This window comes from Ruegeria sp. CDSC079, from assembly GCF_059610505.1.
The window spans coordinates 115344-229896 of the sequence record NZ_JBXWNT010000005.1; the positions used below are offsets into that span (position 1 = coordinate 115344).

Annotated in this window: 107 protein-coding genes and 1 tRNA gene (2 of these 108 only partly in view); 47 read left to right on the forward strand and 61 right to left on the reverse strand. The window is 57.5% G+C overall.

Annotated elements, in window-relative coordinates; all coding sequences use genetic code 11:
• A protein-coding gene (locus AC2FIC_RS10795) for a substrate-binding protein (RefSeq protein ID WP_142635750.1) crosses the window boundary here: on the reverse strand, positions 1-979 show its 5' portion. 368 nt of this gene lie to the left of the window's left edge; only the first 979 of its 1347 coding nucleotides appear in the window; it begins with the start codon at positions 977-979; the stop codon falls past the left edge of the window.
• Between the two features lie 1119 nt (positions 980-2098).
• On the opposite strand from AC2FIC_RS10795, the gene AC2FIC_RS10800 reads away from it, so the two are divergent.
• Together AC2FIC_RS10800 and AC2FIC_RS10805 are read left to right on the forward strand one after the other, a co-directional pair.
• Complete coding sequence (locus AC2FIC_RS10800) at positions 2099-2584, forward strand: helix-turn-helix transcriptional regulator (protein ID WP_496691716.1); 486 nt, start codon at positions 2099-2101, stop codon at positions 2582-2584.
• On the forward strand, positions 2584-3075 hold the full coding sequence (locus AC2FIC_RS10805; RefSeq protein WP_142635747.1) for an A24 family peptidase: 492 nt from the start codon (positions 2584-2586) through the stop codon (positions 3073-3075). Before AC2FIC_RS10800 ends, AC2FIC_RS10805 begins: the two co-directional genes overlap by 1 nt.
• Before the next feature lie 13 nt (positions 3076-3088).
• Here AC2FIC_RS10805 and AC2FIC_RS10810 read toward each other — a convergent pair whose 3' ends face one another.
• The 9 genes from AC2FIC_RS10810 to AC2FIC_RS10850 form a co-directional block, all read right to left on the reverse strand.
• Positions 3089-4072, reverse strand: coding sequence for a type II secretion system F family protein (locus AC2FIC_RS10810; RefSeq protein ID WP_142635745.1), 984 nt, complete (start codon positions 4070-4072; stop codon positions 3089-3091).
• A gap of 13 nt (positions 4073-4085) precedes the next feature.
• Positions 4086-5114, reverse strand: a complete 1029-nt coding sequence (locus tag AC2FIC_RS10815; protein ID WP_142635743.1) for a type II secretion system F family protein — start codon at positions 5112-5114, stop codon at positions 4086-4088.
• A gap of 11 nt (positions 5115-5125) precedes the next feature.
• On the reverse strand, positions 5126-6523 hold the full coding sequence (locus tag AC2FIC_RS10820; RefSeq protein ID WP_496691717.1) for a TadA family conjugal transfer-associated ATPase: 1398 nt from the start codon (positions 6521-6523) through the stop codon (positions 5126-5128).
• A 48-nt stretch (positions 6524-6571) separates the two neighbouring features.
• Positions 6572-7777, reverse strand: a complete 1206-nt coding sequence (locus AC2FIC_RS10825; RefSeq protein ID WP_496691718.1) for a CpaE/TadZ family protein — start codon at positions 7775-7777, stop codon at positions 6572-6574.
• Between the two features lie 11 nt (positions 7778-7788).
• Positions 7789-8427: a TadE/TadG family type IV pilus assembly protein gene (locus AC2FIC_RS10830; RefSeq protein ID WP_496706319.1), complete on the reverse strand. Its 639-nt coding sequence runs from the start codon at positions 8425-8427 to the stop codon at positions 7789-7791.
• The gene (locus AC2FIC_RS10835) at positions 8424-8915 is read right to left on the reverse strand and encodes a TadE/TadG family type IV pilus assembly protein (protein ID WP_271948250.1); all 492 of its coding nucleotides are present in this window, start codon (positions 8913-8915) and stop codon (positions 8424-8426) included. Before AC2FIC_RS10835 ends, AC2FIC_RS10830 begins: the two co-directional genes overlap by 4 nt.
• On the reverse strand, positions 8912-10396 hold the full coding sequence (locus tag AC2FIC_RS10840; RefSeq protein WP_496870164.1) for a pilus assembly protein TadG-related protein: 1485 nt from the start codon (positions 10394-10396) through the stop codon (positions 8912-8914). The genes AC2FIC_RS10835 and AC2FIC_RS10840 overlap by 4 nt, the downstream gene beginning before the upstream one ends.
• A gap of 30 nt (positions 10397-10426) precedes the next feature.
• Positions 10427-11254 (reverse strand): Flp pilus assembly protein CpaB, encoded by an 828-nt coding sequence (gene cpaB, locus AC2FIC_RS10845; protein WP_142635731.1) that lies wholly within the window; start codon positions 11252-11254, stop codon positions 10427-10429.
• A 163-nt stretch (positions 11255-11417) separates the two neighbouring features.
• A complete protein-coding gene (locus tag AC2FIC_RS10850; protein WP_281972471.1) occupies positions 11418-11606 on the reverse strand; it encodes a Flp family type IVb pilin in 189 nt (62 codons plus the stop codon).
• 381 nt (positions 11607-11987) lie between these two features.
• On the opposite strand from AC2FIC_RS10850, the gene AC2FIC_RS10855 reads away from it, so the two are divergent.
• Positions 11988-12986, forward strand: coding sequence for a LacI family DNA-binding transcriptional regulator (locus AC2FIC_RS10855; protein WP_281972472.1), 999 nt, complete (start codon positions 11988-11990; stop codon positions 12984-12986).
• Here the strand turns inward: AC2FIC_RS10855 and AC2FIC_RS10860 are convergent, their stop codons facing one another.
• Positions 12987-14120: a Gfo/Idh/MocA family protein gene (locus tag AC2FIC_RS10860; protein ID WP_271948257.1), complete on the reverse strand. Its 1134-nt coding sequence runs from the start codon at positions 14118-14120 to the stop codon at positions 12987-12989.
• A gap of 37 nt (positions 14121-14157) precedes the next feature.
• Positions 14158-15261, reverse strand: a complete 1104-nt coding sequence (locus tag AC2FIC_RS10865; RefSeq protein WP_271948259.1) for a Gfo/Idh/MocA family protein — start codon at positions 15259-15261, stop codon at positions 14158-14160.
• A gap of 126 nt (positions 15262-15387) precedes the next feature.
• On the opposite strand from AC2FIC_RS10865, the gene iolC reads away from it, so the two are divergent.
• From iolC to AC2FIC_RS10880, 3 genes are read left to right on the forward strand one after another with little or no spacing between them, the layout of a single operon-like run.
• Entirely contained in the window at positions 15388-16356 is a 969-nt protein-coding gene (gene iolC, locus AC2FIC_RS10870; protein WP_496691890.1) for a 5-dehydro-2-deoxygluconokinase, read from the forward strand.
• A 9-nt stretch (positions 16357-16365) separates the two neighbouring features.
• Positions 16366-17202 (forward strand): 5-deoxy-glucuronate isomerase, encoded by an 837-nt coding sequence (locus tag AC2FIC_RS10875; protein ID WP_142635722.1) that lies wholly within the window; start codon positions 16366-16368, stop codon positions 17200-17202.
• Entirely contained in the window at positions 17199-18038 is an 840-nt protein-coding gene (locus AC2FIC_RS10880) for a class II fructose-bisphosphate aldolase (protein WP_496691721.1), read from the forward strand. The genes AC2FIC_RS10875 and AC2FIC_RS10880 overlap by 4 nt, the downstream gene beginning before the upstream one ends.
• 49 nt (positions 18039-18087) lie before the next feature.
• Here AC2FIC_RS10880 and AC2FIC_RS10885 read toward each other — a convergent pair whose 3' ends face one another.
• The 9 genes from AC2FIC_RS10885 to iolG form a co-directional block, all read right to left on the reverse strand.
• Entirely contained in the window at positions 18088-18846 is a 759-nt protein-coding gene (locus AC2FIC_RS10885; RefSeq protein ID WP_496691722.1) for an SDR family NAD(P)-dependent oxidoreductase, read from the reverse strand.
• Positions 18843-19649 carry a 5-deoxy-glucuronate isomerase gene (iolB, locus tag AC2FIC_RS10890; protein ID WP_496691723.1) on the reverse strand — a complete coding sequence of 269 codons (807 nt, stop codon included), beginning with the start codon at positions 19647-19649 and terminating at the stop codon, positions 18843-18845. The genes AC2FIC_RS10885 and iolB overlap by 4 nt, the downstream gene beginning before the upstream one ends.
• A gap of 39 nt (positions 19650-19688) precedes the next feature.
• Positions 19689-20870 (reverse strand): phytanoyl-CoA dioxygenase family protein, encoded by a 1182-nt coding sequence (locus AC2FIC_RS10895; protein ID WP_496691724.1) that lies wholly within the window; start codon positions 20868-20870, stop codon positions 19689-19691.
• A 48-nt stretch (positions 20871-20918) separates the two neighbouring features.
• A complete protein-coding gene (gene iolE / locus AC2FIC_RS10900) occupies positions 20919-21818 on the reverse strand; it encodes a myo-inosose-2 dehydratase (RefSeq protein ID WP_496691725.1) in 900 nt (299 codons plus the stop codon).
• Positions 21815-23647, reverse strand: coding sequence for a 3D-(3,5/4)-trihydroxycyclohexane-1,2-dione acylhydrolase (decyclizing) (gene iolD / locus AC2FIC_RS10905; RefSeq protein WP_496691891.1), 1833 nt, complete (start codon positions 23645-23647; stop codon positions 21815-21817). Before iolD ends, iolE begins: the two co-directional genes overlap by 4 nt.
• A gap of 82 nt (positions 23648-23729) precedes the next feature.
• Positions 23730-24551, reverse strand: a complete 822-nt coding sequence (locus AC2FIC_RS10910; protein ID WP_142635708.1) for an ATP-binding cassette domain-containing protein — start codon at positions 24549-24551, stop codon at positions 23730-23732.
• A gap of 1 nt (position 24552) precedes the next feature.
• Positions 24553-25659, reverse strand: a complete 1107-nt coding sequence (locus AC2FIC_RS10915) for an ABC transporter permease (RefSeq protein WP_142635706.1) — start codon at positions 25657-25659, stop codon at positions 24553-24555.
• 68 nt (positions 25660-25727) lie between these two features.
• Positions 25728-26648, reverse strand: coding sequence for a sugar ABC transporter substrate-binding protein (locus AC2FIC_RS10920; RefSeq protein ID WP_142635704.1), 921 nt, complete (start codon positions 26646-26648; stop codon positions 25728-25730).
• Positions 26649-26765: 117 nt separating this feature from the next.
• Entirely contained in the window at positions 26766-27779 is a 1014-nt protein-coding gene (iolG, locus tag AC2FIC_RS10925) for an inositol 2-dehydrogenase (protein ID WP_496691726.1), read from the reverse strand.
• Between the two features lie 364 nt (positions 27780-28143).
• Between iolG and AC2FIC_RS10930 the strand changes: the two genes are divergently transcribed.
• The 6 genes from AC2FIC_RS10930 to AC2FIC_RS10955 are packed head-to-tail and all read left to right on the forward strand — an operon-like array spanning position 28144 to position 38842.
• A complete protein-coding gene (locus AC2FIC_RS10930; protein ID WP_496691727.1) occupies positions 28144-29571 on the forward strand; it encodes a tyrosinase family protein in 1428 nt (475 codons plus the stop codon).
• 6 nt (positions 29572-29577) lie between these two features.
• Positions 29578-30279, forward strand: coding sequence for a copper chaperone (locus AC2FIC_RS10935; RefSeq protein WP_496691728.1), 702 nt, complete (start codon positions 29578-29580; stop codon positions 30277-30279).
• Positions 30266-31873 (forward strand): S8 family peptidase, encoded by a 1608-nt coding sequence (locus AC2FIC_RS10940; protein WP_496691729.1) that lies wholly within the window; start codon positions 30266-30268, stop codon positions 31871-31873. Before AC2FIC_RS10935 ends, AC2FIC_RS10940 begins: the two co-directional genes overlap by 14 nt.
• A gap of 7 nt (positions 31874-31880) precedes the next feature.
• Complete coding sequence (locus tag AC2FIC_RS10945) at positions 31881-33689, forward strand: S1 family peptidase (protein ID WP_496691730.1); 1809 nt, start codon at positions 31881-31883, stop codon at positions 33687-33689.
• Positions 33686-36808 (forward strand): ATP-binding protein, encoded by a 3123-nt coding sequence (locus AC2FIC_RS10950; protein WP_496691731.1) that lies wholly within the window; start codon positions 33686-33688, stop codon positions 36806-36808. The genes AC2FIC_RS10945 and AC2FIC_RS10950 overlap by 4 nt, the downstream gene beginning before the upstream one ends.
• A gap of 51 nt (positions 36809-36859) precedes the next feature.
• Positions 36860-38842: a DNA/RNA non-specific endonuclease gene (locus AC2FIC_RS10955; RefSeq protein ID WP_496691732.1), complete on the forward strand. Its 1983-nt coding sequence runs from the start codon at positions 36860-36862 to the stop codon at positions 38840-38842.
• 37 nt (positions 38843-38879) lie between these two features.
• Here the strand turns inward: AC2FIC_RS10955 and AC2FIC_RS10960 are convergent.
• The 4 genes from AC2FIC_RS10960 to hutC form a co-directional block, all read right to left on the reverse strand.
• Positions 38880-38957, reverse strand: a tRNA-Arg gene (locus AC2FIC_RS10960).
• Positions 38958-39582: 625 nt separating this feature from the next.
• Positions 39583-40959 carry a formimidoylglutamate deiminase gene (locus AC2FIC_RS10965; RefSeq protein ID WP_496691733.1) on the reverse strand — a complete coding sequence of 459 codons (1377 nt, stop codon included), beginning with the start codon at positions 40957-40959 and terminating at the stop codon, positions 39583-39585.
• Positions 40960-41003: 44 nt separating this feature from the next.
• Entirely contained in the window at positions 41004-41807 is an 804-nt protein-coding gene (hutG, locus tag AC2FIC_RS10970) for an N-formylglutamate deformylase (RefSeq protein ID WP_496691734.1), read from the reverse strand.
• Positions 41808-41903: 96 nt separating this feature from the next.
• Positions 41904-42608 (reverse strand): histidine utilization transcriptional repressor HutC, encoded by a 705-nt coding sequence (gene hutC, locus AC2FIC_RS10975; protein ID WP_246097191.1) that lies wholly within the window; start codon positions 42606-42608, stop codon positions 41904-41906.
• A 216-nt stretch (positions 42609-42824) separates the two neighbouring features.
• Between hutC and hutI the strand changes: the two genes are divergently transcribed.
• The 3 genes from hutI (at position 42825) to hutU (ending at position 47344) form a co-directional block, all read left to right on the forward strand.
• Positions 42825-44033, forward strand: coding sequence for an imidazolonepropionase (hutI, locus tag AC2FIC_RS10980; protein ID WP_496691735.1), 1209 nt, complete (start codon positions 42825-42827; stop codon positions 44031-44033).
• The gene (hutH, locus tag AC2FIC_RS10985) at positions 44030-45565 is read left to right on the forward strand and encodes a histidine ammonia-lyase (RefSeq protein ID WP_496691736.1); all 1536 of its coding nucleotides are present in this window, start codon (positions 44030-44032) and stop codon (positions 45563-45565) included. The genes hutI and hutH overlap by 4 nt, the downstream gene beginning before the upstream one ends.
• Positions 45566-45670: 105 nt before the next feature.
• Positions 45671-47344 (forward strand): urocanate hydratase, encoded by a 1674-nt coding sequence (hutU, locus tag AC2FIC_RS10990; RefSeq protein ID WP_496691737.1) that lies wholly within the window; start codon positions 45671-45673, stop codon positions 47342-47344.
• 101 nt (positions 47345-47445) lie between these two features.
• Here hutU and glyA read toward each other — a convergent pair whose 3' ends face one another.
• The gene (gene glyA, locus AC2FIC_RS10995; RefSeq protein ID WP_496870165.1) at positions 47446-48753 is read right to left on the reverse strand and encodes a serine hydroxymethyltransferase; all 1308 of its coding nucleotides are present in this window, start codon (positions 48751-48753) and stop codon (positions 47446-47448) included.
• Between the two features lie 103 nt (positions 48754-48856).
• Between glyA and AC2FIC_RS11000 the strand changes: the two genes are divergently transcribed.
• Positions 48857-49726: a LysR family transcriptional regulator gene (locus tag AC2FIC_RS11000; RefSeq protein WP_496691739.1), complete on the forward strand. Its 870-nt coding sequence runs from the start codon at positions 48857-48859 to the stop codon at positions 49724-49726.
• A gap of 8 nt (positions 49727-49734) precedes the next feature.
• Here AC2FIC_RS11000 and AC2FIC_RS11005 read toward each other — a convergent pair whose 3' ends face one another.
• Both AC2FIC_RS11005 and AC2FIC_RS11010 read right to left on the reverse strand, forming a co-directional pair.
• Positions 49735-50211, reverse strand: coding sequence for a GNAT family N-acetyltransferase (locus AC2FIC_RS11005; protein ID WP_142635670.1), 477 nt, complete (start codon positions 50209-50211; stop codon positions 49735-49737).
• On the reverse strand, positions 50212-50523 hold the full coding sequence (locus AC2FIC_RS11010) for an ETC complex I subunit (protein ID WP_142635668.1): 312 nt from the start codon (positions 50521-50523) through the stop codon (positions 50212-50214). It abuts the gene before it with no gap.
• Positions 50524-50681: 158 nt separating this feature from the next.
• On the opposite strand from AC2FIC_RS11010, the gene AC2FIC_RS11015 reads away from it, so the two are divergent.
• Positions 50682-51161: an SRPBCC family protein gene (locus AC2FIC_RS11015; protein ID WP_271948305.1), complete on the forward strand. Its 480-nt coding sequence runs from the start codon at positions 50682-50684 to the stop codon at positions 51159-51161.
• 81 nt (positions 51162-51242) lie between these two features.
• On the forward strand, positions 51243-53429 hold the full coding sequence (gene uvrB / locus AC2FIC_RS11020) for an excinuclease ABC subunit UvrB (protein ID WP_496691741.1): 2187 nt from the start codon (positions 51243-51245) through the stop codon (positions 53427-53429).
• 48 nt (positions 53430-53477) lie between these two features.
• On the opposite strand, the gene AC2FIC_RS11025 is transcribed toward uvrB, so the two are convergent.
• The 3 genes from AC2FIC_RS11025 to AC2FIC_RS11035 all read right to left on the reverse strand — a co-directional run bounded on the left by AC2FIC_RS11025 (position 53478) and on the right by AC2FIC_RS11035 (position 55143).
• Positions 53478-53954: a hypothetical protein gene (locus AC2FIC_RS11025; RefSeq protein WP_496691742.1), complete on the reverse strand. Its 477-nt coding sequence runs from the start codon at positions 53952-53954 to the stop codon at positions 53478-53480.
• A gap of 176 nt (positions 53955-54130) precedes the next feature.
• Positions 54131-54421: an antibiotic biosynthesis monooxygenase family protein gene (locus AC2FIC_RS11030; RefSeq protein ID WP_142635662.1), complete on the reverse strand. Its 291-nt coding sequence runs from the start codon at positions 54419-54421 to the stop codon at positions 54131-54133.
• Between the two features lie 275 nt (positions 54422-54696).
• Positions 54697-55143 carry a MarR family winged helix-turn-helix transcriptional regulator gene (locus AC2FIC_RS11035; RefSeq protein ID WP_271948315.1) on the reverse strand — a complete coding sequence of 149 codons (447 nt, stop codon included), beginning with the start codon at positions 55141-55143 and terminating at the stop codon, positions 54697-54699.
• A gap of 110 nt (positions 55144-55253) precedes the next feature.
• Here AC2FIC_RS11035 and AC2FIC_RS11040 point away from each other — a divergent pair, with 110 nt between their 5' ends.
• Complete coding sequence (locus AC2FIC_RS11040) at positions 55254-55478, forward strand: hexameric tyrosine-coordinated heme protein (protein ID WP_142635660.1); 225 nt, start codon at positions 55254-55256, stop codon at positions 55476-55478.
• A gap of 43 nt (positions 55479-55521) precedes the next feature.
• Here the strand turns inward: AC2FIC_RS11040 and AC2FIC_RS11045 are convergent, their stop codons facing one another.
• The 4 genes from AC2FIC_RS11045 to AC2FIC_RS11060 form a co-directional block, all read right to left on the reverse strand.
• Positions 55522-55875: an MmcQ/YjbR family DNA-binding protein gene (locus AC2FIC_RS11045; protein ID WP_142635658.1), complete on the reverse strand. Its 354-nt coding sequence runs from the start codon at positions 55873-55875 to the stop codon at positions 55522-55524.
• Positions 55876-55913: 38 nt separating this feature from the next.
• Complete coding sequence (locus tag AC2FIC_RS11050) at positions 55914-56315, reverse strand: excalibur calcium-binding domain-containing protein (RefSeq protein WP_246097187.1); 402 nt, start codon at positions 56313-56315, stop codon at positions 55914-55916.
• 157 nt (positions 56316-56472) lie between these two features.
• A complete protein-coding gene (locus AC2FIC_RS11055) occupies positions 56473-56880 on the reverse strand; it encodes a universal stress protein (RefSeq protein ID WP_281972496.1) in 408 nt (135 codons plus the stop codon).
• Between the two features lie 71 nt (positions 56881-56951).
• Positions 56952-57272 carry an antibiotic biosynthesis monooxygenase family protein gene (locus AC2FIC_RS11060; protein WP_142635654.1) on the reverse strand — a complete coding sequence of 107 codons (321 nt, stop codon included), beginning with the start codon at positions 57270-57272 and terminating at the stop codon, positions 56952-56954.
• A gap of 121 nt (positions 57273-57393) precedes the next feature.
• On the opposite strand from AC2FIC_RS11060, the gene AC2FIC_RS11065 reads away from it, so the two are divergent.
• Positions 57394-58077 (forward strand): hypothetical protein, encoded by a 684-nt coding sequence (locus AC2FIC_RS11065; RefSeq protein WP_496691743.1) that lies wholly within the window; start codon positions 57394-57396, stop codon positions 58075-58077.
• Positions 58078-58120: 43 nt separating this feature from the next.
• On the opposite strand, the gene AC2FIC_RS11070 is transcribed toward AC2FIC_RS11065, so the two are convergent.
• From AC2FIC_RS11070 to phhA, 5 genes are all read right to left on the reverse strand, one after another.
• Entirely contained in the window at positions 58121-60409 is a 2289-nt protein-coding gene (locus tag AC2FIC_RS11070) for a glycosyl hydrolase family 28-related protein (RefSeq protein WP_496691744.1), read from the reverse strand.
• Between the two features lie 138 nt (positions 60410-60547).
• Entirely contained in the window at positions 60548-60949 is a 402-nt protein-coding gene (locus AC2FIC_RS11075) for a DUF4864 domain-containing protein (RefSeq protein WP_496691745.1), read from the reverse strand.
• Between the two features lie 48 nt (positions 60950-60997).
• Positions 60998-62572 (reverse strand): lysine--tRNA ligase, encoded by a 1575-nt coding sequence (locus tag AC2FIC_RS11080; RefSeq protein WP_496691746.1) that lies wholly within the window; start codon positions 62570-62572, stop codon positions 60998-61000.
• A gap of 122 nt (positions 62573-62694) precedes the next feature.
• On the reverse strand, positions 62695-63048 hold the full coding sequence (locus tag AC2FIC_RS11085; RefSeq protein WP_142635646.1) for a 4a-hydroxytetrahydrobiopterin dehydratase: 354 nt from the start codon (positions 63046-63048) through the stop codon (positions 62695-62697).
• A 7-nt stretch (positions 63049-63055) separates the two neighbouring features.
• Positions 63056-63856 carry a phenylalanine 4-monooxygenase gene (phhA, locus tag AC2FIC_RS11090; protein ID WP_496691747.1) on the reverse strand — a complete coding sequence of 267 codons (801 nt, stop codon included), beginning with the start codon at positions 63854-63856 and terminating at the stop codon, positions 63056-63058.
• Between the two features lie 106 nt (positions 63857-63962).
• Between phhA and AC2FIC_RS11095 the strand changes: the two genes are divergently transcribed.
• Together AC2FIC_RS11095 and AC2FIC_RS11100 are read left to right on the forward strand one after the other, a co-directional pair.
• A complete protein-coding gene (locus AC2FIC_RS11095) occupies positions 63963-64430 on the forward strand; it encodes an Lrp/AsnC family transcriptional regulator (protein ID WP_496691748.1) in 468 nt (155 codons plus the stop codon).
• A gap of 81 nt (positions 64431-64511) precedes the next feature.
• Entirely contained in the window at positions 64512-64934 is a 423-nt protein-coding gene (locus AC2FIC_RS11100) for a tellurite resistance TerB family protein (protein ID WP_142635642.1), read from the forward strand.
• 2 nt (positions 64935-64936) lie between these two features.
• Here AC2FIC_RS11100 and dacB read toward each other — a convergent pair whose 3' ends face one another.
• The 3 genes from dacB to AC2FIC_RS11115 form a co-directional block, all read right to left on the reverse strand.
• Positions 64937-66418, reverse strand: a complete 1482-nt coding sequence (dacB, locus tag AC2FIC_RS11105; RefSeq protein ID WP_496691749.1) for a D-alanyl-D-alanine carboxypeptidase/D-alanyl-D-alanine endopeptidase — start codon at positions 66416-66418, stop codon at positions 64937-64939.
• A 66-nt stretch (positions 66419-66484) separates the two neighbouring features.
• Positions 66485-67105, reverse strand: a complete 621-nt coding sequence (locus tag AC2FIC_RS11110) for a nicotinate-nucleotide adenylyltransferase (RefSeq protein ID WP_496691750.1) — start codon at positions 67103-67105, stop codon at positions 66485-66487.
• Positions 67106-67137: 32 nt separating this feature from the next.
• On the reverse strand, positions 67138-67605 hold the full coding sequence (locus AC2FIC_RS11115) for an MOSC domain-containing protein (protein ID WP_496691751.1): 468 nt from the start codon (positions 67603-67605) through the stop codon (positions 67138-67140).
• Between the two features lie 102 nt (positions 67606-67707).
• Between AC2FIC_RS11115 and AC2FIC_RS11120 the strand changes: the two genes are divergently transcribed.
• The 5 genes from AC2FIC_RS11120 (at position 67708) to AC2FIC_RS11140 (ending at position 72739) form a co-directional block, all read left to right on the forward strand.
• Positions 67708-68997, forward strand: a complete 1290-nt coding sequence (locus tag AC2FIC_RS11120; protein WP_496691752.1) for a KAP family P-loop NTPase fold protein — start codon at positions 67708-67710, stop codon at positions 68995-68997.
• Between the two features lie 88 nt (positions 68998-69085).
• A complete protein-coding gene (gene ettA / locus AC2FIC_RS11125; RefSeq protein WP_496691753.1) occupies positions 69086-70741 on the forward strand; it encodes an energy-dependent translational throttle protein EttA in 1656 nt (551 codons plus the stop codon).
• Positions 70738-71484: a hypothetical protein gene (locus tag AC2FIC_RS11130; protein ID WP_496691754.1), complete on the forward strand. Its 747-nt coding sequence runs from the start codon at positions 70738-70740 to the stop codon at positions 71482-71484. Before ettA ends, AC2FIC_RS11130 begins: the two co-directional genes overlap by 4 nt.
• 311 nt (positions 71485-71795) lie before the next feature.
• Entirely contained in the window at positions 71796-72002 is a 207-nt protein-coding gene (locus AC2FIC_RS11135) for a cold-shock protein (protein WP_142635630.1), read from the forward strand.
• A gap of 179 nt (positions 72003-72181) precedes the next feature.
• Positions 72182-72739 carry a L,D-transpeptidase gene (locus tag AC2FIC_RS11140; protein ID WP_142635628.1) on the forward strand — a complete coding sequence of 186 codons (558 nt, stop codon included), beginning with the start codon at positions 72182-72184 and terminating at the stop codon, positions 72737-72739.
• On the opposite strand, the gene AC2FIC_RS11145 is transcribed toward AC2FIC_RS11140, so the two are convergent.
• The gene (locus AC2FIC_RS11145; RefSeq protein ID WP_246097184.1) at positions 72740-73399 is read right to left on the reverse strand and encodes an arylesterase; all 660 of its coding nucleotides are present in this window, start codon (positions 73397-73399) and stop codon (positions 72740-72742) included.
• A gap of 26 nt (positions 73400-73425) precedes the next feature.
• Here AC2FIC_RS11145 and AC2FIC_RS11150 point away from each other — a divergent pair, with 26 nt between their 5' ends.
• Positions 73426-74121, forward strand: coding sequence for an ABC transporter ATP-binding protein (locus tag AC2FIC_RS11150; RefSeq protein WP_271948339.1), 696 nt, complete (start codon positions 73426-73428; stop codon positions 74119-74121).
• The gene (locus AC2FIC_RS11155) at positions 74118-76646 is read left to right on the forward strand and encodes an ABC transporter permease (protein ID WP_496691755.1); all 2529 of its coding nucleotides are present in this window, start codon (positions 74118-74120) and stop codon (positions 76644-76646) included. The genes AC2FIC_RS11150 and AC2FIC_RS11155 overlap by 4 nt, the downstream gene beginning before the upstream one ends.
• Positions 76647-76648: 2 nt before the next feature.
• On the opposite strand, the gene AC2FIC_RS11160 is transcribed toward AC2FIC_RS11155, so the two are convergent.
• Positions 76649-77095, reverse strand: coding sequence for an RrF2 family transcriptional regulator (locus tag AC2FIC_RS11160; protein WP_496691756.1), 447 nt, complete (start codon positions 77093-77095; stop codon positions 76649-76651).
• A 93-nt stretch (positions 77096-77188) separates the two neighbouring features.
• Between AC2FIC_RS11160 and AC2FIC_RS11165 the strand changes: the two genes are divergently transcribed.
• Positions 77189-77758 carry a gamma-glutamylcyclotransferase family protein gene (locus tag AC2FIC_RS11165; protein ID WP_142635620.1) on the forward strand — a complete coding sequence of 190 codons (570 nt, stop codon included), beginning with the start codon at positions 77189-77191 and terminating at the stop codon, positions 77756-77758.
• 52 nt (positions 77759-77810) lie between these two features.
• Here the strand turns inward: AC2FIC_RS11165 and gltX are convergent, their stop codons facing one another.
• Positions 77811-79136: a glutamate--tRNA ligase gene (gene gltX / locus AC2FIC_RS11170; RefSeq protein WP_496691757.1), complete on the reverse strand. Its 1326-nt coding sequence runs from the start codon at positions 79134-79136 to the stop codon at positions 77811-77813.
• A 140-nt stretch (positions 79137-79276) separates the two neighbouring features.
• On the opposite strand from gltX, the gene AC2FIC_RS11175 reads away from it, so the two are divergent.
• A complete protein-coding gene (locus AC2FIC_RS11175) occupies positions 79277-80209 on the forward strand; it encodes an MBL fold metallo-hydrolase (protein ID WP_496691758.1) in 933 nt (310 codons plus the stop codon).
• Between the two features lie 3 nt (positions 80210-80212).
• On the opposite strand, the gene AC2FIC_RS11180 is transcribed toward AC2FIC_RS11175, so the two are convergent.
• From AC2FIC_RS11180 to AC2FIC_RS11190, 3 genes are all read right to left on the reverse strand, one after another.
• A complete protein-coding gene (locus AC2FIC_RS11180) occupies positions 80213-81541 on the reverse strand; it encodes an NAD(P)/FAD-dependent oxidoreductase (protein WP_496691759.1) in 1329 nt (442 codons plus the stop codon).
• Between the two features lie 153 nt (positions 81542-81694).
• Positions 81695-81946, reverse strand: a complete 252-nt coding sequence (locus tag AC2FIC_RS11185) for a hypothetical protein (RefSeq protein WP_496691760.1) — start codon at positions 81944-81946, stop codon at positions 81695-81697.
• 288 nt (positions 81947-82234) lie between these two features.
• A complete protein-coding gene (locus AC2FIC_RS11190; RefSeq protein WP_496691761.1) occupies positions 82235-83893 on the reverse strand; it encodes an NAD+ synthase in 1659 nt (552 codons plus the stop codon).
• A gap of 146 nt (positions 83894-84039) precedes the next feature.
• Between AC2FIC_RS11190 and AC2FIC_RS11195 the strand changes: the two genes are divergently transcribed.
• Complete coding sequence (locus tag AC2FIC_RS11195) at positions 84040-85509, forward strand: MORN repeat-containing protein (protein ID WP_142635608.1); 1470 nt, start codon at positions 84040-84042, stop codon at positions 85507-85509.
• A 6-nt stretch (positions 85510-85515) separates the two neighbouring features.
• Here the strand turns inward: AC2FIC_RS11195 and AC2FIC_RS11200 are convergent, their stop codons facing one another.
• Entirely contained in the window at positions 85516-86181 is a 666-nt protein-coding gene (locus AC2FIC_RS11200; protein WP_496691762.1) for an SDR family NAD(P)-dependent oxidoreductase, read from the reverse strand.
• 283 nt (positions 86182-86464) lie between these two features.
• On the opposite strand from AC2FIC_RS11200, the gene AC2FIC_RS11205 reads away from it, so the two are divergent.
• Complete coding sequence (locus AC2FIC_RS11205; RefSeq protein ID WP_496691763.1) at positions 86465-88036, forward strand: 2-isopropylmalate synthase; 1572 nt, start codon at positions 86465-86467, stop codon at positions 88034-88036.
• Between the two features lie 181 nt (positions 88037-88217).
• On the opposite strand, the gene rlmJ is transcribed toward AC2FIC_RS11205, so the two are convergent.
• A complete protein-coding gene (gene rlmJ, locus AC2FIC_RS11210; RefSeq protein WP_496691764.1) occupies positions 88218-89003 on the reverse strand; it encodes a 23S rRNA (adenine(2030)-N(6))-methyltransferase RlmJ in 786 nt (261 codons plus the stop codon).
• A gap of 154 nt (positions 89004-89157) precedes the next feature.
• Between rlmJ and AC2FIC_RS11215 the strand changes: the two genes are divergently transcribed.
• The 6 genes from AC2FIC_RS11215 to AC2FIC_RS11240 are packed head-to-tail and all read left to right on the forward strand — an operon-like array spanning position 89158 to position 95721.
• Positions 89158-90204, forward strand: coding sequence for a rod shape-determining protein (locus AC2FIC_RS11215; protein WP_142635599.1), 1047 nt, complete (start codon positions 89158-89160; stop codon positions 90202-90204).
• A 55-nt stretch (positions 90205-90259) separates the two neighbouring features.
• On the forward strand, positions 90260-91162 hold the full coding sequence (gene mreC, locus AC2FIC_RS11220) for a rod shape-determining protein MreC (RefSeq protein ID WP_281972515.1): 903 nt from the start codon (positions 90260-90262) through the stop codon (positions 91160-91162).
• Positions 91155-91688, forward strand: coding sequence for a rod shape-determining protein MreD (locus AC2FIC_RS11225; protein WP_496676512.1), 534 nt, complete (start codon positions 91155-91157; stop codon positions 91686-91688). The genes mreC and AC2FIC_RS11225 overlap by 8 nt, the downstream gene beginning before the upstream one ends.
• Complete coding sequence (mrdA, locus tag AC2FIC_RS11230; RefSeq protein WP_496691765.1) at positions 91688-93637, forward strand: penicillin-binding protein 2; 1950 nt, start codon at positions 91688-91690, stop codon at positions 93635-93637. Before AC2FIC_RS11225 ends, mrdA begins: the two co-directional genes overlap by 1 nt.
• On the forward strand, positions 93634-94773 hold the full coding sequence (gene rodA, locus AC2FIC_RS11235) for a rod shape-determining protein RodA (protein ID WP_271948355.1): 1140 nt from the start codon (positions 93634-93636) through the stop codon (positions 94771-94773). The genes mrdA and rodA overlap by 4 nt, the downstream gene beginning before the upstream one ends.
• A gap of 15 nt (positions 94774-94788) precedes the next feature.
• A complete protein-coding gene (locus AC2FIC_RS11240; protein WP_282021620.1) occupies positions 94789-95721 on the forward strand; it encodes a 2-hydroxyacid dehydrogenase in 933 nt (310 codons plus the stop codon).
• On the opposite strand, the gene AC2FIC_RS11245 is transcribed toward AC2FIC_RS11240, so the two are convergent.
• From AC2FIC_RS11245 to AC2FIC_RS11270, 6 genes are all read right to left on the reverse strand, one after another.
• Positions 95718-97733 (reverse strand): M3 family metallopeptidase, encoded by a 2016-nt coding sequence (locus AC2FIC_RS11245; protein WP_142635586.1) that lies wholly within the window; start codon positions 97731-97733, stop codon positions 95718-95720. The genes AC2FIC_RS11240 and AC2FIC_RS11245 overlap by 4 nt on opposite strands.
• 59 nt (positions 97734-97792) lie before the next feature.
• Positions 97793-98836, reverse strand: a complete 1044-nt coding sequence (locus tag AC2FIC_RS11250) for a HesA/MoeB/ThiF family protein (protein WP_496691766.1) — start codon at positions 98834-98836, stop codon at positions 97793-97795.
• On the reverse strand, positions 98836-99291 hold the full coding sequence (dut, locus tag AC2FIC_RS11255; RefSeq protein WP_496691767.1) for a dUTP diphosphatase: 456 nt from the start codon (positions 99289-99291) through the stop codon (positions 98836-98838). The genes AC2FIC_RS11250 and dut overlap by 1 nt, the downstream gene beginning before the upstream one ends.
• Positions 99292-99306: 15 nt before the next feature.
• Positions 99307-100503, reverse strand: a complete 1197-nt coding sequence (gene coaBC / locus AC2FIC_RS11260; protein WP_496691768.1) for a bifunctional phosphopantothenoylcysteine decarboxylase/phosphopantothenate--cysteine ligase CoaBC — start codon at positions 100501-100503, stop codon at positions 99307-99309.
• A gap of 63 nt (positions 100504-100566) precedes the next feature.
• Positions 100567-101382: a ChaN family lipoprotein gene (locus tag AC2FIC_RS11265; RefSeq protein WP_496870166.1), complete on the reverse strand. Its 816-nt coding sequence runs from the start codon at positions 101380-101382 to the stop codon at positions 100567-100569.
• On the reverse strand, positions 101379-102257 hold the full coding sequence (locus tag AC2FIC_RS11270) for an RNA polymerase factor sigma-32 (RefSeq protein WP_142635576.1): 879 nt from the start codon (positions 102255-102257) through the stop codon (positions 101379-101381). The genes AC2FIC_RS11265 and AC2FIC_RS11270 overlap by 4 nt, the downstream gene beginning before the upstream one ends.
• A 100-nt stretch (positions 102258-102357) precedes the next feature.
• Between AC2FIC_RS11270 and cobU the strand changes: the two genes are divergently transcribed.
• The 4 genes from cobU to AC2FIC_RS11290 are packed head-to-tail and all read left to right on the forward strand — an operon-like array spanning position 102358 to position 105954.
• On the forward strand, positions 102358-102879 hold the full coding sequence (cobU, locus tag AC2FIC_RS11275; RefSeq protein ID WP_496870167.1) for a bifunctional adenosylcobinamide kinase/adenosylcobinamide-phosphate guanylyltransferase: 522 nt from the start codon (positions 102358-102360) through the stop codon (positions 102877-102879).
• Positions 102876-103454 (forward strand): histidine phosphatase family protein, encoded by a 579-nt coding sequence (locus AC2FIC_RS11280; RefSeq protein WP_496870168.1) that lies wholly within the window; start codon positions 102876-102878, stop codon positions 103452-103454. Before cobU ends, AC2FIC_RS11280 begins: the two co-directional genes overlap by 4 nt.
• Before the next feature lie 58 nt (positions 103455-103512).
• Entirely contained in the window at positions 103513-104397 is an 885-nt protein-coding gene (locus AC2FIC_RS11285) for a glutathione S-transferase (RefSeq protein WP_496870169.1), read from the forward strand.
• Between the two features lie 45 nt (positions 104398-104442).
• Entirely contained in the window at positions 104443-105954 is a 1512-nt protein-coding gene (locus tag AC2FIC_RS11290) for a YifB family Mg chelatase-like AAA ATPase (protein ID WP_496691773.1), read from the forward strand.
• Here AC2FIC_RS11290 and gshB read toward each other — a convergent pair.
• Genes gshB through rsmI form a run of 3 tightly spaced genes read right to left on the reverse strand, consistent with a single transcriptional unit; the run spans position 105951 to position 108174 of the window.
• Positions 105951-106883 carry a glutathione synthase gene (gene gshB, locus AC2FIC_RS11295; protein ID WP_281995201.1) on the reverse strand — a complete coding sequence of 311 codons (933 nt, stop codon included), beginning with the start codon at positions 106881-106883 and terminating at the stop codon, positions 105951-105953. The two genes, AC2FIC_RS11290 and gshB, sit on opposite strands and share 4 nt — an antisense overlap.
• 60 nt (positions 106884-106943) lie before the next feature.
• Positions 106944-107315 (reverse strand): YraN family protein, encoded by a 372-nt coding sequence (locus AC2FIC_RS11300; RefSeq protein ID WP_281995202.1) that lies wholly within the window; start codon positions 107313-107315, stop codon positions 106944-106946.
• 1 nt (position 107316) lies between these two features.
• Positions 107317-108174 (reverse strand): 16S rRNA (cytidine(1402)-2'-O)-methyltransferase, encoded by an 858-nt coding sequence (rsmI, locus tag AC2FIC_RS11305; protein ID WP_496691774.1) that lies wholly within the window; start codon positions 108172-108174, stop codon positions 107317-107319.
• Between the two features lie 87 nt (positions 108175-108261).
• On the opposite strand from rsmI, the gene AC2FIC_RS11310 reads away from it, so the two are divergent.
• Genes AC2FIC_RS11310 through murJ form a run of 3 tightly spaced genes read left to right on the forward strand, consistent with a single transcriptional unit; the run spans position 108262 to position 113751 of the window.
• Entirely contained in the window at positions 108262-109434 is a 1173-nt protein-coding gene (locus AC2FIC_RS11310; RefSeq protein ID WP_282021626.1) for a penicillin-binding protein activator, read from the forward strand.
• Positions 109394-112213: a [protein-PII] uridylyltransferase gene (locus AC2FIC_RS11315; protein WP_496691775.1), complete on the forward strand. Its 2820-nt coding sequence runs from the start codon at positions 109394-109396 to the stop codon at positions 112211-112213. Before AC2FIC_RS11310 ends, AC2FIC_RS11315 begins: the two co-directional genes overlap by 41 nt.
• Positions 112210-113751 carry a murein biosynthesis integral membrane protein MurJ gene (gene murJ / locus AC2FIC_RS11320; RefSeq protein ID WP_281995205.1) on the forward strand — a complete coding sequence of 514 codons (1542 nt, stop codon included), beginning with the start codon at positions 112210-112212 and terminating at the stop codon, positions 113749-113751. Before AC2FIC_RS11315 ends, murJ begins: the two co-directional genes overlap by 4 nt.
• On the opposite strand, the gene AC2FIC_RS11325 is transcribed toward murJ, so the two are convergent.
• The gene (locus AC2FIC_RS11325) at positions 113752-114438 is read right to left on the reverse strand and encodes a rhomboid family intramembrane serine protease (RefSeq protein ID WP_281995206.1); all 687 of its coding nucleotides are present in this window, start codon (positions 114436-114438) and stop codon (positions 113752-113754) included.
• An 86-nt stretch (positions 114439-114524) separates the two neighbouring features.
• Here AC2FIC_RS11325 and trpS point away from each other — a divergent pair, with 86 nt between their 5' ends.
• A protein-coding gene (gene trpS, locus AC2FIC_RS11330) for a tryptophan--tRNA ligase (protein WP_142635552.1) crosses the window boundary here: on the forward strand, positions 114525-114553 show its 5' end (the start). The gene runs 1000 nt beyond the window's last position; only the first 29 of its 1029 coding nucleotides appear in the window; its start codon is at positions 114525-114527; the stop codon falls past the right edge of the window.

Genomic DNA, 114553 nt, shown 5'->3' on the forward strand with positions numbered 1-114553 from the left:
TAGTGCCTTCGTCTTGCAGCTGCCAGTTCCAGTTCATCGAACCCAGCACGCCCTTGATGTTCTCGCCAGCACCAGCAGCCATCAATTCGGAATACAGCGGCACGACAATCTTAAAGTCTTTGCCGTTGGCCACCTTGTCGAGCAGGCCGAACTGAATCGCATTGGTCAGCGAGTTCACCATGTTACCGCCATAGTGGTTTAGAACCAGCACATCCGCGCCCGAGTTCAGAACCGGCGCGATATAGGACGAGAAGTCCGTCGACGCGAGCGGTGTTTTGACCGTGTTGACTGTTTCCCATCCCAGGGCTTCGGTCGAGGCCACAATCGACTCTTCCTGAGTCCAGCCCCAGTTGTAGTCAGCGGTCAGATGATAGGCCCGGCGTTCACTGCCCATTTCGGCAGCAAGAACCGGCGCCAGAGCAGCGCCCGACATGTAAGCATTGAAGAAATGGCGGAAACCGTTCGCCTTCTTGTCCTTACCGGTCGTGTCGTTGGCATGGGTCAGGCCAGCCATGAAGATCACGCCCGCTTCCTGACACAGACCCTGAACTGCGACAGCCACGCCCGAGGACGAGCCGCCGTTGATCATGATCGCACCGTCTTTTTCGATCATCGACTTGGCCGATGCGCGTGCGGCGTCCGATTTGGTCTGGGTGTCGCCGGTTACGAACCCGACCTTTTTACCAAGAATCCCGTTCCCTTTCAGGGCCTTGGACGTAAAGGTGTTCAGGCAACCGCCATCGCCCTCACCGTTCAGATGCTCGACTGCAAGCTGCTGTGCCAGCAGTTCATCATTACCCTCTTCTGCATAAGGCCCGGTCTGCGGAACATTGAAACCCAATGTGACAGACGACCCAGAAGGTTCGTTAGTATATGCAGCAGCCGACGATGCGGTAAAAATCGTAGGTAGGGCCAGACCGGTACCGGCAACAGCACCAGACTTCAGCACGCCGCGGCGTGTGACAGATTTATTAGTCATTCATTCCTCCCAGTTCCCTGTTTTACGTCTGTTGGCTCCTCTTCCAGCAAACGATTGCGCAGGTTTACGCACCGCGAGTATGGCGGGGGTTCTGAAAATTTCTCAATAACCTATTCAAAAAGCAGCTATGTTATGTAAACAAATGAACACCTAGGTACGGATTTTTGTAAATTCTTAAACATCTTATGCTTCTTAAGAATTGAAATTAAAAGGTATTATTTGAAAACATGCGGGTGATCGCCATGCAGGCAGTGCCGCTCTGCTCGGCAAGCAAGAAGTTGTTGCTAAATCTAAAGGAGAGCCCGGGCCGCATGATACAGCTCAGATGGTCACCGGGACGAGCTGACTTCCCCTGCAGATCAAGCCGTTTGAACCTGGATTCTCAAACCCGAAGCATCGTGCAAATCAAGAATTGTGACAAATTGAAAAACGGTTAATCCCTCCACGGCTGCATCGGTGAATACAGGCAACCGCCCGACCAACCGACGACCAAACAAGCGCAATAACCTTACAAAAAAGGCATAAACCACTACGCTTCGCCCCGTATTCCGCGAATAGGTCAAAGAAATAGTCCGCGAATTTTGTGCAGTTTGTTTACTGAAACGCGACGAATTGATCGTACATAATTAGGTTAATGATTTTTTAGATGAGTTTTAGACGATTATATAGAACTATAGGAATGTAAAGAATCGGTAGGAGGTTGCGCACTCTTATATTGCAAATGCGCGTTTATGTTTGTTCGAGTACAGGTTGTTATCTATGGTCCGGGGGAATGCTCAGAGCGCTGCGTGGTTGCCAAACGCGCTTCATGCCAGAGCCATCATTAATTTCATTCATTGGAGCCAGGCAGGCGTCGTTCTTGATGCCGCGCTTGAAGGTATCGTCAAAGCATTTGGCGCCGATTGTGCTGTCATCAGCCGTGTGTGGCTGAACAAAGGGGCCCATCGTGTTGCCGCACGGGCTGACACACGGGATCCAAAATTCCAAAGACCGTTGTTTCATTCTTTCGCCAACGACGCCCTCGGCCCGTTTCGGAACAAACCAAAACGCGCCTCGGTGTTTAGTCTGCGAGATGACGGGGCAGACCCCAGTGATATCTCCGCAGTTTTGTTAGATTGGATGTCGCACCGCAAGCTGGATGACATTCTGTTCATATGCCTGGACCATAACGGCGGCGAAATCGACTTTCTGGAACTTCATTTCGGGCAGAGTTCCGAACCCGGTTACCGCGAAGCTATTGAACAGGTGGCTCCGCAACTATCCGAGACCTATCAGGCCCGCCGAGCCGGACTGATCACTGAATCATTGTCTCGGCAATCAGTCACCGCACTCAGAAAATCATACAGTGAAGCACCTATTCTCAGCACCGAGAACCCAACGGGCCTGACCCGTGCCGAATGGCGTGTTTGCGTTCTTGTTTCACGCGGGTTGTCGCCTCAGTCCATTGGTGCCGAACTTGAGATCGGACCAGCGACAGTTCGCACGCATCTCAAGCATATCTATTCAAAAACGGCGCTGGACACCTTCCACATGCTGGCCCGGCGCTTGGTATCGGTAGAAGAGCGCGAGGCCCTTTTTGGGAAACCTGGCCAGGCACGTGCCTGATGCCTGAACTGGACTGGCAGTCCTGGCTGACATTGTGGGTATTCACACCGCTGTTCGTAATGATCGCCTGGACGGATTTCACCCAAATGCGCATCCCTAACCTGTACTGCCTGCTGGGCGGTGCAGTCGTGCTTGTGACCGCGCCGTTTCCGGATTGGAACCAACTGCTGCTGCGCCTTCTTGTGGCCGCAGCGTGTTTTGCGATTTGTTTCGGCCTGTTTGCAGCGGGTTGGCTGGGCGGTGGCGACGCCAAGATATTGCCAATCGTATTTGCCGCAATTCCGGTCCCGGTCGTATCGACCTATCTGCTAATACTGGCAGGCTGCATGGCAGCGGGGCTGATCGGAATGTCGCTGTTTCGGCGTCTCGCCCGACAAACTTCCCCGCATATCAAGTCGACCGCCCAGTCGCGCGAATTTCCTCTTGGAATTGCTATCGGATCATCCGGGGTGATCCTTGCAATCTGGTCGGCTACTGCGCTTTGGTTCTGACCATGTCAGCGTCTTAGGGGCCAAACGCATCCATATAACGGATCACGATCGGGGCCAGGATCAGCCCAGCGATTGCAGGCAGCATAAAACTGGCCATAACCGCCGACATTTGGACAGGCAACTTGTTGGCCTTTTCCTGTGCCCGCACCTCGCGCAGTTCACGCATTTCTTCGGCATAGGTGTTCAAAGCCGCAGCCAGGGGAACGCCAAACCGGGTCGATTGCAGCACAACGCTTACGAATGAGCTCATTTCCTCGATACCTGTTCGACGCGCCATACGCATCAGCGCGGTATCTCGGTCGCGCCCTGCCTGAATCTCGGAAAGCGCAATCAGCATCTCTTCGGACATTTCCGGCGCGACAAGCTGCATTTCAACCGCCACTTTCAGCAAGGCCTGATCAAAACCGAGGCCAGCCTCGATACCGATCTGAAGTAGATCCAGCATGTTCGGAAACGCATTTTCCATCAGGCGCTTGCGCTCTTTGATCCGGGCGCCCATCCATAACTGCGGTATGAGATACCCGATTCCGCACAATACGCCGACATTCCGGATAATCTCGAACGCGTTCAGGCTGGACGTATATTCCGCGATCCGCGCACCCAAGTTGTTTGCCGGTTGCCAGGACATCAGGAAGAGGAAGGCCAGCGGCAGGAACGTCGCCAGCCCCAAACGGATAAGATAGAAATTCACGATTGCGTTTTTGCTGCGAAATCCGGAACGCGCCAACACTTGCCCAACTTCGAAACGTACACTGGCATCGCTGGGTATCAGGGCCGCACTCAAACCTGTCGGCGCTTCGCCCTCGACTTTTTCAGGAACTGCCCGTGACAAAGCCTGACGTGGTCGGCTTGACACCATGCGCTCTGCGGCTGTGGACCGTTCGCTAAGCGAGGACGAGATACCAAGAAACGCTACGACCGCACCTATCAGCACACAGCCTAGAACCAGGATCTGCGTTGATAATTCGCTATCAAAAATCGAACTCAAATACTCCATCGAATACGCCTCTTCAAATCCGGAAATTCACAAGCTTGAACATCACAATCGCGTTCAGGACGATGGTCACGGCGATAACGCTCATAACTGGCACAAAGGCCGGAGAGTCCGCGACATCGCCATAATATGTCGGCGTCATGATGGTCATGAACACGGCAATGCCAACGGGAATGGATGACAGGATATACGCTGTCATGCGGCCTTCGGCCGAGATGGCCTTGACCTTGCGACGCAATGACATGCGCGCTCGGATCACGCGAGCCAGTGTGCGCAGGATGCCGGCCAGGTCGCCACCTGTGCCGTGCTGCATCATCAGTGCAACAGCTAGATATTGGATATCTTCTTCATCGATGCGGTCAGCCATGCTTTTGATCGCAGTTGTCAGTTCTTCGCCATAAGAGACCTGATCAACGACCAGCCCAAACTCGGTTCCAATCGGGTCAGGCATTTCTTCGGCGACACTTTGTAAGGTTGTGTTCAGTGGGTGCCCCACCTTCAATCCACGGGACATCAGGTCCAGCGCATCGGGCAACTGCTTGATCAACGCCGCCTTGCGCTTGCGCAACGTCACCCCCAACGCAACCAGTGGCGCAATCAGGAAAACAAGGGCGCAGGTGGGGACCACTTTCAACGGATCAGCCACCATAGACCCACCAATGGCCGAGATCAGAAAGGCTGCGCCACAACCGGCCAAAAACATTTCGGGAACCATGTTCAGGCCTGAAACCTTCAACGCCAGAGGCAAATCCCCCACTAGCGGGAAACTCCGCAACAGTGGCTTGGCTTCCTGCGGTTTCAACAGGCTGAGGACATCCTCACCCGACTTCCCCTCGGACAGCATCTGAATTCGGCGGTTGATCGCCTCTTCGCGGTTTTCGCCACGCCGCATAAACTGACGCAGCCCTTCAAAAGCAATCAGCGCACCCAGGAAAACCGCAAGTGCAAGAACAAACCTGACATCGAACCCGGCAACTTCCATTTCCGGGCCGATCAGGTTGTTGATGTTCAAATTGGCCAGATATGACCTGATTTTCTCGAACATCCCAGACCTCCTTAGTTGAACTTGACGGTGGACAGGTCGACCCCGGCAGCCGCCAGTGCATCACTGGATTTTGGTCGAATTCCCGTGGGCATGAACCGGCCCAGAACCTTGCCGTTTTCATCCTTGCCTTCGCGCTTGAAGACAAAGATGTCCTGCATGGTGATGATATCGCCTTCCATTCCAGTCACTTCCGAGATCGAAGTAACCCGGCGCGTCCCGTCTGACAGTCGGTTCAACTGAAGCACAAAGTGGATGGCCGAAGCGATGGTGGCCCGGATCGCCGAATGCGGCAGCTCCATCCCGCCCATCTGTACCATCTGTTCGACCCGAGACAGCGCATCGCGTGGACTGTTGGCATGAACGGTCGTCATCGAACCGTCATGGCCGGTATTCATCGCCTGCAGCATGTCGAAGGCCTCTGATCCGCGCACCTCGCCGACCACAATACGGTCAGGGCGCATCCGCAGCGCGTTGCGGACAAGATCACGCTGGGCCACAGCGCCGGTCCCGTCCAAACCGGCTGGGCGGGTCTCCATGCGGAGAACATGTTCCTGCTGCAGTTGCAGTTCAGCAGCGTCTTCGATGGTCACGACCCGTTCGTTGCCGCCGATATAGGAAGACAAGGCATTCAGCATCGTCGTTTTACCTGATCCGGTTCCTCCGGAAATCAGGACATTCATCTTTGCCTCGACCAGACCGCGCAACAACGCCGCGGCACTGTCATTCAATGCATCGTTCTTAACCAACCGCTCCATCGTCAGCGGTACGCGGGCGAATTTACGGATCGACAAGGCCGGCCCGTCCAGCGCGCAGGGCCGAATGATCGCGTTTACACGGCTGCCATCCTCAAGCCGCGCATCCACCCAAGGCTGGCGTTCATCGATACGACGGCCAACACGGCTGACAATCTTGTCGATGATCCGCAGCAAATGGCGTTCATCCCGAAAACGCGCCGAAGTTTTTTCCAGAATACCTGAACGTTCGACGAAAATCTGCTTGTGACCGTTCACCAGAATATCGTTGATCGAAGGGTCGGCCAGCAAAGGCTCCAGTGGCCCAAGCCCAAGCACCTCGTGCATCAGTTCTTCGACCAAAAGCTTGATTTCCTCGGACCGCATGGCCCGGCCCTCGGACCGCAACAGATCAGTTGCGTGTTTGCCGATTTCGCCCCGCAATGTGTCTTCTTCGACCTTGTCGATCACAGCCAGATTCAGCTTATCAAGCAACGAGTTGTGCATCCTGGCCTTGAGGTCGATACGGTCCATCTCGCGCTCGCGCTCCATGGCACGGCGTTCGGCGTTCTTGACCTCGATATCAGCAACATTTCCGTTCGGCTGTTTCGTGTCCAACGGCACAACTTTTGGGGATTGGGATGTTGTGCGACCCGTTCTGTCAAATTCACGAAACATTCTGCTTTACCTTTTACTTAACTGATCTTCACATCTTCGGACTTCGATTTACTGTTTGCCCACGCGTGGCGGCAGAGAAACTGTGGTTTCCTGCGCGATACGGCGGATGGCCCGTGTCAGAGGCGCCCGATTTGAGACCTCTTGCAGAGGTACGCCCCGGTCCACGCATTCACGAACGGTTCGCTCATCCTTGGGAACCCAGTGGGCGAAATCCTGTTCCAACAACTTTGCCGCTGCGCGGTGATGCGCGGCCGGGATCAGGGGTTTCTTTTCCAGGCTCGCAACCAGCTGAATTTCCAAGGCCGGGTTTTCGGCGTGATAGAAATCCATCAATTTCCGCGCTGACCGGATCGAAGGCACCGCGACATCCGTTACCAAAAGCAGCCGGTCGGCTTGGGACAAAACCGGCGTAATCCACTCGACCAGAGCTCTCGGCAGATCAATAATCACATAATCATGGCTGCGCTTGAGGCTGTCCAAAATGGCCGAGATCTGTTCTTCATTAATGGCACTGAGAGGACCAAAGCGCGACGGTGCAGCCAGAACATCAACCCCACAGGGGGACTTGGTCATGGCCTGTTCCAGAAAGGCGCCATCGGGAATGCTCTCATCCATCGCCATCCGCCACATGGCGTCACTTTCCTCAACATCCATCAGAGCGGCAATAGATCCGAACTGAAAATCCAAATCGACAACCGCGACTTCGTTGGCGGCTTTCTTCTTGAAGAACCCTTCCTTGGCCTGTAGCTCGTTGGCCAGATTGGCAGCGACGATAGACGATCCAACCCCACCACGGGATTTGGCCACGGCGATCACTTTGCCCAGGGTTGCCTGACCGCCCCACACGGCCGGCAACTGCGCCTGACGGCGGGCCCGGATTGCGTCCACCTGCGGCACAATTTCCTCGTCGATCCACTTTCTCGGAAGAACGTCGTCGACACCAAGCTTTTTCAGCTGGCGCGCCTTTTCCAAGGGCAGATCCTCGTGGGCCAACGCAATGATGATCGCATTTGGCATACGGGCATCACAGATTTTCCGTGCGGTTTGCAGTAGGTCCCCGGAATTCTCATCCACATCGAACAGAACAACATCATGCTCTGCAGTCAGCGAGATCGCAGAGCCGTTTACCCCCGCAACGGTGTCCTGACGACCGGTGAACCGGCAGTTCGCCTGCCCCCGTAACGAGCCTTCGATGGCCGAGTAAATCTGCTCGTCCGGTGAAATCAACAATACTGAAATCTGCTTGGCACTCATTATGTTTCTCCTTACTCACTCGCCCCGGCCGCCAGATCTTCGGCGGGAACCGATGTGCTCATCGCGGGAAGAGAAATACTGTTGGGGGTATTTGACGCAGGTGTTGTGCCGTTCGACGCAAGAGCGGCCAGACCGGCGATTGGCATCATGAAGTTAAAGTTTACGTTAACAAGTTCGGCGGTAACGACCGGCGTATATGGCCCCCCTAAAAATCCAAGGCGCGCGTCATGCGAATATCCGATCTGTACGTTGGCGGCAGTCGTTCCCGGTGGCAGCAACATGCGGATATCATTCCAGACACGTGCGCCGTAATCCGTCGCGGTATTCAACGGGCAAGGCGCAGGCAGGGCAGGCACGGCACAGACATTGCCACTGCGGCAGAGCACCCCAAATTTCGTACTTGTAGGAGCGCCGCTTGCCAGCGTGTGCTCGGTCGGCAACGCACCGCAAAGCGGAGGCCCAAGAGTTGCCAGCCTGGATGCTTTTTGCATCGCCTTCTGCGCCATGGTAGTCGACCAGAACAACCGGCCATAATCCACAATGCCGAACATCAGCAACAGGAACAGTGGAATGACCATCCCCAATTCGACTAGGGCAGCGCCACGCTCCTGACTTCGGAAGGTCCGCAGGATATGCGACAACCGGGTCATACGCCGAACACCCGGCTCTGATCCGAAATCACCGTGTCAAGCGTGCTAACAGCCCCGCCGAACAGGCCCAGAACATTGCCCAGGATAAAATCAATCTGGATTTTCGCAGTCACTTCGACCACTGAGGTCGGGTCAATACGATAGCTGCCAGACCGCGATATGCAGGTCGGGGTTACATCCACCAGCGTTGTTCCGACCGGCAAATGCGCCCCACCGCCCAGTCGGTTGGCGACAATATCTGTGGCCATTGCATCATAGCTTGCAACGCCGCCCGCGCTGCATAGATCCAGCGGTGCGATGCGCGCGATCATGCGTGACGCATCCCGTACGCCGGCAGATGTCGCCTGATGTATCCAGGTGATCCGGCTGCCCTCGATGATCACAACAAAGAACAGCAAGATAACCGGCAGAACCATGGCGAACTCGACCATCGGCGCGCCAGACTCGCAGCGCTGAAAGCGTGACAGGAAGCGACCCAGCGGCTTCATCGGTACAGCCTCACGACATCGCGGAAAATGCCATCAACGGCACTGCCACCAACTCCGCCGCCAACCTGTTTGACCACCTCGACGAAGATGTCGAAATCCGAACCTGTGGATTCTTCAAGTGGCTGAAACAGAAAGACTTTTACGAATTCCTTCACCGGCACATCGGTGGCCCGCCCGGAAACCGGATTCGCGGTGCAGTCAATCGCTGCGGCGATGAACGTACGCCGCTCGGGATCGGTGCTGGGTTGGCCTGAACATTGGGCGCGGCCGGTCTCGTCCCGTCCGGTGACGATATCGCCCGACCCGGCCCGGCTGACCTCATCCAGATATACCTGATACCGGGTGTTTCCTGTCGGTGCGCCCTGCGCATGCGGTGTCAGCGTACCGTCCGGTCCAACTCCATAATTCATAAGATTGTAAGCCGCTTGCCCTGACGTCCAGTTGCCATTGCCAAAACGGCTGCCATTGCAAAGACCACTCACCGGGTCAAAGCAATCATCCGGCGGCATTGGAATAGTATTGGTCGACAGGTCCGGGTTGTTTTTCACACAGCCCCCGCCAGAATGGTCCCAGCCTGAAATCACATTTGGACCCGGCGCATAGTCTGGATCGTTCTTCAGTTGGTTCATGGTCGCCTGGAACATATCGAACCGCGAATTGTAGATCGCGCTGCCAATCCCGTTACGCTGACCGGGTTCGGTGTCGACACCGCGCTGAGACACGCATTTAGTCAGGTTCCCATTCGCAGCAATGAGGCAGATATACAGCTTTGAGCCGGTCAGACCGGCGCATGGCCCGTTTGGATTGATCCCGATATCCGTTGGATCCAGAAATCCGAAATTCCCCGGCCCCCAGGCCGAGTTGTTGCCGCCAGTACGCAATTTGATGGAAGCGCCGATATTGGCGCTGGAGGTCCAGCCCGACGGGATGCAGAACATCAACGGCGTTACGTCACAGGCATATGCTGAATACCCAGCGATCGAGACTGAATTCACCTCTCCGGACGGGCTGGCGACACCCAGCAAGCTGGCCAGCGATCGGCCAAAAGGCAGGAAAACAGTCCGTGGTGTCGCGGTCACCTCGACCAAGACGGCACGCGCCGGGTCTGTCGTCACAAAGGGCGTAACCGAGTCGTTATCGTCTGGGTCTGCCGCCGGAGTCGGCAATCCGGTCAGAAAGCGAAGCGAAAAATCCGCCGAAGTTCCAAGGCTTTGGCTGCCATCCGCGAAAAACTGTTCGTCGTCGATCATGCCGGATGCCGCAGCTGTTGCACGTGTAATGGCGTCAGCATTGCCATCCAGCTCTCCTGCGGCGGCAAGCGCCACGTGGTCGGTATAGGCTTGCAGGTCAGTTTGGGTAGAGGCGATACGCCCCAGATCAAAAGTCAGTGCAGCCATTCCGATCATGACGACCATGAACATGCCGACAAAAACCAGAATTGTGCCGTCTTCTTTGTCCCTGATTTTGCGTAGCGAAGTCATATCAACCTCCCTCGAAAGACCAACCTGACCTCAGTTCACCGGCTCAGTTGTTGCACTGGTGTTCCCAAAGACCTGAATTTCCTGAACGTCGGTTGCCCCACGGCGAACTTTCACAATCGGCCTGGGCGTGCCCTCTTCTAGCGGTGATTTTTCAAGAAGGATGTCGCTGAGGCGAACCGCTTCCAGCGGCTTATCCTCTTCTGTTTGCAGAGACCGCAGAGACAGGCTGAGCTGCCCGGCCTTCTGCGCCAGAGCCAACTTCTGACCTTCATCCGGGGTGACCTCGATCGTAACCGTGCGGGCAATGCCCGGTTGGTCAAGCTCTTCATCCGCGGTTTGGTCCACGCCGATGACCCGGATATTCTGCAGGATCGTCACTGCACGCAGTGTATCATTGGTGCCGCGGGTCAGAACAATGTCGACAAAGTCGCCAGGCGTTACAAATCCGCCTACCCCTGTCTGCGCGTCGACATTGATCGCCATCGCGCGGTTATTCTCGCCAATCGTCTGAACGATTGTCACTTTTTCACCAAAATCGGAAACTTTCGAGGTCAAAAGAATTTCACCCTGCGCCAAAGCGCGCTTGGCCCGGCGAGGTTCTATGCCGGCGGCAGGCAGGACATCATCAAAGCTTGTAAAAACACCTGCAGGCACAGATGCAGTAGGCCAATCAATGGTCGTCAGCTTGTGCCCTTCGATCGGCGTTCCGAACGCGATATCTTCGGCCACGGCCACAACACGAACTATGGTTGGTTCACCCGCTGACTGATTCCGTCGGATCTGATCCTGTGCCAGAATGACTGCGCCACCCGCCAAACCTATTCCCAGGAAAGTCATCAAAAATGATTTAATACGCATGGTATCCTCCAATTCCCGGGAAAACTCAGGATAATTACTTAATTGGGCCTGAATGGCCAAACAGACCGCTTATGCAAATCAAAGGTGGTCTGGTAGGAAACTGACGCCCCACGCTTGCGAATGGGAAGTCAGGTTTTTTTCACTTGGGAAATTGGCGCGCAGCTTAAGGCGTTGTCCGCTGGGCTGCCGAGTTTGCATCACTAAAGTTGCTGCTGGTCGTGCCAGCCAAATTGGTCAGAATTGTCCCGCCGACGACAATCGCAACAAACAGCGCGATGCCATATTCAACCAGGGTGGCGCCACTCTCGTCTTTGCGTAGCTTCAGAAATACTTTGCGAATTCCATTCAACATTACTTGAACTCCAGACTGTTTTACCAAAGTGCGAAATCCCGCACTGACACGAGGAACACACCCCCGTTAACTAAATCGTTACTGATGAGGCGGTGCCGAAACCTCCCCACAAACGAAAAGAAATTCCCGCTTAGGGCGAATTTTCGATCATTTTGGGCGGAAATGTGTCAAATCGCGGACCGATTTACGGTGCGCGGCGGCAGATTTACCTGATCTCCCGTCAGAAAGAATCGATTGGTGAGAAGCTGCTCGGGGTCAATAAACCGGGCCCCGCGTCAAACGAGCAATCATTTGCAACCGATTGCAGCCACCAGACTAACTGGCTTAGTATCACGACATGAAAATGTCTGTCATCCCACCTTTCTTCTGCAGGTACGAAACATGAGCGTCACCCTAAAAGACGTCGCAGCTCTGGCCGGGGTGTCGCGCTCTGCCGTGTCGCGCACCTTTACCGAGGGTGCCTCGGTTTCGGCAAAAACCCGAAGCAAGGTGGAAAAGGCCGCGGCGGAACTGGGTTACAGCCCAAACGCCCTGGCCTCGTCCCTGACCACAGGGCGGACAAAACTGATTGGGTTGATCTCGAACAACTTTCACAACCCGATTTTCCTTGAAGTCTTCGATCAATTCACGCGCGCCTTGCAGGAACGCGGTTTGCGCCCGTTGATCGTGAACCTGACCGATGAGACCGAGCCTGCCAATTCCGTTCGGATGCTGCGCCAGTATTCTGTTGACGCTGCCATCGTGGCCTCTTCGACCCTGCCGCCAAGTTTCGCCAAGGCGTTTCACGATGCCGGTGTTCCGGTTGTGCATACGTTCGGGCGCTCGGCGACCTCACCAGAGGTACATGTCGTCGGGATCGACAATGTCGAATGTGGTCGCATGGCAGCCCGCGAGCTGCAGGCGCGGGGCTATCGGCGTGTTGGATATCTGGGCGGGCCAAAGGATGCGACCTCGGCCATGGATCGCTATCAGGGCTTTATGGAAGAGGCCGAAAAGCACCCTGGTCTTGAGGTCACATACTCTTTCGCCGGGGCCTATTCATTTGAGGCGGGGCGCGCGGAAATGCTGGATCTGCTAAAGGGTCAACCAGCCGAAAGCTATTTCTGCGGCGATGACATTCTGTCCGTCGGGGCGCTGTCCGCCCTGTCGGATCACGGGCTTAAACCGGGCAAGGATATCGGGATCATCGGCCTGAATGACATGGAGATGTCGCGTTGGGAAAGCGTAAATCTGACAACCATCCACCAACCGATCAAGCAAATCATCACCTCGTCTGTGGATCTGGTGGAAGAAATGCTGAAAGACCCCGAGCGTTATCCCGAGGCCCGCATTTTCCCCTGCCGCGTAGTCGAAAGGGGCACACTGCGCCCCCGCGCCTAGTCAGCGGAACATAGGGGGGCGCGCATCCTTCCAGGCTCCGTCTTCATTGCCCGACGCAACGGCAGCATGGACCGCTGCGATAGACCGCACCCCATCCGCTGCGCCTGGCAACCCGTCGCGGGTTTCGCCACGAATGGCATCGGCCAGATCGCAATAGATGTTGGCCACAGCCAAGGGAAACCCTTCAGGATGTGCGATGGCCACCCGCGACAGGCGCTGGGCGTCCTCGTACAAGCCACCTTCGCCCTTTTCAATGATCTGTGTGCGGCCGCCGACCGGTGTATAGAGCAACTGGTTGGGCTGTTCCGAGGTCCAGCGCAGACCGCCGGTTTCACCGAAGACCTGAATGTCGAACCCATGTTGGCGCCCGATCGCAACGGACGAAGTCCACAAGCGCCCGACGGTGCCACGCTCTGTCCGGAAGTTGACCATGGCATCATCCTCCAGCACGCGGCTTGAGATGGTCGAGGCCATGTCGGCGGACAGCGACGTGACCTCATCATCGCAAATGAAGCTGGCCATATGCAGCGCGTGTATACCGCAATCCGCGAACTGCCCCGAGACACCGGCCATCGCCGGATCATACCGCCAGCGCACGCGTGGATTGTCGGCGTCAGTGGCATCCCCGTGGTGGCCGTGGCTGAAATTCGTCACGACCAGACGCACCTTGCCGATATCCCCGACCCTCACCATTGCACGTGCCTGGCGCACCATCGGATAAGCCGAATAGCAATAATTCACGGCGCATAGCTTGCCCGATGCTTCGGCGATGCGCACGATCTCTTCGCCTTCGTCCACGGTCATCGTCATCGGCTTTTCGCACAGAACGTTAAAACCCGCCTCGAGATAGGCCTTGGCAATTTCAAAATGGGTCGAGTTCGGTGTCGCGATGGTAACCAGATCGATGCGGTCGCTACGGTCTTTTTCACCGGCTAGCATCTCTTGCCAGTTGCCATAGGCGCGATCAGTTGCAACGCCCAAACGCTGTGCATATTCACGTCCCACGTCGGGGCGGTGGTCCAACGCTCCGGCAGCGAACTCAAACAGCCCATCGGCCTGTGCGCCAAGGCGGTGCGCAGGGCCAATCTGGCTGCCTTCACCGCCACCGATCATGCCCCATTTCAGCTTAGTCATGGTCTTAGTCTCTCTTTGGAAATTGGGTGGTGAGCTTTCAGAAATCGCTGATATCTGTCCATTGCCGCCCGTCTGACGATGCCAATGCAGCCGCCAGAACGCGGTTCACCTCGTGCCCATCGCGGAAGGTGGGCCAGATATTCTGCCCAGAATGGATGGCCTGCAGGAAATCCTTGGCCTCGATAATGATCTGATCCTGATATCCTGTGCCGTGCCCCGGACCCTGGCAAAAAGGTTCGTAATCCGGGTGCGCAGGGCCTGTCAGGATCTTGGTAAAACCGCGTGCAGCTTCGGGACCTTCGCGGCGATACAGCCACAAGGCATTCTGGTCCTCCTGATCGAACCGGATCGCACCTTTGGTACCCGAGACTTCATAGGCGTAGCCCATCTTGCGACCCGTTGCGACACGGCTGAAATAGAGGTTGCCCATGACCCCGCTTTCAAAACGGCACATCATCTGCGCGTGATCATCATTGGTAACTTCGCCGCCGGGGCGATGCCGGTGCACCGTCTCCACATCGGCCATAACCTGAGTGATCGGCCCGATCAGCGCCAACGCACCATTCACCATATGCGGAGCAAGATCGCCGATGGTTCCATTGGCCATTCCCGTTGTGCGCCAGGTTGCCGGGGCCTCGGGGTCGGCATAGAAATCCTCGGTATGTTCGCCACGGAACCATGTGACCTGACCGATTTCCCCTTCAGCAATAAGCTGACGCGCATATTGGCTAGCGGGCGTACGGATATAGTTGAACCCGACCATGTTGATTGCACCTGTGGCCTCGGCTGCCGACACCATCGCGCGGCTGTCGTCCAAGGACGCCCCCAAGGGTTTTTCGCACAGCACAGGTTTACCAAGGGCAAACGCCGCCTCAGCGATTTGACGGTGTGTCGACTGAGGTGAGGCGATCACAATGGCCTCGACCTTTGGATCCTCGACCAGCATGCGCCAGTCATCGGTGGCGCGCTGGAACCCGTAGGCGGCGCGATAGACTTCCGCGCTTGCAGATGTCGAGGCACAGATCACCTCAAGCCGCGGGCGCAGCGCGGTGTCGAACACCGCACCTACCGCTGACATCGCGACGGAGTGGGCCTTGCCCATATAGCCGCCGCCAACAATTCCAATTCCAATTTCAGGCATCTGCCGCGGCCTCGCACATATCATTTGCAACCGGTTGCAAAATCAGTATCGTGTGAATCGATTCAACGCAAGGATCAACACACCTTGCCGACCCTTTTCGCCGGAGGAAATGACGTGACCGCTTTGATGGACGGTATCAAAGGAAACCGCTTTGGCGTCTTGGGTCGTGCGGGCATGGACCTGTTTGCCGATCCCATCGGCGAGAAAAGTGAGGATGCCGACGCGTTCCGGGCCGATCTGGGCGGTTCATCGGCAAATATATGTGTGGGTCTGGTCAAGCTGGGCAGTCAAGCGTCGCTGATCACCTCGGTATCTGACGACGCGGTCGCGCGGTTCTGCCTGAACCGGCTGGCGCATTACGGCGTCGATACGTCCAACATACGGGTTGTAAGGGGCGAATACCGCATGTCGCTGGCAATCTACGAAAGCCGGACAGAAGATTTCCAGAATGTCATCTACCGCAATGGCGCAGTCGATTTCCAAGTCACCGAAGAGGATATGGACCGGGTCGATTTCAGCGCCTTCTCGGCTGTGATCTCGGCCGGAACCGTCTTTGCGGCCGAGCCTTCGCGCAGCGCCACATTCCGGGCCATCGACACGGCCCGCAAGGCCGGTGTGCCCGTAATATTTGACATAGACTATCGCCCTTACAGTTGGCCCTCACCCGAAGTCGCGTCCGAGGTCCTGTCCCGCGCCGGTGACGCCAGTGATCTGATCGTAGGCAATGACGAAGAATTCGGTTTCATGGCGGGCGGGATAAACAAAGGGTTTGCCAAGGCGCAGGAACTGGCGGCCAAACCAGGCCGCGTGGTGATCTATAAAATGGGTGAAAAAGGCGCCATCACGCTGATGGACGGGCAGGAATTTCAGACAGGCATCTATCCGGTGACTGCCGTCAAGCCGAATGGCGCAGGTGACAGTTTCATGGCCGGGTTACTGGCCTCGGTTGCAGCGGGGTACTCGCTGAAGGACGCGGTGATGCGCGGTTCGGCCTGCGCCTCGATCGTCGTGTCTCAACCCGGCTGCGCGCCCGCTATGCCGACCACCGAACAGCTGGACACGTTTCTGGCCACCCATCCCGGCCCCACGGCATAGGAGATCCCAATGCATATCGCCCCCTATGAGAACCAGAACAAACCCATCGTGGATGCCGATGACCCAATGGTGCCCCTGAACTATTTCAACATCGTCAAACTGAAACAGGGCGAGGCGTTCGAATATCAAGTGCCGGGGTATGAGACCTGCATCGTCCCGGCCACAGGTACGGTCGATGTGGATGTCGAAGGCGTGCAATTTGCCATGCTGGGCAACCGAGGAGAGGATGTCTGGGATGGAGAGCCAGAGGGCGTTTATGCACCCGTTGGGGCCAAGGTGCAGATCGTCTGCGCCTCGGACCACACCGAAGTCTTCATCGCGGGCGCCAGATACGACAAGGTGCTGGACCCGTTCGATGTCCGCCAGCACGATCTGGTGCAATACGGCAGCGACGACACCAAAACCCACCGCAAGATCAAGCACATCCTGGGCCAGAAACAGCATGACAAGGTGGGCCGTCTGCTGGTGAGTGAGCTGTTCACCGTGGGTCAGGGGGGATGGTCGGGGTTTCCCAGCCACAAACACGATACCAACCGGTTGCCGGATGAAACCCGCCATGACGAGACCTATAATTTCCGTTTCAAACCCAACTGGGGCTCGGGCCTGCAGATGCTGCAGCGCGAGGATAACGAACCGGGCGACGCCTATCATATCATGGACGGATCGACCGTCTGTATCGACAAGGGTTATCACCCCTGCTGCGTCCTGCCGGGGTATGAGATGTACTATTTCACGATCCTCGGCGGCCTGACCCAACGCTCGCTGGTCCAGTATTTCCAGCCCACCCATGCCTATCAGATCGAAACCATACCGGGCATCAAAGACATGATTGCAAAATTCAAATGACCCTCGCCACACTGAAAGACGTTCTGCAACCGGCTTATGAACAAGGCTATGCCGTGGGCGGCCTGGTCACGTTAGGATGGGAGGATATGCGCGCCTATGTGGCCGCAGCCGAAGCCGAAAACGCGCCTCTGATTCTGCAGGCCGGACCCAGTTGCCGCGAGCACACCCCCCTGCCCGTTCTGGGCAAGATGTTCCGCTATCTGGCCGAAAACGCCTCTGTCCCCGTCGTCGCCCACCTGGACCATGGGTACACCTTCGAGGACTGCAAAATCGCGTTGGACAGCGGCTTTACCTCGCTGATGTTCGACGGGTCGCGTAAGCCATTGCAGCAAAACATCGATGAGACCGCGGCCATTGCCGAAATGGCCCATGCGGCAGGGATTTCATGCGAGGGAGAGATCGGCTTTGTGGGGTATTCCGGTGGCGAAGGCTCAAATGGTACCGACCCCGAGGAAGCCGCGAAGTTTGCACGCGAAAGCGGCGTCGACGCGATGGCGATTTCGGTTGGCAATGTTCACTTGCAGCAAAACAAAGAAGGTGGCCTGGATGAGGCGCGTATCGCCGAAATCGATGCCGTGACCGAAGTGCCTTTGGTCATTCATGGCGGGTCCGGTGTGCCGGTAGAGCAGCGTATGAAGCTGGCGCGCGAGACCTCGATCTGCAAGTTCAATATCGGGACCGAACTGCGCATGGCCTTTGGCACGGCGATGCGAGAGGCCGTCAACCGCGACCCCGACAGGTTCGACCGCGTCACCATCCTGAAGGAAACCCACAACCCGGTCGAGGCAGCCGCCCGCACCGTGATCCGAGCATTCGGCGCCCCGCCCCAGCGTTAGGGCGTCATGTTACCAATCTGCCGGGAGCGCATCGCCAAGCGGCATCCCCTCAGATCGAGCCGCCTTCGACCATGAAGTTCCCCGCGCTGCACATGGCCGCGTCGTCCGAGGCCAGAAACAGGACCATGCGCGCCACAAAGACCGGGTCAATCGGGTCCGGCAGGCATTGGCGATCCAGTTGCTTGGCCAGCGCTTCGGGCGTCACCCATAGCTCTTTTTGCCTGTCTGTCATGATCCAGCCCGGAACCACCGTGTTCACCCGGATGCGATGGTCGCCCAACTCGCGCGCCATGGTACGGGTCAAGCCGTGGACGGCTGATTTGGCGGTGGCATAGGCCGGGAATCCTGCGCCGCATTCCCACCAGGAATTCGATCCCAGATTGATGATGGCCCCCTTGCCCTTGGCAATCATGCCTGGGGCAACCGATTGGATGGCAAAGAACATATGGCGGATATTGGTGGCCATTCGGTCATCCCAATATCCCGGCGTCACTTCGCGCCAGTCGTGGCGTTCGTCATGTGCGGCGTTGTTAACCAGAATATCCGCTTCGCCCAGCGCGGCGACCAGCCGCCCGAATGCCTCTTGCAGCGCATCTATGTCGCGCAAATCGCATTGGGCAAAGGCATGCTGCCCGTCCAGCTCCGCCAGCAGCGCTTGGCCCGCATCTGCGTTCAGATCCACAAACCCGACCCTGGCCCCCTGGGCGGCGAAGGCGCGAACCGTTTCGGCGCCGATCCCCCCGGCCCCGCCGGTGATAAAGACTGTTTTTCCCGCAAGACCCGGGTAATTGGCGAAACTCGTGCTCATGCGTCGCGCTCCATGATCCATTCTACTTCGGGGGCGGCTACAAAGCGCCATTTCCGCAATGGGCCGGCCATGACGTTCAGGTAGTACATCTCAAACCCATATGGTGCGCCACAGGGATGATGCCCCCGAGGCACAAGCACGACATCGCCATCCGACACAGCCATAGCCTCGTCCAGATCGCCATCATCGGTATAGACTCTTTGAATGCCGAAGCCGTTCGCGGGGTTCAGACGGTGGTAATAGGTCTCTTCCAGATAGGTGATGCGAGGAAAGTCATCCTCATCATGGCGATGGCTGGGGTAGGAGGACCAGTGGCCGTTGGGCGTGAAGACCTCGGTCACCAGCAGGCTGTCAGCGACGTCTTCGGCCTCCATCGCGATATTGTTGATATAGCGGGTATTCACACCCTTCCCGCGTTCGGTCAGTGTGATGCCACCCGGCCCGACCCGTCGCGCCGGGTGGCCACCTGTGCCGGGGCCCGAACACACGGCCACAACACAATCGGTTTCCGCCACGGCCTGCCAATCGGTTCCGTTGGGCAGGTACAGACAATGCGGCGGCGTCTTTTCAAAGACATCCATGCGGTCACCCAGCACACCCCAATCCTGCCCGGCCCCGGTGATATGCGCCTTGCCCTCGACCATGACCAGTATGACCTCATTGTCACCGGTTTCTTCGGTCGCCCTGTCGCCTGCGCGTAGGTGGTAAAGACCGAACCCGACATAACGCCATCCCGCAGAGGCAGGGGTGATGTCATGCACCTTGCCATAGGGGCCGCGTGGTTTCCTGAGCAGGTTGGCCATGGGGCCTCCTTTCTGGGCGCGCTGGCCCGGTTCGTAACGTCAGGCGGATTGTCGGGTTTTCAAAGCCGAAAGTGCCGAGGTCAGTTGCTCTGGCGTCCATTCTTCGGCGACCGCACGCCGCAAGATATCCGCCTGGCTTTCCGGAGCATTACCGCCAATCGGGGGATCTGTGTCCAGATTTGTCGGAAACGGATAGCCTTCGGCAGTCGCCGCGATGGCCGCGTCCAGCTCGGACCCAGTCAGCTCGCCGCTTCGCTTCAAGGCCACCAGTGACGGCAGTACGGCCAGCGCCATGGACCGGCGGTCGATGGCCTCCATCGCACGACCAAAAGCGGATGAGATCTGCAACAAGTTCGCCATACGGTCGATATCCGTGCTGCGGTTCTCGCCGGCCGAGTGGAACAGCGCGGGGTTGAAGAATACCGCGTCGCCTTTGTTCAACGGCACCTGAACATAGCTCTTCTCAAAGTGGTCCCTGTGCGCGGGGTCGTGAAAGCCAATATATCCGGCTGGATATAGCTGTGAAAACGGCAACAGTTTGGTGGGCCCGCTTTCCACCGGCATGTCACAATGTGCCACTGCCCCCTGCAAGGTCAGCGCCGCCGTCAGCAGATGTGCATGCACAGGGTACCGGGCAGCGCTTTCAGCGGTCTGAAAGCCTAGATGGTAGTCCCGATGCGCCTGCTGCGCCTTGCCACCGGGGCGGACCTGATTGACCTGAGCGGTGAGCTGATAGTTCGGCCCCAGCCATGCCTCGCAGGCGGTGGCAACAGCAGCGTTGCCGAAGTATCTTGAGAAACCTTCCGGATCGCGCAGGCAGTGCTTTTGCAACGCATTCCATATCCGGTCATTCGCCCCTGAGGCGGCAAAATGATCACCCTCGCCTTCGCCGCTTTGGCGTTCCTCGTCGATGATCTGCCGAAAAACCTCGGTCGCCCGGTCGATCACCGACAGATCCTGATAGGCCCCTTTCAGCGCGATCACCCCGGCGGTTTGGTTCAGCACATGGCCCCATTCCGCCATCAAAGCGCGCCGTTGCCCTGTATCTTCCAGCGCGGGACGCAGGGCATTCATGTCATAGACGGGGACGTTCTTTTCGATCATCGCGGCCTGCGGAACCATGTCCGAGGTCAGTTTCCGAGAGGTCAACACCTTGAATTCGTCCAGATCACAGGATTCCCGGTCAAAATACCCGACATATCCAATTCTTTGACTTACCATGATTTTCTCCTTTTTCATGGCCTTGGTGTTGCCCCTCGGGGCGGTTTGTTAGCTGGTGATCTCCAATCTTGCCTGAGCGCAGACATCGACAATGTGGTCGTAACCCATCTTAGAATACTCATAGGGCGGGGCCTTGGCGGGGTCTTGCTCGGCCTCGACCACGATCCAGCCGTCATAGCCCATGGATTTCAGCGCATTCGTCACGGCCTGAAAATCAATGCAACCATCGCCAGGCACGGTGAACGCGCCCGCGACGACAGCATCCAGGAAGCTGCGGTTGTTTTCGCGCACATCCTGTACGACCGCCGGACGGATATCCTTGAAATGGACGTGATGCACCCGGTCGCCCCACCGATTGAGGGTCGCCATCACGTTGCCGCCACCAAACAGCAAGTGGCCGGTATCAAAGCACAAGCCGACCTCGGGGCCCGACCCTTCCATCAACCAGTTCACATCCTCTTCGCTTTCGATAATCGTGCCCATGTGGTGGTGATAGGCCATCGGCATGCCCTGATCAGCCATCCATTTGGCCAGCTCGGTGATTTTGGCGGCATAGGCCAACACCTCATCTCGGGACAGTTTCACCCGGTCATTAACCGCGACCCCGATCTGCCCCTGCACGGTGTTCGAACATTCGGCATAGACGATGCACGGGCTGTTGAGCGCTACGAATTGTTCGACCTGCGCGCGCACGGCCTCGCGCTCGGTGGCAAAATCGTTAACCAGAGAAGCCCCAGAACACCAACCGCCACACAGGACGATATCATTGGTGTCGAGATAGGCGCGCAGACCTTCGGTATCGCCGGGCATCCGCTGACCGCGTTCGACGCCGGTATAGCCGATCTCGCGCGCCTCTTTCAGGGCCTGTTCCATCGTGTAAGCCGCGGTCAGGTCCGGCAGATCATCATTCTGCCATGCAATCGGAGAGATGCCGATCTTCACGCTCATTTCGTGTTTCTTTCCTTGATGGCAACCTCATAGGCTGCGCGCTTTTCATTCACTTCCGGGCGGATGCTGACTTCGGGCACGGCCACTTCCCACCAGGTGCCGCCATATTCGGTCGACGGGTACGGATCGGTGTCTATGACGACCACATAGGGGCCGGTGACTTCGCCACGTTTGGCCAATGCCTGCTCCAGCTCAACGATCGAGCCCACCTTGACCGAAGTCGCCCCCATCGCCGCCGCGTGCGCAGCGAAGTCTATGGCCGAGGGCGTTTCGTGCACCGCGTGATCCAGCAAATTGTTAAACTCGGCCCCGCCAGTGCCCATTTGCAGACGGTTGATGCAGCCAAAGCCCCGATTGTCGGTGATCACCACTGTGAAAGAGACCCCCATCATCGCCGCCGTCGCCATTTCGGAATTCGCCATCATATAGGTACCGTCACCGGTAAAGCAGATGACGTCACGATCGGGCTGGGCCATCTTGATCCCCATTGCTCCGGCGATCTCATAGCCCATGCAACTGAACCCGTATTCCATGTGATAGGCACCGGGGCGGGGCGCTTTCCACAGCTTGTGCAGCTCACCCGGCATCGTGCCCGCGGCGCACATGACTACCGTGTTATTGTCCGAGGCGCGTTGCACCGAACCCACCACCTGCATATCCGTAGGCAACGCGTTTCCGTCACCGGGCGCGTCGGTCAGTGCATCCACCTTGCCAAACCAATCTGCCTTCAGCGTTTCCGCCACCGGGTCGGCCCGGTAGCCGTGCAAGGCTTCGCCAAGTTCCTCTAACCCGACACGCGCATCGCTTTGCAGCGGCATTGCGCCGTGTTTTTCGGCGTCATAGGCGGCTGTGTTCAGGCAGATCATCTCGCGGTTCGGATTGGAAAACAGCCCCCAGGACCCGGTGGTAAAGTCCTGCAACCGCGTCCCAACAGCAAGCACCAGATCGGCCTCGGCGCAGGTGGCGTTGGCCGGTTCACCACCGGTTACACCAACCGGGCCAAGGTTCAACGGATGATCCCAAGCCAGCGCCGATTTCCCGGCTTGCGTCTCGGTGATCGGGATATTGTGGGATTCCACAAAGCTCTGCAGCACATCCGTCGCTCCGGAGTAATGCACGCCACCTCCGGAAACGATAACGGGACGTTTGGCTGATCTGATCGCAGCCACCGCACGGGCCAACTCCGCCTCATCCGGGCGAATGCGGCGCTGATACCAGACCCTCGGCTCGAAGAAACTCTCGGGATAGTCATAGGCTTCAGCCTGAACATCCTGGCAAAAGGCCAACGTCACAGGCCCGCAATCGGCCGGGTCGGTCATGGTGCGAAAGGCGCGGGGCAAGGCCGTCAACAGATGTTCAGGCCGCGAGATGCGATCATAGTACCGGCTGACCGGGCGAAAACAGTCATTGGCACTAACCGTACCATCACCAAAGCTTTCGATCTGTTGCAACACAGGGTCAGGCCCGCGGGTGGCAAACACATCGCCGGGGATAATCAGAACCGGCAACCTATTCACATGCGCCAACGCCGCCGCGGTGACCATATTGGTGGCCCCTGGTCCAATGGATGAGGTCACCGCCATCGCCCGCGTCCGCCGCGTCTGCTTGGCGTAGGCAATCGCGCAATGTGCCATTGTCTGTTCATTTTGCCCGCGATAGGTTGGCAGGCTGTCTTTCGCGCCGTGCAGCGCCTCGCCCAGCCCGGCCACATTGCCATGGCCAAAAATGGCCCAGACACCGGCGATAAAGGGCTCGCCAGCTTCGTTCATCTGCGCGCCCAGATAGCGCACCAAAGCTTGCGCTGCGGTCAGTCGGACTGTGTTGCCCATAGTGATACCTTTCAACACAAGGCCATCTCGGCCATTCCTGCAATTTCGAAAATAGGGGCCTGTGGCCCAGACGGGGGAACGGTTAAACCGTTCCGCCCAAAGAGCCTTCCAGCTGGGCCATTTCCTGACCTCCGGCCATCAGGTCCTGCAATTCCTCGGGTGTGATCTCTCCACGTGTGGCCGTGCCCAGCGTCTTGCCACGATTGAGCACGGTAAAGCGATCACCCACTGCCAGCGCATGGCGCACGTTATGGCTGATAAACACCACACCCACGCCCTGATTACGCACCTTGTCGATGGTTGCCAAAACATTCGATGTCTGACGTACCCCAAGTGCCGACGTCGGCTCATCAAGGATCAAAACCTTGGCCCCGAAGTAAACCGCCCGGGCAATGGCAACCGTCTGACGCTCGCCCCCTGACAGGGTTCCAACGGCCTGATCCGGCCCGCGCAGATTGATACCCATCTTGCGCATCTCGGCCATACAGACCTCATTGGCCTGGTCGATATCGAACCGTTTCAGCAATCCCTTGCCCTTGGTCGGTTCGCGACCCATGAAGAAATTCCGCGTCACACTCATCAGCGGGATCATCGCCAGATCCTGAAACACGGTCGCAATGCCCGCCTCCATCGCATCGCGTGGCGTGTCAAATTGCAGCGGTTTGCCTTCGAAAAAGATCTCGCCCTTGGTGGGTTTGTGAACTCCGGACATGGTCTTGATGAAGGTCGACTTTCCGGCACCGTTGTCGCCCAGCAGGCAGTGGCATTCGCCAGGCCTGACGTCAAAGCTGACGCCTGCCAGGGCAATAATGTTACCAAAGTGCTTTTCGATATTCTTCATTTGCACGATCGGCGCAACATCCTTTACCGCATCCCCGTGATGGAACTTGCTGTCTTCAGTCATATCAGCGCTCCCCGGTTACGCGTTTGCGGATGGCGTTGTTGAACAATACCGCGATCAGAAGCATTGCGCCCAGGAACACCTGGAACCAGTCCTGATCGAAATCCGTGTAAGTCAGCCCGATGACCACCATGCCAAAGATGATCGCGCCAAAGAACGCCCCGATGGCCGATCCATAGCCACCGGTCAGCAGACAACCTCCGATCACCGCCGCAATGATGGCCTCAAACTCTTTCTGGAAGCCACGGCGCGCATCGGTCGATCCCGCGTCGATCACGGTGATGATTGCGACCAGCGCCGCACAGCAGGCGGTTAGCATGAACAAAGACACTTTGATACGGCTCACCGGCACACCAGAATTCGACGCCGCATTGCTGTCGCCACCGGCGGCAAAAATCCAGTTTCCAGCTGGGGTCCGCAGCAAGACATAGGTCGCCGCTAGGGCCAGAACGATAAACCACAGAATCTCGACCGGAATGCCCGGTACTTTCGGCGCCCCGTTTTTGAATGTATCGATCAATCCGTTTGCAGCCAGCCAGGCAAACAAACCGGCAAAAGCTTCGCCCGAGAAGAACGGGGCCAGCCAGTCGTTTTCGACTACATCGCGCACGCCACGCAGCTGGGTTGACCCGCCAGTGGCTGCTTTGAGACCCACCAGTGAGAGACCGCGCAGAATGAAAAGGAAAGCCAGAGTTACAATAAAAGAAGGTAGGCCCGACCGTATGACGATATTGCCGTTCACCGCCCCAACAAAGGCCGCAAAAACAAATGTCATCGGGATCGCAATGATCAGAGGTAACTGCCAAGTCACCACGCAGACACCAAAGAACAAGCCTGCAAAGGCAACCATCGAACCGATCGACAGGTCAAACTCACCCCCGATCATCAGCAGCGCCGCTCCGATAGCCAGGATACCCAGCTGTGCCGCAGGCGTCATGAAGTTCATAACTCCAGCCAGCGTGAACATGGAATCGTCTGCCGTGAGCGCGAAGAAAATGACCACCAGGACCACACCGGCCATGGCACCAAGCTCTGGACGTTTCATCAGCTTGGTCAGAAACGGTTCTTTCTTTACGCGTTCGTCCGTAGTGACGGGCGCTGACTCACTCATGTTTCCCTCCCAATTCGGTTGAAACGGCGCACCTGGCGCCGTTTCTGTTTTTCACTGTCCCAAACGGATCAGCGGATACCCTGTGCCGATAGGTCGATAACCTGGGCTGCCTTGTCCTGTGTGATCAGGTTCGGACCCGATGGCACGTTGCCACCTGGCATCAGACCGTATTTGGCATGCAGGCCCATGAAGTTCACAGACAGATAGCCCTGCAGATACTGCTGCTGGTCAATGGCAAATGCCGCATCTCCATCGGCGATGGACTGCAAGAAGTTCGCAGACAGGTCGAACGAGGCCACGTTCACATCACGGCCCGATGCTTTCACAGCCGCTACCGTGGGTTCACCAGCCGAACTTGCACCCAGCGCCATGACTGTGTCGACAGCGTCATTCGCGGCCAGAGCGGCCGAGACCTTCGCTTCGATTTCTGAAGGATCGTTCGAGGTCGGCAGAACTTCTACGCTGCCACCAAAGCCTTCGGCAAAACCGGCGCAACGCAGGTCAAGCGCCACGTTTCCGACTTCGTGGTTCACACAGATCGCATTCGCGCCACCCATCGAAGCCAGCTTTTCGCCTGCGGCCTTGCCCGCATCAAACTCGTCCTGACCGACATGCAGCAATGCGCCCAGCTGTTTGGACACGTCCGAACCCGAGTTGATCGAGATCACTGGAATTCCGGCAGCAACAGCACGTTCGATTGACGGGCCAAGCGCATCGGCATCCGGGATCGAGACAATCAACCCGTCCGGTTCCTGGTTCACGGCGGCGTCGATCAGCTGTGACATCGCAACCATGTCAAAGGTCTCGGGTGCGCGGTATTCCACGTTCACGCCGACATCCTTGCCCGCTTGCTCAACGCCGTTTTTCACGACGTTCCAGAAGGCGTCATTGGCCTGACCATGAGACACAACGACGATCTCCTGCGCGAATGCAGGCGTGGCCATCGCCAGTGCACCAGCTGCCAGTGCGCCTTTAAAGAAATTATTCATATGGTTTCTCCTCCCGTTTGAACAGTGTGTTGGGGTCTTGGCCCCAATCTTCCGATTAAACCGAATCTTCTTCGCCCCGATCCGGGGCGAAGCTGCCCCAAGTTTCCGCATATCCGATCATTTTGCAACCGGTTTCAAAACTTTGGCCAAAACCATCGACTGTCCGGACTGCGCAGAACGGGTTGCGGCCTCGGCCATAGCAAGCGCGGCGACACCGTCGTCCAGAGTTACAGGCACCCCTGATCCAGAATTTACTGACCTAACGAATGCATCCCATTCGGCGCGATAGGCAGACATGTAGCGTTCAAGGAAAAAGTAAGTCGGCTTGGCACCGGTCACGCCATTCGAAGTTGACTTAACTACTGAGTTTTCAAGGATATTTTGCGCCTGAAGCATCCCTTCTGATCCCAACAGTTCAACCCTCTGATCATACCCATAAGCCGCACGCCGAGAGTTTTTGATCACAGCGATCCGGCCATCTGCATAAGTCATTGTCACGACCGCCGTGTCCACATCACCTACGGCACCGATTTCGGGGTCAACAACCGATGTGCCCACTGCCGAGATTACTTCCGGCAGGTCACCCATCAGGAAGTTCGCCATGTCGAAATCATGAATCATCATGTCCCGAAACAGCCCTCCTGATACTTTGACATAGCTCACCGGTGGCGGCGCTGGGTCGAAAGATGTAATGGACAACAACTCGGCCTTGCCGACCTCACCAGCCTCAAACGCGGCCTTCAAAGCAGCAAAATTCGGGTCGAATCGACGATTAAAACCGACCATGACGGGCTGGCCGGTGGCTTTTGCAACGGATTGACAGGCGACAGCCCTATCAAGGCTCAAATCAACCGGCTTCTCGCACAATACCGCTTTTCCGGCTTGAGTGGCCGCTTCGATCAGGTCGGAATGCGTATCCGTCGGCGTGGCGATCAGCACTGCATTTATCGAAGGATCGGAAATAATCTCTTGTGACTGTCGCGCACTGGCCCCGAATTCCTCAGCCAAACGCGCCGAAGCTTCGGGCAGTGCATCAGACACCGCGCTCAGTTCACTGTAGGGATGCGCCGCAATAGCCTGCGCGTGAACACGCCCAATGCGCCCAGCCCCCAGCAATCCTACTTTTAGCATCCCGCGCCCCCGAATCCCTTTTTTCGACACCACAATGATTCTCTTTGCAACCGGTTGCAAGAATTATTTCACTGTTACTCGAATTCACCCTTGTTTTCGGGTACTCGGCATGTGTGCCCACTGCAGCTGCGGCCGTCCAATTCACAAATATACAGTAACTGGCGCCTCTGACTTAGAACGCAAGCGAAAGGCCGCGCGTCACCCTGAATTCATCTTATCTGGGAAACGCACATTGGCACAGTCAACACCTGCCAGGCCTACCCTGCTATGGCTTGGATTCATTTTGGTTAACATAAAACCACGCAAGTGTTACACTCGGCGCATTATTAGATTCCAAGATTTATTTGCAGTTTGAGGTATTGTTATGGCCACAAGAATCCGCAAAAACGTTTGGACCCTGCCAGCCAACGACGAAACTCTGATCTGGTATGAGCGTGCTGTCGAAGCTCTCTGGGACCGAGATCTGGAAGACCCGACATCGTGGTTTTTCATGGGCGCAGTTCATGGGCAGCCGCAGAATTTTCCGAACATTCCCGGTTCCGGACAATTCTGGAACCAATGCCAGCACCAAAGCTGGTTCTTCCTGCCCTGGCACCGCGGATATATCACCGCATTTGAGGCCGTCGTCGGCAAAGCCATCGCCGATCTGGGCGGGCCGCAGGATTGGGCGCTGCCTTATTGGGACTATTCCCAACCCCTGTCAGAAAACCCGAATGCGCGCCGCCTTCCTGTGGCGTTCCGTGAGCCGACCAAGTCAGACGGCACGCGCAACTTCCTGTTTTCCCGCCGACGTGTAGTGGTGAATGGAGATTTCGGATTTCCGGACGACGTGGTGTCGCTGGATGCGTTGGATCATGAAGATTTCACCAATGATACGCCCGGATTCTCATCAGGGTTTGGTGGCCCGCAAACCGGGTTTCACCCCGGCGGTGGGGACAATGGCGCATTGGAAAGCACGCCCCATAACGACATACACGTTTGGATTGGGGGCTCTGGCGGTTTTATGGCAAATCCGGCCACTGCGGCCTTTGATCCGATTTTCTGGCTGCACCATTGCAACATTGATCGGCTATGGGAAGTCTGGCGCAACGCCGACCCGAGCCATGTCGCCCCACCCTCGCCACTGTGGCGCACTGGCCAGACATTCTCGATGCATGATGGCGATGGCGCGGCATTCACCTTCAACAGCGAAGAAATGCTGGACAGCACAAGCGTCCTGCACGGGTTTCAATATGACGGCGTTCCACCCGCAGTAGAACCCGCCATTCCAGCAGAGGAGTTCGTCATGGCAGGCAAGGAACCCGAGCTTGCCGGCGCAAGCGAAGCTCCGGTCAAGTTGCGTGGTGCAATGACCACTGCCGGCGTAAAGCTCGACACTTCAGTCGCGCTGATTTCCGGCGCCGAGGCCCCCGGCACCACCCGGCGCGTTCACCTGCATCTTGAGGGGATCAAGGGCCGTGGCATGCCCGGATCTTACCGCGTCATGCTGGATCTTCCGGATGACGCTTTGCCGCCAGCGATTATCGGCACCTTGTCGCCGTTTGGCCTTGAACAGGCAAGCAACCCGGACGGCCCACATGGCGGCAACGGCCTTGCGGTGACTTACGAGATCACAAAGCTGGCCTTTGCACTGGGGCTGAGCCAAGGCGACGCCAACAGGTTGCAAATCCGGTTTCAACGGATGTTTGATGACAGCGAGGCCTTTGGCCAAGTACCGGGGTTGGAACAGATCGCCCCAACAGAACAGCAGCCAGACATTGAGATCGGCCGCATAAACCTTTATTTCGACTGATCGCCCATGGCGTCGGCTACCGGAATAGATCGCCCTCGCCTGTTTGGACAGGCCGATATCGAAATACGCACGACACTTGGCGTGGCCGCGCTTGCATGGCTTTGGCTTGCTTTGGTGCCCGCGCCCTCATTGCATTGGCCGGCGATGGTTCTGGCGATGATGCTTCCAACGCTTGTTCCGCAGATCGCACATGTCCGCGCGCGCAGCTTCGCAGATCGAAGATCACGCGCGGCACTTCTGTTTGTTCTGCCATATCTGTTGGCCTGGCTGGTCGCAGGCGCGCTTGCTGCGTTTCTTCTGGCGCCGGTTCTGCACCAAACCGTGTTCGCGCCGTTGGCTTGCCTGTGCGCCGCAGCATGGCAGTTCAGCCCGCAAAAACGCAGCGCATTAAGGAAATGCCACAGCCGTCCGGTCCTGGCCGCCTTTGGTCCTAGTGCCGACCGCGATGTGCTGATCTTTGGGCTGACCTATGCGCGCGATTGCATCACCTCTTGCTTGCCGATGATGCTTGTCATGCTAGGGACCCATGACTTTGCCATCATGATCTTTTTGACTGTGATCATCCTGTCGGAGCGCGCCGTTCTTCGCCCCGACCCCCGCGCCAGCGCATTCACCCTGTTGCTGACCGCGCTTGCGCTTACGGCGTTGGCCCATGCGCCCCACCATCTTTTGCTTTTGTATAAGGATATTTGCCATGCAGGAATATGACGCCCTAACAAGGTCCGATGTCTCGCTCGACGGCGATCCGCTAGTCATTGAAGTGGTCTCGGATACACCCCAATCCTTGTCGGCTATTCAAGAACGTGTGGGTAGTGCACTTCCTGATGTTGCCACCAGTACCCAAGCGGTCTTCGACGCAGATGCGGATCGATTTTTCTTTGTTGAATTCCCCGAGATCGATCCAAAAGGCCAAGAGCGTGAGGTTTTTGCATTTGGCCGTGCCCTCCGTATGGCGCTGGACGTAGCCGAGGCCAACCCGGTCTTGCCAGACAGCCTGTATGGCGCGGCACATGTGGGTACGGAGAGCTTTCTCAGTTTCTGCGAAACCAAGCGTGACAACTCTCGGCCCTATGGCTGGCACCACAAACGGATCAAGACACCGCTGGCCTGGCAGCACACCCGGGGTCAGGGCAGCAAGGTCGCGGTGATCGACACGGGCTATTCCGACCATAGCGAACTGGCGGGCGTGATCGAAACCAACGGCATGTGGAATTTTGTCGAAGGGAACGGGGATGCGCGTGACCGGTTTTCAGGCGGCGTCCTTAAACATCCCGGTCATGGCACGCTTGTCACCTCGGTCGTCGGATCGCGGGGCGGGGCCGATATGAATGGCGATACCACCTCGCCGGGGGCGATAACCGGTACGGCCCCTGCGGCCAAGGTTCTGCCAATCCGGGCGATCAAATCGGTGATCGACATGACCCAGCTGCGTATTCCTGCGGCAATCTCTCATGCGGTCAGCCAAAACGCCGATGTCATCGTGATGGCGCTTGGCGGGCCGGTACGGGTCTCTTCGACGGAACAGGCGTTGCGCAATGCGGTACAGGCCGGATTGGTCATCGTCTGCGCCGCGGGCAACTGCTATCCGAACGTGGTCTTTCCCGCCGCCTATGCATCACTGGAAATCTGCACAGCGGTCGCTGCACTGCAGCCCGACAGACGCCCCTGGCGCAAAACTGGGCGTGGCCCCGAGGTCAGCTTTTCGGCCTATGGCGAAAACGTGTGGGGCGCGGCCAAGAACAAGGCGACCGACCCAAACTCGGGTATCCGCGCCAGCCAGGGCACCACGCTTGCCACCTCAATGACTGGAGGCGTTGCAGCGCTGTGGGTCGCACATCACGGCGGTCGGGCGGCGCTGTTGCAAAAGGCCCAGAATGCTGGGACCACCGTTCAGGCGATGTGGTTGCACTGTGCCAAACACGGGATGAGCAAGCCAGCCGTCTGGAACGGCGCCACCGATCTTGGCGCGGGCATCATCAATGCCCAGGCGGTCCTGAATGCGCCACTGCCAACAGGCGCTGAAAGTCCGGCAGCACCCGACCCGAATGCAACCCCGACATTGAACATTCTGGTCTCGCATCTTGCGGGAACAGACAGCGAGGCCGCCGGAGAAATTACCCCAGACATGGCCGATTACGCCAATGAGATCATCTGGCTCAGCTATCGTCGCGGGGCCCGGAAGCGTATCGTCGAAAGCGATGGTGGGGCCGAGGCCATGGTTGGCGAAGACGCCCCGACCTCGGGGCTGGACACCGCATTGTCGGACAAACCGGCCCTCAGCGCCTATTTGGGCATGGGATAAGCCACGGATGGTGAATGCAGCGCATATCCGGATTGCAATCCGAAAGCATGAACCGATTGTGCGTCATGCTTTGACTGCGCTGTTTCCCGACCCTGATGACCCGGTGAATTATGAAGCCGTCGAGGAAAGTGTAGACGAAGATATCGGCGAAACGCTTGCCGATGTCTTGCTGGAAATTCTGGTCGACGCTGCGAAGGTCAAGCAGTTCCTCAATTTTCTGCGCGCGCGCGGCGCGGACCCTGTGCCGCGCGACCGTAACCTGATTTTTGCCGAAAACATCGCTCGGTTTGACGGCACCCTGATCGGCACACCGGCGAATAATTCGTTCGACTTTGCTGCATTGGGCGATTTTGCCCCGCGCGCTGAAAGCTTTCGCTGTCAGATCTGGATCAACAACACATTCGAAGGTTCTGGAGCGTTTGTGGCCCCGAACCTTGTGCTGACCGCAGCCCATGTCCTGGATGCTCTTAGCACCGTGCCCGCCGGGGTTGATCCACGCCTTGAGATTCTTGCCTCGGACGAAAAGCGGTATGCTGCAAAATGCGTAAAGCTTTGGCCCTATCACAACAGTGAAAAGGCCGGAAACCTGCCGCCGGGCGATGAGGTGGACATCGCGCTGCTGCGGATATTCCTGCCGCTGGGGCATACCTATGGCAGTGTCGATGTGACCGGCGATCCCCCCGATTTTGAGGGTGCAGACCTGTTCACATTGGTCCACTACCCCGAAGGTGTCACCAAGGGGTTCATGCCCGGCAAAGTGCACCGAGAACCTGGCGCCAAGCGGTTCCCTCATGACATCGACACATCCGGCGGGTCATCCGGTGGCCCCGGTTTTGACAGCCAATTCAGGTTTTTGGGCATCCACCAGGGCAAATGGGAGACAACCAAACGGCTTGTCCCTTTCGAGCAGTTCCACGATGACCCCGACTTCCAAGATCTGATCAGCAAGAACTCGAAACAGCGGGACATGTGGTCGCTGAGCCGCGACATTGACGGGACCATCATCATCGGCCGCAACCAATTCGTATCCGGGCTTGCCCATATGCTGGATCATCCCAAATCCAAACTGCGTGGGATCTGGATCAGGCGCGAGGATACGACGTCTATTCGTGGTCTCGGATTCAGCTATGACATGCTGGAATCCTATCTGCTGATGCAAGAAGCACCTAACGCCGCGCCGCAACATCGTTGCATCCGATTGGGGCCGACCCTGAATACGGACGATTTGCTTGCTGATCTTGCCGAGAAGGCCAACGGGACCGTCGCCTCGCCAGACGCTGCTGCTGGAACAACCGCCGCCCAGACTACCGACGTTGCATTCGAAGGCAGCCGCGTGGAGACCCTGATTGCTGACATGGATCAGGCCGCCAAAACCGCAGGGCAAACATGGTGGATCTATTTCGACAACCCGCCCGAAGGGCTCTCACCACGTGCCCAGGTACAGTTCGAGCATATCGCCAAATGCTTGCCCACATCCGAGAATCTGCGCCTGATCCTCGCAGGCTATGAGACCTATCGCCTGTCGCCCCTGCGTTTTGCCAATGTCGGCGCTGTCGACGGCGCGCAGCGCAGCGGCCTATTGGTGGAAGAGCTGGGACCATTCACACGTAGCGATGTTGAGGCTACAATTAACAGCATGATCACTTCGCTTGACCCGGCAAAAGAGCTGACACCGGCTGCTCGACGGGCAATGGTGGACTCTGCTCTGGCCGGGTTGAGCCCTGACAACACAGGTGAATTCGATGGCGAACATCTGGAAACCGTTGTCACCCGTGTTCGCCAAGAGGCCAAACGCTTTCTGGAGATAGAAGGATGAACGAGGCGCAGGAAGAACTCCGTTCGCGCCTGCTGCGCGCCGCCGCCCTTCGCGGGGCATTTGAACCACGGCAGCTTATGCGCGAGGTGCTGAGCGAGGATGAATACCGCAACCGCGTGCTGCGGGCGCGGCTGATGTCATCCCTTCGTGAGCTGAGCCATGTTGATAAGTCGGGCGACTCGACCAAATGGATTCTCCGCCTGACCGCCCGACATCGCGAATTGTCTGAGATGGAAGAGTTCGACTCGGCCACCACGCAGTCCGAGATCGTGCAGGCCCTGTCGGGCCAAGAGGGGTTCGCACCGGGCGCTCTGGATCACCTTATCGAGGCGGAAACAGATGAACAAAACCTGTCGCAGCACCTTGTCACGTTAGAGCGTGCAGGCCAAAAAGCGCCGGGATATGACCGTCTGTTCAGGCTGCGCAGCCGATTGAACCTGCTCAGACGCGAGCGCCGGTCAAAAGAGCGCCTGGGCGAAAAATTCGTGGGGCGTGTCAGCGAAATCGACAAGATTCAACGCTGGATCGACCACCCTATGCGCTCGGCCCCTTTGAAAACCTTGCATATCGAAGGTCAGTACGGGATCGGAAAATCCTACCTGCTGGAACGCATCATCCAGATTACAAGCGAACGCGAAGACGTCATCCTGATCCGACTGGATTTCGATCAGCCCTCATTGCAGACCGGTCCAATCTTTGAAGAGATCTCACGTCAGATCGGTACGGCAATACCCCAAGCGGCCCCCGAACTCCGCAAATTGCGGCTGCGCTATTCCGAACAGGTCACCCGAGAGATCTACGAAAGCTCGGACCTTACACCGCGTCAGTTGATCCGGGCGATGATCAATGCGGTGGCTGATGCCGGTCTGCGCTTGGTTATCCTGCTGGATACGCTCGAAGTACTGCATGGTCAGGGCGCGACCTTCGTGAATAACCTCATGAACGATCTGGATCGCTTTGTCGAAAAGGAACAGATCGAAGTATCGATCATCTCAGCCGGTCGCGGGCCGATTTTCGGCGAAGATCACCCAAGACGGGGCGAATACATCAAGCTCGACCAGATCGAAGACGAGTTGGTCAATCAAACGCTGGATGAGGCCGGAATCCCCGAGGAATTCCGCGATCAGATCATTTTGCGCTGTCAGGGCAATCCGTTGAAATTGCGGCTGCTGATTGACGAGGTGCAGACCGAGGGCCGATTGGCCGAAGTCACCGAAGACGAGAATGACCCGATTGCCGCGGGCATCGTGAACCGGGCCATCACATCGCGCCTGCCAGTGCACCTACGTGGCATTGCCAATTACGGCTTGGTTCTAAGCGAGATAAACGCCGACAACCTGAACGGCATCGTTGCACCGGCGCTTGGGCTGGGTGACCTCAGCAGCGAAGCAGGCACAATCGTCGCGGATCTTGGCCTGCAATCCTGGCTGATGGACGCCGCCACTGATGGTCAACTGACCCATAAGGCCGACATGCGGCGGGACCTGCTAGAACCCACCTATAACCAAAGCCCCGTCGAAACCGCAGAGGTAAACCGTGCAGCTTGTGACTATTACGCTGACCGCGATCCGCTGTTGTTCCTTTATCATTCGCTTCAGCTTATGCGCGTCGGAGAAGCCCCTCCAAGCATCAATCCCTCACTGGCTGAACGCTTCCCCGAACAGCTGTTGAAAGAGTTGCCAATCGACGCGCAGGACCTGATCCGTCAAGCTCGCGGCCAGCGCTCGGCCCCGGTGCAAGAAACCAAACAACGGGAATACGGCGCCACTGGGCTGGACAGCAGTTCTGAACTTCCCCCCGAAGACCTTGTACAGGTTGAGTCCAAGGCCGCGACGGCACGAGCACGGATCGTCAAAGGTCGCGGTTATGTGGCCGCACCAGATAGTCGCGCAGTCAAAGACCTGCGAGCGATGTTGGAGCAGGGCCAGCGCCGCGAGGCAACACATATCATACGCGAAGGATTGAAAGGCGCCTATGATCCGGCAAGCGAAGTTGGCATCCTGATCCTGTGCCACAACTGGCAGAGCGGTCATTGGTCCATGGCGCGAAGCCTATTCAATTTGTTGCCAGCAGATACCTTGCTGAGAGAGGCACAACAAAGGCCCGAACTGGAAGGCCGGATGCTCCTAGAGATTTATGCCGAGTTTGAATTCGAAGAGCTCGTTAACCGACTCCGCAATAAGGACTTTCGCGACATAGCTCTTCGCGTCGTGAACAGCTCGTCTCGAATTGGAATGCAGTCAGCAGCGCTTGAATTCGCTCTTCTGGCAACGGGTATGAGTTTTGAGGGTGATCATGAGGTTCTGGGCCTGATCGCCCCCTATCTGGATCACGGCCCACGCGAGCTGACCTATGAAAGGCTCCGCTATGCGGCGGGTATCCGTCAGGAGTTCGGGCTGGAATATTCAGAGCCGGACATGCCCGACCCCGCTTTACCGACGGATGATTACGGGCTCGCGTTGGCCCCATTGAATCCCTATTTCGACCGGATGCTGGCGCTTGTGGAAGAGTTTCAAGCAAGTGGCCGAGGTCGTGTTTTGCGCGATTTGTCCAACCTTGCCACCGGCCTATATGAAGCGGCTGACATTTTTGCCCCGGGTTTACAGGGGATCAACAATGCGATGTCCCAGCTGTCAGAGCGTCCAACGGATGTGATTTCGCTATTGCGCGCGATGGGCCTTACCGCTGATTGGGCCGAGGGGTACAGTTTTTACCACCCGATCCCTGACTTGCCAACGCTCGCACGCGCGGCAAGACGTTGGCAGCAAGTCATCGGCGGCTATTGGGCCTTCCCCTCACCACCGCCACCAGAATGGAATTCCACACGGAAATGGAGCGACCTGACATCAAGTCGAACCGTCGACCTTTTGGAACGCGGCAGTCATGGTCTGGCAGACCGAGTTCTAAACTTCTGGGCGGATCCTTTGAACGAAGGGCGCGGTAAGTCCACTCAAACCCTGCAACGCCGCCTTGCACCAGTTGCTCGGGGGCTCACCCATGGTTCAGGAACAGAGGAAATCCTTGGTTGGCTTACCAAAAGCCGGGCGCCCGTGGTGTTTCATCCGGCACTGACCATGTTTGCCGAAACAGGGCGGGGGCCAAAATACCTCGATCCCTAGAGGCAGATCGACTGAGTTTGAAAACTTCATATTAGCTGAGGAACCAATGCCATGAGCGATTTCGAAAAGGAAACATTCAGCCGGCTGGAAGGCCTTGGAAATGCCGGAACAATCGACAAGGCGCGTGAGGCTCTGGATACCAGTCCGGGCATTCTTGGTGAAATGGGCCTGACACCGGATCGTGCCCGTGAATTGATGGGCGCGCAGATGAATAAGCTGGAAAGCTTTGGCTCTACGCCCTCGCAACTTGAAGCCATCGTGCGCGCGGTCGGACGCCCTCCCCTGATCGTGCGCGGCGGCAAGGTTGAAGGCAAACAATCGCTGTCATCCGACTTTCCGCCGGATATCGACATTCGTATCGGCAAGGCCGAAGACAATATCGCCTCGGTCGGGCGGATCGAGTTTATCAATCATGACTTTAGCTGGGGTGGCACTGGCTGGGTGATCGAAAAGAAGGACGACCATCTGCTGATCATCACCAATCGCCATGTTGCCAAGCTGGTCGCGCGGCGCAGTTTCCTGGGCGATGGTGTCTTCATGTTTGCCCCCGGCAATGCCCGCTATGGCGCCCGGATAGATTTCCTGGAAGAGGTCGGCGCGGCACAAGACCCCGAACGGCTTTTCGACATTCGCAAGTTCACCTATATCGCCGAAGATGCGGCCGCAGATATCGCGCTTGGAAAGATCGACCTGCCCGCAGATACGGCCAATTTCACGCCTACGCCGATCCCGCGCGCCGATACGGATGCCCAGCACGGCGAATGCGTCGCGGTGATCGGGTATCCCGCCAAGGATTCCCTGCGCAATGACCCCACGCAGATGTCCAACTATTTCAACGACCTGTATGACGTGAAACGCTTTTCGCCCGGATTTCTCATCGAAGATGGCGGCGTGACGATCCTGCGCCATGACTGCACGACTTTGGGCGGCAACTCGGGCTCGCCTGTGATCTCGTTGGACAGCGGCAAAGCGGTTGGTCTGCATTATGCAGGTACCTTCGGCGTCGGAAACTCGGCGGTCAGGATCAGCACGGTCAACGCATTGTTGGACGGGGCGGTGCCGACCTCGATCCCCGGAACTGAAATCGCCCGGCCAGAACGACCTGACGGAAACCATGACGCAGACCATTTTGAACCGCGCGACGGGTACAACCCGGACTTCCTTCAAGTGGCAGAGGTCCCTCTGCCGATGGTACCGAATGCGTTTGGGCTTGCCACTCCGTCGGATGCGACCCCGGAACGCCCCAACGAATTGCGCTATCAGAATTTCGGCATTCTCTATTCTGCGACTTTCAAAACACCGATCATTGCCGCGCTAAATATCGATGGTGCCAAGACCCGACCGCAAAAACGAGGTAGCGACAAGTGGTTCGCTGACCTGCGCATCCCAGCAAATGTCCAACTCGGCAAAGAGGATTATGATCACGCGGATATTGACCGGGGCCACCTGGTTCGCCGTGCGGCGACAAATTGGGGTGTCGATGATGCACAGGCCAAACAGGCCAATGATGACAGCTTTCACTATACCGCTGCTGCCCCGCAGCACCGGGCCTTTAACCGGAGCCACGCGCAATGGTTGGGTCTTGAGAACTTTATCATGACAAATGTGCGCACACATGGATTCAAGGCCTGTGTGTTCACCGGACCAATCCTGACCGGTGACGAGCCGATGTTGAAAGATACCGGATCGCCGGTACCCCTGAAGTTCTTCAAGCTTGTGACCATGCTGGCCGAAGAGGATGGCAGCGAAGGCATTCTTCGCCTTCATTCCACCGCCTATGTACTCAGCCAGGTTGAGGTCATCCAACAGATGCTCTCGAACCAGGGGAGCGTGGAATCTGTCGGTGGATTTGAGTTTGGTGCCTATAAGACATTCCAGATCCGCGTCCGGGATTTGGAAAAATTAACCGGGCTGAACTTTGGCCCCCTTAGCGACGCCGACCCATTGGCGCAGCGTCTGACCGATGCAGAAAGCCTGGCGGGACAACCACGTCCGATCGTCACAGTCGAGAGCTTTGCCAACGTCGTAATCTGAGGGTGGCGGATGAATACTCAATTAGGAATTGTGCATTTGGCGAGCCGTGGAGGACTCGAACCCCCGACCTGAGAATTAGAAGTTCCCTGCTCTAATCCAGCTGAGCTAACGGCCCGCTCATATTCTGGCTGTATCAGCCAAATCCCTCGCCTTGTCAACTTGATGGAGAGATGAGGTTTTGGGGCAAAAAACCTCTCTGATTTCAGCATTATCTCTGACCGGAGCAAGCTTATACAGGTACCTTGATTGCTGGGTGAACTGCACCTCGAAGCCATGCCTCAAAAGGCCCTAACCGAGTCGAACTTACCAGACTAATTCAGGCCGCTTATGCAGCCTGTCACGATGACGGAATACATCGGCAAACTGGGATGCCGCCACCTGCATCACTGCAATTTGATATTGCGCCGCGCAGTGGCAGACCTGTTTGATCAGATCTTCCGCAGATCCCAGCTGATTGCGGTGGCCGGAATTGTTAATAGCACCGCACACATGCCCAGACCCGTCATTGGGGGGTACGGTGATCCAGTTCCGTTTCGCTCAGATCCGCCAGCATCACGCGCGCCATTGATGTGACAAGGTACGGAAGGCGCGAACCAACTGGAATGTTCGAATCCAATGGGCTGGGTGACAGAAAATTCCTTGGCGATCTCGGACAATGTTTTCAGCCTGACCAGCACCAAGTGCCCCAAGGTTCTTAAGCTCGCGCAGTAATGAGTTCCGTTGGTTCTATTCACCCTTCATCATAGTTTTTGCGCCAACCGACGCATGGTGGAAATATATCCGGCGTCGATGGACTCGTGATCGGGGTGCTGACCATCTTCAATGACCTTTTGACCAGCAACATAGACGGCAATGATTTCTGCCTGCTGACCCGAGAACATGTGGAAATCCAGCACGGCTTCGGGCGACACCGCCGCCATCAGACCATTCCTATCGTAAGACAATTCTACAAAATCAGCACGGCACCCTTCTGCGATACGGCCGATATTGCGCCCGGCTGCACGTGCTCCACCTTGGGCGGCGGCTTGCCAGAGATAACCGCCGACATTGGGCATGTCCTTGGAGCACATAACATTGCGCTGCCGGTGCAGCAGGCGCTGACTATATTCCAGTGTGCGCAGCTCCTGAACTGCCTGGGTACAGATGTTGCTGTCCGAGCCGATACCAAAATGGCCATTTGCTGCCACGAAATCGACCGCCCGGAAAATCCCGTCTCCAAGATTTGATTCCGTCAGCGGGCACAGACCCACGGTCGCACCCGAAGCGGCAATGGCCGCAACCTCGGCGTCATCCAGATGGGTGGCATGGATCAGGCACCACGCGGCGTCAATCTGGACCTGGTCCATCAGCGCCGAAACAGAGCGTTTGCCACTATGGGCGATACTGTCTTCCACCTCTTTGGTCTGTTCGGCCACATGGATGTGAACTGGACACCCCGGCAACTGGTCTTGCCGAAGCTCCATAAGCCATGACATTTCATCCTCGGTTACGGCGCGCAGGGAATGCGGCGCGATTCCGAGGTTAAGCTTTTCATGCTGCTGCTTCAGGGTTTCGATCAGCAAAGCGTATTGATCACGTGCATTGGTGAATCGCCTCTGAGCATCTTGCGGAGACAGCCCGCCGAAATTTGCGTGTGCATAAAACACCGGAAGATGCGTCAGGCTGAGGCTCGTTCGATCTGCAGCAGAGACAATAGCAGAAGACAGCTCCTCAGGTTGGGCGTAGTGCGCTCCATCCTCTTTGTTGTGCAGATAATGAAACTCGACAATCTCGGTATAGCCGCCTTTGAGCAATTCCATATACAGCTTGGCAGTGATTGCCTGCAGGTCCTCGGGCGATACGTTATGAGCGAAATAATACATCATTTCGCGCCAGGACCAGAAGCTGTCGACCGGATTCCGGCGCACTTCTGATAACCCGGCCATCGCGTATTGAAAGGAATGACTGTGCAGGTTGGGCATGCCCGGCACAACCGGCCTTTCAATCACCGGATAGGCGTTGGGATTGTCGTCTGCGACCAGTGCTCCGAACTCACCAGATTCCGTGACGATTACAGAGATATTGCTAAGCCAACCCTGGTCCGTCAGTGCCTGTTTGAAATGAAATCCAGTTGTCATCCACTTTCCTTTACTTGGATGCCGTATCGGCGAGTCTGTTTGGGTCATCCACGGGTGGTGTTAACTTCATCCAACAACGCGGTAACAAGGTTCTTGATCGCGGTGCCAAGCACCTCTGCCTTAGGGGACACAAGATCCCAAGGGGCGTGCTCGATCATATAGGTGGACTGTGCAATTTCGAGTTGCAGCGCATGAATGTTCTGGTCGGGTTGGCCATAGTGCCGGGTAATATGGCCTCCCTTAAAGCGGCCGTTTTTGACAAAGCTGTATTGGCCGGACCCCAGCGATCTTTCGGCGCAGGCCTCAAAGCGCGCGGCTGTGCTGGCCCCGCTATTTGTGCCCAGATTCAAATCCGGCAGCACCCCATCAAACAGCCTTGGCACTTCGGAACGGATGGAATGCAGATCCAACAGTATGCAGGTGCCAAACTGCGCCCTGATCCGCAGAATCTCAGACTTGAGCGCCTGATGATACGGTGCCCAATAGGATTGGATGCGCGCCTGTGTCTCCTGCCCATCTGGCTCTTGCCCTTCCAGATAAAGCGGCTGACCGTCAAAATCGATTTGCGATATCAGGCCGGTTGTCGGACCGGAATAAAGCGGCGCGTCATCAGCTGAACGGTTCAGGTCCACCACATAGCGCGAATACTGCGCCGCCATGACACCCACACCCAATTCGGCACAAGGCAGCGCCAGCTTGTCCATGTGCCAATCCGTATCCTTCAGCTCCAGCGCGGCGGGTCGCAAACGGCGTTCAACCTCCGGAGGCAGCAAGGTTCCGGCATGTGGGACATTCAGCAAAATCGGCGTTGAACCCGCCTTAAACGTCATTAGATTCTGAACAGCCATCGCGTTCCCTTTGTTTGATGTTCTGTCAGCCCATAATTCGGCAGACCGACGAAGACCGACATTTTTTACCGCCCCAAAAGCTGGAATCCGGTCAGATCAGAGATGTGTCGTCATCCGGTATCCCGGCGCAAAGTAAAGCTTGGCATATGTCACCGGCGCGCGACGCAGCCAGGTAATGCGTTCGGCGGTAAAGATCGGGTCGCCAGGTGGCGTGTCCAGGAACTTGGAGATTTCACCATCAGCCTTGGTCGCCATGAAACTAAGCTCCAGATTGCTGAATGGCACCCTGTTAACCAACCAGTCATTCGGCCCCGATTGTTCGAAACTTTCCTCCAACACTTCAGGTACAACGTCGGCAACTATCCATCGCACCTCAAGCTGAAACGCTACGTTGTCGGCATAATGCATACATCGCAGGTGCAAGACGTCCTGCTCTTTTTTCAGGTCGAGGCGTGATGCCAGCCAGGACGGTGCGGGTTGCACCTCTCGGTCCACCAAAGAGTACCGATAGGCCGCACCGGTGGCCGTTATCTCGTCACGCACCAAAGGGATCGCAAATTGCGCCTTTCTGATGGGAGAATTCAGAACCCGCGTGCCGGCCTTGCGTTTTCTTTCCAGGTATCCTTCTTCGGCAAGCTCTCTCAACGCCCGGTTGACCGTTGTTCGTGTACTTGAGAATTCAGCGGCCAAATCCATCTCGCTTGGCAAAATGGAATCCGGGCTCCAGATACCGGTTTGGATTCGATCCAAAACCACCTGCTTGATGTCCCGAAAGCTCATGTTCCCCTGAGGTCTTGCCATAAAACTCCCCAACTCAAAAACCGGCCTTAATTGGCTTATACATACACATAAGACATCTGCAATGAAGCATGTAACTCTGCCCCGCACCTAAGACCTCTACCTAATTTGCCTCCAAGAAGGCGGCTTCGGCGCGATGCCTTTCATTATTTTGTGTACACATTATACAGTAATCAGTATACCTATTTCAGAAGCATTACAACTTGGGATCAGATTCTCATGACTGGTAAAACAACCCTTCGTGGCGCAAAAATTGCAACACAAGCCAGCCAGCAGGGCCCTTATGGGCTAATCGAGGATGGCATCATCGTAATATCAGGTGAGTTTATCGAATGGGTCGGACCCAGACGCGATCTGCCCGATGAATATACCGAGCTTGAGGCCGAGGATCTGAACGGACGCCTTGTGACGCCAGGTTTGATCGACTGCCACACCCATGTTGTATTTGGCGGCGACCGCGCCCAAGAGTTTGAAATGCGCCTGAATGGTGCAAGCTATGAACAGGTTGCGCGCGCCGGAGGCGGTATTAACGCAACCGTTCAAGCGACACGGGCCGCCAGCCTGGAAGAGCTGATAGAAAGTGCATTGCCCCGCGTCGACGCGATGATCCAAGAGGGCATGACCACTATCGAAATCAAGTCCGGCTATGGGCTAGAACAACAGACAGAGCTGAACATGCTGCGCGCCGCGCGCGAAATTGGAAAACGTCGCCCAGTTTCTGTTCAAACCACATATCTGGGCGCCCACGCGACTCCGCCAGAGTACAAGGGGCGCGATGACGCCTATATCGACGAGGTCGTCATTCCGACCTTGCGGGCCGCCCATGTAGAAGGGCTGGTCGATGCGGTTGACGGATTCTGCGAAGGGATCGCCTTTCAGCCCAAACAGATCGCCCGTGTCTTTGACGCCGCCGCTGCGCTTGGCCTTCCGGTTAAACTGCATGCCGAGCAGCTTTCTAATCTGGGCGGGGCGCAGCTTGCCGCCTCCTATGGCGCATTGTCTGCGGATCATATCGAGTATCTTGACGAAGACGGCGTGATCACCATGGCCCAGGTGGGAACAGCGGGCGTAATCCTGCCCGGTGCGTTCTATACTCTGCGTGAAACGCGTCAGCCTCCGATTGAGCTGCTGCGCAAACACGATGTCCCAATGGCACTGGCAACCGATTGCAATCCGGGATCATCCCCCCTGACATCTCTTCTTCTGACCATGAATATGGGCTGCACGCTGTTCCGCATGACGCCAGAGGAAACACTTGCGGGCGTGACCTGTAACGCCGCGCGTGCCCTTGGTTTGAGTGATCGCGGTATGATCGCCGCGGGTCAGCGGGCCGATCTGGCGGTCTGGAATGTGGGCCATCCGGCCGAGCTTTCTTATCGTATCGGGTTCAACCCGCTTCACAAACGCATCTTTGGAGGTCAAGCGTGACAACTCTCACTCTGGCGCCCGGGCAGGCTACTCTGCCTCAGCTTGAAACCATCTATTGGGATGAAGCCTCGGTCATACTGGATCCGACGTGTCGTCCTGCGGTCGAGGCGGCCGCAAAACGGATCGCTATCGCCGCTGCGGGTGATGTACCGGTTTATGGCGTCAACACGGGTTTTGGCAAATTGGCCAGTCTCAAGATCAAATCTGAAGACACCGCCACTTTGCAGCGAAACCTGATCCTCAGCCATTGCTGCGGCGTAGGAAACGCGATGCCCCGCCGGATGGTTCGGCTTATGATGTCTCTTAAGCTATTGAGTTTTGGCCGTGGCGCATCTGGCGTCCGCTGGCAACTGATCGAGCTTATGCAAGACATGCTGGAAAAAGGCGTCACCCCTGTTGTTCCAAATCAAGGATCGGTTGGCGCGTCAGGCGATCTGGCACCTCTTTCACATATGACCGCAGTGGTGATCGGTGAGGGAGAGGCGGAATATAAAGGCGAAATTCTTCCGGGTGCCGAGGCGCTTGCAAAGGCTGGCCTGTCCCCGATCGAGCTTGGCCCCAAGGAAGGTTTGGCCTTTATCAATGGCACACAGTTTTCAACGGCCTATGCGCTTGCCGGTATGTTCGAAGTCTGGCGTGCTGTGCGCAATGCGCTGGTCATCTCGGCCATGTCCACCGATGCCATCATGGGATCAACCGCTCCGCTGCAGCCCGAAATCCATGCGCTGCGAGGACATCGTGGCCAGATCGAAGCGGCAAGTTCGATGCGTGAGATACTGGCGCAATCCGAAATTCGAGAAAGCCACCGGGATGATGATACACGTGTTCAGGATCCCTATTGCATCCGCTGTCAGCCGCAGGTGACTGGTGCGGCGATGGATGTCCTGCGACAGGCCGCACAGACCCTTTTGATCGAAGCGAATGCTGCAACAGACAACCCACTTGTGCTGACCGAAGCGGATATGATCGTGTCCGGTGGTAATTTTCACGCGGAACCCGTTGGGTTCGCTGCTGACATGATTGCGCTGGCATTGTCCGAGATTGGCGCGATCAGTCAACGGCGTATTGCTCTGATGGTCGATCCAACGCTCAGCTTCGATCTTCCGCCCTTCCTGACACCTGAACCCGGATTGAATTCCGGCCTGATGATTGCCGAGGTGACGACAGCCGCTTTGATGAGCGAGAACAAGCATCTGGCCAACCCATGTGTCACCGATTCAACACCCACCTCCGCCAATCAGGAAGATCACGTCTCGATGGCAGCGCATGGTGCGCGGCGGCTGTCCCGCATGGTCGAAAACCTCAACCATATCCTTGGGGTCGAGCTGCTCTGCGCCGCACGTGGCATCGAATTCCGCGCCCCCCTCCAGACGAGCCCGTTGCTGCAACAGGCCATCGCACGGCTGCGCGAGGATGTTTCGAGCCTGCAAGAGGATCGCTATATGGCGCCCGATCTGAAAGCTGCAAAGGAATTGGTCGCGTCGGGCGCGTTGCTGAACGCGCTGAACGCCTCTTTGCCGGGCCTTAACTGATGACGGTCTTTGCCATGATGGCGCGCGACCGCAGCCGAGACACATGATTGAAAACTTCAATGCCCTTGCCCTGTCGGGCTCCATCCAATCTGAAGGGAATGACCGATGAGCGATCCTCGTAAGAACAGCCGGGACATCTATCCGCCAACCGGGACCGAACTGAATGCCAAAAGCTGGTTGACCGAAGCACCACTGCGGATGCTGATGAACAACCTGCATCCCGACGTGGCAGAAAACCCGCACGAGCTGGTAGTATATGGCGGCATAGGCCGGGCCGCGCGAACCTGGAAGGATTTCGACCTGATCGTCGACAGCCTGAAAGATCTGGAAGCGGACGAAACCCTGGTCGTGCAATCGGGAAAGCCCGTCGCCATCGTGAAAACCCACAAGGACGCACCGCGCGTGCTGATTGCCAACTCGAACCTGGTGCCGCATTGGGCGAATTGGGATCACTTCAACGAGTTGGATAAGAAAGGTCTGGCGATGTATGGCCAGATGACTGCGGGTTCCTGGATTTACATCGGGTCGCAGGGCATCGTCCAAGGCACCTATGAGACCTTCATGGAAGCAGGACGCCAGCACTATAGTGGCAGTCTGAAAGGCCGTTGGATCCTGACCGGGGGTCTGGGTGGTATGGGCGGTGCTCAGCCACTGGCTGCTGTGATGGCGGGTGCCTGCTGTCTGGCCGTGGAGTGCGACGAGAAATCCGCCGATTTCCGACTGCGCACGCGCTATGTCGACGAGAAAACCCACAGCCTGGACGAGGCGCTGGATATGATCGAGCGTTGGACCAAAGCGGGCGAAGCCAAATCCGTGGCGCTGATCGGCAATGCCGCCGATATCTTCCCCGAGATCCACAAGCGCGGCGTCAAGCCTGACATCGTCACCGATCAGACCAGCGCGCATGACCCGATCAATGGGTACCTGCCTCAAGGTTGGACCGTAGCCGAGTGGCGATCCAAGGCTGAAACCGCTCCGAAGGAAGTGGAAAAGGCTGCCCGCGCCTCGATGAAGGTGCAGGTCGCGGCGATGGTTGCCTTTCACAATGATGGTGTTCCAACCGTAGATTACGGCAACAACATCCGGCAAATGGCGCTTGAGGAAGGTCTAGAAGACGCCTTCGCCTTCCCGGGCTTTGTGCCTGCCTATATCCGTCCGCTATTCTGCCGTGGCATTGGCCCGTTCCGCTGGGCGGCCCTGTCGGGGGACCCCGAGGACATCTACAAGACCGATCAAAAGGTCAAGGATCTGCTGCCCGACAACACACATCTGCACAACTGGCTGGACATGGCGCGCGAACGGATCGCATTCCAGGGCCTGCCCGCGCGCATCTGCTGGGTTGGTCTGGGTGACCGACATCGCCTGGGTCTGGCGTTTAACGAGATGGTCAGAACGGGCGAGCTAAGCGCGCCGGTGGTCATTGGTCGTGACCATCTGGATTCCGGTTCAGTCGCCTCGCCCAACCGCGAGACCGAAGCGATGAAGGACGGGTCTGACGCGGTCTCGGACTGGCCTCTGCTAAATGCACTGGTCAACACTGCCTCGGGCGCGACATGGGTATCTCTGCACCATGGCGGCGGCGTTGGCATGGGCTTTTCCCAGCATGCGGGTGTGGTGATCTGCGCCGACGGCACCGATGATGCTGCCAAACGCCTGGAGCGCGTTTTGTGGAACGACCCTGCCTCGGGCGTGTGGCGTCACGCCGATGCGGGTTATGACCTGGCCAAGGATTGCGCTCGTGAACACGGGCTGCGCCTGCCTGGAATTCTGGGAAACTAAGTTTGGATCAAGCGGAACAGATCCCGGCCATTCATTTGTGAAGGCCGGGATTGAACGAACACCAAACACCGTGCGCGCCGGTTGCTTTTGGAAACGGTGATCTAATGGACAAAGCACAGCGTATTGAACGCGCGTCTCCAGGCTGAAACCTTGGAGGCAATCGGCGCGCCTTGCAGACCTTGTTTGATCAACCCCGCCAGACGATCCGAATCGCCTGCGGTCATCCCCCAACGGACAAGCTCGGGCGTGCCAATCCGCAGACCGTTCATATCACCCTCAACCGCCGCCACGGGCAGACCGATGCCGCAGGCAAGGAACCCAGCTTGGCGTAAGGTTTTTGAGGCCGCTTGCCCGCCCCCGAATGGCTCGGCCAGCACAGCGAACTGGTGAGAGTTGGTAAAGCCCTCGGCCCCAGCGAACACAGGCACATTTTGTGTATCCAAAGCCGCAGCCAATGCCTGCGCCATGGCGATCATCTCTTTCGCATAGGCCGCGCCAAAGTCTTTCCAGTCCAGCATCGTGACCGCAAGCGCGGCAGTTTTCGCCGCATCAAAATTGGCCGTCATGCCGGGAAAGGCGATAGCGTCCAGCGTTTTGGCGATTTCTGCATCATTCGAAACGATCAGCCCACCTGCAGGACCACCAAGGCTTTTATAGGTGCTCATCGTCATGAAATGCGCGCCCTCGGCCAGCGGGTTGGACCAGGCGCGCCCGGCAATAATGCCGCATTGATGGGCCGCATCGAACATGACCTTGGCCCCGACCTCATCGGCGATGGACCGCACTTCGGACACGGGATGCTCGAACAGGTTCAGGCTGCCACCAATCGTAATCAACTTGGGCCGCTCGGCCCGTGCCAGCGCCCGCAGTTGGTCCAGATCAACGGTATAGCCATCGGCATTCACCGGGGCCTCTATGGTGCGCAAGCCGTATAAGCCGGCGCAGCCATCGACATGATGCGTCACATGCCCGCCTAGGGATGCGGGCGGCGCAATGATTGTGTCGCCCGGTTTGCAGGTGGCCATAAAGCCATAGAGGTTGGCAATCGCACCAGAAGGCACACGAACCTCGGTGAATTTGGCATCGAACACATCCGCGCAAAGCTGGGCCGCGATCACTTCGATTTCCTCGATCGCTTCCAGTCCCATTTCGTATTTGTCGCCGGGATACCCCAAAGAGGGGCGCGACCCGATGCCAGAGGATAATAGCGCTTCGGCTTTCGGGTTCATCACATTGGTCGCAGGGTTGAGGTTAAAGCACTCTTCCTCATGGATCACTCGGTTCTGCTCGGCCAGCTGCTCGATACGGGCCAGCAGATCGGCAGACGTTGCGGACGCCGTCGTGGCCGCTATGTCTTGAATCAGGGTTTCACTGGTGCTCGGCACCCAATCTCGTTGTGCAAGCGTCATTGGACGTCCTCCGTTTTGCAGCATGGTGGCAGCCATTCCGTGACAGCGCAAAGCAGATTTGCTATTTCTTGGCGTAGAAAAACTAAGGCTTGAAATGAGTGTCATGCCCAAACGCCCGAAAGGGCCCCCGCTGAATGCAATGCGCGCCTTTGAAGCTGCCGCACGTCATGACAGCTTTGTCGCCGCCGCTGAGGAATTGAGCGTTACGCCCGGAGCGATTTCGCAGCACATCAAGACACTGGAAGGCTGGGCAGGTACCGCGTTGTTTCGGCGCAACGCGCAGGGGGTGGAACTGACCAAGGCCGGGGCTTCGCTGGTGGCTGAATTCTCTGCGGCCTTCGACGGGTTGGCCGAGGCGACGCGTGCCCTCCGCAACCTCAAACCCAACGCCGATTTTCATATCGCCGCCTTGCCATCTGTTGCGCAGCTTTGGCTGCCGAAACGGCTAAGCCGGGTCAGGGCGCAGTTTCCGCATATCAATTTTTCGGTGACCGCGATGGAAAACCCACCCAGTCTTGATCGGGAATTGTTCGATCTGGCCATATTCATTGGCGAACCGAATGCTGAGCCCGAGCAGATTTGCATTTGCCCCGATCTTATCTCTCCAGTCGGCGCGCCTAGCCTGATCGAACGTATGAACCACTTTGGCGACACCGTCCTTCTGCATGACCAGACCTGGAACGACGATTGGACAATCTGGTCACAGAACACGGGAATTGAACTGCAAGATGCGCAGACCGGGCCGAAGTTTTCTCTGTACAGCCTGGCCGTGGAGGAAGCGAAGGCAGGTGCGGGTATTCTGATGGGGCATCTATGTTTGCTTGAGGATGCCCTGGCAAGCGGCGCTCTTAAGTCTGCAAGCGAATCCACCTGCCCAACGGGCCGCTTTCTGTTCGTCCAGATACCTGGCGCAACGCGACAAAGACTCGAAACGCAACAGGTCGTGGCATTGCTGAACGAAGATAGTGCCTAACAACCGGCCTATTCTGCGGGCTTTAGATCCAATCGCATGAAGGCACTGTTGGGGTCGGCCTCATAGCCGTAGATCGGGCCGCAATAGGAATAGCCCAGCGCTTCATACAGCCTGCGCGCGGCGTCGTAGTAGGACAGATGATCGGCGCCCGTCTCAAGAACCAGCGCCGAGGTCCCTTCGACCCGTGCGTGATCAGCAAGATGGGTCATCATCACTCGCGCCAGACCGCGGCCACGTGCGGTGGCAAGGATATGCACGGATTTGACTTCGGCGGTCCCATCCGGCAGCGCCTTTAGCGCGCCGCAGCCCAGCACCTTGTTACCCTCATACAAAGCCCAGAACCGCATTCCGGGCCCGGCCAAGGCACTGGCATCCATCGTGTGATTGCTCTCGGCTGGCCCGGCGGTTTCGCTATGGGCAAAATGCGCCTCGACCACCGGGCGCAATGCGTCGGAGGTTGGGTCAGCCTCGCGAATGTCGATCATTTAATGCGTCCAGGGTGCGCGCCGATCGGTGGCAAAATTTTCGCCATAACCGCGCGCGCGCAGGTTCGGCTTGCGTTTATGCGGTTCACTGACCTGTGCGTCGATACCGTTGTCCTTGGCGTAATCCAGCGCCTCTTCCTTGGTGTCGAAATTCAGACGCACCTGGGTCTGGGTGTCACTGGAAGACGTCCAGCCCATCAACGGATCAACCTCGCGCGTGGATGCTGGGGCATATTCCAACACCCAATGCCGGGTCTTGGCCGTACCCGATGTCATCGCATTCCGCGAAGGCTGGTAGATCCGTGCGCGCATGTCGCCTCTCCGTACTCACTTGGCTGAAGTTGTTTATGCGTCAGAGCGAGGCCTGGGACAAGGTGGCAAATGTCGCGGAGGACAAGGATGTTCTGATGACGAAAACTGTCATTAGGGGAATGGTATAATCATTCAAACGCCACAACAAGGACAGCAAGATGATCCACCACGAACGCAGCCTCGACATTGATACCCGACCCGAAGATATCTGGGCCATTTTGAGCCGGTTCATGCATATCGACGATTTCGCCCCGCAGGTGACATCAGTAGATGCGCTAACACAAGGTGCGGATGGGGTGGGATCGAAACGACGATGCCATTTTGAAAATGGGACGTCTCTGGTCGAAGAAGTCACGGATTGGCAAATCAACCGGGGCTACCGTGTCCGCTTGTCTGAGATGTCTGCAATGCCTCTGACCCAAGCACATGCAGCAATCGCCGTTGAACCCCTTGCCAACAACCAATCCAGAGTAGTCTGGAGCATGGATTATCAAATGAAGTTTGGTCCATTGGGATGGCTGATGGGGCAGACTGTGCTGAAAGCGATGATGGGGCGTGTCCTGGGTGACAACCTGAAAGCGCTTGAAGAAAAGGTGCGTTCGGATCAAATACCGGATCATCGGTTTGCGTATTACTGAAACTGCCGTTTCTAGATCGGATCAGGTCTTGCAGTTGGACAAAATAAGAACAAATGTAGGGGCCTGACCCGGAGCCTGCCCATGCCTTACGCCCATTCCGACAAGACTCAGCTGACTGCTGATGACGTCCGCGCCCGCCTGAAACTGGAAGGCGGTAAAGAATTCGTCATGCATACCGAGTTCTCACCGGCAGGCGACCAGCCCACCGCGATCAAAGAGCTGACCAACGGTATCTTCGACGGCGAAAGAGAACAGGTCCTGCTGGGCGCGACCGGGACGGGCAAGACCTTCACAATGGCCAAAGTGATCGAAGAAACCCAGCGACCCGCCATCATCCTTGCGCCCAACAAGACGCTGGCGGCGCAGCTCTATGGTGAGTTCAAAGGTTTCTTCCCGGAAAACTCGGTCGAGTATTTCGTGTCTTACTACGACTACTACCAACCCGAGGCCTATGTCGCGCGCAGCGACACCTATATCGAGAAAGAATCCCAGATCAACGAACAGATCGACCGGATGCGCCACTCGGCCACGCGGGCGCTGTTGGAACGCGATGACGTAATCATCGTCGCCTCAGTGTCGTGCATCTACGGTATCGGCTCGGTCGAAACCTATGGGGCGATGACGCAGGACCTGAAGGTCGGCGGTGAATACAACCAGCGCCAGATCATGGCCGATCTGGTCGCCCAGCAGTACCGCCGAAATGATCAGGCATTCCAACGGGGCTCGTTCCGGGTGCGGGGTGACAGCCTGGAAATCTGGCCCGCCCACCTTGAAGATCGCGCTTGGAAATTCTCGTTCTTCGGTGAGGAATTGGAAACCATCACCGAGTTCGACCCGCTGACCGGTGAACGCGCCGCGAATATGGAACAGGTGCGGGTTTACGCCAACTCGCACTACGTGACCCCGAAGCCAACGATGAACCAGGCGATCATCGGCATCAAGAAGGAACTCCGCATCCGACTGGATCAACTGGTCGGAGAGGGCAAACTGCTGGAAGCGCAACGTCTGGAACAACGCACGAATTTCGATCTGGAGATGTTGGAGGCCACCGGCGTCTGTAACGGAATCGAAAACTACTCGCGCTATCTGACCGGTCGCGCGCCGGGCGAGCCGCCCCCGACCCTGTTCGAATTCATCCCCGATAACGCCATCGTCTTTGCCGACGAATCCCACGTCAGCGTACCGCAGATCGGCGGCATGTACCGGGGCGACTATCGGCGCAAATTCACCCTGGCCGAACACGGGTTCCGCCTGCCGTCCTGCATGGACAACCGCCCCCTCAAGTTCGAGGAATGGGACGCCATGCGCCCGCAATCCGTGTTCGTCTCGGCCACGCCTGCCAAGTGGGAGATCGAACAGACCGGCGGCGTCTTCACCGAACAGGTGATCCGCCCCACCGGCCTGCTGGATCCCGAGGTCGAAATCCGCCCTGTCGGCATGCAGGTCGACGATCTGCTGGACGAGGTGCGCAAGGTCGCTGCCGATGGATATCGCACGCTGGTCACCACTCTGACCAAACGCATGGCCGAGGACCTGACTGAATACATGCACGAACAGGGCATCAGGGTCCGTTACATGCACTCGGATATCGACACGCTGGAACGCATCGAAATCCTGCGCGACCTGCGGTTGGGCGCGTTTGACGTGCTGATCGGCATCAACCTGCTGCGTGAGGGGCTCGACATCCCTGAATGTGGGCTGGTCGCCATTCTGGACGCCGACAAAGAAGGCTTCCTGCGCTCGGAAACCTCACTGGTTCAGACCATTGGCCGCGCCGCGCGCAACGCCGACGGGCGGGTGATCATGTATGCCGACAAGATCACCGGTTCCATGGAGCGCGCCCTGAACGAAACCAACCGCCGCCGCGCCAAGCAGATGGCCTATAACGAGGAACACGGCATCACACCCGCAACGGTGAAGAAAAATGTCGAGGACGTTCTGGCCGGTCTCTACAAAGGCGACGTCGACATGAACCGCGTCACCGCCACCATCGACAAACCGATGCACGGCGCGAACCTTGAGGCGCATCTGGACGGGCTGCGCGACAAGATGCGCAAAGCCGCCGAGAACCTGGAATTCGAAGAGGCCGCCAATATCAGGGATGAGATCAAACGCCTGGAAGCGGTCGATCTGGCCATCGCCGACGACCCCATGGCACGCCAATGGGCGGTCGAGAAGGCCTCGGAAGACGCGGTGAAATCGCGCGGACGGTCTACGGCTGGACGGCCGGGGCAAAGGGGTGGGAATGTGAAGCGGAGGAAGCGGTAAGCCTTGTCAGGATACCTGTGGGTTTACCGACAAGCGCAATGCATCAGGCTAGCTGTCCTCAGGTCTGAAGCGATTTTTAGATATGTGAATGTCAAAACTCTTTGATACCAATTCGCTAATTGACTCGAGCATCTGAACCCTTCTCGCTAACTCATTGTTATTTAAAAGATTTTTTAACTCTTTACGCCCTGACCCACGAGGCAAGATTTGCACAATTAAATCTATTGGTCTCGCAACGGCTGATCCCACCTCGCTTTGATTGCAAAATCCATGCCCTACGATAAATTTGGAGACCAAACTTATGTGCAATTGGGTTATTTCTTTCCAATCGGATTCGTCCAAATCACCTCCTGGTTCACTCAATCTTTCCTCAAGTAATCGGATGAAATCCCTTAACTCCAATAACAGTTCCTGTGAACAGCGGTAAACAATCTCAGCGTGACCCTTTTCACCTTCTACATCAAATTTTTTCTGCCTCTTTATGAACAAACTGGAAAAGTCTTTGTACATTGCGTCGGTAAACATTTTCTCCTCCCGAAAGTTTTTATTTGACACTCAAATACAGCTTTTCAGCACTAGGATTAATGCATGAGGCCCAAAGCGCCGTTCACCGGGTGCGCGGCACCCGTGTGGTGCTGGCCGAGGATCTGGCACAGTTTCCTTCGCAAAAAAAGGTGGGCGGGAATATCCCGCCCGATACCTTACCCCTTATCCCAATGGGCAATCACATCATACCCAACCGGCGTTGGCGGGCTTTCCATGAACTCGGCGAAATGGCCCCACAGCTCGGCCACTTTGGGCGCGTTCGCGTTCGAGGTCGCCTCGCTTTCAACGACCGAGATCACATAGCCAGACCCGTCCTCGTTCATCACATTGGTAAAGCTGTGCATGCCGGGCATGCCCATGATTTCTGATTTCAATGCGTTCATTTTCGCCGTCGCCGCCTCACGCGTGCCGGGCTTCATCTTGAATTGAGTAATACGTGCAAACATGATCTTCCTCCCTCGTCCGGCGATATCGCCATGTGGCGCGGTCGGAACGACCCCGCCGCACGCAACCTAGCACGACAGCCCGAAATCTCACATTGATACGCGTGATTTGTGGCCATTTTCAACCATACGCCTCACTGTATTTGGGCCACTGACACGCCAGAGTTGCTGCCCAGTGCGGAAGGCTCGACATCTGAATTCACATATTGTGATTCCACAGCCGCAGCCAGATCGAACCCGAACTACCAAAGCGCTGTTCACCGTGTTTGCGGCCTGTGCTAATTGCCGGCCTGTGACAAGCCAGCTTTCAGCTTCTCCAGCGTATTCAAAAGGCGGTCTAGGTCAGGTTCGTCCAGCCCGGTATCGGCGATCATGCAGGCGGTGATCTCATGCGCCACAGACCGCAATGCCGATCCCGCCCCGGTCAGAGAAACAACAACCTGGCGTTCGTCCTCTTTGCTACGGGTTCGGTCGACAAGCCCGTCGGCCTCAAGGCGTTTCAGCAGCGGGGTCAGCGTACTGGTTTCCATCGACAACGCGTTGGCCAACTCACTGACATTTCGCCGGTCTCTCTGCCACAGCAGAGTCAGGGTGATGTATTGCGGATAGGTCAGCCCTAGCGGGCCGAGGTGTCTCTTATAAGCGCGGTTGATCACATGCCATGACGTATAGACCGCATGGCAAAACATCTCGTCGGTCTTCGGTTGGGTCGGAGAATCTGTCACGGCAGCACCTTCGCTCGCTTATATCGTGTACGATATAATTCATTGACCCACACCCGCAAGGTCGTTTATATCGTGATCGATATTATTGTGCACGATATAGGAGGCAGCACATGTCCTGGCTACCAACGCTCATCACCGAGACACCCGAGGAGGGATTTGACCTGGCAATCAAACTATCACGAATGGCGGTTAAGAAGACGCAGCCCAATGACGAGATTCGTCAGCGCCTGAGGCCGATCTACGAAAACGATGCGGACAGCCTGACTATGGTGTCGCATGTCGTGGCGACAAATTACCAGACCGTGGCGGCAGCGAACAACTATTGGCGCAAGTGAGTAAAGGTGAAATGGGCTGGGTGGCGGATGGGATGACCTATTCCTATACGCCCAGTTCCGCCCGCATCTTCTTGGTCAGCTTGGCCACGACCAGATCATAGGACGTCACGATATGCTCGCGCAGCGACGTGTCGCTCATCCCGCGGTCCTCATAGACCTGCAGCCATTTCATCCCGCGCGAGGCCAGATATGGCGCAGGGCGAATTCCGGGTTCGTCGCTCAACACCTCAAAGGCCAGTTCAGTGGCTTTGAAGGTGAAGGCGTCCTGACCGTCGTTCCAGCCGCAGATCGCAAACACCTTGCCCCCCACTTTCCACACGTCTGCATTGCCCCATTGAACCACATGAGAGCTGGCCTTCAGGCCCGCGCAGAAACTGTTGAACTCTGCTCGCGTCATCGGCTCAGCCTCTTTGTTCCGAAGTCCTTACCCACCTGTCAGGGCCTCACGAATTTGGCATTGCCAACGCGTTTTTGAGGGGCAGCGCTTTGTTCTGCATTCGGGGCAATCACTCCACAGGCCACACCATCCTGATCGGGATCGTTTTGCAGGTGATAGCCCGGCTCGCCCTCCAGAAACGGACCAGGAAGAACTGAGAGCGCAGCACCACATCCGGCAAGAGCAACAAGATGTAAAACCGCCTCATCACGCTCGAATTCGGAAGTGCGCAACCAGACGCTCAGGGCAATGATGCCTGTCGTCAGCGGCAACATGAGGACCATCAGCAGAATCCGCACCGGTGACAATGCGCGCCGGCGCAGAGCTTCGGCGCGTTGAACACGTTTGGCCGATTTCGGATCCGTGAACAGCGCCTTTGGAGTGGTCTTTTCTGGCTGCATTCCCGATCAATACACCAGTATCCGTGGGATGCCGATACCTAAGGGACAAACATATCTGTGAAACTCTGTCACGATGCAGGACGCTCTACGAGCCTGGGCCAAGCAAACAAGACAGACCGCCAAATTCTTGGCTGCTCGCTTGTGATCTGGCAGAGACCTAACGCACCACGTGCACTGAGCATGCAGCGTGGCGGACAACATGGGTAGCGGTGGAGCCCAAAAGCAAATCCTGCATACCTGGTCGATGAGACGCGATGATGATCAGATCCGGCTTATTCACGTCGGCCCAGTCAAGGATCGTCCGACCGGAATGCCCCTCGACAACGACTCCGCGGGCGCCCGAAATATTTTCTGCCAGCGCATCCAACTCGGCTTGAACGGCCTTGCGCGCATCGTCCAGATACCCGACCGGCATATAAGCGCTGGCATAGGCCGGTATATGTTCGACCACGTGCAGCAACGTGACCTGCGACTCGGGTGCCGCCAACAGTTGCGCCAGTTTCAATGCGGACGGCATATCACGCGCGTCGTCGAATGAAATTGGTACAAGAATATTGTGATACATGGCACGCGCCTCCTTGGTTGCTCAAGTATACTGGTCGATTACCAGACGCGTGACCTTGATCCAGGTCAGGATCAGTTGAAGGTTTCCGCAACATCGTACATGACGGGCTCAAAACTCTTGCACAGCTCGTTGATTTTACGGTTTCTATCACGCATTTCTGACGTACGCAGCATGGCCAGAAAATCCTCGCGACGCTCCCATTGCGAATAATTGGCAATCCGGGTCTGGGCGTCATTCACGTGCAATCCCGCTGCAACAAATCCAGGTTGCTTTGAGATGAAGCTGGCATAGGCATCCGTCAACGCCTCAAGCAGATCCTGGCAGGTGCCAGGCGTCATTTCAAATGTTGTGATTACGGTCTGCACAGTAGCGTTTTTGGAAATCTTTGGCATCTTGAAACTCCCTTGTTTGTCTCAAACCTAACACAGGATTCTGAAAGGTCTTGTGTTTCCTTTTGGCCTAGGCGCGCTCTTTTCAGTTCAAAATGAACAAAACACTAACACTCCGTTAACCATGCTGACGGAAGCTGCAAGCATGTATCGCTTTGCCCTGATATTGCACCTGTTGCTGATGGCCTCTCCTGCCTGGTCAGGTGCATGGCTGCGAGAAAAGGATGCAGCATTCACAGCTGCCTCACTGACAGCTTTTCGGCTCCCTGAGGATGGGTACGACTATAAAACCTCTCTCTATGCGGAATGGGGATACAGCCAGAACCTGACGGTCGGCTTTGATTTCAAGCAAAACCAAGACCTCTATGGCCATGCACTCATCTTTGCCCGTGTCCCAGTAGCGGATTTGGGCCAATGGGGTCGGTTCGCTGCTGAATTTGGTGCCGGTGCATATCACAAACAAGAACGGGCCTGGGCACAGTACAAAGTGACGCTGTCTTACGGCAAAGGATTCCAGAGCGCCTTGGGAAGCGGTTGGATCGCGATCGATGCCGCCATCGAAAACCGAACACATGATGACATCTATCGAAAGCTCGACCTGACAACAGGGCTTTCATCGGACAGGTTGATCAATCCCCTAATCCAAATCGAAACGGCCTACAGGTCTGGGCACTCAATATATTGGAAGGCACGCCCCTCGGTCATGATCCGAACCAAAGACAGTTCTACTACCTGGGTTCTGGGGGTGGAAAGAAACGATGCCCGCAAAAACACGGGCATCAGACTGGCTTTGTGGAACGAATTCTAAGTCCAATCCGTTCCTACATTAATTCAGGCAGACGCCCGCACCGTCAGCGCTCCATCCTCAGGATTGCTGAAACCTCGCCCTTCAGACCCTCAGGCCAGCGTAACTGGATATCAGATCCATCCACCCCGTGCTCCAGCAGGACATAGGGGTGCGAATATTTGGTTGACCCAAGCGCTGTCTTCAAAGGTCCCAGAACGGTAACCGAGTCACAACTGCGCGCCTTGCCACCAAAGGGCAACCGATCCTCAGAAGACACCGTCCAAGCCGTTGCAGCGGTGTTCTGCGTGTGCCGTACCCTCAGTGGATTTGCGGTTTTAGCAGTTACACCATGGAACGTATTGTTTTCAAACGTCACGTTCAAATGGGCTGTGTTGTTCAGATCAGCGAATGTCGTGTCCACGCGTTCGGCCCGGGCGATCCCTCCGTTGATGGACCGAAATTTGTTCCCCGTCACGACGACGCCGTTCAGGAAATGCCCGGCGCCATAGGGACGAATGACAATGCTGCTGAACCAGGGAGCGACCTCGTTCGAGTAGAAGATATTGTCGGTAATGCTCATGGCGCTGAACGAGAAGCCAGCGGTGTAAACAGGGTCTGAATCCCGCTCATTTGTCCATTCGACAAAACAGTTATCGACATAGTTCTCGGCAATGGTCGAGCTGTTGTAAGTTCCGATCATGACCAAACCGGCCGAGCGCACGCCCTGAGCGATGCTGTCTCCCTGGAAAAAATGGTTACCAAGGACCATGTTGTTGGTCCCTGCCAGCACCGCAAAATGCAGGAAACGAACCGCGCGATTGTGGCGCAACTTGATGTCATTGGCCGTTGAGTTCAACGCAATCGACTTGCGATCCGAGACGTCAAAGGACTCTTCAGAAGACAGGAACTGACAATTATCGACCAACATGCCCTGACACCCTGTACCGATCGAGGTGATACCACGATCCAAAGGTCGGCTGATAAAACAGTTCGTTATGGCAAATGTGCTGCCTGACGGCGCAAGGCGGATTGCGCTACAGCGGCCATTGCATTGAAACTCGATCTCTTCCATTCCGAACTTGCGCAACGTGCTGAAACCGCTGAAATCGAGCAGATATTTGAAAGACAAAAAGGTGAACGTTTGCGTCCCGGATGCGTTATAGATCGGGGCGTTCAAAGTGATCTCTCCCGCCCCCTCATCCTTGGACCGGACATAGATCTCGCGGCCTACGCCGCTGCCCTGCACCAGCGCGCCGACAGGAATGTTGGCCACATTCGCAACATTGGTCAAACGCGTTGGGTCCGACGGGCTGTAGCTTGCCAGAGATGTGAATGTCTCGGTGTCCCAGGCCGAACTGCTTTGAACATCGAACTGGCCATTGCGGATGATCCGCCGTGTAGAAAACCCTGTCTGTTTGTTGGGAACCGCCGCCGCCATATCAATCGGCTCGCTCACCGAAATCTTGCGTCCGCCCAAATCCAGCGATTCATGATCCGAGTTGTTCAGCAAAGCCTGAAAGGCCTTTTTGAACGCCAGATCTTCGGCGCCGAAGGCGGTGATATAGGCTGGCAGGTTAAAATCCTTGGTCAGCAAGAGCATCTTGTCATCGGGCATCGTGACCGTGCCCTCAAATTCAATCTCAGACGAGATCGTCGTGTTCTCCGTCAAAAGGTAAGTGCCATTCGAGACAAAAACACGCCGCCCATTCGCCGCCTGATCAGCCGCGACAAACGCATCCGTGTCATCTGCCACGCCATCGCCCACGGCCCCAAAATCGCGCACATCGACCAGAGAGATCATGTCGCGCAGGAACACATTGGTAACATCCGTGATTTCGATGTCGTCAACCCGGACCACAGCCCCGTTGGTGCCCTCAATATCCAACCCGAAATGCCCGTACAGGGCGGAAACACCCCAGGGCATATCCACGCCCATCCGTTGCCCCGCGCCAACAATCGCATTGATTTCATGCACGGTGCCGTACCCGGACAGCTGTGTTGCCGGGCCCTGTTCGACCACGCCCGGCACCTGAACATCACCTGCCCCGCCCGCCCAGGCGGCGATACGAACTTCGGGCAAGGGGCCGCTAATCGCTTTTATCCGGGCTTTGATCTGTAAGTAGCACCCGGGCAGCAGCGGTGTCTGACCCATATAGCGCAGCTGTTGTGTTGCGTTCACCTTCAGAATTTCCAGACATCCGCCAAAATCCGCGTCCGCCGGAACAAATACACCATTCCCCGATCCATGATAGGTTGGCGAACCCGGTGTTCCGTCACCACTTGACCATACGTTCAGACCGTTTGCGAAAGCAGGCGGCATGAACACGATGCCGTCGGTGATTGCCTTGTTCATAGAAATCCCTTTCCCATTCGCGCAGCGGCCAATCACCACGCGCATAAACCCAGTGTTCGGGGTCGGCCCCGAACGCAAAAGCCTGAGTATCGAAAAGGAATTAACCGCCGCTCATATCACCGTGACGGTGGTGTTGCGTTACGCCGCCGGATCCGAATTGCCCAAAAGCTGCACGCCATTGATTTTCCAGCTCTGTCCCTGAGGGATCATCTCGTAGTCCAGAATGTGAACCTGCCCGTCGCCATCCGTGATCATCACCTTCTGCCACAACGCCCCTGAAATTTCGCGAAGTTCCAGAAACCGCACGTCCGCAGGCCGCCAGACCATCGGATAGCCACGCCGGACCATCACCCCGAAATTCTCAGGCGTTCCGAACAGGCGCTGGATAGTGGGGCTGGCAAATGTAAAGGCGGTTGCGAAATCATCCGCCTTGAACGCCTGTATCTGCCCCGCGATATTCGCCTCGATCTCGGCGTTTTGGGCAATGGCTCCGGATGCCAGTCCGGCACTCAAAGATACAGCAAGCAATAAACGACGCATGGGGCCACCTCCTGATCGAAGGATAGCCCCACACGCGATCAGGTCAAATCAGACCAGCTCTCCAGCCAGCGCCTTGTCGATCAGCGCAATGGTTTCCGGCACGCCGTAAAGCGCGATAAACCCGCCAAATCGCGGCCCCTGGGATGCGCCCAACAACACCTCGTAGAGCGCGGTGAACCAGCCCCGCATAGGGTCAAACCGCTCGCGCCCGACAGAGTAGACCACCGATTGCAGCGCCTCATCCTCGATCGGTCCGTCATATGCCGCCAGCTCTGCTTTCAACGCCTCCAGCGCTTCGCGCTCTTGATCCGTCGGCGCCCGGTGCTGGCGGGTGGGCTTGACGAAATCGTTAAAGTAGCGGACCGCAAATCCCGCCGCCTGATCCAGATCAGGATGCGTCTCTGCCGTAGCCTCGGGCGCATAGCGGCGGATGAAGCCCCACAGCGCTTCTTTGTCTTCGGCCCCCGAAACTGACGCCAGATTCAACAGCATCGCAAACGGCACCATCAGCGTCGATTCAGGAACATCGCCACCGTGGATATGCCACACGGGATTGTTCAGCTGCGCCTTCAACTCTTGCCCCGGATAGGCCCGCAGTTGCTGATGATATTCATCATAGGCCTTGGGGATCACATCAAAATGCATCCGCTTGGCGGTCTTGGGCTTTTGATACATAAAATACGCAAGACTCTCAGTCGGTGCATAGGTCAGCCATTCGTCGATCGAGACGCCATTGCCCGAAGATTTCGAAATCTTCTGACCGTTCTCATCCAAAAACAGCTCATAACTGAAATGCTCTGGCGCACGGCCACCCAACGCCCGGCAGATCGCGTCATAGATCTTTTCGTTGGTGGCATGTTCCTTGCCATACATTTCAAAATCAACGCCCAGCGCGGCCCAGCGCGCACCGAAATCCGGCTTCCACTGCAGCTTTACGTTGCCCCCCGTGACCGGCAGCGTCCATTCCTTGCCGTCGTCGTCATCAAAGGTGACGGTATAGGTCTCGGCGCAGACCTTTTTCATCGGCACGTACAGAACCCGACCCGTTTCGGGGTGGATCGGCAGAAAGATCGAATAGGTCTGCTGCCGCTCTTCTCGCAGGCTTTTCAACATGATGGCCATTACGGCATCATAGTTGTCGACCGCCCGCTTCAGAATCTCGTCAAACTGACCCGAACGATAAAAGTCGCGCGCCGAATAGAAATCATACTCGAACCCAAAAGTGTCGAGGAACCGGCGTAACATTGCGTTGTTGTATTCGCCAAAGCTTGGGTATTCGCCGAACGGATCAGGGACCGAAGTCAGAGGACGCTGCAAATGCTCTTCAAGCGCTTCGGGATTCGGCACGTTGCCGGGCACTTTGCGCATACCGTCCAGATCGTCCGAGAAACAGATCAGCTTGGTCGGAATATCCGACAGCGCCTCAAACGCACGCTTGACCATGGTGGTCCGCGCCACCTCGCCAAATGTCCCGATATGCGGCAAGCCGGACGGGCCATAGCCCGTCTCGAACAACACATACCCCTTGTCCGGAGCCCCTTTCTGATAGCGTTTGAGCAACCGGCGCGCCTCTTCAAAAGGCCAGGCCTTGGACGACATCGCGGTTTCACGCAGTTCAGACATTTTCTTTAAGCTCCATCGGGAAAACAGCGTCGGCTTTCGTTTGCCGCCGACCGACCCCTCCTATTGTGCCGGTGCAGCATGAGTCAATAAAGCAAGCTGTTTTTCCTGTCTGGAAACTGGCCTCAGACGACTAACTGATCCAACTTGGCCGCCCAGATGAAATCATTCTCACTAAGGCCGTCAATTTCGTGGGTCGTCAGCTGAACATCCACATATCCCCATCCAAATCTGATGTCGGGATGATGCCCTTGCTGATCGGCCAGCCAGGCGCAAAGGTTTGCCAGATAGGTCGCCTTGGCAAAGCCTTTGAATTTGAAATGACGGCTGAGAGTTTTTGCATCCGCATCCAGCGACCAATCGGAGGTCAACTGGGCCAGATGCGCGCTTGCCGCATCACGGTTCAAAGCTGGAATGCCGCCGGAACAAGGGGCACAGGTCCGATCCGATAGGGTGCAGGTTTGTTCTGATGTGGTCATGTCCAGCTTACTCCGCCGCTGTTGCCTTTTCGGGAAACTTATTCGGCAACAGGCCCAGTGATTGCGCCTTATGCACATCCGCCAGCAAATCCCGATCGGCGGCAGCAAACAGTTCCTCGGGGTCGTCCAGCACGAAATAGCCCATCTGGTGCATATCAATCCGGTAGGGCGTGCGCAGGATCGTCAGAACGTCAAAGGGATCGCGGTCGGGTATTTCGCTTTCCACCGCGTAGACAAGTTCGGTCGGGGATGAGGCAAGCCCCGATCCCAGCGCCTTGATCACCCCATCCTGACGCCGCAGGCCAAATTCGATCGAGAACCAATACAGCCGGATCAGCCAGGCATAGTCTTTTTCACCGGCCTGCACCCCCGCCAATCCGATAGCGTGGCTGAAGGCGGCAAATCGCGGATCGCTCAGCAGTGGGGTATGGCCGAAAATCTCATGAAAGATGTCAGGCTCTTCGATGTAATCGAAATCCTCGCGGGACCGGATGAACGAGGCCGCCGGGAAAACCCGGTCGGCCAACATGTCAAAGAAGGTCTTGAACCCGATCAGCGCGGGTACAGGCTGCACTTTCCAGCCTGTCATATCCAGAAGCCTCTCAGAAATATCAGCGCATGATGGAACACGGGTTTTCGGAAGCTCCAGCCGGTCCAGCCCCTCAAGATAATCACGCGCCATATAGCGCTGTACGTTCTCTTGCTGAGCGGCATAAAGATCAGCCCAGACAGCATCCTCTTCGTCGGTATATGTGATGTGACCATTGGCATTGGCCACCTTGGCGACGTATTTTGTCGACTTTGGCATGGAAGCTCCTCCTGAAAATAGCATAGCCAGCCATCGTGAAAAATTTCATTTGAATGTTTTTCATAATCATACAATATGAACGAAACATTTCACTAACGCTGAGAATATGACGCATATACTTCAAAACGCGGATATCGCCATCCTGCAAGAGCTTCAGACCGATGGCCGCCTGTCTATGCAAGAGCTCGCGGATCGTACCGGCCTGTCTGCCTCGCAATGTTGGCGGCGGGTTCGCGATCTCGAAGCTGCCGGGGTTGTGGCAGGCTATACCGCTCGTGTGCCCGCCAAATCCGTTGGCCTGAACGCAATAGCCTATGTTCATGTTGCGCTGCGCGATCATCAGGAAGACAGCATCACTTCGTTTTTGCGGCTGGTTGAGACCGAGGCTCAGATTGTCGAGTGCGCCTCAATCACCGGGGATCATGACTTCATTCTGAAAGTCTATTCGAAAACACCCGAAGATCTTGAGGCGTTCATCATGCAAAGGCTGTTGAAATCGGGGTTAGTCCGCGACACTCGCAGCAATTTTGTACTGCGGCAGACGAAAACACGTGGCCCTTTGCCCATTCTTTGATCTATCGCTCCAAAATCCGTTGAACCTATTCCCTGCCCCACCTATCGTGCGGGATCAGAACAGTTCAATCAGGACACCCCTATGACCAACCAAGTGCCACACCCGATGTCTCCTCAAGATTGCCTCGTGGCGATTATGGTTGCGATCTCTGCATCAGATGAGACCATCCGCACCGCCGAGCTGGTCAAGATCGAGGGCGCGGTCAACATGCTGCCTGTCTTTGCAGAATATGACATCGACCGGATGTATCGCGTTTCCCAAATCGTCTTCGATCTGTTTGAACAAGAAGATGGTCTGGATGCCCTGTTTGGACTGATCCGCGACAACCTGCCCGAACGCCTGAACGAAACCTCCTATGCGCTTGCATGTGATGTTGCGGCTGCAGATGGTACGCTGGCAGAATCCGAATTGCGGCTGCTCGAGGAAATCCGTTACGAGTTGGACATCGACCGTTTGCATGCCGCTGCCATCGAGCGCGGCGCGCGGGCACGGCACACGACCTGACATCAGCTGCTGCCGGCCAGCTTCCCCCACCTTTCGATCAGTGCGCGCTGCAATTTGCGCGACCTGTTATTCCAGCTCCGCCCGCCTTCGGGCCGTTCACGATACGCTCGGGGGATCGTTGCGCGATGCTCTATGTCGGCCGTGAATATCGCAAAGGCCAGCTCTGCCCCATCCGGTGAGGTTATGAACCCGCCCAGGCCCGAGACAAAGTTCAGGGTTCCGGTTTTCGCATTCACTCTGATCGGATGATCCTTGACCGGCCGCCCCTGACTGTCGGCAAGGGTAAATTTCTTCAGCAAAGGCCGGAGGTCTCCGGCTTTCTGCGCCGCCAGCAGCGCGACCACCAAATCCTCGGGCGCTACGCGTGAATCGCCCCCAAGCCCTGAATGATCGACCATCGCAACCCCGGTCACACCATAGGTCTCTGTGGCCCATCTGTTCATCTCGGCGGCTGACTCCGCCAAAGTCTGCGGTCGCGTACCGCGCGCCCTCGAGGCAGCGAGCCCTACCATCTCGGCAGTGAGGTTGGTCGAGTATTTCAGCATGCCCTGCAATATGCTCTTGAGCGGGTCGCTTTGATGAATGACCAAAGGCGTTCCATTCGGCATCTGCCGCGTGACCTGCGTCCGCCCCAGCACAATTCCGTTGGATCGGGCCAATGTTCTGAAAACGTCACCTGCATAAAGCGCGGGCTTGCGGACAGGCAGCCACCGCGCCCCATCGCTACCTAACGCGCCTTTGGCAACAGTCCACCGGTCCTGACGGGCGCTGGGTTCGTAGGTATAGATCGGCAGGTTGCGGCCCTCGACCTTCATGGACGCCACTTCCACTGCAGGGGTATAGCGCGTGCTTCGGGCATCCATGGTCACGTCATAGCTGGCGCCCTGCTTTTTCCACTCGAAATGCACGCGATTGAAATTCAGAGAAATGCCGCTGATCGCAGGGCTGTACCCCAAATGATCTGGCTGCCCCGGATCAATGCTGAACACGTAAGGCAACGCGCCATCATAAACTTTGAACGCGCCGCGAACCTCGGTGATTCCAGCCTCGCGCAAGTTTGCCGCCATCGTGGCCAGCGCATCCGTATCCAGCAATGGATCACCACCGCCAACAAGAACAAGATCGCCGTTCAATATGCCGTTTTCTATTGGCCCCTCGGCGACCAATGCAGTCTCAAACTTGTAATCGGCACCCAGCACATTCAGCGCATAGAGCGCGGTCAGAGCCTTGCCAACGCTCGCCGGAGGAAGGCTCCGGTCGCCACCATAGGTCTCAAGCACTACGCCTGTATTGGCGTCCGCTACGGCAAAGGCGACCTCGCCGCGCAGGTTCGCGGCATCGACCAAGCGCTCAACACCTACGATCGGCTCATTACGAAGCTGAGGCCGCAGTGACGTCAGCGGGGCCTCGGCCACAACAGCTACAGGGATCAGGGCCGCGCCCAGCCCAGCAATAAATCCTCGTCGCGAATAACGATCAATCATGGGTCAATTAAAATCCCAGAGATCACAGGCAAACAACCTGAGATCCGAATTATGGGCCCACAGGGGCTATTCAGGCAACACCTTGTTGCCCCAATCCCCCTGAATGCGCAACTGGGTCGAACTGACATCCAGCATCGGCACATTCACAAAACACCACGCCGGGGCCTGTGCCCGGCCGAGTAAATGCCGCGCCTGCCCGTCAATCCGGTAGTCGGCATAGCGACGCGCCGCAGGGGACATACGTGCAGAGATGCGGTCTCCGGGACGGGCAACAACGCCAATCGGTACGGATTCAATAATCGACTGCCAATCCTGCCACTTATGGAATTGCGCCAGGTTATCCGCGCCCATCAGCCAGACAAACCTGACCTGCGGATAAAGCTTCTGCAGGGCGGCGACAGTATCCGCCGTGGCGCGTGTGCCGGTCTGGGCCTCGATATCCGTCACCTCGACACGTGGATGCTGCATCACAGCTTGCGCTGCCTTCACCCGCCGCGCCAATGGCGCAGGCCCGCGCTCTTTCAACGGATTGCCCGGAGAGACCAGCCACCAAACCCGATCCAGCCCAAAGGCCTTCATTGCCTCGAGTGTCACATGCACATGGCCCTTATGCGGCGGATCAAATGACCCCCCGAACAACCCCACGACCTGCCCGGGCCGTACATATGGGATAGAGCTACGCTGCATCTCTTGCTGATGTTCAGAACTCGGCGGGGTTGTCAATCAACAGGTTGCACAGCGTCGCCCAACCTGACCCGCCCGGGCCGCACCACCTCGGCGCACCAACCGCCATGACCCCGAACGGCGGAATAGCCACCCTTGCCCAGCGCCTCCTCCATCCGGCTGCACGGTGCGCAGATCACGGTGAAACGCAGGATAGCCTCGCCCACCTGCACCTCACGCCCCTTGAGCGCCGCCAGATTGACCCCCGAAACCACCAGATTGCGTCGCAGGGTTTCAGGCGCAACCAGACCCTGCCCGAGATAGGAGCCTATCGCAGACAGATGTTCCTGCTGGATCAATGTCACTGCCCGCTTTCCCGGACGGCTATGATCGCCCTTCAGCCCTTGTTCCAAAATCATGGCTTCGTCGACCGAGACCATGTCCACCCTCCGCGCCGACCGCAGGCCAATCCACGCAATCCTCCCCGACTGCGCCCAACCCGCTATGAGATTTTTCAGGGACATAAGAAATTCCGAGATATCCACACCTCCCCCCTTCTAGCAATCTGGCTCTTCCCGACCCAACCGCTAATAGTAGCGCTGATTGATTTGTGAATTGGAGCCAACATGTCTCGCATTACGATACCTGAACCCAAAATCGAGTTATACGAGGACGGGTTTCCAGATGAAGACAAAATTCCGCGCAAGTCGACGGGCGACAAGTTGTCAGAGTTGCTAGAACGGATCGACGATCCGCTGGTGATTGCTTTGGACGGAGAATGGGGGTCTGGCAAATCGGTCTTTCTGAAACGCTGGGTCGGCGAGCATTTGAAGCGTGAAGGAAACACCAGCCAAACCGTCTATTTCGATGCGTTCAAATATGATTTTCTGGACGACCCACTGATCGCAGTAACCGGATCGATTGCTGAACGATTCGACAAAACCAATGACAAACCAGCACAGAAAGCATGGGCAAAAGCTAAACAAGTCGCCCCGGCCTTAGGACGCGCATTTGTTCGCGCGGGCGTTTCCGTAGGCTCAGCAGGCCTCGTAGCCAATTCTGACGATTTGGTAGATGCTGCAATCAACGCCATTTCAAGCGAACTGAACGGAGCAGTGGCTGAATTCTGGAAAATGGAGGACGGGAAACGCGCCGCGATGGCAGGTTTTCGTCAAGCGTTGATCGATTTGACTCAGCCAGACGGCGAAGGAACACCAACACGAAAACTCGTCGTAGTGATCGACGAATTGGACCGCTGCCGCCCTGATTACGCGCTTTCGCTACTAGAGATCATAAAACACTTCTTCAACGTATCGGGCACTCACTTCGTTCTGGGCGTAAACTTGTCCGAACTTCAAAACAGCGTTCGCGTTAGGTATGGAAGCAAAGTGGATGCGACAACATATCTCCAGAAATTCTATTCCATTGTACTAAGGCTGCCGCGCCGAATTCAGAGCACTCAAGACTATCTGCTCTATTTCGATCACGCGTCTGGCCAAATGCAGATACCCATACACATTCACAAAACTGCTCGCACTCTATTGGTACAATACAAGGGCCCGGCGCCAATGACTCCCAGGACCGTTCAAAGGGTTTTGTCGATTCTCGCGTTGATCCCACTGAACAGACCTCAACACATATCCAACGAAATTCTGATAACTGCAGCGATTGCGAAAGTTTGCGCTCCCCGCCTTTATGAAATGATGAGCTTGAACGAGCTAACACCACAAGACCTGCAAGACGTTTTTCGTTTCGATCAAAGTGACCTTCAGCTATGGGTTCGTGTCTTAAGGGCTGCTGCAGGTTACAACGAGGTATTCGGTCCGAACATGCTAGTGATACCCGACAACCTTCTGCCGGAAATCTGCGAAGAATATCTGGAGGTTTTTGACTCTAGCGCACTGCAAATCAAATAGTGGTGTCACATTCATCCACGATTGCCCCTACCCCACGCATCCGCTATCACACCGCCCAACCAAATTTCTCCGACCCAGAGGACACACCATGGCCGCCTATCAATATGTCTACCACATGCAGGGTGTCTCCAAGACCTATCCCGGTGGCAAGAAGTGCTTTGAAAACATCCACCTGAGCTTCCTGCCCGGCGTGAAAATCGGTGTCGTCGGCGTCAACGGTGCTGGTAAATCGACACTGATGAAGATCATGGCGGGGCTCGACAAAGACTTCACGGGTGAGGCTTGGGCGGCCGAAGGTGCCAAGGTCGGTTATCTGCCGCAAGAGCCGAAACTGGACGAAACCCTCAGCGTGCGCGAAAACGTCATGCTGGGCGTAGCCGAGAAAAAGGCGATCCTCGACCGCTATAACGAATTGGCGATGAACTACTCAGACGAAACCGCGGATGAGATGGCCAAGCTGCAGGACGAGATCGACAGCCAGAACCTCTGGGATCTCGACAGCCAGATCGACGTCAGCATGGAGGCCCTGCGCTGCCCGCCGGATGATGCCAATATCGCCAACCTCTCAGGCGGTGAAAAACGCCGCGTCGCGCTGTGCAAATTGCTGCTCGAAGCGCCCGACATGCTGCTGCTCGACGAGCCGACCAACCACCTGGATGCCGAAACAATCGCCTGGCTGCAACAGCACCTGATAGACTACAAGGGCACCATCCTGATCGTCACTCACGACCGGTATTTCCTCGACAGTATCACCGGCTGGATCCTCGAACTCGACCGGGGTCGTGGTCTGCCTTACGAGGGCAACTATTCCGCGTGGCTGGAACAAAAGGCCAAAAGGCTGGAGCAGGAAGCCCGCGAGGACAAATCCAAGCAAAAGACTCTGCAGCGCGAGTTGGACTGGATGCGCCAAGGCCAGAAGGCCCGTCAGGCCAAATCCAAAGCCCGGATCAACGCCTATAACGATCTGGCGGAACAGTCCGAGCGCGAAAAGCTGACCCGCGCACAGATCGTCATCCCCAACGGCCAGCGCCTTGGCGGTAAGGTGATCGAGGTCGAAGGCCTGTCCAAACACATGGGCGATAAGCAACTGATCGAGAACCTCGACTTTACCCTGCCCCCCGGCGGAATTGTCGGCGTCATCGGGCCCAACGGCGCCGGTAAATCGACCCTGTTCAAGATGCTTACTAGTCAAGAGCAGCCCGACGCAGGCACCATCACGCTTGGCGACACGGTTGAACTGTCCTATGTCGACCAGTCCCGCGATGACCTGAAGGACAACGACACCGTATGGGAGGCGATCACCGGCGGCGCCGAGATCATCCAGCTGGGCGACGCGCAGGTCAATTCCCGCGCCTATTGCTCCTCCTTCAACTTCAAGGGCGGTGACCAGCAGAAGAAGGTCTCTCTGCTGTCAGGCGGTGAGCGCAACCGCGTCCACATGGCCCGCCTGCTGAAAGAGGGCGGCAACGTCCTGCTGCTTGACGAACCGACCAACGATCTGGACGTCGAAACCCTGCGCGCGCTGGAAGACGCGCTGGTCGATTTCGCCGGCTGCGCCGTGGTCATCAGCCACGACCGTTTCTTCCTCGACCGGATCTGCACGCATATTCTGGCGTTTGAGGGTGATGCCCATGTCGAATGGTTCGAGGGCAACTTCGAGGATTACGAAGAGGACAAGAAACGCCGTCTGGGACCAGACGCGCTGGAGCCGAAGCGGTTGAAGCATAAGAAGTTTGCGCGATGAGACGGAAGCTCAAAAGACGGTTGGAAAAATGGCAACGTAGCGCGCTGAAAATCAGCGCACCGCTGCGCAAGCGCATCCGGCAAATGTACAAGACAGATTACTGTGTGATCGTCGCAAGCAATGGCCGGTCGGGCAGCACCATGACCTACCATGCGCCGCGCGATGCACTGGAAAGGCTGGACCCAAACCTCTCGGGTCAGGCCAGTTTCGTGTCTCGGTTGGACGACGCCACCTTCCAGGCGCCGTTTCTTTACAAGACGCATGATTTTCCGCAGGTTTTGTCAAACTGGTCAAAAGATACCCGAGTCGTCTTTTGCTTTGGCTCGACAAAGGACTCTACCTTTTCAGTCTACACAGCGATGGAAGGCTATGGCCCTGAGTGGATAAAAAAGCACTTCTACAATCTGCATGCGACGGGCACATATGACGAGCTTTTCGAACGTGATGTGCTGCAACAGGCACGGCAGATCAAGGAATGGGTCACTTATGACGACATCCCGGTATTGTGCGTTCACTACGATGCGTTGTGGGAATATCAGGACGAAATCTCTGAATTTACCGGATTGAAATTTGTACCGGCTCCGCGGCGTGAACGGGCTGAAAAAGATATTCCGGAAGATCTGCGAAAGGCCGCGAGCCAAATCTACGATCCGATTGACGAAGTGATTTCCCAGCTTCCCAGATGTTTTGTGGCCTCGCCCGAAATGAACGAGATCGTGGGCAAATTGCCGCTCGCAAAGTGATCCTCGGACGGTCTGGCGCGTGACGTTCTTCCGGGCGCTCGCGAATCCAAAAAAATTCAGCTAACCACATACATTGTATAGATTGTTTCAGGATATTCTGATGCGTAGATTCTGATGCCTGGCGCTAGTTTCAGTTGTTCAGGATTGCAAATCCGGCTTGTCACATCTCGTCTGAACTGGCATACTCAGAGTGCTACCGTTTTTCTATTTCGACCCACTGTCTCCTTCTACGGCGTTCAGTCTATCGATACAGACGACGACGCCAGGCTGTCGCAACTCCGTGGGCAGCACTAGATAAGGAGAACACGGATATGCCTTCAGGCACCGTAAAATGGTTCAACACCACCAAAGGCTACGGCTTTATTGCACCCGAAGATGGCGGCAAAGACATCTTCGTTCACATCTCGGCCGTCGAACGCTCGGGCCTGACCGGTCTGGCCGACAACCAGAAAGTCACATACGAGCTGCGCTCGGGTCGTGACGGTCGCGAAAGCGCCGACGACATCCAGCTGGCGTAAGCCGCTGTAAGGGCAGGGTTTTCCTCTGCCCTTTTCTATTTGCGCCTGATCGACCACCTGTAAAAGTGTGTCCCGGCGATTACATCACAATTCAGTTACTCTTCCCCGACGATTGACCGGATCGGATATCATCCGGACACTATGGTCATGATTTTTCTGTTGTATTGAAGAGAGCTGATATGTTGACACGCCGTACATTCCTGACTGCAACAGCAGCAGCAAGCCTTGTTTCGACCGCCGCGTCGGCAAAGAAAGCCGTCGAATACGACCCCACTCCTCAATTTGTTCGAATCAAAAAGCAATTCCTGCCAGGCCAGCTTCTGGTGGTTCCACGCTCGTTCTATCTGTACTTCGTAACAGAACCTCGCAAGGCAATCCGTTACGGGTGCGGGGTGGGCAAAGCCGGGCTGGAGTTCACCGGAACAGCGACCATAGACGTCAAAAAGGAGTGGCCCACCTGGCGCCCCACCAATGAAATGATCGAGCGTGAGCCAATTACATATGCTCGTTTCAAGGATAACGACTATGTACAGCCTGGCGGTGACGGCAATCCGTTAGGTGCACGGGCGCTTTATCTGTTCCAGAACGGCGTTGACACTTATTTCCGAATTCACGGGACCACTCAGCCGCAGACCATAGGCCGTGCGGCCTCGAACGGATGTATACGCATGCTGAACACGCATGTCATCGACCTGTACCAGCGGGTGCCGATTGGAACAGTTGTGACGGTCGTCTGATCAATCTTCTGCTGATTTCACAAGTTCCAAAACCTTTGGTCCAAGGTCTTCAACGATGAGGGCCACACCACTGGCGTTGGGATGGATGCCATCTGCCTGCATGTGTTCCCGTACTTCTTCGGGGTTTCCTGCCGCAGTCAAACCTGTGAAAAAACTTGGCGCATATCCAGTCTGATATCGATCCGCCAGATCGGGGTAGATCGCATCAAATGCGGCTTTGTAATCTGGGCCGTAATTCCCCGGCGCCTGCATCCCGACCAACAACACGGCGACCTCAGCGCCATCTGCTGCTTTCAAGATCGTCTCAAGATTTGCGCGTGCAACTGCCGGATCAAGCCCTCGCAACAGATCGTTCCCGCCCAATGCGACAATCATCCCATCCACGTCGGGCGTCAGTGTCCAGTCCACACGCGCCGCCCCTCCGGCGGTGGTGTCCCCGGATACACCCGCATTGATCAGGCGCACATCCGCCCCGTGATCCTTCAACCAACGACCCAGCTGCGGGACAAATCCGTCTTGCTCGGGCAGGCCGTACCCTTGAGTCAAAGAATCCCCGAGAGCGGCAATCACTACGGTTTCTGCTGTGGCCGCAAAGCCGCAACACATGATAAGCACCGGCATCAAAGCCTTGCGCAACATCTCAACTGCTCCATATCCCATTTGATTACCTCGGTTCGGACCAACCCATGATCGCAACTGTTCTATCGCTTGAAAATGCCGCTTTATCGCTGGATGGCAATGCCGGTCAGGTAGATATCCTGCACGACATCACGCTTTCCGTACACAAGGGCGAGACACTGGGTCTGATTGGGCCGTCCGGGTCAGGAAAATCGTCGTTACTGATGCTGATGGGCGGGCTGGAACAGGCGACGGGCGGCCAGGTAACCGCACTCGGGCAAAATCTGACCCGCATGAACGAAGACGAGCTCGCACGGTTCCGACGCAACAGCATGGGCGTTGTATTTCAGAATTTCCACCTGATCCCCACGATGACTGCCCTTGAGAACGTGGCCACACCGCTGGAGTTGGCCGGTCACAAAGATGCCTTTCAACGGGCCGAGGCCGAATTGGAGTCCGTAGGGCTGACGCATCGACGCGACCATTATCCGGCGCAGCTCTCCGGTGGAGAGCAGCAGCGCGTCGCGCTAGCCCGTGCCTCTGCCCCGCGACCACAGATCCTGCTGGCGGATGAGCCTACCGGCAATCTGGACGAAACAAACGGAGCCGCCATCATTGATCTGCTGCTTGGCCTGCGCGACAGGCATGGTGCTACTTTGGTTCTGGTGACCCATAGCCACAGCCTTGCGCGCAGATGTGACCGTGTTGTCCGGCTGCGCGATGGAAGGATTGCCGATGACACAAGGCAAGAGGCTGCCGAATGAGCCTGCGGATGGCCGGGCGGCTGGCGCGGCGGGAACTGCGCGGAGGTCTGCGCGGTTTTCGGGTGTTTCTGGCTTGTCTTGCACTTGGGGTCGCTGCCATTGCCGCTGTGGGTTCGGTCCGCCACGCCATCCAAACCGGACTGACGCAAGAAGGCGCGGCTCTGCTGGGCGGGGATGCACAGCTGGAATTCACCTATCGCTTTGCGGATGAGGCTGAGCGTGCATGGATGAACGACGCGGCCTTAGCCATCTCCGAAGTCGTCGATTTTCGGTCAATGGCAGTCGCGCAGCAGAATAGTGACCCACAGCGGGCGCTTACGCAGGTCAAATCCGTTGACGACTCCTATCCATTGTTGGGCAAGCCAATACTAGAGCCTCAGATGCCCCTGCGTGACGCCTTTATAGGCCAGCAAGGGGCGCCCGGTGCCGTAATGGCTCCTGCTCTGATCGACCGGCTTCAGCTATCGGTTGGGGATCGGTTTTCACTTGGAACTCAGGAATTTGTCCTGATGGCAGCCCTGATCCACGAACCGGACGGGGCGGCAGACGGGTTTGGATTGGGTCCGCGCACGCTGATCCGCACACAGGACTTGCTGAATTCCGGATTATTGGCACCGGGTACTCTGTTTTCCACCAAATACCGTCTGGATCTGCCGCCGGGGTCTGATCTTACAGCTCTTTCGGCGCAGGCAAGCGAAGCCCTTGAAGGCAGCGGAATGCGGTGGACCGATGCACGGAACGGTGCCCCCGGCATTTCAGAATTTGTTGCCCGGCTCAGCGCTTTTCTGGTTCTGGTTGGACTATCCGGGCTGGCTGTTGGCGGCATCGGCGTATCTGCAGCGGTGCGCGCCTATCTGGCGCAAAAGACTGAAACCATTGCTACCTTGCGTACTTTGGGTGCCGATCGGGCGACCGTGTTTCAGACTTATCTGATCCAGATCGGTATTCTCTCTGGCATCGGCATTTTTCTGGGCATCATATTGGGTGGATCGGTGCCTCTGCTGCTTGCGCCGCTGATCGAAACTCGCCTGCCTGTGCCCGCAGTGTTCTCGTTCTATCCGCAGCCTCTGGCTGAAGCCGCGCTTTACGGCGTGCTCACCGCCTTTTTATTCACACTCTGGCCCCTTGCCCGTACTGAAGAAGTCCGCGCCGCGACCCTGTTTCGCGATGCGCTGTCTTCGGCGCGCTTCCTGCCCCGTGCAAAATACATCCTAGCGACAGGCATCGGGCTTGCGGCGCTGATCGGCGCAGCTGCCTTTTTCAGCGGATCGGCGCGCCTAACCCTTTGGACCAGCGGCGGGTTGGCCGGAGCGTTGGTTCTGCTTTCGGTGGCGGCGCTGGCAATCCGCAAACTGGCACGCTTGACCACAAAACCCGCCCGAGGGAATCCGCCCCTGCGATGGGCCCTGTCAGCCATTTCCGACCCACGCGAAGGAGCCGCATCGGTTGTCCTGTCGCTGGGGCTGGGCCTGTCGGTTCTGGCCGCAGTCGGGCAGATCGACGGCACGCTGCGAAACGCGATTTCAGGAAACCTGCCCGATGTCGCCCCTTCTTATTTCTTCGTCGATATCCAGAAAGAGCAGATGCCTGGCTTTACCGAACGGCTGGAAAACGACCCTGCCGTAAGCCGGATCCAAAGCGCGCCCATGCTGCGCGGGATCATCACGCAGATTAACGGGCAGCCCGCGATTGAGGTCGCCGGGGACCACTGGGTACTGGAAGGCGACCGCGGGGTCACCTATTCCGACGCCCCGCCCTCGAACGCACGGGTCACCGCCGGGGAATGGTGGTCCGAAGACTATTCCGGAACGCCTCAGGTCAGCTTTGCCGCTGAAGAGGCCGAAGAGATGGGCCTGAAGCTGGGTGACCAACTGACCATCAACATATTGGGGCGCGACATCACCGCAGAGCTCACCTCGTTGCGCGAGGTGGATTTCTCGACCGCCGGGATGGGTTTCATCATGTCCATGAATCCGTCGGCCCTGGCCGGCGCACCGCATAGCTTCATTGCCACCGTCTATGCCGAAGAGCAGGCCGAAGCCGCGATCCTTCGTGATCTGGCGGGTAAATTCCCCAATATCACCGCAATCCGTGTCCGCGATGCGATTGACCGGGTCTCGGGTCTGCTGGCCGGGTTGGCCGCTGCGACGTCTTATGGGGCTGGTGTATCGCTGCTAACCGGCTTTCTGGTTCTGATCGGCGCCGCGGCAGCGGGTGAACCCGCCCGGCGGTACGAGGCCGCAGTCCTGAAAACCATCGGCGCCGACCGGCGGCGCATATTGATCAGCTTTGCCCTTCGGGCTGTTCTGCTGGGGTCTGCCGCTGGAATTGTAGCCCTGATGGTGGGCATCCTCGGCGGCTGGGCGGTTGCGACATATATTTTCGACACCAGCTTTGACGTCATCTGGCCATCTGCCATCGGCATCGTATTGGCCGGGATCATCGTCACTCTGGGCGCGGGGTTGATCTTTGCCTTGAAACCCCTTGCCGTTCGCCCGGCGCGCATCTTGCGCGCCAGCGACTGAGTTTATCGGACGCAGGCGACGGGCTGCAAAATCGTCAGCAGATTTGCATTGTCACACACCAGCGAATCCAGCGTGATTTCGTCCAGCGAGGCATAAAAGACCTCGGCCGCGTCCCGCAGCGCAAGGCGCAGCCGGCAGGCGTTGGTGAGCGGGCATGTATTGTCGGCATCCGCAAAGCACTCGGCAATCGGCAAGTCGCCCTCGATATGTCGAAAAACCGAACCGATCCGTATCTGATCAGCAGATCTAGCGAGTACCATACCACCATTGCGACCGCGATGAGTGCTCAGATAATCTAACTGGCTGAGTTGGTTGATCACCTGCGCCAAGTGGTTTTCCGAGATATTGCAGGTCTTTGCGATCTCGGATTTGGTCACCAACCTGTCTGGATTTGCTGCACAATACATCAGTAGGCGCACAGCAATATTTGTCCGCTTGGTTATCCGCATGTTTGCCTCCCTAAGTTCAACATGCTGCCTTATTGCATGTTGGGCAAAAAAGCGGTTTGACATACATCAATTCCCGGTCAGAAGTGATCCCGCATGGCAGACCCCTATTTCTTTGGCTACGGCAGCCTCGTGAATCTCGCGACCCACGATTTCCCCGACCCGCATCCCGCGCAGTTGAAGGGATGGCGGCGGGCCTGGCGGCATACCGATTTGCGCCCGGTCGCTTTCTTGACCGCCATTCCGGATCCCACTTCTGAAATCGACGGCATGATTGCCCATGTCCCAGGCAATGACTGGGACGCGCTGGATCAACGTGAGTGGGCCTACGACCGCGTTCCAGCGACTAAGGCCGTCACCCATTCTCTGCCACACGAGGTTGAGATCGCTGTTTATGCCGTACCTGATGACCGTCAATCCGCGGCCAGCCGGCGCCACCCCCTGCTGATGAGCTATATCGACGTGGTTGTGCAAGGCTATTTGCGTGCGTTCGGGTCCGAGGGCGCCGATCGCTTTTTTGCCACCACTGATGGCTGGGACGCCCCGATCCTGAATGACCGGGCAGAGCCGCGGTATCCGCGCCACCAGGCATTGAAACCGGATGAGACTTGTTTTGTGGATGATCGGCTGAAGCGAATAGCAGCCCAGATCGTAAAGACCTTATAGAAAAAAGGCGCGGCCAGGAGACCACGTCTTATCACAATCTAAGGCACTAAGATCAGCCGCGCGCGCGGATCACCTGCAAAAGGGGCAACAGGGTTGCCATCTCGGGGCCGCGCTCCATCCCTGTCAGTGCCTTGCGTAAAGGCATGAACAGACTCTTGCCCTTGCGGCCTGTCGCGTCTTTCACCGCGCTGGTCCACTGCCCCCATGTCTCGCCGTCGAACGGGCCTTCTGGCAACAACGCCACGGCCTCGGTGATGAACTCTCGGTCTTCATCGGCAATCAGAGGTTCGGCACCGTTACGGCACAGCTCCCACCACCCTTTCAGGTCTGCCAGAGTGGTGATGTTCTCGCGGGCCATGGCCCAGAACGGTTCGGCCAGTTCGGCCGGTACGCCCGCATCTGCCACAGCATCCGCAACGTCGGCCAATGACAAAGATTGCAGGTGTTTTGCCGTCAACGGAAACAGGTCCTGAACGTCAAACTTGGTCGGTGCGGCACCAAAACGACCAATGTCAAATCCATCGATCAGCTCGGCCATCTCTGTCCGCAACTCAACCGGGTCGGATGAGCCCAGACGCGCCATCAAGCTGAGCAATGCTAACGGCTGTACGCCCTGCTCGCGCAGATCACGCAGAGCCAGCGTGCCCAGTCGCTTAGACAGCGCCTCGCCCTGGGGGCCGGTCAGCAGAGAATGATGTGCAAAACGCGGGCAAGTACCACTCAGCGCTTGGATGATCTGAATCTGCGTCGCGGTATTGGTCACATGGTCCGAGCCACGCACCACATCGGTCACACCCATTTCGGTATCATCGACCACCGACGCAATCGTGTACAGAACTTGACCGTCGCCCCGGATCAGAACCGGGTCAGAGACCGAGGCCGCATCAATCGAAATATCGCCCAGAATGCCGTCGGTCCACTCGATCCGTTCATGATCCAGCCTAAAGCGCCAGACTCCGTTGCCACGTTCTGCCCGCAGCGCGTCTTTCTCGGCGTCGTTAAGGTTCAATGCTGCGCGGTCATAAACCGGCGGCTTGCCCATATTCAGCTGCTTCTTGCGCTTGAGGTCCAGCTCGGTCGGGGTTTCGAAAGCCTCATAGAAACGACCCATCTCGCGCAGCTTGTCGGCTGCCTCGGCATAGCGGTCCAGACGCTCGGACTGTCGTTCGACCCGGTCCCAATGCAGGCCCAACCACTCGAGGTCCTGCTTGATGGCATCGACATATTCTTCTTTCGATCGCTCGGGGTCTGTGTCGTCGATACGCAGGATGAAGGTGCCGCCAGCCTTGCGGGCAATCAGGTAGTTCATCAGAGCTGTGCGCAGGTTGCCCACATGGATGTAACCGGTGGGTGACGGGGCGAAACGGGTGGTTGTCATAGGAGTCTCCTGTTGGCGCGGCTCTTCTCACAGGATGGGCAAATTGTCCAGCCACCGCACCGGTTCACGCCAACGTCAGGTGGCAATCCTCGGGCGATACCCTATCTTCAAAGTGCTGGCACACACAGGGAGATCTCAAAATGACCGTTACACTAACTCGTAGGGCCGCACTGGGCGCGGCGGCAGCCTTGCCTTTTGCATCAGCTGCTACCCCCATCCTGGCTGCAGCAAGCGATACCAAAGCGAATTCAACCATCGCGAAATCGTTCCAGCTGGGCGATTTCACCGTAACAACTCTGCTGGATGGCAGCCTGCCGCGCGATGGCGCCAAAGAGATTTTCGGCGGCGGTGCCACGGATGAGGAATTTGCAAACGTATCGGCCCAGAATTTTATTCCTGCCGATAAAGCCCAGTTCTTTTTCACACCAACGCTGGTCAATACCGGGTCTGAACTTGTGCTGTTTGATACTGGCCTTGGGCAAGGCGGCATTCAGGCGGCACTGGCAGATGCAGGCGTGAGCCCGGATCAAATCGATGTCGTCGTCATCACCCACATGCACCCTGACCATATTGGCGGCATGACCACAAATGACGCGCCCACCTTCCCGAATGCGCGCTATGTCACCGCAGCATCCGAGTATGACTTCTGGGCCGCACAGGATTCCGGCAATCGGGTCGGCGACCTGGTCGCTGCCAAAGTTACTCCGTTGGCCGAAAAGATGACCTTTGTCGGGGATAGTGGCCAGGTTCTTTCCGGAATAACGGCCGTTTCAGCGCACGGGCATACACCCGGACACACAGTCTTTCATCTGGAAAGCAATGGCCAACGCCTGGTTCTAACGGCCGATCTGGCCAATCACTATGTGTGGTCTTTTGCTCGTCCCGAGTGGGAGGTAAAGTTCGACATGGACAAAGCCGCAGCCGCCGCTTCTCGTCGTAATGTGTTGGGGATGCTGGCAGCAGACAAAATCCCGATGATCGGATATCACATGCCCTTCCCCGCAGCCGGTTACGTCGAGACGCGCGGCGATGGGTTCAGGTTTGTCCCGGTCAGCTATCAGATGATGGGTTAACGTCTAATACCCCGGGTCCGGCCGGATTTTCGACCCGTCCGCAAAGCGGGACAGGCGGAAAACGGCCGGATTAACACAGGGGGCATTGCCCGAGACCAGATCAGCCATCAACCGCCCGGCACCGGGCCCGATTCCGAACCCATGACCCGAGAAACCCGTAGCGATGAACAGGCCGGGCCTGTGGTCCACGTGCGAGATGATCGGGATCGCATCCGGCGTTACATCAATCATCCCTGCCCAGCTTTGAACGATTTCAGCCTGCTTTAGCGCGGGAATGCCAGTGATTGCGCTTTTCCAAGCCCGCCGCAACACCCGGCGCGATGGTTCGGGATCCAGAGTGCGGCAAAGTTCGAACGGTGTCACATCCGTGGGCAACCACCTCCGATCTTGTCGCGCCTCTTCGGCCCACCGCTTCGACACCCGAAACCGCAGCGACCGCCACTCCTGACGAAACGCAGGAAGAAATTGCCACGCCAGACGAAGGCTATCCGGCACGATATCAACGGTGTTTTCGTGCCCGGACGCAATCGTATACCCTCCGTCGTCCCGCTTGCGTATTGCAAAATCGTCCGACCACAAGGCAGCCTCAGGACCGGAAACCGGAGAGGTTCGGAATACGGTGTTCAGCACCTTCAGTTGTGGAAAATCAACTCCGGCATTCCCTGCAAACAAGCGCGACCACGCTCCGCCCGCCAGTACGACATTGCCGCAGGCCACGCGACCGCGTTCTGTGAAGACACCGACGACACGGTCCGCCTCTGTATCCAGACTGCGCACTGCGCAGTTGGTCATCAACAGGGCCCCCCGGTCACGTGCAGCTTCGGCGATTGCGGGTGCAGCCCATTGCGGTTCCGCTCTACCGTCTTGCGGCATAAACAATGCGCAATTCAACCCCGTCCGATGGTCTGGCATTAGTTCCGCCAACAGAGCCCCGGACACCATCCTTGCACCAGTATTCAACCCCTCCACATGGCGAAGCCAGCGTTCAAGATTGCCCTGTTCCCGCTTGCCAGAGGCGCCGAACAGGATACCGGCCTGTGTGAAACCTGTCTTGCGCCCGGTGCGTTGATCGAGCTGCGCCCAGATACGCTGTGATTCCTGCATCAGCGGGATTTCCCGAGGATCGCGCATACCCAAACGCACCCATCCCCAGTTCCGTGAACTCTGCTCGGAGGCAATTTGTCCCTTTTCGCACAGAAGGACAGACATTCCCCGCTCTGACAGTTCGAGGGCGGTTGATGCCCCAATAATTCCTCCACCAATGACAACAACATCAACGGCTTTTGGCAGCTTTAGATCGGGTTCAACAGCATTAGGCTTGGGGCCAGGCATCAACCGCTCATAATTCATTGCACGGACCGCAATGAAGGCGCGGGATCACGACAGACGCAACAGAAGAAACTTTGCGTCAATGACTATTGCGCAGGCCTGTGACCATTCGGCCAACGTGCAAGCCAGCGCATCTAATTCAGGATTTTGAAAACTTCAGGCCGCGCCGCACAATTCAGCCAGTTTCTGACGCAAAGAGGTAGCGATACCGCCTTCCGGCACCTCGGCTTCTGTTTCCAGAAACTGCGCGCCGGGGCCCACCGTCGTGGATTCCTCTTTGGGCACCTCTTCATTCAACAAATTGGCAATGGCAGCATCTACCTTTGCCTCATCCAGAGACCGACCTTCGGATTGCATAGACCGCCATTTTGGCGGTGAATGAAGCGGTTTATCGTATTCATCGTACATAATGGCACCAAATCGTTAACTCAGACATCCAATTTCGGACGCGTCGCTAAAGACCGAAGGGAAAGCTCATAAACACCTATTTCCCACAATGCGTCGCATCCGCCCCACATGGGGCAACAATCAAGCTAAAATGTGGCAAAAAAAAGACCGGGCATCAAGGGGGACTCGGAAACGCCCAAGAGAATCTAAGCCACTGTATTCAAAAATAAAAACAGTTCCAGAAGCAGGCGGTTATTGCCCGTAAATTGGAAACAGTTTTCGCGTCAGAATGGTGATTCCTGTAAGGCGTCAGGTCCTGTCGCGCCAACGATTCACGATAGGATACCTGCGATCCAGCCAGAATGCCCGCTTGGTCAAACGTGTCCCCGGGGCGGACTGAAACCGTTTGTATTCGCTGATATAGACCAAATGTTCGATCCGGCGCGCAACGGCTTCTTCGAACCCGGCGGCCACGCAATCCGCGATCGACCCATCCTGATCAACCAATATATCCAGAATGGCGTCCAGAACCGGATAATCCGGCAGGCTGTCACTGTCCTTCTGGTCTTCGCGCAACTCGGCACTAGGAGGTTTGTCGATGACCGAGGGTCGGATGACCTCACCCTCAGGGCCTTTCATCCAGCCGCGATGATTGGCATTGCGCCAGCGGCAGGTCTCGAACACGCGGGTTTTGTACAGGTCTTTGATTGGATTATAACCACCGTTCATATCCCCATAGATCGTGGCATATCCAACGGCGACTTCGGATTTGTTGCCTGTGGTCAGCAGCATCTCGCCGAACTTGTTCGACAGGGCCATCAGCAACAGCCCCCGCAGGCGGGACTGGATGTTTTCTTCGGTCAGATCTTCGTCTCGCCCGGCAAACAATGGGGCAAGCGTATCCGTGATCGCCGCGCGCCCCTGTGCAATAGGGACGAAATCATAGTGAACACCCAACGACTTAGCCACCGCTTCGGCATCATCCAAAGAATCCTGGCTGGTATATTCCGACGGCAACATCACGCAGCGAACATTTTCAGCGCCAATCGCATCCACCGCTATTGCCGCGACAAGGGCTGAATCAACGCCGCCAGAGAGACCCAGAACACCCTTTTTGAACCCGGTTTTGGCCATGTAATCACGCAGAGCCTGGACCATCGCGCGATAGTCCTGCTCCCACGCATCTGGCTGCGGCACAATCTCGTCCGGAATTATGCGCCAACCTGCATCGCCGCGTTCAAGATCCACATGCGCTATCGCTTCGTCGAACACAGGCATTCGGAATGCCAGTTCTCCGCCTGGATTCAACCCGAAGGTCGCCCCGTCAAAGACCTGATCGTCCTGCCCTCCGACCATGTTCAGGTAAATCAGCGGCAATCCGGTCTCAACCACGCGCGCCACCATATGGTTCAGGCGCACATCATATTTGTTTCGGAAATAAGGCGAGCCGTTGGGGATCAGCAGAAACTCGGCTCCTGTCTCCTCCAGCGTCTCGGCAACATCCGGATGCCAGCTGTCCTCGCAGATTGGGCTGCCGATCCGAGAGTTGCCAATCGAATAGGGACCGCCCAGCGGGCCGGAATCATACAGGCGCACTTCGTCAAAGACTGTCTCATTCGGCAGGTGATGTTTCAGCACTTTACTGCTGATCCTGCCGTTCTTGAGGATGAGATAGGCGTTATACAGCCGGTCATCTTCGAACCACGGCCCACCGATCGCAATCGCAGGTCCATCGGCGCAACGTTCCGCAAGCGCCTCAACAGCTTTCATTGCGGCTTTGTAGAACGCGGGCTTGATCACAAGGTCCTGCGTATTATAGCCGGTGATGAACATCTCGGGGAAAGCAACAAGTTGGGCACCAGCCTCGCGCGCCTGCTCCCACGCAGAAAAAGCCTTGGCCGCATTGCCTTCCAAATCCCCGACAATGGGATTGAGTTGCGCCAGAGTGATACGGAAACGGTCGGCCATACTGCCCTCTTGCCCTCGTCTGTCCTATTGCCATTTACCAGATCGCACCGCGAGTGAAAGACCAATAAGGCAAAAGCCGTTGCCCTGCCTGCGTCGGTATCCTAGTTTTGCGCAAAAGCACGATGCTCCCGCAGACAGGACCAAACATGAACGTTTTTCGCACTTCAATCGCCGCAGTTGCATTGACCCTGTCAGCGCTGACCGCCTTCGCGCAGAACGATCAGGTAGTCGTGGCCGATGACGAAGTGGGCGGCGTATACGAAGGCACGTTCCTAAATGGCCTGCGGCACGGAACCGGCACCTACCAGTTGCCAGATGGTTTCGAATACGAAGGCGAATGGATCGAAGGCGAAATTCAGGGTCAGGGTATCGCGCGCTATGCTAACGGGTCGATCTATCAGGGCGCCTTTGCCAACGGTCAACCCGAAGGGTTCGGAACGATCATCTATGCTGATGGTGGCAGCTATGAAGGGGAATGGGCCGATGGCTCGTTCAACGGCCAAGGAGTCGCCGTCTATGCCAACGGAGCGAAATACGAAGGTGGGTTCAAGAATGCCCGGCACCACGGCAAAGGCACTCTGACCGACCCGACCGGAGAGGTGTACGAGGGCGACTGGGTCGACGGGGTCAAGCAGGGCAAAGGCAAGATAACCTCAGCCAAAGGCAACGTGTATGAGGGCGATATCAAAGACGGCAAGCGTCATGGCACAGGTAGCCTGACGCGGCCGGAAGGTATGAGTTATACGGGTGACTGGTCCGAAAATCGCATGACCGGAAAAGGCCGTCTACTGCAAGCCAATGGCGATTTGTATGAAGGCGACTTCTTTGATGGGCGCCGACAAGGCAAGGGCAAGGCAACCTATGCCAGTGGCGCCATTTACGAAGGTGACTATCACGATGATCGCCGCCACGGCAAAGGCCGTTTTTTGGGCACGGACGGGTTTGACTATACTGGTGAATGGAAAGACGGCCAGATTGAGGGCCTCGGAGAGCTGACCTATCCTGACGGTTCGACCTATGTCGGTGATTTCAGTGCAGACCTGCCCCATGGCAAAGGAATGCACACCTATCCTGATGGCCTGATTTACGACGGCGACTGGATCGCCGGCGTCTTCGAGGGTCAGGGCAAGGCCACTTACCCGAACGGCGCCATCTACGATGGGCAGTTCAAGAACGGTCTGAACCACGGCACCGGTGTTCTGACATTTGCAAACGGGTACAAATATGAAGGCGATTGGGTCGACGGTGCGCGCCAGGGCGAGGGCACAGCCAGCTTCCCGGACGGAACGACCTACAAGGGCGATTTCAAAGATGGTCAGCGCCACGGGCAAGGATCGATAACCACACCGCGCGGCTTCACCTATACAGGCGGTTGGGTCGAGGGGAAGATCAGCGGCACCGGAACCGCTACCTATGCGACTGGTGACGTGTACGAAGGTGGGTTTTTGGACAACAAACGCCACGGTGACGGCACGATGCGCTATGCAGACGGCAAAGAAGAAACCGGCGTCTGGGAAAACGGTGTTCTGCCGGGTGAAAACACCAGCGAGCCGCAGGAGAGTGCTCCGGCAGACGACAGCGCGACAACGGCAACCAGCCCTGCCTCTGACGGTTAGCGGGTCTCACCACGGCACAGGTTTTCCAGCCCAGTCGAAGAACCCGCCAGTGTCTGCGGGCACAAGCGCCCTGGCTACGCTCAGCAGGTTACGCGCGGCTTCATCCGATTCAACGGTCGGGTGTCGCCCGACATATTTGCGCGTGAATTCTGTACGCACTGTGCCCGGATGCAGGGCCACACAGATCGCCTGTTTGTGGGTGCGGGCCAGCTCAATCGCGGATGTGCGCACAATCTGATTGGCCGCAGCTTTTGAGGCCCGATAGCTGATCCATCCCCCCAGCTGGTTATCTCCGATTGATCCGACGCGGGCGGACAACACCGCCACGACAGATCGCCTGCCCCGTGGTAGCAGCCGCGCAGCGTGTGACAGCACAAGGGCCGGACCAACCGCATTCAGGGCAAACTGGTCCATCATTGCTTGCGCTGAAATTGATCTGATGGACTTCTCTGGCTGTGCACCATTGATTTCCAAAGCACCCGTCGCAATGAAGATCATGTCAAACGGGCATTGCAATGCTTCCAGAGCCGGGCCGACAGCTTCGACATTCGTGAGGTCGAAACCATCAGCAGAACGCGACAAGGTGGTTACGTCTACGGATTGCATGGTCAACAGCCTTTGCAGCGCGGCACCGATACCACCCGAGGCACCTATGATGAGAGCTTTCTCCATTCCGGATCAACTAGCGGTCTTCATTCGGCAATCAACCGTCACGGTTCGTGCAGGTTTTGACGTCTGCATGAAATTCCTACTTTTCATTCCCCGCATGCGCTGTATAAGCTCAACCCCATGATCAACCGCGCAGATATCCTTGTTGCCGACACCGCCCCCTGCGGTGCGTCTCTGCGTGGCCTACTGATCCTAATCCGCCTCTGAGCGTGCCACCCGGCGCGCCCGCTCAGAGGAGGACGCCCGCGCGCCATAGGCTTTAGGACAGAAGAAGAAAGAGAATCCCATGACCAATGTGACCGACCAAGACCGCGTCTTGATCTTTGACACCACTTTGCGCGACGGCGAGCAGAGCCCCGGCGCGACCATGACCCATGCCGAAAAGCTGGAAATCGCGGAACTGCTGGACGAGATGGGTGTCGACATCATCGAGGCCGGTTTCCCGATCGCATCAGAAGGCGACTTCAAAGCCGTCAGCGAGATTGCCGAGCGATCACAAAACAGCCGCATCTGTGGGTTGGCCCGTGCGAATTTCGCTGATATCGACCGCTGCTGGGAGGCGATCAAACACGCTGGCAAGAACCGCATCCACACTTTCATCGGCACCTCGCCGCTGCACCGTGCCATTCCGAACCTGACCATGGACGAGATGGCCGACAAGATCCACGAAACCGTCAGCCACGCCCGCAACCTGTGCGAAAATGTACAGTGGTCGCCGATGGATGCGACCCGGACCGAGTGGGATTATCTGTGCCGTGTGATCGAGATCGCGATCAAGGCCGGTGCCACAACGATCAACATCCCCGACACTGTCGGTTACACGGCACCTGTCGAATCCGCTGACCTGATCAAGCGCCTGATCGAAACGGTTCCGGGCGCGGATGAGGTGGTGTTTGCCACCCATTGCCACAACGATCTTGGCATGGCGACGGCGAACTCACTGGCGGCTGTCGCTGGTGGTGCGCGTCAAATCGAGTGCACCATCAATGGCCTTGGCGAGCGTGCGGGCAATACTGCGCTGGAAGAAGTTGTGATGGCGCTGCGCACCCGCAATGACATCATGCCGTGGCATACCGGCATCGACACCACCAAGATCATGCATATTTCGCGCCGGGTTGCGACGGTTGCGGGCTTCCCGGTTCAGTTCAACAAAGCCATCGTCGGCAAGAATGCCTTTGCGCATGAAAGCGGGATCCATCAGGACGGCATGCTGAAGAACCGAGAGAATTTCGAGATCATGCGCCCTGAAGATATCGGCCTGTCGGGCACCTCTCTGCCGCTTGGCAAACACTCGGGCCGGGCTGCGTTGCGCGACAAGCTGGAAACGCTCGGTTATGAGGTCGGTGACAATCAGCTCAAGGACATCTTCGTGCGGTTCAAGGATCTGGCCGACCGCAAGAAAGAGGTTTTTGACGACGACCTGATCGCGTTGATGAGCCAGGATGATGAGGCCGACGATCACCTGCAGTTGGTTTCGATGAAAGTCACCTGCGGCACCGGCGGTCAGGCGGAATCGACGGTCGAGCTGGAAGTGGATGGCAAGGACATTGTCGCGACCGAACATGGCGACGGTCCAGTCGATGCCACCTTTAAAGCCATTCGCCGAATCTATCCCAACACCGCCCGCCTGCAACTGTATCAGGTCCATGCTGTGACCGAGGGTACTGATGCGCAGGCAACCGTATCGGTTCGGCTGGAAGAGGACGGCATGATCGCCACCGGTCAGTCAGCGAATACCGATACGGTCGTGGCATCCGCCAAGGCCTATATCCACGCACTGAACCGCCTGATCATGCGCCGTGAAAAGGCCGGGCCAGGTGCAGACACGCGTGAAATCAGCTATAAGGACTTGACCTGACCGCCAGATGAAACTCCCAAGGGCTCCCGCACCCGCGGGTGCCCGGCTACACCGGACGCCCTTGCGGCTTTGGGCCCGGCAGCGCGCATGCGGCGCGCTGCCGGGCCCAACACGTTTGACGGCATCTTTAGATGCTGGCAGATGAGGCGGGAGAACCTTGTGGTCCGAAATCAGACTGGCGTCACAGCCCTTTGAACAGCTCTGACAGACGGTCCATTTCATCTTGGATGCCAAAGGGCGCGTTCAGCAGGAACATCCCTGATCCGACCATTCGGTGACCTTCCCGCGCAGGTGCAAACCGGACTTCATGACGGATCGCCTTGGGAAAACCCTGTGCCTTCAACGCGGCAATCATCGGGGCCTGACGTTGATCGGTCAGGATCGGATACCACAGCGCGATGACGCCCACATTCCATTTACGGTGCAGTTTTGAGATCACGCCCGGTAGCCGGTCATAATCCGCCTTCACCTCATAGCTGGGATCAATCAACAGCATCCCGCGCCGCGGCGTTGGTGGCAGCAAAGACTGCGCCAGCTCATACCCGTCCTGTTTGTACTCCTTTGCCCCAAAGGGGGACATGGTCATCGACAATGCCGCGTATTCCTGCGGGTGCAGCTCTGCGAAATGCAGACTGTCCTGATCCCTCAGCAGGTTGGCCGCGATCAGCGGTGAACCGGCATAGCTGTTTTCTCCGTGCCGTTCATGGACCTTGGCCAACGCCAGAGACAAAGGATGATCAGATGGAAACCACCCTTCGCGCTGCGCTCGCTTGATACCTACGGCTGCCTCGCCTGTGCGCACGGCTTCTGCTGCGTCTAGCTGGTACAGGCCACGCCCGGAATGGGTTTCCAGATAGGTTATCGGCTTATCTTTTCGCGTCAGATAGTCCAGTACCCATGCCAAAAGAGCGTGCTTTTGAACATCAGCCAGATTCCCGGCGTGGTAAATGTGTTGATAAGAGAGCATGTTGCCTTCTAAAGTCCCTCTCAATAAGGCGGAAAGGTGCTGAGTTACGCGGAATCAGCCCTTTTACCGGGCGAGATGGCACCCTATAAGACATCCGTCCCGGAACCGTCGAGTCGCGGGCAGTAGAAATTCTGACGAACGGGATCAGTACAACATGGGCATCTTTGGCAATCTGGGCGGCTTGTTCTCAGCGGACATGGCGATCGACCTTGGAACAGCAAATACGCTTGTTTATGTCAAAGGGCGCGGTGTGATCCTGTCGGAACCTTCAGTTGTGGCTTACCACGTCAAGGATGGGGTTAAGAAAGTCCTCGCCGTCGGTGAGGATGCCAAGCTGATGCTGGGCCGAACCCCTGGTTCGATCGAAGCGATCCGCCCCATGCGCGAAGGCGTGATTGCGGATTTCGACACCGCTGAAGAAATGATCAAGCACTTTATTCGTAAGGTGCATAAACGCTCCACATTCTCAAAGCCCAAAATCATTGTCTGCGTCCCCCATGGTGCTACGCCTGTTGAAAAACGGGCCATTCGCCAATCGGTTATGTCCGCAGGCGCTCGCCGGGCGGGCCTGATCGCCGAACCCATCGCTGCGGCTATTGGTGCAGGAATGCCCATCACTGACCCGACCGGCAACATGGTCGTGGATATCGGCGGCGGCACCACCGAGGTTGCCGTTCTGTCGCTGGGCGACATTGTCTATGCCCGTTCGGTCCGCGTTGGCGGAGACCGAATGGATGAGGCGATTATCTCATACTTGCGCCGCCAGCAGAACCTGTTGGTGGGTGAATCCACCGCCGAACGGATCAAGACCACCATCGGAACCGCCCGTATGCCTGATGACGGACGTGGCCAGTCGATGCATATCCGTGGCCGCGATCTGTTGAATGGCGTGCCCAAAGAAATCGAGATCAGCCAGGCGCAGGTCGCCGAGGCCCTGTCGGAACCGGTTCAGGCAATCTGCGAAGCCGTTATGACCGCACTTGAAACTACGCCGCCTGATCTGGCCGCAGATATCGTGGACCGCGGCGTCATGCTGACCGGTGGCGGTGCTTTGTTGGGCGATTTGGATCTGGCACTGCGGGAACAGACAGGTCTGGCCGTATCGATTGCTGATGAAAGCCTGAACTGTGTGGCTTTGGGCACCGGCAAGGCACTGGAATACGAAAAACAGCTGCGCCACGCGATTGACTACGAAAGCTAAGGCGCGCACCCTCTAAAGGGTACATTCGGGCGCGAGCAGCACGGGAAGGAGTCCTGTGGCAAAGGACCGATCACAGCGCGATGAATACACCACCCCGCTCCGCCGTCTGCTGCTGGGGATTGTGGTTCTGTGCCTTCTGGGCATCTTTCTGGTCTGGCGCATTGACAGCCCTCGCGTCGAACGGTTTCGGGCGCAGGTTGTCGACAACGTGGTGCCCTCGATGGATTGGGCGATGGTTCCGGTTACCGCTGCGGTCAATCTGGCACGGGATTTTCAGAGCTATCAACGCCTGAGCGAGCAGAACCAGGAATTGCGCAGCGAGTTGCGTCTGATGCGCGCCTGGAAAGAGGCCGCACTGCAACTTGAGCAGGAAAATGCCCGGCTTCTGGATCTAAACAATGTGCGTCTCGATCCGCGCCTGACCTATATTACCGGGGTCGTCATGGCCGATAGCGGTTCTCCGTTCCGGCAGTCGGTTCTGTTGAACGTGGGCGAGCGTGACGGAATTATGGATGGATGGGCCACCATGGACGGGATTGGCGTTGTCGGTCGTATCTCGGGTGTTGGTCCAGATACCGCACGGGTGATCCTGATGACCGACGCATCCAGCGCGATACCTGCCACGATTCAACCGTCGGGGCAGACCGCTCTGATTGCCGGGGACAACACCGCCGCGCCTGTGGTTGAGTTTCTGGAGAACCGCGAACTGGTGCGCCCGGGCGACAGGGTTGTGACTTCGGGGGATGGCGGCGTTTTTCCTGGCGGCCTGCTGATCGGTCAGATTACCGCTGATCCGGGTGGCCGCCTGCGGGTGCGGCTGTCTGCAGATTTTGAACGGCTCAAATTTCTAAGAGTGCTGCGCTATCAGTCTGCGCCACTTATTCAGGACCCCGGAGGAATTGTCGGCCCACGCCAACCCGAAGCGGCACTGACACCGACGGAGACCGGCGATGGATAGTGCCGCATCCAATCTGTGGCTCAAACGTGGCCTGTATCTGCTGATGGCGCTGCTGGTCTTGTTCCTGCACCTGCTGCCACTGGACACGCAGCCGGATCGCTGGCCGTTTCCGGATTTCCTGATTGCGTTGACCTTTGCCTGGGTTCTGCGGCGCCCCGAATATGTGCCAACCCTGCTGGTCGCCCTGATCATGCTGGCAGCCGACCTTCTGTTTCAACGTCCCCCCGGCTTGCTGGCCGCGCTTGTTGTGTTGGGTACTGCCTATCTTCGGTCCGCAACTCCCGGGTTGCGCGACGCGGGCTTTTTGGGCGAATGGACCACCGTTGCCGTCGTGATCACAGCTGTTTTTTTCCTGAATCGCGTCATTCTTGCTATTCTGTCCGTGCAACAAGCGGCATTGGGGATGGTCGTGGTGCAAGTGGTTCTGACAATCGGGATCTACCCATTGATCGTTCTGCTCAGTCAGAACGGTTTTGGTGTGCGTCGTGTCGCACCTTCTGACCCTGGCCTGTCGGGAGGGCGGTAATGAAACAACGCAAACCTAAGTCACAGGGCCTCGCCTATAAACGTTTGCCACGCCGTGCGCTGATCCTTGGAGGCCTGCAAGCCGCTTTTATCGGAGGTCTGGCCGCCCGGATGCGGTTTATGCAGGTAGATCAGGCTGACGAATACCGCCTGTTGGCCGAGGAAAACCGGATTAACATCCGCCTGATCCCGCCCACACGTGGTCGAATATACGATCGCAATGGGCAGATCATCGGGCAAAACTCTCCGTCCTACCGTATCGTCATGGTGCGCGAAGATGCGGGCGATGTTGAATCCGTCATCTCCAAGCTTTCTGAACTGATCCCACTGACCGAGGATGAGGTCGAACGCGCCATGACCGAAATGCGCAGATCGGCCCCGTTCCTGCCGGTCACTCTGGCCGATCAAGTCACGTGGGAAGATATCTCGAAAGTTGCCGTCAACGCCCCCGCCCTGCCCGGTGTCACACCCGAGGTCGGGATGACCCGGCAATATCCCAGATATGAGGATTTCGCGCATATCGTCGGCTATGTCGGACCGGTCAGCGATTACGACCTCAGTCAGATAGAAGATCCGGAACCCGTTCTGCGCATTCCCCGTTTTCAGATCGGCAAGGTCGGGCTTGAGGCCAAACAGGAAATCAGTCTGCGTGGCAAAGCAGGCGCCAAACGCGTCGAAGTGAACGCCACCGGCCGCGTGATGCGTGAACTTGACCGTCAAGAAGGTTTGGCCGGGGCCGATTTGCAACTGTCGGTCGATGCCGATCTTCAACAATACGCTCAGGCCCGTTTGGCTGGTGAAAGCGCCGCAGCAGTGGTGATCGATTGTGAGACCGGTGATATCCGCGCCATCAGTTCCGCACCCAGCTTTGATCCCAACCTTTTTGTGCGCGGAATCTCGGTTGCCGATTACCGGGCTCTGACACAAGACAACTATCGCCCGTTGGCTAACAAGACAGTACAGGGCACCTATCCACCCGGCTCGACCTTTAAGATGATCACTGCCATGGCAGCGCTTGAGGCTGGGGTCATCGGTCCTGGAAACACTGTTTACTGCCCCGGCCACTTGAAAGTCGGCAGTCGCCGGTTCCATTGTTGGAAACGCGGCGGGCATGGTACGGTTGATCTTGGTCTGTCTCTGAAACGCAGCTGCGATGTGTATTATTACGACGTTGCCCTGCGCACAGGCATCGACAATATCTCCGACATGGCTCGTATCTTTGGGCTGGGCGTGAAACACGATATCCCGATGTCCGCAGTGGCTGCAGGGCTTGCCCCCAATCAGGCTTGGAAAGAGCGTGTCCACGGCGAAGAATGGCTGGTAGGTGACACTGCCAATGCCTCAATCGGTCAGGGCTTTATGCTGGCCTCACCGCTGCAACTAGCCGTCATGACAGCCCGGATTGCAACTGGGCGTGCGGTCTCGCCACGCCTTGTGCGTTCGGTCAATGGGGTTGAACAACCCTCGGGCGCGGGGGAACCGCTCGCGGTCAATCGGACTAATCTGGAATATGTCCGCAAGGCAATGTTTTCGGTCTCGAACGACCGGCGCGGCACGGCTTATCGCAGCCGTATCATCTCGGATGAGTTCCGTATGGCGGGCAAGACCGGCACCAGCCAAGTCCGCAATATCACCAAGGCAGAACGTGCGGCTGGCGTTATCCGCAACGAAGACCTGCCGTGGGAACGCCGTGACCACGCGCTGTTCGTCAGCTTTGCCCCCTATGACAACCCGAAATACGCCGTAGCCGTCGTGGTGGAACATGGCGGCGGGGGGTCGAAGGCCGCGGCACCGGTTGCACGGGATATCATGCTGCAGGCGCTGTACAACGGTACGCCACCACTCGAAGCCTATCCGGCCGCCGATCGTGAGCGTATCAAGGAACAGCAAAAACGGCTGGAGGGCGACCGCCGCCCCAAAGCGCGTCCGCCCCAGAAGGACCGCGCATGAGCTATCTTGAATATGCCGTCAAATCCACGCCATCGGGGTTCCGCAAGTTCCTGTATATGAACTGGCCCCTGACCCTGCTGCTGATCAGCGTGGCCAGCGCAGGGTTCCTGATGCTGTACTCGGTGGCGGGTGGATCATGGACCCCTTGGGCCGAACCTCAGATGGAACGCTTTGGGTTGGGCTTGATCGCGATGTTCATTGTGGCACTGGTCCCGATCTGGTTCTGGCGAAATATGTCGGTTCTGGCTTATCTGGCCGCGATCGCTCTACTTGTGGTGGTCGAGTTGTTCGGAACGGTTGGCATGGGCGCGCAACGCTGGATCGACCTGGGGTTCATGCGCCTGCAGCCATCAGAGGTGATGAAAGTAGCACTGGTGATGGTGCTTGCGGCCTATTACGACTGGCTCCCATCGCATAAAACGTCACGCCCCCTTTGGGTTCTGATCCCTGTCATCCTGATCCTGATCCCCACCTTCATGGTGTTGCGCCAGCCGGATCTCGGCACCTCGATCCTGCTGCTGGCGGCGGGGGGAGGCCTGATGTTTCTGGCCGGCGTTCACTGGGCCTATTTCGCTGCGGTTATCGCCGCGGGTGTCGGTCTGATCGCCACGGTCTTCAACAGCCGCGGAACCGAGTGGCAGTTGCTCAAGGATTACCAGTTCCGCCGCATCGACACCTTCCTTGATCCCTCCACCGATCCGCTGGGCGCGGGGTATCACATCACCCAATCCAAGATCGCGCTGGGGTCCGGAGGCTGGAACGGGCGCGGGTTCATGCAGGGCACACAATCGCGCCTGAACTTCCTGCCCGAGAAACACACAGATTTCATCTTTACGACGCTGGCCGAAGAATTCGGATTTGTCGGCGGCATCACCCTGCTGGTTCTCTATGGGCTGATCCTGATCTTTTGCCTGGTTACGGCCCTGACAACCAAGGACAGGTTCTCCTCTTTGGTCACGCTGGGTATCGCACTGAACTTCTTCCTATTCTTTGCCGTGAACATGTCGATGGTCATGGGCTTGGCCCCAGTCGTAGGAGTTCCCCTGCCGATGGTCAGCTATGGCGGTTCGGCCATGCTGGTTTTGATGGCAGCTTTCGGCATCGTCCAAAGTGCCCACATTCACCGCCCCCGCTGATCCGAAAGGCCCGTTATGACTGCAAACATCCTGTTCTCGGCACGCCCCGAACTATGGCCCGTGTATCAACCCTTGATGACACAGTACCTGACTAATGCCGGGGTCGCGTTTCAGCTAGGCACCACGTTTGAACCAGATCAGGTGGATTACGTCGTCTATGCGCCCAATAGCGGCTTACGGGATTTTGCACCTTACACCCGCCTCAAGGCCGTGCTCAGCCTATGGGCTGGGATCGAAAGCATCGTCGAGAATGACACTCTGACCGTGCCGCTGGCGCGAATGGTGGACCACGGGTTGACGCAGGGGATGACCGAATGGGTCGTCGGTCACGTGCTGCGCTATCATCTGGGTATGGACCGGCACATCACGGTTCAGGATGGGGTTTGGGCCCCAGATCCACCACCGCTGGCCTCGGACAGAACCGTCTGCATCCTGGGCCTTGGCGCATTGGGAGAGGCCGCAGCCCGCGCGCTGTCTGCACTGAATTTCAACGTTACCGGCTGGAGCCGCTCGGCCAAGGCCATCCCCGGGGTCACCTGCTTTCACGGTGAGGATAGGTTGCGTGCGGCACTGACACAGGCCGAGATCGCGGTTTTATTGCTGCCCGATACGCCTGCCACGGAAAACACACTGAACGCCGAAACCCTGTCCCTGATGCCCAAGGGTGCGCATATCATCAACCCGGGCCGAGGACCGCTGATCGACGATCAAGCCTTGCTGGCAGCTCTGGATACGGGCCAGATCGGTCACGCAACGCTGGATGTTTTCCGGGTCGAGCCGCTGCCTGCGAGCCACCCGTATTGGACGCATCCAAACGTCACGGTGACGCCTCACATTGCCTCTGAAACCCGCCCCGTTACATCGGCGCAGGTGATCTGTGAAAATATTCGCAGAGGTGAGGCGGGCGAGCCTTTCCTGCACCTCGTTGACCGCGAAATGGGATATTAGGCTGCGATAAGGCCGCGCCCCTTCAGCAGGGCCTCAACCCCCGGCAAACGACCGCGGAAGGCCAGATACAGATCTTCGGCTTCGCGGGAACCGCCAGTGGACAGGATATTTTCCTCCAGCGCTTTTGCGCGTTCGGAATCAAAGGCGCCCCCCGCCTCTTCGAACGCGGCAAAGGCGTCTGCATCCATGACCTCGGACCACATATAGCTGTAATAGCCAGCGCTATAGCCGTCACCGGCAAACACATGCGCAAAATGCGGCGTGGCATGGCGCATCCCGATTGCCGCGGGCATTCCCAGATCCGCCAGAACTTCTGCCTGTCTCGCCATCGGATCGTCGGGCACAGCGCCCTCATGAAAGGCCAGATCAACCAGCGCCGAGGCCACATATTCTACAGTCTGGAACCCCTGATCGAAATTGGCGGCCTTGAGCACCTTCTTTAGCATCTCCTGCGGCATCGGTGCGCCGGTTTCGGCATGGGTAGCGAATTCGGCCAGAACCTCAGGGACTTCAAGCCAGTGTTCGTATAGCTGGCTGGGCAGCTCGACAAAGTCGCGCGCAACGGAGGTGCCCGAGATGCTTTCATAGGTCACGTTCGACAGCATCTGGTGCAACGCATGGCCGAATTCATGGAACAAAGTCCGAGCGTCGTCATAAGACAGCAGCGCCGGATCACCCTTGGCGAAATTACAGACGTTGATCACGACCGGAGCCTGCACCTTGGGAAACTTTGCCTGCCCGCGCATCGCGCTGCACCAAGCGCCTGACCGTTTGGAGCCGCGTGCAAAGTAATCCCCGATGAACACCGCGATATGTTGCCCGTTCCGTGTCACTTCCCAGGCCCGGCAGTCCGGATGGTACAGCGGTATGTCCAACTGCTTGAATTCCAGCCCGAACAAACGGTTCGCGCAGGCAAAAGAGGCCTCGATCATGCGATCCAACTGCAGGTACGGTTTCAGCGCAGCCTCATCCAGATCGTGTTCAGCCTTGCGACGTTTCTCGGCGTAGTAACGCCAGTCCCACGCCTCCAAAGGCCCATTCACCCCATCATTCTGCATCATCTGCGTCAGGATTTCAGCATCAGCATTGGCACGCGTTTTGGCAGGCTCCCAAACCTGCATCAGCAGATCACGGACGCGGTCGGGCGTGCGGGCCATTTCGGTTTCCAGTTTGAAATCGGCAAAACTTTCATAGCCCAGCAGCTTTGCACGTTCCTGACGCAACTGCAGGATTTCGGCGGCAATTTCCCGGTTGTCAGTCTCGCCGCCATTTGCCCCCCGGGCAGTCCATGCGTGATAGGCTTTCTGGCGCAAATCCCGGCGCGGTGAAAACTGCAGAAACGGTACGATCAGTGACCGGGACAGGGTGACAACCGGTCCTTTTGCACCCTTTTCCTCACCCGCTGCCCGGGCAGAATTGACCACAAAACCAGGAAGCCCCTGTAGGTCATCTTCGGACAATTCCATGAACCAATCGCGCTCATCGGCAAGAAGGTTCTGGGTGAAGGACGTCCCCAGCGAGGCAAGCCGCGCTTTGATCTCTTGCATCCGCGTGTCTTCGTTTCCCTCAAGCGCCGCACCAGCGCGCACAAACCCGCGATGCGACAGCATCAGAACGCGTGCCTGCTCATCCGTCAGGCCCAGTTCATCCTTGCGCGTCCACAGATCGGCAACCCGCTGAAACAACGCCTTATTCGATGAGATGCCTGAGAAATGCGCGGCCAGCTTGGGTGAAAATTCGCGCTGCAACTCCTCACGCAAGGGATTGCTGTCTGCGCCCGCGACCGTGAAGAATACCGACAGAACCTTGTCCATCATCTCTCCTGCAGCTTCCAGCGCTTCGACCGTGTTGGAAAAAGTCGGGGCCTCCGGGTTAGAGGCAATCGCGCCAATCTCAGCGTTATGGGCCTGCATGGCCGCGTCCAGGGCCGGGGCGAAATCCGTGTCGGATATCGTGTCGAACGGCGCAATTTCGAACGCGCTGGTCCAGGCGGACAGAATCGGGTTGGTCATTGAAGTCTCCTTTGTCCCCTACCTAAGAACGACGGCGCGTTCGATCCAGAGCAGAGGGGTTATCCTTTGCCACAAACGGGGCAATCTGCACGGCGAGGCAGTGTAATCTTGCGGCTTTCGCCATAGAGAGCGTCGTAAATCAGCATCTCACCCCTGAGTGCCAGACCCGCCCCGGTGATCACCTTGATCGCCTCAACAGCCATCATCGAACCGACGACGCCAGGCAAGGGGCCGATCACCCCAGCCTCGGCGCAGGACGGGGCCAGACCTGGAGCCGGAGCCTCGGGGAAAATGCACTGATAACAAGGCGCATCGTTGGCCGGGTCGAAAACGCTGAGCTGGCCTTCCCACTGCGACAGCGCCCCCGAAATCAGCGGCTTGCCCAACGCGACCGCCGTGCGATTGGCCAAATAGCGCGTGTCGAAATTATCAGTTCCGTCCAGGATGACGTCAAAATCGGAAAATAGCTCGGTGGCGACCTCTTCGGTCAGTCGGCGGTGATAGGGCAGAACAACCACATTCGGGTTTTGCGCCAGCATGGCCTGCTGGGCCGAAAAAACCTTGGGCATGCCGATATCCGCATCCTGGTGGATCACCTGACGCTGAAGATTGGCGTTCTCAACCTCATCATCATCAATCACCCCGATCGTGCCGACCCCGGCCGCAGCCAGATACTGCAAAGCGGGCGCCCCAAGCCCCCCGGCGCCGATCACAAGCACGCGGGCCTGCTTCATCTTTTTCTGCCCTGGCCCACCAATTTCGCGCAACACGATATGGCGGGCATAGCGGTCAAGCTCGGTCTCGGAGAATTTGTCTGAGGGCATGGCTGGCTCCTTGTTCGAGGCCGGCGCCGCGCGTTTTCGCAGCGCTTTCAGTCCCCTTCCATAGATCAGAACCAGAACCCCCGTACCAATCAAAATCAACCAGGTCGCAGCAGAACCACCCGTGGCCTGACGCAGGGGGTTGCCAAGGGGCAAAACCAGCTGTGCCGAGATTACCCCCAGCAACAACACCCCAACCGAAATCATCCGTGCATTGCGTGACACGCCAGCCAGATAGCCGAGCCCCCAAAGCGCTGCGGCGATGATCAGGACAAGTAACATCAGCCGCGCCCGGTCGAACCGAACCCGCCTGCACCGCGGTCAGTATCGCTGAGTGTATCCGTGGCCTCGAATGACGCCTGCACCACCGGGGCGACGACCAGTTGGGCGATACGTTCCCCATGGGTGATTTCAAAGCTCTCCTGCCCAGCGTTCAACAGGATCACCCCCAGAGGGCCGCGATAGTCGCTGTCGATCGTACCCGGCGTATTGGGCAGCGTGATCCCGTATTTCAGCGCAAGGCCCGAGCGGGGCCGGACCTGCACCTCATACCCATTTGGGATTTCAATCCGCAGTCCGGTGGGAACCAGAGCCCGCTGACCGGGCAGCAACGTGATCGGTGTCTTGCCCGGGAAGTTTGCACGCACATCCGCGCCTGCCGCTCCGGTGGTTTCATAAGATGGCAAGGGCACCGAAGGGTCGGCCCCGTCCTCACGGATCACACGAATTGCTACCATCGGATATCCTCTTGTCTAACCGGCCAACGCGTCGGAAATCTTGCGTGCCAGTTTTTCGGCCACTGCGTCTTTGCCCATGCGTGGCCATTCCTCGGCCCCATCGTCGGAAATCAGGATCACCGCGTTTTCGGCCCCTCCCATGATCCCGGTCGCAGGGCTGACATCATTGGCAACGATCCAGTCGCACTCTTTGCGCTCGCGTTTGGCGGTCGCATGTTCGATCACGTTGTCGGTTTCCGCAGCAAAGCCAACAACTAGCGCGGGGCGTCCATCGTCCAGCTTGGCGACCCGCTTCAGAATGTCCGGGTTTTCAGCAAAATCCAGCGCCGGAAGACCGTCGCGCGTCTTTTTCAGCTTGCGGTCCGACGCGCTGGCCACCCGCCAATCCGCCACGGCTGCGGCAAATACCCCGGCATCGACAGGCAATGCTGCATCCACCGCGTCTGACATCTGCTGGGCTGTTTCAACCCGCACAACCTCGACCCCATCGGGTGCGGGAACCTCAGCAGGTCCGGTCACAAACACAACCTCTGCACCCAACGCAGACAGAGCACGTGCAATCGCTGTGCCCTGCGCCCCGGATGAGCGGTTCGCGATATAGCGCACCGGGTCAATCGGCTCGTGCGTGGGACCCGAGGTCACAAGAATGCGTTTACCGCTGAGGGGTCCGCTGCCCAGCCACGCCTCAATCGCGGCGACAATCTCAAGCGGTTCCGACATGCGGCCCGGCCCAAATTCGCCACAGGCCATGTCGCCTTCGTTCGGCCCGACAAACCGAATGCCGTCCGCCTGCAACTGTTCAAAATTACGACGCGTCGCCGGGTGATCCCACATACGGACATTCATCGCAGGCGCACACAGAACCGGTGTGTCAGTCGCCATCAATAGGGTCGAGGCCAGATCATTCGCCAACCCACCTGCCATTTTGCCCATTAAATCCGCAGTCGCCGGAGCGACCACGACAAGATCGGCGGAACGGGACAGCTGGATATGCCCCATCTCGGCCTCATCGGTCAGATCGAACAGATCGCGATAGGCTTTCTCACCGGCCAGCGCGGCGACAGACAGAGGGGTCACGAATTCTTCGGCCGCGCGGGTCAGGACCGGGGTCACAGCGGCGCCGCGTTCCTTCAGTCGCCGGATCAGATCCAGCGACTTATAGGCAGCGATACCGCCACCGATGATCAGCAGAATCCGTTTCGATGCCAGCATGTTGTGCCCTTCCCGTCTCGGTCGGCCCCGACATTAGGCAAGCGCGCCCAACAGTTCCAGCGGTTAATTCTGCGGCTGAAAGGCCAGGCAGGGGTCTTCTCGGTCAGCGGTCGGGCTGTCGATGACCGCATCATACTCGCCTTGGATGCTGCCGTCTTCGGACTGACCCAGGACATAGACCTTAAGACCCGGACGCAGGCGCGACAGGAATGTCGGAATACCGCGATCCTTTCGGGCATGGCCATTTCCGGTGATTACCGCAACCGGGCCACCAGTTTCGTCAACGGCACGCAATATGGCCCGTGCCAGCACCGCATCGCGCAACCTTTGGATCGCAACCAGCTGCGGCAGAGCGCTTTCCGGCAGCGCATCGCAATGCGCCGCCATCTGGTCAGCCTCGCGCGCCGCCTGTTCCGCCTTTGACAGAGGAACGGTCAACCCAAACCGCGCTGCGTCAGCGCCCAGCGCAGTTGCAGCGCCACGTTCCATCGCTGTACGCGCTGCCTTACGCGGGACCATTGCGCCATAGACCGGCGCATCCGTGGCCTGAAAGATCGGGTAATACAGGCTGAGAGGGGGCCAGCCGGATTCCGCCCAACGCAGGATGCGTGACAGTTCTTCGGGATCGGACGCCGCTTTTTGCGCCAGGCGCTGTGCGCCTTCCTCGGTGACCATTTCCCAGACCACGGCGGAGGGGTCGATCAATGTAATCGCCTGTTCCTGAACCAGATGATGGCGAGGATTGTCATGGGTTTCGCCCAACAAAACAACGTCTGCCATTCGCATCGCGGCCGTAACATCGTCAGGGATCAGGTCATCGGCATGACCGGACCCAGCCATAACCATCAGCGTACACATCAGAATCGCAATCTGTTTCATGCGATGAAGTGTTGCACCTCGCGCGATTGAGCTTCAAGGTTCTTACGCATTTTTACAAAAGCCGCGGCTTCAAGCTGACGCACCCTCTCTTTCGACAGGCCCAGTTCCTGACCCAGGCTTTCCAGTGTGCGCACCGGTTCACGCAGCTTGCGTTCGCGCACGATGAAGCGCTCTCGGTCGTTGAGGGCTTGCATCGCCATCACCAACCATTCGCGCAACTGTTCGGTGTCGTGCTTGTTTTCAACGGTTTCAGCGGCCTGTTCCCGGTCATCCTCTAACGCGTCGATCCATTCGCGCCCGTCTTCATCCGTGGATTGCACAGCGTTCAACGAGAAATCCGACCCTGCCAGCCGGCCTTGCATCATCTCAACGTCGCGCAACGGAACACCGATCTCGGCTGCTATCATCTGGTGCAACTGGTGACGGTCCAGCGCCATCCCATCAGTGGCCGCTTCGCGTTCAAGCCGGGCCTGGACGCGACGCATGTTGAAAAACAGGGATTTCTGGGCAGAGGTGGACCCGGTCCGAACCATCGACCAGTTTCGCATTACATAGTCCTGGATACTCGCCTTGATCCACCAGACGGCATAGGTCGAGAACCGAACCCCGCGATCCGGGTCAAATTTGTCAGCGGCCTTCATCAGACCCAATCCGGCCTCTTGGATCAGATCATTCATCGGCGCGCCGTAACGTTTGAACTTGGCCGCCATCGAAATTGCCAACCGCATATAAGCCGTGATCAACCGGTGCAGCGCCTTTTCATCGCGCTGGTCACGCCAGGCATAGGCCAGCTTCAACTCGGTTTCTGCATCCAGTAACTCGGCCTTCATCGCCCTGCGCGACATCGAGAAATCGTTTGCGCTGTCCAGTGCCATGGAAATCTCCCTTTTTCGCTGGCGCGGCCCGGGCTTGCCTTGCCGACCCATGGTCGATACGCAGAACAACACCAGGTGGATCACTTAAAAGGTAATGATCGTGGGTTCGGATTTAACCTTTGTGCTGGGCGGAGCAGCCTCAGGCAAGTCGGCATTCGCCGAGCAACTTGTTGTTTTATCAGGGAAAAGCCGCGTTTATCTGGCCACATCACAAGTGTTTGATGATGAGATGCGCGATAAGGTTAAGCGCCATGTTTCACAGCGCGGCAGCGGTTGGGAAACGATCGAGGCCCCCCTGGACCTTGGCGCAACGCTGGCCGAGCGGACCCCGGATCAGATCTGTCTGATAGATTGTGCCACCATGTGGCTAACCAATCACCTGCTGGCGGAACACGACCTGCAGCAGGCCCAAACGGCACTGCTTGATGCGTTACGAGACTGTCCTGCCCCGGTCGTCATCGTCTCGAACGAGGTTGGCCACGGGATCGTCCCGGGCAACGCCCTGTCTCGTCAGTTCCGCGAGGCGCAAGGCCGCCTGAACATCGCGCTCGCCGCGCAGGCTGATCTGGTGGTTCAGGTCACTGCCGGGCTTCCTGTGGTGTTGAAAGGGCAACTGCCATGACGCGTCTGCATCTAGTCAGGCACGGTCCGACCCATGCCAAAACCATGGTCGGCTGGTCCGATCTGCCTGCTGACCTAAGCGACCACGCCGCCATTGGTCGGCTACAAAGCTACCTGCCAACCAACGGGTTGTTGATCTCATCCGACCTGTGCCGTGCCGCTGACACGGCTTCGGCGGTACAGGGCACCCGGCACCGCCTGCCCCACCACCCCGACCTGCGAGAGATCAATTTTGGCAGTTGGGAATTGCGCGGGTTCGAGGAAATCGAGGCCGAAGACCCCGAACTAACCTTCGCCTACTGGGACAATCCCGGTGAAGTTCGCCCGCCAAACGGCGAAAGCTGGAATGAAGTCCGAGCCCGCGTCAACGCGGTTATTGACAGGTTGATTGGCGATCACACCGGCCAGGACCTGATCATTGTTGCCCATTTCGGCGTCATCCTGACACAGGTCCAGCGTGCCATGGATGTGGACGCGCAAGAGGCTTTCGGCCACCGGATCGACAATCTTTCCGTGACGGAGATCACCCATCACGGCGACCGTTGGTCGGTCGGTCGGATCAATCACTGCCCGTGATCAGGCCGCGCACAAATCTCTGTTTTACGGATTGAATAGCCTGAGTCATCCTAGACCCATGACCTATGATTTGTTTATCGGAGACCGCCTGTTTTCCAGTTGGTCCTTGCGTGGTTGGTTGATGCTGGAGAAGTTCGACCTGCCCTATCGAAACCACATGATCGGCCTTTATTCAGGCACTATGGCCGAGGATATGAAACCCCTGTTCCCGGCGCGTCTGGTGCCTGCTCTGCGCCTGCCAGACGGAACAGTGGTTGGTGAAAGCCTTGCCATGGCCGAGACCTTGGCTGAACGCCACCCACAGGCCGGATTGTGGCCCTCTGACGCGGCTGCCCGCGCCACTGCACGGTGGCTTTGCACCGAGATGGTGGCCGGGTTTTCAGCCCTGCGCGGGGAATGCGCGATGCAGCTGCTTCATAGTTGGAAGGGGTTCGAACCGGCGGCCGAAACGCTTGCTGACCTGCGCCGGATCGAAACCCTTTGGGATCATGCGCGCCAAGTGTCTGGGGCGAACACCGGCCCTTTGTTCGGTACATATTCTTTGGTGGATGTGTTTTACACGCCCGTTGCCGCGCGGATCATCGGTTATGGGCTGCCTGTTTCGGACGCCAACCGGGACTATTGCCTGACCCTCCTGTCGGATCCGGTTGTCAGGCAGTGGCGTGCGATGGGTCTGACAGTCCAGTACGACCCTTTCCCGTATTCGCTGGACCTTCAATCGGATCCCTGGCCAATCGGCGGGGCATCGTCTGCTGTGGCCGCCCAGAGCGGTCCCTCGGTCAACCAGACCTGCCCCTATTCCGGAGAGCCCGTCACAGATTTTCTGGACCTGGACGGTCAGCGCTGGGGATTCTGCAATGGGTTCTGCCGCGACAAAACCCTCGCCGATCCGGAGGCATGGCCGAAATTCACTCAGATGGTCAGCGCCGTTAACGATTCCTAAACCGGCGGCGTGCCAGTAACGACCTGTTAACCAAGCAGGTCGTTCATGGTCGCTCGTTCTCATACAGTCGCCTTTCAAGGTGTCGACGCCCGCCCGGTCGAGGTGCAATGCGCGGTTTCACCGGGGTTGCCTGCCTTTTCCATCGTCGGCCTGCCCGACAAAGCAGTTTCAGAGGCCCGCGATCGCGTCCGAAGCGCGCTAAGCTCGATGGCCATTGCCCTACCGTCAAAGCGTATCACCATCAACCTATCCCCCGCTGACCTGCCCAAAGAAGGCAGCCATTTCGACCTGCCCATTGCGGTGGCTCTGCTGTCAGCCCTGGAAATCATTCCCAAGGACGCGGCTGAAGGGGCCGTTTCACTGGGGGAATTGTCACTGGACGGGTCTCTTGTGCCTGTTGTCGGGGCGCTTCCTGCCGCGATGACCGCCGCGGCCGAGGACCGAACCCTGCTGTGCCCTCGGGCCTCCAGCGCCGAGGCGGCTTGGGTTGACGCTACTCAGGTGATCGGCGCTGAATCTTTGGGCGATGTTGTCCGCCACTTCTCGGGCCAAGCCCCTTTGCCCGCTGCCCTGCCCGGCGAGGTCAACCTTTCCCCCAGCACCCGCGACCTGCGCGATGTCAAAGGGCAAGAGCGGGCGAAACGCGCGTTGGAGATTGCCGCCGCAGGGCGGCACCACCTGATGATGATCGGCACGCCGGGGTCCGGGAAATCCATGTTGGCCGCGCGCCTGCCGGGGATCTTACCGCCCCTGACACCGGCCGAGGCGCTTGAAACCTCGATGATCCAATCCCTGTGCGGCCTGCTTGACGAAGGCGGCATCAGCCGCACCAGACCATTTCGCGAACCGCATCATACGGCATCGATGGCGGCCATTGTTGGTGGAGGGAAAGGAGCCAAACCAGGAGAAATCTCATTGGCCCATAACGGGGTTTTGTTCATGGATGAATTTCCCGAATTCCCACGAACCGTTCTGGAAACCCTGCGCCAACCCATCGAAACCGGAGAGGTCATGATTGCACGTGCCAATGCGCATGTGAAATATCCCTGCCGCTTTATGCTGGTTGCCGCCGCCAACCCCTGCAAATGTGGCTACCTGACGGACCCGGCGCGAGCCTGTTCGCGTGCGCCGGTCTGCGGCGAGGATTATCTGGGACGCATTTCAGGCCCGCTGATAGATCGGTTCGACCTGAGGATCGAGGTGCCTCCGGTCGGGTTCACCGACCTTGACCTGCCTCCATCCGGGGACAGTTCGGCCACGGTAGCCGCGCGTGTCGAGCAGGCGCGTGCGGTTCAAGCGCAAAGATACACTGGAACGTCCGCGCGCCAGAATGCGGATGTTGAGGGCAATGTGCTGGAAGAAATCGCCGCGCCGGATGCCGAAGGAAAAGAGCTGCTGTTGAAAGCGGCTGAGAAATTTGGTTTGTCAGCGCGCGCCTTTCACCGCATCTTGCGGGTCGCGCGCACAATTGCCGATCTGGACGGCGCATCAGATGTCCGAAGACCCCATGTGGCCGAGGCGCTGAGCTTTCGCATCAGCGCCAATATTGCATCTTAAAGCCTGGCTTCGATGGCCTGCCAAATCTTTTCTGCGATGTTCACGCCATCAAACCGTTCCAATTCCTGAATTCCGGTTGGCGAAGTCACGTTAATCTCGGTCAGGTAATCGCCGATTACATCGATACCAACAAAAACCTGCCCTTTTTCCTTCAACAAAGGTCCAATGGCTGCGCAAATCTCAAGATCGCGATCCGTCAGACCAACCTTTTCGGGCCGTCCCCCCACATGCATGTTGGATCGTGTTTCACCTTTGGCGGGAACACGGTTGATTGCACCCACAGCCTGACCGTCCACCAGAATGACCCGTTTGTCGCCATTGCTGACATCGGGCAGGAATTTCTGAACGATCAGAGGTTCGCGCGAAAACCCGGTGAACAATTCGTGCAAAGATGTCAGGTTCCGGTCGTTGCCATCCAACCGGAACACCCCCGCACCGCCATTTCCATAAAGCGGTTTCAGGATAATATCGCCGTGCTTTTCTTTGAACGCCTTAATCGTCTGCAGATCGCGGGCGATGGTTGTCGGTGGCGTCAGATCAGGGAAATCCAGCACCAGGAGTTTTTCGGGATAGTTCCGAACCCAGAATGGATCATTTACCACCAGCGCCTGTCCCTTAAGCCGGTCCAGCAGGTGGGTAGAAGTGATATAGTGCATGTCAAACGGGGGATCCTGACGCAGCCAGACCACGTCGAACTCGGCCAGATCAACCTCGCGCTCGGGCCCCAATTCCGCCGGGTTTCCAGCCACGCGCTGCACCGTCATATCGTGGCCGCGGGCCGTGATCCGGCCCTCCTGATAAGCCAGTTTGTCAGGGCTGTAGAAGAACAGCGTATGCCCGCGCGCCTGTGCCTCTTCGGCCAGACGGAATGAGCTGTCGGCATTGATATCCACGGCCCCGATCGGGTCCATCTGAAAGGCAATTTTCATGGCGTGTCCCTCAGTTTCACGCCAGATACATGGCCCAGCCAGGCCGGGGGTTCAATGGGGTCAGACCTGATCAAAGGCGTTTTCGATGATTTGCACCGCGCCGAATGCATCCACCAAAGCCGCATCAAACCGAACATTTGTCAGCTGGCCGTTGGGTTCCCCTTCCAGAAATTGGGCGGCCGAGGCACAGATACGGTCCATCTGGCGCCGTTTGATCCGGGCAGCAGCCATCTCAAAGCTTGTGCTTTTCTTGACCTCGACGAAAACCAATCCGTCACCGTTGCGGACGATCAGATCAATCTCGCCCCCTGCCCCGCGCCAACGGCGATGTGCTATGGAATATCCCCGCCGCTCGTAATCTGCCGCAACTTGCTGTTCCGCCGCCTGACCCGCATGATAAGAAACCGAACTTCGGACAGTGCGTGAGGTCATCTTACCCTTTCCCGAGTTTCAGCGCCTTCTGATAGATCGGTCGACGCGGCAGTTTATACATCTGCGACACCAAATCCGCCGCATCGCGTACTGAATGAGTTTCCAGGGCGCGTATCAAAGCCTCTTCTATGTCTGAATCGTTAACAGTTTCCGAAGCCCCACGGTCTACCAGCAGAACAATTTCGCCTTTGACCGTCTGACTCGCCAATTCTTCTGCCAGCTCTGCCAGCGACCCGCGCCGAACTTCTTCGAATTTCTTGGTTAATTCGCGGCACATCGCGGCCTGCCTGTTTTCCCCTAGAACCTCGGCCAGATCCGACAGACAGGACGCCACACGTTTCGGAGATTCATAAAATACCAACGTTCCAGGCACATCTCGCAGCGTCTCGATCCGCGTCCGGCGCGCGCCTGAGGCATTGGGCAAAAACCCCGCAAAGAAAAAGGCATCCGTCGGCAAACCGGCCAGCGTCAGCGCCATCAGCGCGGCGGACGGCCCCGGCGCGCAGGTGACAGTGTGCCCCGCCTCGGCCGCCTGTCGTCCCAGATCGTATCCCGGGTCCGCGATCAACGGCATCCCGGCCTCAGACGCATAGGCCACCGATTTCCCCTCAGCCAGCGCGTCCAGGATTTTGCCGCGGGCGCCTGCACCGCTGTGATCGTGATAGGCAAGAATGCGGCGCCCCTCGAGCGGAACGCCGTGAATCTCCATCAACCGGCGCAGGCTGCGCGTGTCTTCGGCGGCGATCATGTCCGCCGACGCCAACACGTCTAGCGCCCTGAGCGTAATGTCGCGCGCCGCCCCGATCGGAGTGGCAACAAAATACAGGCCCGTGCCCAATTTGACTTTTTGAAAATTCAAAGCTGGACCCTCACAGCGTGACGTCTATTATCGCGGCGCAAATAATGGCAGCATCCCAAGCCGCCGGATCAGGGAGTTTTCATTTAGATGTTTACCGTTTGCAAGCCCGTTCGCAAGTTGGCGCGTGCAGCCGCCGTCTTGGCCACCGCGACCATTCTGGCGGCGTGTGACGTCAGCAGTATCGGCGGAGGCCCGTCGATCAACACCTCAAAACCTGTACCGGTTGCTTTGCTGGTTCCGGCCGGATCTGGAAATTCCGGGGATGCTGAACTGGCGCGTAGCCTTGAAAACGCAGCCCGCCTGGCGATGTCCGATCTGCAGAATGTACAGATTGATTTGCGGGTCTACGACACCCGGGGCAATTCGGGTACCGCCGCAACAGTCGCGCAGCAAGCCGTGGCAGACGGTGCAAAGATAATCATCGGTCCGGTCTACGCCCAGGCGGCAAACTCAGCTGGTCTTGCGGTACTGAACAACAAGGTCAATCTGCTGTCGTTTTCGAACAATACCAGCATCGCAGGCGGCAATGTCTTCGTGCTCGGCCCTACTTTTGAAAACACCGCCAACCGGTTGGTCAACTATGCCGGTTCGCGCGGCAAGACCGGAACGGTCATCGTGCATAGCAACGATGCTGCCGGGCGGCTTGGACAATCGGCTATTGCAACCGCGCTGAGCAACAGCCGAGTGGGTAACGCAGGCACGGTCGGCTATGACCGCTCTCAGCAGGGGGTCATCAACTCGGTGCCGACAATCAAAGCTACTGTGGCGTCCTCGGGGGCGGATTCGATCTTTCTGACTTCGACCACTGCAGGGGCGTTGCCGCTGTATTCCCAGCTTCTACCAGAAGCGGGCGTCTCCCCGGCAACCACGCAATATATGGGTCTGACTCGCTGGGACATCCCGGCCCAGACACTGGAACTGCCAGGCGTTCAGGGTGGCTGGTTCGCATTGCCGGACCCATCCAAGGCACAGGCTTATCGTCAGCGGTACAACAACACCTATGGCGAGGCACCACATCCGATCAGTGGCCTAGCCTATGATGGCATAGCCGCGATTGCTGCCTTGGTCAGCCAGGGCAAATCCGACGCTCTGACCGCATCTGCCCTAACTCAGAACGCCGGTTTTCAGGGCGTTGGCGGTATCTTCCGTCTGCGACCCAACGGTACGAATGAACGCGGTCTGGCCATTGCCACGATCCAGAACAAACAGGTGGTTGTGATTGACCCTGCCCCACAAAGCTTCTCTGGCGCCGGATTCTGATCGGCTGGCTCTGACACTCATCCCAAGGGGTGACCTGATTTGCCAGCCCGAAGAAATCTTTGACAGCGCAGCCGTTATGGCACAGCTGTCAGAGGCCTTCGACAAGACATCTGATAACGCCGAAAGGCGCGGCGAAACCGTGCGGATTTTGCGCAACATCCAGAAATCCGGTCGTCAGGCAATCGCCGATGCCTTTGTCCGCGATCCATTTGACGCGCGGCGGCTGACCCATTCCTATACCTACCTGACCGACGGGCTGGTCTGCACCGCGATGCAAGTGGCCAGTCGCGAGCTTCACCCGCTGGCCACGCCGACACAGGGTGAAAAAATGGCCGTGCTGGCAGTGGGCGGCTATGGGCGCGGGGAAATGGCCCCGTCCTCGGATGTCGATCTGCTGTTTCTGACCCCCTACAAAATCACTGCCTGGGCAGAGAGTGTGATCGAGTCCATGTTGTATATCCTGTGGGATCTGCGGCTGAAGGTCGGGCATTCTTCGCGCACCATCAAGGATTGCCTGCGCCTGGGATCCGAGGATTTCACCATTCGCACCGCGATGTTGGAACAGCGCTATTTGGCTGGCGACGCCGATCTGGCAAATGAGTTGGAAACGCGCCTGAAAGACGATCTGTTCAAAGGCACTGAGCGCCAGTTCATCGAGGCCAAGCTGCAGGAACGCGACGCGCGCCATCTGAAACAGGGCGAGCGGTATATGGTCGAGCCCAACGTAAAAGAGGGCAAAGGCGGATTGCGCGACCTGCAATCGCTCTACTGGATTGCCAAATATATCTACAGCGTTCAGGACGTGGCCGAGTTGGTACCGCTGGGTCTGTTCACCCCCGAGGAATTCAGCACTTTTGTGGAAGCCGAAGATTTCCTGTGGGCCGTTCGCTCACATTTGCATCTGGTGACCGGGCGCGCAACCGAACAACTGTCTTTTGACATGCAGGTCGAGGTTGCTTCCCGAATGGGATACGAAGACCGGGCGGGTCGTCGGGCGGTCGAAGTGTTTATGCAGCGCTATTTCCGCGAGGCCACGAAGGTTGGCGAGCTGACGCGCATCTTCCTGACCAAACTCGAGGCGACGCATATGAAAGGCGCGCCTCTGCTAGAGCGTATTTTCCGCCGCCGCCCCAGGATCAAAGCCGGATACAAAGTCGTCCATGGACGTCTGGACGTAGCCGACCCGAACAAGTTTCTGGCGGACAAGCTGAACCTTCTGCGCCTGTTCGAGGAAGGTCTGCGCACCGGCATGCTGATCCACCCGGACGCGATGCGGCTGGTCAGCGCCAACCTGAACCTGATTGATGACGACATGCGCGAAGACAAAGAGGCGCGGCGCATCTTTCTCGACCTGATGCTGAAACACGGCAACCCGGAACGCGCCCTGCGCCGCATGAACGAACTGGGGGTGCTGTCGGCCTTTCTGCCCGAGTTCGAACACATCGTGGCGATGATGCAGTTCAACATGTACCACAGCTATACGGTGGATGAGCACACCATTCAGTGCATCGTCAATCTGGCCCAGATTGAACGCGGAGAGTTGGGGGAATCCCTGCCGCTTGCGTCTTCAATCCTGGAAGGAGGGGTCAATCGCAAGGTTCTGTATGTTGCTCTGCTGATCCATGACATTGCTAAGGGGCGACCCGAGGATCATTCGATTTTGGGCGCACAGATGGCCCGAAAGATTGCACCTCGGCTGGGTCTGAACAAATCGGATTCAGAAACCGTGGAATGGCTGGTGCGGTATCACTTGTTGATGTCGGACATGGCGCAGAAACGCGATATTTCCGACCCGCGCACGGTGCGCGACTTTGCCAAGGCCGTGAAGACAGTCAAAAGGTTGGACCTACTGACCGTGTTGACCGTCTGCGACATTCGCGGCGTTGGACCCAACACCTGGAACAACTGGAAAGCCACCCTGCTACGCGCGCTGCATGCAGAAACCAAGCGCGCGCTTGAGACCGGGATGGAAGACCTCAACCGTGCCAATCGCGGTGCCGGTGCCAAAAAGGCGTTGCGGGCCGAGCTGGCGGAATGGACCAAAGCCGCCCTCAAAACCGAGACGGGTCGGCACTATGACCCCTATTGGCAGGGCCTGAACCTTTCGACCCATGTAGAATTTGCCGAGATGCTGAAAGAGCTGGACCGCAGCGGTGATGCTGGCGCGATGGAAATCCGTCTGCACCCGGATGAAGACCGCGACGCGACGCGGGCCTGCTTTGCCATGGGTGATCACCCCGGCATTTTTGCCCGTATCGCAGGCGCTTTGGCGCTGGTCGGGGCCAATGTGGTTGATGCCCGCAGTTATACCACCAAAGACGGCTATGTGACCGATGCGTTCTGGATTCAGGACGCCGATGGACACCCGTTCGAGGCCAGCCGTTTGCCGCGCCTGACACAGATGATCCACAAGACCATGAAAGGCGAGGTCGTGGCGCGGGATGCCCTTAAATCGCGCGACAAGATCAAGAAACGCGAACGGGCCTTTAACGTGCCGACCCATATCATCTTCGACAATGACGGGTCCGAGATCTACACAATCATCGAGGTCGATACCCGGGACAGGCCCGGTCTGCTTTATGATCTGACACGAACGCTTGCTGCAGCCAATGTCTATATCGCCAATGCGGTGATCGCGACCTATGGCGAACAGGTGGTGGACACCTTTTACGTCAAGGATATGTTTGGGTTGAAATATCACTCGGAAAGCAAGCAGCGCGGGCTTGAGGCCAAGCTGCGCAAGGCCATCTCCGAAGGCGCCGAGCGCGCGGTCTCATGAAACAGATCCGGCTGTTTTCAGGCCTGTTCACTGTCGGGTTCTGGACCCTGGCCAGCCGTATTCTGGGCTTTCTGCGGGAAATCCTGCTGACCGCATACATCGGGCCCGGGCCAGTAATGGATGCATTCGTCGCCGCCTTTCGCCTGCCCAACATGTTCCGCCGCTTCTTTGCCGAAGGTGCGTTTAACGCAGCCTTTGTGCCGATGTTTTCCAAACGGCTGGAAGGCGGGGAAAACGCGCAAGGCTTTGCACAGGACGCGTTCAACCTGCTGGCCGTGGCGGTGTTGGCGCTGGTCGGGCTGGCGATGGTTTTTATGCCTGGTCTGGTCTGGCTGACGGCTGAGGGCTTTTACGGTGACGACCGCTTCGACCTTGCCGTTGATTATGGATATGTGGTCTTTCCCTACATCTTTTTCATGTCGCTTGCGGCGCTGTTCTCGGGCGTGCTGAACGCAACCGGCCGTTTCGCGGCTGCAGCAGCCGCCCCGATTTTACTGAACATCTTTGCCTGCACAGCACTGATCGCCGGCGCTATATCAGGCGGAGAGGTCATCCGTTGGCTGATCGCCGTCATCCCCATCGCTGGAGTTGCGCAGCTAGCGCTGGTCTGGGTTGCAACCGAACGTGCGGGCATCCGTATCCGCCCGGGCCTGCCGAAACTCAGCCCTGAAATGCGCAACATGGTCCGCATTGCGGTTCCGGCCGCCTTGGCCATGGGAGTTACACAGGTCAATCTGGTGGTGGGCCAGCTGGTTGCTTCGAAAACCGAAAAGGCCGTCAGCTGGTTGTTTGCAGCGGATCGCTTGTACCAGTTGCCATTGGGCGTCGTGGGCATCGCCGTCGGCATCGTCCTGTTACCCGATCTATCTCGCCGCCTGCGCGCTGGGGACAAATCGGGCGCCCGCGATGCGTTTTCTCGCGCAGGTGAGTTTACGTTGCTGTTGACCATCCCGTCGACCGTTGCCTTTGTGCTCATCCCCACCCAGCTGGTCTCGGTTCTGTTCGAGCGCGGACAGTTCACCCCCGAAGACACCGCCGCCACCGCACTTGCCGTGGCGATCTATGGCATCGGCCTGCCCGCGTTCATGCTGCAGAAATTGTTGCAGCCTTTGTATTTCGCGCGTGAAGATACACGCTCGCCTTTTCACTATGCAGTGTTTGCGATGGTCGTGAACGCTGCACTGGCTTTCGGGCTGTATCCGTTGGTGGGATGGTTCGCACCTGCGATTGCCGCCTCGGTGGCCGGATGGGCCATGGTTGGACTGCTGGCCTTGGGCGCGCGAAAAATGGGGGAAGAAGCGCAGTTTGACAACCGGTTCAAGAACAGGGCATGGCGGATCATTGCGGCGTCCCTAGGGATGGGAGCTGTCCTGTATGCCGCTATTGAGCTGTTTGGGTGGGCCTTTGCCCTGGAAGGCTGGCGTTACCTGGCACTGCTCGGTTTGATCATCGTTGCTGCAGTCACGTATTTCCTGCTCGGCCACCTGATTGGTGCATTCAAACTTTCCGAGTTCAGAAAGGCTCTGCGTCGATCCTGATCAGTCGCGCCGAATACGCCTGACGATCCGCGCCCATCCACCCGGAGCAACCAGGAAAGACAGGGCAAAACCAGTGGCGAAACCGCCCAGATCAGCCACCCAGTCCAGCGTTCCGCCAAACAGCAGGCCGAACAACAACTGAATGCCCATCAAAACGGCGATCAGGCTGAAGGCGCGGGATTGGTTTGCGCCCACCAGCGACAGCTTGCGCCATAATATCCACGTAAACGCTCCGATCAGCCCATAGACCGGAGGGAACCCACCCACCAGCGGAAAGCGCGGATCCAGCAACAGTGCATAAGCCAGCGCACCACCCACGCCCGACAGCACAAAGATCACCAGCATCTGAACGCTGCCAAAAACCTCGGCCACCATTTTACCCATGGCCAGCACAAAGACGCAGACAAAGATGGCCTGTGTGAACGTACCGGATACAAACGGATAGGTGACAAAGCGGATCAGATGCTCGAACGGCCAGCGCCCGTTTTCCACCATCCAGTCGAAGATATCCGGCGAAAACGAATAGTGCTGCAAAGCGTCCAGGCGCCAGCCTACAGCAGTTGGCCCCCCAATGATCCCGCGCGTACCTAGAGTAAATGCCAGTTCAACCCCCATGATGAACACACACAAAGCCACCACCACGGGCGGCAGAGGGTTCACGGCGGGTGTATAATGCTCACTGCTCATTGGGCGGGCCTTTCGCGGCTGTTGACGTCCCTTTGCCTCATGGGTAAGCGACGGGGGCTGATTTTTCCAGACGGGAGTTCCCTTCGATGACCGATTCCAAGTTCACGCCGCGCGT

Excerpts from the sequence above, each read along its gene's own strand:
- AC2FIC_RS10800 (WP_496691716.1), top strand. The coding sequence starts at position 2,099 with ATGTCGCACCGCAAGCTGGATGACATTCTGTTCATATGCCTGGACCAT.
- AC2FIC_RS10805 (WP_142635747.1), top strand. The coding sequence starts at position 2,584 with ATGCCTGAACTGGACTGGCAGTCCTGGCTGACATTGTGGGTATTCACA.
- AC2FIC_RS10810 (WP_142635745.1), bottom strand. The coding sequence starts at position 4,072 with ATGGAGTATTTGAGTTCGATTTTTGATAGCGAATTATCAACGCAGATC.
- AC2FIC_RS10815 (WP_142635743.1), bottom strand. The coding sequence starts at position 5,114 with ATGTTCGAGAAAATCAGGTCATATCTGGCCAATTTGAACATCAACAAC.
- AC2FIC_RS10820 (WP_496691717.1), bottom strand. The coding sequence starts at position 6,523 with ATGTTTCGTGAATTTGACAGAACGGGTCGCACAACATCCCAATCCCCA.
- AC2FIC_RS10825 (WP_496691718.1), bottom strand. The coding sequence starts at position 7,777 with ATGAGTGCCAAGCAGATTTCAGTATTGTTGATTTCACCGGACGAGCAG.
- AC2FIC_RS10830 (WP_496706319.1), bottom strand. The coding sequence starts at position 8,427 with ATGACCCGGTTGTCGCATATCCTGCGGACCTTCCGAAGTCAGGAGCGT.
- AC2FIC_RS10835 (WP_271948250.1), bottom strand. The coding sequence starts at position 8,915 with ATGAAGCCGCTGGGTCGCTTCCTGTCACGCTTTCAGCGCTGCGAGTCT.
- AC2FIC_RS10840 (WP_496870164.1), bottom strand. The coding sequence starts at position 10,396 with ATGACTTCGCTACGCAAAATCAGGGACAAAGAAGACGGCACAATTCTG.
- cpaB (WP_142635731.1), bottom strand. The coding sequence starts at position 11,254 with ATGCGTATTAAATCATTTTTGATGACTTTCCTGGGAATAGGTTTGGCG.
- AC2FIC_RS10850 (WP_281972471.1), bottom strand. The coding sequence starts at position 11,606 with ATGTTGAATGGAATTCGCAAAGTATTTCTGAAGCTACGCAAAGACGAG.
- AC2FIC_RS10855 (WP_281972472.1), top strand. The coding sequence starts at position 11,988 with ATGAGCGTCACCCTAAAAGACGTCGCAGCTCTGGCCGGGGTGTCGCGC.
- AC2FIC_RS10860 (WP_271948257.1), bottom strand. The coding sequence starts at position 14,120 with ATGACTAAGCTGAAATGGGGCATGATCGGTGGCGGTGAAGGCAGCCAG.
- AC2FIC_RS10865 (WP_271948259.1), bottom strand. The coding sequence starts at position 15,261 with ATGCCTGAAATTGGAATTGGAATTGTTGGCGGCGGCTATATGGGCAAG.
- iolC (WP_496691890.1), top strand. The coding sequence starts at position 15,388 with ATGGACGGTATCAAAGGAAACCGCTTTGGCGTCTTGGGTCGTGCGGGC.
- AC2FIC_RS10875 (WP_142635722.1), top strand. The coding sequence starts at position 16,366 with ATGCATATCGCCCCCTATGAGAACCAGAACAAACCCATCGTGGATGCC.
- AC2FIC_RS10880 (WP_496691721.1), top strand. The coding sequence starts at position 17,199 with ATGACCCTCGCCACACTGAAAGACGTTCTGCAACCGGCTTATGAACAA.
- AC2FIC_RS10885 (WP_496691722.1), bottom strand. The coding sequence starts at position 18,846 with ATGAGCACGAGTTTCGCCAATTACCCGGGTCTTGCGGGAAAAACAGTC.
- iolB (WP_496691723.1), bottom strand. The coding sequence starts at position 19,649 with ATGGCCAACCTGCTCAGGAAACCACGCGGCCCCTATGGCAAGGTGCAT.
- AC2FIC_RS10895 (WP_496691724.1), bottom strand. The coding sequence starts at position 20,870 with ATGGTAAGTCAAAGAATTGGATATGTCGGGTATTTTGACCGGGAATCC.
- iolE (WP_496691725.1), bottom strand. The coding sequence starts at position 21,818 with ATGAGCGTGAAGATCGGCATCTCTCCGATTGCATGGCAGAATGATGAT.
- iolD (WP_496691891.1), bottom strand. The coding sequence starts at position 23,647 with ATGGGCAACACAGTCCGACTGACCGCAGCGCAAGCTTTGGTGCGCTAT.
- AC2FIC_RS10910 (WP_142635708.1), bottom strand. The coding sequence starts at position 24,551 with ATGACTGAAGACAGCAAGTTCCATCACGGGGATGCGGTAAAGGATGTT.
- AC2FIC_RS10915 (WP_142635706.1), bottom strand. The coding sequence starts at position 25,659 with ATGAGTGAGTCAGCGCCCGTCACTACGGACGAACGCGTAAAGAAAGAA.
- AC2FIC_RS10920 (WP_142635704.1), bottom strand. The coding sequence starts at position 26,648 with ATGAATAATTTCTTTAAAGGCGCACTGGCAGCTGGTGCACTGGCGATG.
- iolG (WP_496691726.1), bottom strand. The coding sequence starts at position 27,779 with ATGCTAAAAGTAGGATTGCTGGGGGCTGGGCGCATTGGGCGTGTTCAC.
- AC2FIC_RS10930 (WP_496691727.1), top strand. The coding sequence starts at position 28,144 with ATGGCCACAAGAATCCGCAAAAACGTTTGGACCCTGCCAGCCAACGAC.
- AC2FIC_RS10935 (WP_496691728.1), top strand. The coding sequence starts at position 29,578 with ATGGCGTCGGCTACCGGAATAGATCGCCCTCGCCTGTTTGGACAGGCC.
- AC2FIC_RS10940 (WP_496691729.1), top strand. The coding sequence starts at position 30,266 with ATGCAGGAATATGACGCCCTAACAAGGTCCGATGTCTCGCTCGACGGC.
- AC2FIC_RS10945 (WP_496691730.1), top strand. The coding sequence starts at position 31,881 with ATGGTGAATGCAGCGCATATCCGGATTGCAATCCGAAAGCATGAACCG.
- AC2FIC_RS10950 (WP_496691731.1), top strand. The coding sequence starts at position 33,686 with ATGAACGAGGCGCAGGAAGAACTCCGTTCGCGCCTGCTGCGCGCCGCC.
- AC2FIC_RS10955 (WP_496691732.1), top strand. The coding sequence starts at position 36,860 with ATGAGCGATTTCGAAAAGGAAACATTCAGCCGGCTGGAAGGCCTTGGA.
- AC2FIC_RS10965 (WP_496691733.1), bottom strand. The coding sequence starts at position 40,959 with ATGACAACTGGATTTCATTTCAAACAGGCACTGACGGACCAGGGTTGG.
- hutG (WP_496691734.1), bottom strand. The coding sequence starts at position 41,807 with ATGGCTGTTCAGAATCTAATGACGTTTAAGGCGGGTTCAACGCCGATT.
- hutC (WP_246097191.1), bottom strand. The coding sequence starts at position 42,608 with ATGGCAAGACCTCAGGGGAACATGAGCTTTCGGGACATCAAGCAGGTG.
- hutI (WP_496691735.1), top strand. The coding sequence starts at position 42,825 with ATGACTGGTAAAACAACCCTTCGTGGCGCAAAAATTGCAACACAAGCC.
- hutU (WP_496691737.1), top strand. The coding sequence starts at position 45,671 with ATGAGCGATCCTCGTAAGAACAGCCGGGACATCTATCCGCCAACCGGG.
- glyA (WP_496870165.1), bottom strand. The coding sequence starts at position 48,753 with ATGACGCTTGCACAACGAGATTGGGTGCCGAGCACCAGTGAAACCCTG.
- AC2FIC_RS11000 (WP_496691739.1), top strand. The coding sequence starts at position 48,857 with ATGCCCAAACGCCCGAAAGGGCCCCCGCTGAATGCAATGCGCGCCTTT.
- AC2FIC_RS11005 (WP_142635670.1), bottom strand. The coding sequence starts at position 50,211 with ATGATCGACATTCGCGAGGCTGACCCAACCTCCGACGCATTGCGCCCG.
- AC2FIC_RS11010 (WP_142635668.1), bottom strand. The coding sequence starts at position 50,523 with ATGCGCGCACGGATCTACCAGCCTTCGCGGAATGCGATGACATCGGGT.
- AC2FIC_RS11015 (WP_271948305.1), top strand. The coding sequence starts at position 50,682 with ATGATCCACCACGAACGCAGCCTCGACATTGATACCCGACCCGAAGAT.
- uvrB (WP_496691741.1), top strand. The coding sequence starts at position 51,243 with ATGCCTTACGCCCATTCCGACAAGACTCAGCTGACTGCTGATGACGTC.
- AC2FIC_RS11025 (WP_496691742.1), bottom strand. The coding sequence starts at position 53,954 with ATGTTTACCGACGCAATGTACAAAGACTTTTCCAGTTTGTTCATAAAG.
- AC2FIC_RS11030 (WP_142635662.1), bottom strand. The coding sequence starts at position 54,421 with ATGTTTGCACGTATTACTCAATTCAAGATGAAGCCCGGCACGCGTGAG.
- AC2FIC_RS11040 (WP_142635660.1), top strand. The coding sequence starts at position 55,254 with ATGTCCTGGCTACCAACGCTCATCACCGAGACACCCGAGGAGGGATTT.
- AC2FIC_RS11045 (WP_142635658.1), bottom strand. The coding sequence starts at position 55,875 with ATGACGCGAGCAGAGTTCAACAGTTTCTGCGCGGGCCTGAAGGCCAGC.
- AC2FIC_RS11050 (WP_246097187.1), bottom strand. The coding sequence starts at position 56,315 with ATGCAGCCAGAAAAGACCACTCCAAAGGCGCTGTTCACGGATCCGAAA.
- AC2FIC_RS11055 (WP_281972496.1), bottom strand. The coding sequence starts at position 56,880 with ATGTATCACAATATTCTTGTACCAATTTCATTCGACGACGCGCGTGAT.
- AC2FIC_RS11060 (WP_142635654.1), bottom strand. The coding sequence starts at position 57,272 with ATGCCAAAGATTTCCAAAAACGCTACTGTGCAGACCGTAATCACAACA.
- AC2FIC_RS11065 (WP_496691743.1), top strand. The coding sequence starts at position 57,394 with ATGCTGACGGAAGCTGCAAGCATGTATCGCTTTGCCCTGATATTGCAC.
- AC2FIC_RS11070 (WP_496691744.1), bottom strand. The coding sequence starts at position 60,409 with ATGAACAAGGCAATCACCGACGGCATCGTGTTCATGCCGCCTGCTTTC.
- AC2FIC_RS11075 (WP_496691745.1), bottom strand. The coding sequence starts at position 60,949 with ATGCGTCGTTTATTGCTTGCTGTATCTTTGAGTGCCGGACTGGCATCC.
- AC2FIC_RS11080 (WP_496691746.1), bottom strand. The coding sequence starts at position 62,572 with ATGTCTGAACTGCGTGAAACCGCGATGTCGTCCAAGGCCTGGCCTTTT.
- AC2FIC_RS11085 (WP_142635646.1), bottom strand. The coding sequence starts at position 63,048 with ATGACCACATCAGAACAAACCTGCACCCTATCGGATCGGACCTGTGCC.
- phhA (WP_496691747.1), bottom strand. The coding sequence starts at position 63,856 with ATGCCAAAGTCGACAAAATACGTCGCCAAGGTGGCCAATGCCAATGGT.
- AC2FIC_RS11095 (WP_496691748.1), top strand. The coding sequence starts at position 63,963 with ATGACGCATATACTTCAAAACGCGGATATCGCCATCCTGCAAGAGCTT.
- AC2FIC_RS11100 (WP_142635642.1), top strand. The coding sequence starts at position 64,512 with ATGACCAACCAAGTGCCACACCCGATGTCTCCTCAAGATTGCCTCGTG.
- dacB (WP_496691749.1), bottom strand. The coding sequence starts at position 66,418 with ATGATTGATCGTTATTCGCGACGAGGATTTATTGCTGGGCTGGGCGCG.
- AC2FIC_RS11110 (WP_496691750.1), bottom strand. The coding sequence starts at position 67,105 with ATGCAGCGTAGCTCTATCCCATATGTACGGCCCGGGCAGGTCGTGGGG.
- AC2FIC_RS11115 (WP_496691751.1), bottom strand. The coding sequence starts at position 67,605 with ATGTCCCTGAAAAATCTCATAGCGGGTTGGGCGCAGTCGGGGAGGATT.
- AC2FIC_RS11120 (WP_496691752.1), top strand. The coding sequence starts at position 67,708 with ATGTCTCGCATTACGATACCTGAACCCAAAATCGAGTTATACGAGGAC.
- ettA (WP_496691753.1), top strand. The coding sequence starts at position 69,086 with ATGGCCGCCTATCAATATGTCTACCACATGCAGGGTGTCTCCAAGACC.
- AC2FIC_RS11130 (WP_496691754.1), top strand. The coding sequence starts at position 70,738 with ATGAGACGGAAGCTCAAAAGACGGTTGGAAAAATGGCAACGTAGCGCG.
- AC2FIC_RS11135 (WP_142635630.1), top strand. The coding sequence starts at position 71,796 with ATGCCTTCAGGCACCGTAAAATGGTTCAACACCACCAAAGGCTACGGC.
- AC2FIC_RS11140 (WP_142635628.1), top strand. The coding sequence starts at position 72,182 with ATGTTGACACGCCGTACATTCCTGACTGCAACAGCAGCAGCAAGCCTT.
- AC2FIC_RS11145 (WP_246097184.1), bottom strand. The coding sequence starts at position 73,399 with ATGGGATATGGAGCAGTTGAGATGTTGCGCAAGGCTTTGATGCCGGTG.
- AC2FIC_RS11150 (WP_271948339.1), top strand. The coding sequence starts at position 73,426 with ATGATCGCAACTGTTCTATCGCTTGAAAATGCCGCTTTATCGCTGGAT.
- AC2FIC_RS11155 (WP_496691755.1), top strand. The coding sequence starts at position 74,118 with ATGAGCCTGCGGATGGCCGGGCGGCTGGCGCGGCGGGAACTGCGCGGA.
- AC2FIC_RS11160 (WP_496691756.1), bottom strand. The coding sequence starts at position 77,095 with ATGCGGATAACCAAGCGGACAAATATTGCTGTGCGCCTACTGATGTAT.
- AC2FIC_RS11165 (WP_142635620.1), top strand. The coding sequence starts at position 77,189 with ATGGCAGACCCCTATTTCTTTGGCTACGGCAGCCTCGTGAATCTCGCG.
- gltX (WP_496691757.1), bottom strand. The coding sequence starts at position 79,136 with ATGACAACCACCCGTTTCGCCCCGTCACCCACCGGTTACATCCATGTG.
- AC2FIC_RS11175 (WP_496691758.1), top strand. The coding sequence starts at position 79,277 with ATGACCGTTACACTAACTCGTAGGGCCGCACTGGGCGCGGCGGCAGCC.
- AC2FIC_RS11180 (WP_496691759.1), bottom strand. The coding sequence starts at position 81,541 with ATGCCTGGCCCCAAGCCTAATGCTGTTGAACCCGATCTAAAGCTGCCA.
- AC2FIC_RS11185 (WP_496691760.1), bottom strand. The coding sequence starts at position 81,946 with ATGTACGATGAATACGATAAACCGCTTCATTCACCGCCAAAATGGCGG.
- AC2FIC_RS11190 (WP_496691761.1), bottom strand. The coding sequence starts at position 83,893 with ATGGCCGACCGTTTCCGTATCACTCTGGCGCAACTCAATCCCATTGTC.
- AC2FIC_RS11195 (WP_142635608.1), top strand. The coding sequence starts at position 84,040 with ATGAACGTTTTTCGCACTTCAATCGCCGCAGTTGCATTGACCCTGTCA.
- AC2FIC_RS11200 (WP_496691762.1), bottom strand. The coding sequence starts at position 86,181 with ATGGAGAAAGCTCTCATCATAGGTGCCTCGGGTGGTATCGGTGCCGCG.
- AC2FIC_RS11205 (WP_496691763.1), top strand. The coding sequence starts at position 86,465 with ATGACCAATGTGACCGACCAAGACCGCGTCTTGATCTTTGACACCACT.
- rlmJ (WP_496691764.1), bottom strand. The coding sequence starts at position 89,003 with ATGCTCTCTTATCAACACATTTACCACGCCGGGAATCTGGCTGATGTT.
- AC2FIC_RS11215 (WP_142635599.1), top strand. The coding sequence starts at position 89,158 with ATGGGCATCTTTGGCAATCTGGGCGGCTTGTTCTCAGCGGACATGGCG.
- AC2FIC_RS11225 (WP_496676512.1), top strand. The coding sequence starts at position 91,155 with ATGGATAGTGCCGCATCCAATCTGTGGCTCAAACGTGGCCTGTATCTG.
- mrdA (WP_496691765.1), top strand. The coding sequence starts at position 91,688 with ATGAAACAACGCAAACCTAAGTCACAGGGCCTCGCCTATAAACGTTTG.
- rodA (WP_271948355.1), top strand. The coding sequence starts at position 93,634 with ATGAGCTATCTTGAATATGCCGTCAAATCCACGCCATCGGGGTTCCGC.
- AC2FIC_RS11240 (WP_282021620.1), top strand. The coding sequence starts at position 94,789 with ATGACTGCAAACATCCTGTTCTCGGCACGCCCCGAACTATGGCCCGTG.
- AC2FIC_RS11245 (WP_142635586.1), bottom strand. The coding sequence starts at position 97,733 with ATGACCAACCCGATTCTGTCCGCCTGGACCAGCGCGTTCGAAATTGCG.
- AC2FIC_RS11250 (WP_496691766.1), bottom strand. The coding sequence starts at position 98,836 with ATGTTACTTGTCCTGATCATCGCCGCAGCGCTTTGGGGGCTCGGCTAT.
- dut (WP_496691767.1), bottom strand. The coding sequence starts at position 99,291 with ATGGTAGCAATTCGTGTGATCCGTGAGGACGGGGCCGACCCTTCGGTG.
- coaBC (WP_496691768.1), bottom strand. The coding sequence starts at position 100,503 with ATGCTGGCATCGAAACGGATTCTGCTGATCATCGGTGGCGGTATCGCT.
- AC2FIC_RS11265 (WP_496870166.1), bottom strand. The coding sequence starts at position 101,382 with ATGAAACAGATTGCGATTCTGATGTGTACGCTGATGGTTATGGCTGGG.
- AC2FIC_RS11270 (WP_142635576.1), bottom strand. The coding sequence starts at position 102,257 with ATGGCACTGGACAGCGCAAACGATTTCTCGATGTCGCGCAGGGCGATG.
- AC2FIC_RS11280 (WP_496870168.1), top strand. The coding sequence starts at position 102,876 with ATGACGCGTCTGCATCTAGTCAGGCACGGTCCGACCCATGCCAAAACC.
- AC2FIC_RS11285 (WP_496870169.1), top strand. The coding sequence starts at position 103,513 with ATGACCTATGATTTGTTTATCGGAGACCGCCTGTTTTCCAGTTGGTCC.
- AC2FIC_RS11290 (WP_496691773.1), top strand. The coding sequence starts at position 104,443 with ATGGTCGCTCGTTCTCATACAGTCGCCTTTCAAGGTGTCGACGCCCGC.
- gshB (WP_281995201.1), bottom strand. The coding sequence starts at position 106,883 with ATGAAAATTGCCTTTCAGATGGACCCGATCGGGGCCGTGGATATCAAT.
- AC2FIC_RS11300 (WP_281995202.1), bottom strand. The coding sequence starts at position 107,315 with ATGACCTCACGCACTGTCCGAAGTTCGGTTTCTTATCATGCGGGTCAG.
- AC2FIC_RS11310 (WP_282021626.1), top strand. The coding sequence starts at position 108,262 with ATGTTTACCGTTTGCAAGCCCGTTCGCAAGTTGGCGCGTGCAGCCGCC.
- murJ (WP_281995205.1), top strand. The coding sequence starts at position 112,210 with ATGAAACAGATCCGGCTGTTTTCAGGCCTGTTCACTGTCGGGTTCTGG.
- AC2FIC_RS11325 (WP_281995206.1), bottom strand. The coding sequence starts at position 114,438 with ATGAGCAGTGAGCATTATACACCCGCCGTGAACCCTCTGCCGCCCGTG.